Origin of the sequence: Pseudomonas sp. D3-27, from assembly GCF_051132165.1 — a bacterium.
GTDB lineage: Bacteria > Pseudomonadota > Gammaproteobacteria > Pseudomonadales > Pseudomonadaceae > Aquipseudomonas.
In genome coordinates, this window is sequence record NZ_CP071667.1 from 5,090,265 (window position 1) to 5,205,607 (window position 115,343).

At 61.3% G+C, this 115,343-nt stretch carries 82 protein-coding genes and 2 pseudogenes (2 of these 84 cut by a window edge); 44 read left to right on the forward strand and 40 right to left on the reverse strand.

What is annotated here, in order from left to right:
- The 9 genes from J3P92_RS22895 to glnE all read right to left on the reverse strand — a co-directional run.
- Positions 1-912 carry the 5' portion of a carbamoyltransferase family protein gene (locus J3P92_RS22895; RefSeq protein ID WP_420766149.1) on the reverse strand. Its footprint begins 846 nt before the window's first position, so the window shows 912 of its 1,758 coding nt (coding positions 1-912); its start codon is at positions 910-912; its stop codon lies off the left edge, out of view.
- Positions 913-1,203: 291 nt separating this feature from the next.
- Positions 1,204-2,664, reverse strand: a complete 1,461-nt coding sequence (locus tag J3P92_RS22900; protein WP_434649145.1) for a lipopolysaccharide kinase InaA family protein — start codon at positions 2,662-2,664, stop codon at positions 1,204-1,206.
- Complete coding sequence (locus tag J3P92_RS22905; protein ID WP_420766147.1) at positions 2,664-3,416, reverse strand: lipopolysaccharide kinase InaA family protein; 753 nt, start codon at positions 3,414-3,416, stop codon at positions 2,664-2,666. The genes J3P92_RS22900 and J3P92_RS22905 overlap by 1 nt, the downstream gene beginning before the upstream one ends.
- On the reverse strand, positions 3,413-4,147 hold the full coding sequence (locus J3P92_RS22910) for a lipopolysaccharide kinase InaA family protein (RefSeq protein ID WP_434561006.1): 735 nt from the start codon (positions 4,145-4,147) through the stop codon (positions 3,413-3,415). The genes J3P92_RS22905 and J3P92_RS22910 overlap by 4 nt, the downstream gene beginning before the upstream one ends.
- On the reverse strand, positions 4,147-4,953 hold the full coding sequence (rfaP, locus tag J3P92_RS22915; RefSeq protein ID WP_420766145.1) for a lipopolysaccharide core heptose(I) kinase RfaP: 807 nt from the start codon (positions 4,951-4,953) through the stop codon (positions 4,147-4,149). The genes J3P92_RS22910 and rfaP overlap by 1 nt, the downstream gene beginning before the upstream one ends.
- Entirely contained in the window at positions 4,953-6,074 is a 1,122-nt protein-coding gene (locus tag J3P92_RS22920; RefSeq protein WP_434561010.1) for a glycosyltransferase family 4 protein, read from the reverse strand. The genes rfaP and J3P92_RS22920 overlap by 1 nt, the downstream gene beginning before the upstream one ends.
- A complete protein-coding gene (waaC, locus tag J3P92_RS22925) occupies positions 6,074-7,132 on the reverse strand; it encodes a lipopolysaccharide heptosyltransferase I (RefSeq protein ID WP_420766143.1) in 1,059 nt (352 codons plus the stop codon). The genes J3P92_RS22920 and waaC overlap by 1 nt, the downstream gene beginning before the upstream one ends.
- A 1-nt stretch (position 7,133) precedes the next feature.
- Positions 7,134-8,168, reverse strand: a complete 1,035-nt coding sequence (gene waaF / locus J3P92_RS22930) for a lipopolysaccharide heptosyltransferase II (RefSeq protein ID WP_434561014.1) — start codon at positions 8,166-8,168, stop codon at positions 7,134-7,136.
- A 1,836-nt stretch (positions 8,169-10,004) separates the two neighbouring features.
- Positions 10,005-12,944, reverse strand: coding sequence for a bifunctional [glutamate--ammonia ligase]-adenylyl-L-tyrosine phosphorylase/[glutamate--ammonia-ligase] adenylyltransferase (gene glnE, locus J3P92_RS22935; protein WP_434649148.1), 2,940 nt, complete (start codon positions 12,942-12,944; stop codon positions 10,005-10,007).
- 382 nt (positions 12,945-13,326) lie between these two features.
- Here glnE and aceE point away from each other — a divergent pair, with 382 nt between their 5' ends.
- The 5 genes from aceE (at position 13,327) to msrA (ending at position 22,935) form a co-directional block, all read left to right on the forward strand.
- Positions 13,327-15,972 carry a pyruvate dehydrogenase (acetyl-transferring), homodimeric type gene (gene aceE, locus J3P92_RS22940; protein WP_434649150.1) on the forward strand — a complete coding sequence of 882 codons (2,646 nt, stop codon included), beginning with the start codon at positions 13,327-13,329 and terminating at the stop codon, positions 15,970-15,972.
- An 11-nt stretch (positions 15,973-15,983) separates the two neighbouring features.
- A complete protein-coding gene (gene aceF, locus J3P92_RS22945; RefSeq protein ID WP_434649152.1) occupies positions 15,984-17,630 on the forward strand; it encodes a dihydrolipoyllysine-residue acetyltransferase in 1,647 nt (548 codons plus the stop codon).
- A 294-nt stretch (positions 17,631-17,924) separates the two neighbouring features.
- A complete protein-coding gene (locus J3P92_RS22950; RefSeq protein WP_434649154.1) occupies positions 17,925-19,316 on the forward strand; it encodes an alkaline phosphatase D family protein in 1,392 nt (463 codons plus the stop codon).
- A 193-nt stretch (positions 19,317-19,509) separates the two neighbouring features.
- Positions 19,510-22,203: an EAL domain-containing protein gene (locus tag J3P92_RS22955; protein ID WP_434649156.1), complete on the forward strand. Its 2,694-nt coding sequence runs from the start codon at positions 19,510-19,512 to the stop codon at positions 22,201-22,203.
- Positions 22,204-22,287: 84 nt separating this feature from the next.
- Entirely contained in the window at positions 22,288-22,935 is a 648-nt protein-coding gene (msrA, locus tag J3P92_RS22960) for a peptide-methionine (S)-S-oxide reductase MsrA (RefSeq protein WP_420766136.1), read from the forward strand.
- A gap of 297 nt (positions 22,936-23,232) precedes the next feature.
- On the opposite strand, the gene J3P92_RS22965 is transcribed toward msrA, so the two are convergent.
- Positions 23,233-24,072 (reverse strand): 23S rRNA (adenine(2030)-N(6))-methyltransferase RlmJ, encoded by an 840-nt coding sequence (locus J3P92_RS22965; protein ID WP_420766135.1) that lies wholly within the window; start codon positions 24,070-24,072, stop codon positions 23,233-23,235.
- 127 nt (positions 24,073-24,199) lie between these two features.
- A complete protein-coding gene (locus tag J3P92_RS22970; RefSeq protein ID WP_434649158.1) occupies positions 24,200-26,236 on the reverse strand; it encodes a type VI secretion system tip protein VgrG in 2,037 nt (678 codons plus the stop codon).
- A gap of 262 nt (positions 26,237-26,498) precedes the next feature.
- On the opposite strand from J3P92_RS22970, the gene J3P92_RS22975 reads away from it, so the two are divergent.
- Positions 26,499-26,999 carry a DUF2165 family protein gene (locus J3P92_RS22975; protein WP_434649160.1) on the forward strand — a complete coding sequence of 167 codons (501 nt, stop codon included), beginning with the start codon at positions 26,499-26,501 and terminating at the stop codon, positions 26,997-26,999.
- A 73-nt stretch (positions 27,000-27,072) separates the two neighbouring features.
- Here the strand turns inward: J3P92_RS22975 and putP are convergent, their stop codons facing one another.
- Positions 27,073-28,557, reverse strand: a complete 1,485-nt coding sequence (gene putP / locus J3P92_RS22980) for a sodium/proline symporter PutP (RefSeq protein ID WP_420766132.1) — start codon at positions 28,555-28,557, stop codon at positions 27,073-27,075.
- 475 nt (positions 28,558-29,032) lie between these two features.
- On the opposite strand from putP, the gene putA reads away from it, so the two are divergent.
- Entirely contained in the window at positions 29,033-32,986 is a 3,954-nt protein-coding gene (putA, locus tag J3P92_RS22985) for a trifunctional transcriptional regulator/proline dehydrogenase/L-glutamate gamma-semialdehyde dehydrogenase (protein ID WP_434649163.1), read from the forward strand.
- Positions 32,987-33,232: 246 nt separating this feature from the next.
- Positions 33,233-35,035 (forward strand): acyl-CoA dehydrogenase, encoded by a 1,803-nt coding sequence (locus J3P92_RS22990; RefSeq protein WP_434649165.1) that lies wholly within the window; start codon positions 33,233-33,235, stop codon positions 35,033-35,035.
- A gap of 162 nt (positions 35,036-35,197) precedes the next feature.
- On the opposite strand, the gene J3P92_RS22995 is transcribed toward J3P92_RS22990, so the two are convergent.
- A complete protein-coding gene (locus J3P92_RS22995) occupies positions 35,198-35,500 on the reverse strand; it encodes a cell division protein ZapA (protein WP_420767095.1) in 303 nt (100 codons plus the stop codon).
- Positions 35,497-35,727, reverse strand: coding sequence for a hypothetical protein (locus tag J3P92_RS23000; protein WP_434649167.1), 231 nt, complete (start codon positions 35,725-35,727; stop codon positions 35,497-35,499). Before J3P92_RS23000 ends, J3P92_RS22995 begins: the two co-directional genes overlap by 4 nt.
- Positions 35,728-36,051: 324 nt before the next feature.
- Here J3P92_RS23000 and J3P92_RS23005 point away from each other — a divergent pair.
- Together J3P92_RS23005 and J3P92_RS23010 are read left to right on the forward strand one after the other, a co-directional pair.
- Positions 36,052-36,708, forward strand: a pseudogene (locus J3P92_RS23005) (MCP four helix bundle domain-containing protein); the annotation flags it as partial.
- A gap of 303 nt (positions 36,709-37,011) precedes the next feature.
- Positions 37,012-37,611, forward strand: a pseudogene (locus J3P92_RS23010) (methyl-accepting chemotaxis protein); the annotation flags it as partial.
- Between the two features lie 177 nt (positions 37,612-37,788).
- On the opposite strand, the gene J3P92_RS23015 reads toward J3P92_RS23010, so the two are convergent.
- Positions 37,789-38,124: a DUF6124 family protein gene (locus J3P92_RS23015; RefSeq protein ID WP_434649169.1), complete on the reverse strand. Its 336-nt coding sequence runs from the start codon at positions 38,122-38,124 to the stop codon at positions 37,789-37,791.
- A gap of 436 nt (positions 38,125-38,560) precedes the next feature.
- Between J3P92_RS23015 and J3P92_RS23020 the strand changes: the two genes are divergently transcribed.
- Positions 38,561-38,998: a hypothetical protein gene (locus J3P92_RS23020; RefSeq protein ID WP_434649171.1), complete on the forward strand. Its 438-nt coding sequence runs from the start codon at positions 38,561-38,563 to the stop codon at positions 38,996-38,998.
- Positions 38,999-39,177: 179 nt separating this feature from the next.
- Here the strand turns inward: J3P92_RS23020 and J3P92_RS23025 are convergent, their stop codons facing one another.
- From J3P92_RS23025 to J3P92_RS23055, 7 genes are all read right to left on the reverse strand, one after another.
- Positions 39,178-39,597, reverse strand: coding sequence for a hypothetical protein (locus J3P92_RS23025; protein ID WP_434649172.1), 420 nt, complete (start codon positions 39,595-39,597; stop codon positions 39,178-39,180).
- Between the two features lie 173 nt (positions 39,598-39,770).
- Entirely contained in the window at positions 39,771-40,067 is a 297-nt protein-coding gene (locus J3P92_RS23030) for a hypothetical protein (RefSeq protein ID WP_434649174.1), read from the reverse strand.
- Positions 40,068-40,323: 256 nt separating this feature from the next.
- Positions 40,324-40,794, reverse strand: a complete 471-nt coding sequence (locus tag J3P92_RS23035) for a DUF2247 family protein (RefSeq protein ID WP_434649176.1) — start codon at positions 40,792-40,794, stop codon at positions 40,324-40,326.
- Positions 40,795-41,086: 292 nt separating this feature from the next.
- Complete coding sequence (locus J3P92_RS23040) at positions 41,087-41,380, reverse strand: Imm8 family immunity protein (RefSeq protein ID WP_434649178.1); 294 nt, start codon at positions 41,378-41,380, stop codon at positions 41,087-41,089.
- A 396-nt stretch (positions 41,381-41,776) separates the two neighbouring features.
- Positions 41,777-42,139, reverse strand: coding sequence for a hypothetical protein (locus J3P92_RS23045; RefSeq protein WP_434649180.1), 363 nt, complete (start codon positions 42,137-42,139; stop codon positions 41,777-41,779).
- The gene (locus tag J3P92_RS23050; RefSeq protein WP_434649182.1) at positions 42,136-49,803 is read right to left on the reverse strand and encodes a DUF637 domain-containing protein; all 7,668 of its coding nucleotides are present in this window, start codon (positions 49,801-49,803) and stop codon (positions 42,136-42,138) included. Before J3P92_RS23050 ends, J3P92_RS23045 begins: the two co-directional genes overlap by 4 nt.
- A 22-nt stretch (positions 49,804-49,825) precedes the next feature.
- Positions 49,826-51,538, reverse strand: coding sequence for a ShlB/FhaC/HecB family hemolysin secretion/activation protein (locus J3P92_RS23055; RefSeq protein ID WP_434649184.1), 1,713 nt, complete (start codon positions 51,536-51,538; stop codon positions 49,826-49,828).
- A gap of 306 nt (positions 51,539-51,844) precedes the next feature.
- Between J3P92_RS23055 and J3P92_RS23060 the strand changes: the two genes are divergently transcribed.
- From J3P92_RS23060 to selO, 3 genes are read left to right on the forward strand one after another with little or no spacing between them, the layout of a single operon-like run.
- On the forward strand, positions 51,845-53,587 hold the full coding sequence (locus J3P92_RS23060) for a potassium/proton antiporter (protein WP_434649186.1): 1,743 nt from the start codon (positions 51,845-51,847) through the stop codon (positions 53,585-53,587).
- 34 nt (positions 53,588-53,621) lie between these two features.
- The gene (gene mscK / locus J3P92_RS23065) at positions 53,622-56,984 is read left to right on the forward strand and encodes a mechanosensitive channel MscK (protein WP_420767092.1); all 3,363 of its coding nucleotides are present in this window, start codon (positions 53,622-53,624) and stop codon (positions 56,982-56,984) included.
- A 37-nt stretch (positions 56,985-57,021) separates the two neighbouring features.
- A complete protein-coding gene (gene selO / locus J3P92_RS23070; protein WP_434649188.1) occupies positions 57,022-58,485 on the forward strand; it encodes a protein adenylyltransferase SelO in 1,464 nt (487 codons plus the stop codon).
- A 194-nt stretch (positions 58,486-58,679) separates the two neighbouring features.
- On the opposite strand, the gene J3P92_RS23075 is transcribed toward selO, so the two are convergent.
- Both J3P92_RS23075 and J3P92_RS23080 read right to left on the reverse strand, forming a co-directional pair.
- The gene (locus tag J3P92_RS23075) at positions 58,680-58,946 is read right to left on the reverse strand and encodes a hypothetical protein (protein WP_434649189.1); all 267 of its coding nucleotides are present in this window, start codon (positions 58,944-58,946) and stop codon (positions 58,680-58,682) included.
- A 92-nt stretch (positions 58,947-59,038) separates the two neighbouring features.
- Positions 59,039-59,944: a LysR family transcriptional regulator gene (locus J3P92_RS23080; RefSeq protein WP_434564158.1), complete on the reverse strand. Its 906-nt coding sequence runs from the start codon at positions 59,942-59,944 to the stop codon at positions 59,039-59,041.
- Positions 59,945-60,147: 203 nt separating this feature from the next.
- On the opposite strand from J3P92_RS23080, the gene ycaC reads away from it, so the two are divergent.
- Together ycaC and trxC are read left to right on the forward strand one after the other, a co-directional pair.
- Positions 60,148-60,774 carry an isochorismate family cysteine hydrolase YcaC gene (gene ycaC / locus J3P92_RS23085; protein ID WP_420767089.1) on the forward strand — a complete coding sequence of 209 codons (627 nt, stop codon included), beginning with the start codon at positions 60,148-60,150 and terminating at the stop codon, positions 60,772-60,774.
- Positions 60,775-60,940: 166 nt separating this feature from the next.
- The gene (gene trxC / locus J3P92_RS23090) at positions 60,941-61,363 is read left to right on the forward strand and encodes a thioredoxin TrxC (RefSeq protein WP_420767088.1); all 423 of its coding nucleotides are present in this window, start codon (positions 60,941-60,943) and stop codon (positions 61,361-61,363) included.
- 1 nt (position 61,364) lies between these two features.
- On the opposite strand, the gene J3P92_RS23095 is transcribed toward trxC, so the two are convergent.
- Positions 61,365-62,135 (reverse strand): ParA family protein, encoded by a 771-nt coding sequence (locus J3P92_RS23095; protein ID WP_434561032.1) that lies wholly within the window; start codon positions 62,133-62,135, stop codon positions 61,365-61,367.
- A gap of 355 nt (positions 62,136-62,490) precedes the next feature.
- On the opposite strand from J3P92_RS23095, the gene J3P92_RS23100 reads away from it, so the two are divergent.
- The 23 genes from J3P92_RS23100 to J3P92_RS23210 all read left to right on the forward strand — a co-directional run bounded on the left by J3P92_RS23100 (position 62,491) and on the right by J3P92_RS23210 (position 86,793).
- Complete coding sequence (locus tag J3P92_RS23100) at positions 62,491-63,210, forward strand: beta-ketoacyl synthase chain length factor (protein ID WP_420767086.1); 720 nt, start codon at positions 62,491-62,493, stop codon at positions 63,208-63,210.
- Positions 63,186-63,995 (forward strand): lysophospholipid acyltransferase family protein, encoded by an 810-nt coding sequence (locus J3P92_RS23105; RefSeq protein ID WP_434608168.1) that lies wholly within the window; start codon positions 63,186-63,188, stop codon positions 63,993-63,995. Before J3P92_RS23100 ends, J3P92_RS23105 begins: the two co-directional genes overlap by 25 nt.
- Positions 63,976-64,233 (forward strand): phosphopantetheine-binding protein, encoded by a 258-nt coding sequence (locus J3P92_RS23110; protein WP_420767084.1) that lies wholly within the window; start codon positions 63,976-63,978, stop codon positions 64,231-64,233. Before J3P92_RS23105 ends, J3P92_RS23110 begins: the two co-directional genes overlap by 20 nt.
- 8 nt (positions 64,234-64,241) lie before the next feature.
- Positions 64,242-64,496, forward strand: coding sequence for an acyl carrier protein (locus J3P92_RS23115; RefSeq protein ID WP_264427453.1), 255 nt, complete (start codon positions 64,242-64,244; stop codon positions 64,494-64,496).
- Positions 64,493-65,038 carry a hypothetical protein gene (locus J3P92_RS23120; RefSeq protein ID WP_420767083.1) on the forward strand — a complete coding sequence of 182 codons (546 nt, stop codon included), beginning with the start codon at positions 64,493-64,495 and terminating at the stop codon, positions 65,036-65,038. The genes J3P92_RS23115 and J3P92_RS23120 overlap by 4 nt, the downstream gene beginning before the upstream one ends.
- The gene (locus J3P92_RS23125; RefSeq protein ID WP_434649191.1) at positions 65,035-66,717 is read left to right on the forward strand and encodes an AMP-binding protein; all 1,683 of its coding nucleotides are present in this window, start codon (positions 65,035-65,037) and stop codon (positions 66,715-66,717) included. Before J3P92_RS23120 ends, J3P92_RS23125 begins: the two co-directional genes overlap by 4 nt.
- A gap of 170 nt (positions 66,718-66,887) precedes the next feature.
- Positions 66,888-67,622, forward strand: coding sequence for a glycosyltransferase family 2 protein (locus tag J3P92_RS23130; RefSeq protein WP_434561038.1), 735 nt, complete (start codon positions 66,888-66,890; stop codon positions 67,620-67,622).
- Positions 67,619-68,557 carry a glycosyl transferase gene (locus J3P92_RS23135; RefSeq protein WP_434649193.1) on the forward strand — a complete coding sequence of 313 codons (939 nt, stop codon included), beginning with the start codon at positions 67,619-67,621 and terminating at the stop codon, positions 68,555-68,557. The genes J3P92_RS23130 and J3P92_RS23135 overlap by 4 nt, the downstream gene beginning before the upstream one ends.
- Positions 68,538-70,082 (forward strand): HAL/PAL/TAL family ammonia-lyase, encoded by a 1,545-nt coding sequence (locus tag J3P92_RS23140; RefSeq protein ID WP_434561040.1) that lies wholly within the window; start codon positions 68,538-68,540, stop codon positions 70,080-70,082. The genes J3P92_RS23135 and J3P92_RS23140 overlap by 20 nt, the downstream gene beginning before the upstream one ends.
- Entirely contained in the window at positions 70,075-70,500 is a 426-nt protein-coding gene (locus J3P92_RS23145; protein WP_030140957.1) for an acyl-CoA thioesterase, read from the forward strand. Before J3P92_RS23140 ends, J3P92_RS23145 begins: the two co-directional genes overlap by 8 nt.
- On the forward strand, positions 70,497-71,090 hold the full coding sequence (locus tag J3P92_RS23150; protein ID WP_434649195.1) for an outer membrane lipoprotein carrier protein LolA: 594 nt from the start codon (positions 70,497-70,499) through the stop codon (positions 71,088-71,090). The genes J3P92_RS23145 and J3P92_RS23150 overlap by 4 nt, the downstream gene beginning before the upstream one ends.
- The gene (locus tag J3P92_RS23155; RefSeq protein WP_434649197.1) at positions 71,074-73,413 is read left to right on the forward strand and encodes an MMPL family transporter; all 2,340 of its coding nucleotides are present in this window, start codon (positions 71,074-71,076) and stop codon (positions 73,411-73,413) included. Before J3P92_RS23150 ends, J3P92_RS23155 begins: the two co-directional genes overlap by 17 nt.
- Entirely contained in the window at positions 73,410-74,567 is a 1,158-nt protein-coding gene (locus tag J3P92_RS23160) for a sodium:proton antiporter (RefSeq protein ID WP_434649199.1), read from the forward strand. The genes J3P92_RS23155 and J3P92_RS23160 overlap by 4 nt, the downstream gene beginning before the upstream one ends.
- Entirely contained in the window at positions 74,554-75,801 is a 1,248-nt protein-coding gene (locus tag J3P92_RS23165; RefSeq protein WP_434561048.1) for an NAD(P)/FAD-dependent oxidoreductase, read from the forward strand. Before J3P92_RS23160 ends, J3P92_RS23165 begins: the two co-directional genes overlap by 14 nt.
- 10 nt (positions 75,802-75,811) lie before the next feature.
- The gene (locus J3P92_RS23170) at positions 75,812-76,540 is read left to right on the forward strand and encodes a class I SAM-dependent methyltransferase (protein ID WP_434649200.1); all 729 of its coding nucleotides are present in this window, start codon (positions 75,812-75,814) and stop codon (positions 76,538-76,540) included.
- Positions 76,537-77,019, forward strand: a complete 483-nt coding sequence (locus tag J3P92_RS23175; RefSeq protein ID WP_420767072.1) for a DUF3261 domain-containing protein — start codon at positions 76,537-76,539, stop codon at positions 77,017-77,019. The genes J3P92_RS23170 and J3P92_RS23175 overlap by 4 nt, the downstream gene beginning before the upstream one ends.
- On the forward strand, positions 77,016-78,212 hold the full coding sequence (locus J3P92_RS23180; RefSeq protein WP_434608185.1) for a beta-ketoacyl-[acyl-carrier-protein] synthase family protein: 1,197 nt from the start codon (positions 77,016-77,018) through the stop codon (positions 78,210-78,212). Before J3P92_RS23175 ends, J3P92_RS23180 begins: the two co-directional genes overlap by 4 nt.
- Complete coding sequence (locus tag J3P92_RS23185; RefSeq protein WP_420767070.1) at positions 78,209-78,676, forward strand: hotdog family protein; 468 nt, start codon at positions 78,209-78,211, stop codon at positions 78,674-78,676. The genes J3P92_RS23180 and J3P92_RS23185 overlap by 4 nt, the downstream gene beginning before the upstream one ends.
- A complete protein-coding gene (gene fabG, locus J3P92_RS23190; protein WP_420767069.1) occupies positions 78,673-79,401 on the forward strand; it encodes a 3-oxoacyl-ACP reductase FabG in 729 nt (242 codons plus the stop codon). Before J3P92_RS23185 ends, fabG begins: the two co-directional genes overlap by 4 nt.
- Positions 79,401-80,627: a beta-ketoacyl-ACP synthase gene (locus J3P92_RS23195; protein ID WP_434608187.1), complete on the forward strand. Its 1,227-nt coding sequence runs from the start codon at positions 79,401-79,403 to the stop codon at positions 80,625-80,627. Before fabG ends, J3P92_RS23195 begins: the two co-directional genes overlap by 1 nt.
- Before the next feature lie 32 nt (positions 80,628-80,659).
- Positions 80,660-81,106 carry an excinuclease gene (locus J3P92_RS23200; protein WP_434561056.1) on the forward strand — a complete coding sequence of 149 codons (447 nt, stop codon included), beginning with the start codon at positions 80,660-80,662 and terminating at the stop codon, positions 81,104-81,106.
- Between the two features lie 476 nt (positions 81,107-81,582).
- Positions 81,583-82,608: an alpha/beta fold hydrolase gene (locus J3P92_RS23205; RefSeq protein WP_434711751.1), complete on the forward strand. Its 1,026-nt coding sequence runs from the start codon at positions 81,583-81,585 to the stop codon at positions 82,606-82,608.
- A gap of 114 nt (positions 82,609-82,722) precedes the next feature.
- Positions 82,723-86,793 (forward strand): dermonecrotic toxin domain-containing protein, encoded by a 4,071-nt coding sequence (locus tag J3P92_RS23210; RefSeq protein WP_434649204.1) that lies wholly within the window; start codon positions 82,723-82,725, stop codon positions 86,791-86,793.
- A gap of 50 nt (positions 86,794-86,843) precedes the next feature.
- Here J3P92_RS23210 and J3P92_RS23215 read toward each other — a convergent pair whose 3' ends face one another.
- On the reverse strand, positions 86,844-87,746 hold the full coding sequence (locus J3P92_RS23215) for a LysR family transcriptional regulator (protein WP_420767060.1): 903 nt from the start codon (positions 87,744-87,746) through the stop codon (positions 86,844-86,846).
- Between the two features lie 138 nt (positions 87,747-87,884).
- Here J3P92_RS23215 and J3P92_RS23220 point away from each other — a divergent pair, with 138 nt between their 5' ends.
- On the forward strand, positions 87,885-89,156 hold the full coding sequence (locus J3P92_RS23220; protein WP_434611678.1) for an MFS transporter: 1,272 nt from the start codon (positions 87,885-87,887) through the stop codon (positions 89,154-89,156).
- Between the two features lie 49 nt (positions 89,157-89,205).
- Here the strand turns inward: J3P92_RS23220 and hemE are convergent, their stop codons facing one another.
- From hemE to J3P92_RS23275, 11 genes are all read right to left on the reverse strand, one after another.
- Positions 89,206-90,273, reverse strand: coding sequence for a uroporphyrinogen decarboxylase (gene hemE, locus J3P92_RS23225; RefSeq protein ID WP_434561064.1), 1,068 nt, complete (start codon positions 90,271-90,273; stop codon positions 89,206-89,208).
- Between the two features lie 267 nt (positions 90,274-90,540).
- Complete coding sequence (locus tag J3P92_RS23230) at positions 90,541-91,959, reverse strand: FAD-dependent oxidoreductase (protein ID WP_434649206.1); 1,419 nt, start codon at positions 91,957-91,959, stop codon at positions 90,541-90,543.
- A gap of 33 nt (positions 91,960-91,992) precedes the next feature.
- Entirely contained in the window at positions 91,993-96,441 is a 4,449-nt protein-coding gene (gene gltB, locus J3P92_RS23235) for a glutamate synthase large subunit (protein ID WP_420767046.1), read from the reverse strand.
- 350 nt (positions 96,442-96,791) lie between these two features.
- Entirely contained in the window at positions 96,792-98,375 is a 1,584-nt protein-coding gene (locus J3P92_RS23240) for an AAA family ATPase (protein ID WP_420767045.1), read from the reverse strand.
- Between the two features lie 10 nt (positions 98,376-98,385).
- The gene (gene aroB, locus J3P92_RS23245; protein WP_420767044.1) at positions 98,386-99,486 is read right to left on the reverse strand and encodes a 3-dehydroquinate synthase; all 1,101 of its coding nucleotides are present in this window, start codon (positions 99,484-99,486) and stop codon (positions 98,386-98,388) included.
- Between the two features lie 147 nt (positions 99,487-99,633).
- Positions 99,634-100,152 (reverse strand): shikimate kinase AroK, encoded by a 519-nt coding sequence (gene aroK, locus J3P92_RS23250; RefSeq protein WP_420767043.1) that lies wholly within the window; start codon positions 100,150-100,152, stop codon positions 99,634-99,636.
- 4 nt (positions 100,153-100,156) lie between these two features.
- Complete coding sequence (pilQ, locus tag J3P92_RS23255) at positions 100,157-102,229, reverse strand: type IV pilus secretin PilQ (protein ID WP_420767042.1); 2,073 nt, start codon at positions 102,227-102,229, stop codon at positions 100,157-100,159.
- A gap of 13 nt (positions 102,230-102,242) precedes the next feature.
- Positions 102,243-102,770 carry a pilus assembly protein PilP gene (locus J3P92_RS23260; protein ID WP_434561072.1) on the reverse strand — a complete coding sequence of 176 codons (528 nt, stop codon included), beginning with the start codon at positions 102,768-102,770 and terminating at the stop codon, positions 102,243-102,245.
- Entirely contained in the window at positions 102,767-103,390 is a 624-nt protein-coding gene (pilO, locus tag J3P92_RS23265; RefSeq protein WP_434608201.1) for a type 4a pilus biogenesis protein PilO, read from the reverse strand. The genes J3P92_RS23260 and pilO overlap by 4 nt, the downstream gene beginning before the upstream one ends.
- Positions 103,387-103,953 carry a PilN domain-containing protein gene (locus J3P92_RS23270; protein WP_434608203.1) on the reverse strand — a complete coding sequence of 189 codons (567 nt, stop codon included), beginning with the start codon at positions 103,951-103,953 and terminating at the stop codon, positions 103,387-103,389. The genes pilO and J3P92_RS23270 overlap by 4 nt, the downstream gene beginning before the upstream one ends.
- On the reverse strand, positions 103,953-105,017 hold the full coding sequence (locus J3P92_RS23275) for a pilus assembly protein PilM (RefSeq protein ID WP_420767039.1): 1,065 nt from the start codon (positions 105,015-105,017) through the stop codon (positions 103,953-103,955). Before J3P92_RS23275 ends, J3P92_RS23270 begins: the two co-directional genes overlap by 1 nt.
- 207 nt (positions 105,018-105,224) lie before the next feature.
- Here J3P92_RS23275 and J3P92_RS23280 point away from each other — a divergent pair, with 207 nt between their 5' ends.
- Complete coding sequence (locus tag J3P92_RS23280) at positions 105,225-107,669, forward strand: penicillin-binding protein 1A (RefSeq protein WP_434564161.1); 2,445 nt, start codon at positions 105,225-105,227, stop codon at positions 107,667-107,669.
- A gap of 662 nt (positions 107,670-108,331) precedes the next feature.
- Here J3P92_RS23280 and J3P92_RS23285 read toward each other — a convergent pair.
- The 3 genes from J3P92_RS23285 to rpmE all read right to left on the reverse strand — a co-directional run bounded on the left by J3P92_RS23285 (position 108,332) and on the right by rpmE (position 110,834).
- On the reverse strand, positions 108,332-109,600 hold the full coding sequence (locus tag J3P92_RS23285) for a malic enzyme-like NAD(P)-binding protein (RefSeq protein WP_420767038.1): 1,269 nt from the start codon (positions 109,598-109,600) through the stop codon (positions 108,332-108,334).
- Positions 109,601-109,785: 185 nt separating this feature from the next.
- Positions 109,786-110,568: a thermonuclease family protein gene (locus tag J3P92_RS23290; RefSeq protein ID WP_434649208.1), complete on the reverse strand. Its 783-nt coding sequence runs from the start codon at positions 110,566-110,568 to the stop codon at positions 109,786-109,788.
- Between the two features lie 41 nt (positions 110,569-110,609).
- Entirely contained in the window at positions 110,610-110,834 is a 225-nt protein-coding gene (gene rpmE / locus J3P92_RS23295; RefSeq protein WP_305497356.1) for a 50S ribosomal protein L31, read from the reverse strand.
- Positions 110,835-111,106: 272 nt separating this feature from the next.
- Between rpmE and J3P92_RS23300 the strand changes: the two genes are divergently transcribed.
- From J3P92_RS23300 to J3P92_RS23310, 3 genes are all read left to right on the forward strand, one after another.
- On the forward strand, positions 111,107-113,326 hold the full coding sequence (locus J3P92_RS23300) for a primosomal protein N' (RefSeq protein WP_420767036.1): 2,220 nt from the start codon (positions 111,107-111,109) through the stop codon (positions 113,324-113,326).
- 209 nt (positions 113,327-113,535) lie between these two features.
- A complete protein-coding gene (argS, locus tag J3P92_RS23305) occupies positions 113,536-115,272 on the forward strand; it encodes an arginine--tRNA ligase (protein WP_420767035.1) in 1,737 nt (578 codons plus the stop codon).
- A gap of 1 nt (position 115,273) precedes the next feature.
- On the forward strand, positions 115,274-115,343 hold the start of the coding sequence (locus J3P92_RS23310; protein ID WP_420767034.1) for an SPOR domain-containing protein. It continues 635 nt past the right edge of the window; 70 of the gene's 705 nt are visible here — the first part of the coding sequence; its start codon is at positions 115,274-115,276; its stop codon lies beyond the right edge, outside the window.

Sequence of the window (115,343 nt, forward strand, 5' to 3'; positions counted from 1 at the left end):
GCCCAGGTAGTGATCGATCATTTGCAGCGCAAGCTTCTCGAACAGCGCTTGCATGCTGGCCGCGTAGTGAATGTACGGCTCGTCGGCGATGTCGCCTTCGCGTTTCGGACCGAGCCACTCGATCAGCTTTGGCGAGAAGTAGAAACCCTTGCCTTTCTCTTTATAGCGGCGCAGGCCGATCACGTTGGCGTAATCGGTATTGATCACCAATTGGCCGTTTTCGAACGAGGCCAGGCGCGAGAAATCATATTTGCTGGCGTCGCCGTAGGGCGCCATGCCCATGACCTTGAATTCGCCATCGAGCATCTCGAAGCCGAGGAACTCGGTGATCGCGCCGTACAGGCCACCCAGGGAGTCCGGGTCGTAGAATTCCTTGATCTTGTGGATCTTGCCGTTTTCGCCATAGCCGAAGAAGGTCGTGGCGTATTCGCCCTTGCCGTCGATGCCGAGGATGGCGGTTTTTTCCTGGAAGCCCGAGCAGTGATAGGCACTGGAGGCATGGGCCAGGTGGTGCTCGACCGGCTCGATCTTGATTTTTTTCGGGTCGAAACCCAGTTGTTCCAGGCACCAGACGATCTTGCGGCGATAACGTTTGTAGCGACGATTGCCCATCAGAATCGCATCGAGGGCACGGTCCGGGGCGTACCAGTAGCGCTTGGCGTAGTGCCAGCGCGCTTCGCCGAACAGGCTGATCGGGGCAAAGGGGATCGCCACCACGTCAACGTCGGACGGCTTGATGCCGGCTTGCTCCAGGCAGAACTTCGCCGACTCGTAGGGCATGCGGTTCTTTGCATGTTTATCGCGTACGAAGCGCTCTTCCTCGGCCGCCGCGATCAGCTTGCCGTCGATGTACAGCGCTGCGGAAGGATCATGGCTAAGGGCGCCGGACAGGCCAAGAATCGTCAATGCCACAGGGGTCTAGCCTCTTATGTCTGCATACGGGCGACAAGCGCCGCGAAAAAATGATGTGCCACGCATCAAGGGTACGGGGCAGCTAAAGGGCGGGATTATAGCTTAAAAGCGATCTTAAGCCTCTAGCGGAGTCGTAGGGTTTACACGGTCCGTGGCGAGGGAGCTTGCTCCCGCTCGGCGGCGCAGCCGTCACAGGAACTGCAAATCGTTTTTTCCTGGTACTGCGCGTTGAATGGCGTCGGGGCTGCTGCGCAGCCCAGCGGGAGCAAGCTCCCTCGCCACGGTGAGCGGTTACACGATAGCCGACGTGTTATCGACTGCCTTCGGCAACCGCTGATCGATCACCCGATACAGCGCACTTCCCTCAGGCCAATTACGCATGAACCGTGCGCGATCCCGGGCGTAGGCTTGGGCGAAGCTGGCCTGGGTCCGGTGTTGGCACATGGAATCAAGGTCGATCAATGCCCAGCGGTCGTCTTGCCAGAACAGGTTATGTCCTTTGAAGTCACCGTGGCTGATGCGCTCGCGGATCAGGTCGGCGAACAAGCGATCCAGCGCCAACAGCTCGGACTCAGGAGCTTCGCCGCTTTCCACATGCGGGGCGAAGCGTTCGATGATGTCCGGGCCAGACAGGTGTTCAGTGACCAGATAGGCGCCACGACGCAACCACAGGAAACGCTTTTCCAGCAACGCCAGTGGCTTGGGCGTGGCGATGCCGAGGAAGGCCAGCCGATGGCCTTCGCGCCAGGAATGCCAGGCTCGGCTCGGGCGCCAGAAGCGCTTGAGCCAGTGGGCGAAGCCCTTGATGTTGTAGCGTTTGATTACCAGGGTGCGACCGTTCGATTCGACCTTACCGACACTGGCGGCACCACCGGTCTTGTACAAGTGACTCTGGTCAAGCAACGCATCGGCATGCTCCAGCACCGGGACCATGGCCGTTTCTTCATCGCGACGAATAGCCCGCAGGCCGAACGGCCCGCGCTGCACGCTGAACAAGCTGCATTCGCGCCCGACCTTTTCAAGGAAGTCTTTCAGCCGCCAGGCGTGGACCTTGTCGATCTGTTTTTGCAGCGCTTCCATCGGCAGGGCGTGTTCGGCGTTACTCAACAGGTAATGCACCAGCAACTCTTCATTGAACGGCTCGATGGATTTTGGAAGCTGGGCGAAAAACACCCCCAGGTTTTCCAAGACCTTTTGCCGCGACAATGGCTGGCCGGGGGTTTCGGCGCGAATGCCGGCCCCATCGATGAGATAGAGCTTGTCGCCATGGCGCAGCAGATTGTCCAGGTGCAGATCTTCTTGCCACAGGCCCTTGCCGTGCAGCTGCGCAATAGCGCCCAGCGCCTCGGCCAGCACCGCCGTTTGTTCGTCCGCCAGCATGGGGAGATGTTCGACCTGCTTCCAGGCATCGCCAAGACTCTCGGCGCCTTCCAGCAGCTCGAACAGCAGCCAGCCACCCTCGCCTTCTTTCAAGCCATCGGCCAACAGCAATGGGGTCGTCAGCCCCTGTTCCGCGAGAAGGCGAACACCTTGCAGCTCTCGTTGGAAATGCCGCGGCGCCTTGCTGCCCACCAGTAACTTGGCCAGCACGGGCCGGCCGCGCCAGATACCGGCGCCGACGTAACGCTGCCCAGGCAGCACCCGCAACAGTGACAACAGTTGCAATTGCGCCGGGCCAGCGGCATCCGCCAGCTCCAGGCTCAGGGGCAGGCTCGGGCTGCGGCCAGCGCCTTTCAATTCCGACAAATGCATCAGCGGGTCTCCTTATGAGTGCGTCGAGCGCTCAGGCGGGCCAACCATCGATCGACCAGCGCACCGTCAAGCGGTTGGTCCAGATAGGTAGACAGCAGCTGACGCACATCCTCTTCACTCCAGGCCCGGGCCCGGCGCAGCAACGGCTCCAGGTCCTTGACCCGGTCACGCTGCCCGAACAGCAGCGGACGGGTCTTTTCCAGGTCGATCAACTGTGCCTGGTGACCGCCGGCAGTGGCCTGCAGAAAAATATGCTTGGGATAGAAACAGCCATGCACCTGATGCATGTCGTGCAGTCGCCGCGCCAGGTGACCACAGGCCTGAACGATGGTGGTGCGTTGCACGGTCGTCAGGGACGGCCAGCGCTCCAGGAGCGAATCCAGGTCATCCCAGCCGTCCAAGGCGCGGGTCAACAGAATCGCCCGAACCTCGCCGTCCACTTTCCGCCGCCCGTAGAAGACCGCCTGCAACGCTGGGATACCCAACTGGCGATACCGGCTGATGTTGCGAAACTCCCGGGAAAAACTGGGTTCGCCAAAAGGGTGCGATAGCGTCCGGGTCAGGTAATTGCTCTGGCGCTTGAGGTAATAACCCTGCCCCTCGAGCTCCAGCCGGAACACACTGCTCCAGCCATCGCCAGCCGTATTGGGCTCGTCCACTGCGTCCAGCTTGCGCAACCAGAGGGCTTCGAAGCTGTCCAGGCCATGGCGCTCCAGCAAGGCCCGGTCTTCGGCGGCCAGGAAATCGGTCATTCACGCCCCTCGAAAAATCTCACCACGTGGCGAATACGTTTCTTGTCGCACGCATCGAGCCGGTCGCGCTGGCGATATTGCAGGTAAAAACGCAGGCGCTGGGTGGCCGACAAATGATATTTGGCGACTTTGTCCAGGCATGCCAGGTCTTTGGTGATCCGGTACTTGAGCCAGAAGCCGCGCCAGAAGTCACCGTTCGGGCAGTCGATCAGGAACAGACGCGCCCGGTCGTCGATCAGCAGGTTGCGCCATTTCAAGTCGTTATGGGTGAAACGGTGATCGTGCATGGTCCGGGTATAACCGGCGAGCTGCCGGCTCACGCCATCGACCCAGGCGCGATCGTCGAGCCGCGAATCGTGCCGCTCGGCCAGGGCTGAAAGGTCTTCGGTGCGCGGCAATTCGCGGGTGATCATCGCGCCGCGATCATAGGCCGCACCCCGTCGTTCCAGCCCCCAGGCGACAATTTCCGCTGTGGGAATACCCCACTTGGCGAAACGCTTGAGGTTCTGCCATTCCGACTTGACCCGTGGCTTGCCCAGATAACGACGCAAGCCCTTGCCGGCGCCGGTATAGCGCTTGACGTAATAATTCACGCCGTTGCGTTGTACGCGGATCACCTCTGACAGTGGATCGCGGGTCAGGCGCTCGCCCTGGAGTGCGAACACCGCGTCGAGGCTGCCGAAATCCTGTGCCAGCTCAGCGTAGGCGGGTTCCAAATTCCAACCCGACATCAGAGCGCATCCCCGTACCGCTGTTTGCGCTCATACAGTTTCTTGGCCTTGCCTTCGAGCCAGGCCAGCAACGCAGCCTCTTGCGCCAGGATCTGGCGCAGCGGCTGCTGGAAATAGCCCTTGAGAAAACGCAGCTTGTCGCGCCGGGTCAAGCCAATGTCCAGCGCGGAGAAATACAGCGCCGCCAAGTCTTTGTTACGCCAGCGCGTGGTGATAGCCGGACGGGTCTGGGCGCGGTGCAGGTCGATCACCGAGAGTTTGAAATCCTCGGGCGTCACCGGCTTGTCGGTGTGCAGCAGGAAGTGGCAGATGTAGCAGTCGCGATGGTTGACCCCAGCGCGGTGCATCATGCCGGTCATGCGCGCCACTTCGGCGATCAGTGCTCGCTTTAGCCGGGGCTGCGGAGGCTGCTTGACCCAGTCGAGGCTGAAGTCTTCAAGGCTTATGGTAGGCGCCAGCTCCTCGGTAACAATAAAGGAATGCTGGTCCGCCGGATTGTTGCCCTTCTCTCCATAGGCAACGGCGGTCATGGTTGGCACGCCGACTTCCTGCAGCCGTTGGATGGCCTTCCATTCCTGGCCCGCGCCCAGCACCGGCAGCTTGGCGGTGAGCAGGTTCTTGAAAATCTCGCCCCAGCCGATGCCACGATGGATTTTCACGAAAAAACCGCGACCCTCTACCTCCGTGCGCAGGGTGCGCCGGGCTTCGAGCTCACGGTAGACCTCGCCCTGGAGCGCTTCGACTTCGACGAACGCATCGCGCCCGGCCCAAAGGCTCTTGAACGGTTCGGCCAGCATCAATTTCATTAAGCGTGCTCCGCCAATATCACATCGGCCGCGTGCTGCGGCATGCTGTAGAGGTCGGCCGTCTCGGCGAAGGCCAGACCATTGCGGCTCCAGGCCGCCCTCGCTTGCGGATCACTAAGCATCCGGCTCAGATATTCGGTCAACTGCGCCTGTTCGAACGGCTCATCCAGCACCAGGCCGCTGTCGGCCTCGGCGATGTAGTGAGCGTACCCGCACACCGCGCTGACCAGCACCGGCAACCCGGCCACCAGCGCTTCGAGCAGTACCGTGCCGGTGTTTTCGTTGTAGGCCGGGTGGATTAACAGGTCGGCACCGAGCAGGAAACGCGGGATATCGCTGCGACCCTTGAGGAACCGCACATTATCGCCCAGACCCAGCGCAGCGCTCTGCATCTGGAATACCTTGGGGTCGTCCTGGCCGATTACAAACAGCCGAGTGCGTTTTTTCAATTGCGTGGGCAGCGCGGCCAGGGCCTTGAGGCTGCGGTCGACGCCCTTGGTCTTGAACCCGGAGCCGATCTGCACCAACAACAAATCGTCGTCGGCCAGCTCGAATTCGGCTCGGAACGCCGCCCTGATCTCATCGGCATCGGCGGGCCGACGACGATCGTGGGCAATGCCCGGCGGCAGCAGGTGAAAGCGCTCCAGCGGCGTGTCGTAGTGCTTGATGAACAGCGGCTGCTGGACTTCGGAAATCATCAGGACTTCGGTCTTGGCGTCCTTGGCGAACACGGCCCGCTCGTACTCGGCGAAATGCCGGTAGCGCCCCCAGCGTCGGTACAGCGAATTGCGCAGGTTCTGCGCCTTGTCTTCGAAGCAGCCGTCGGCGGCGTAGTACACGTCCAGGCCGGGCATTTTGTTGAAGCCGATCAACCGGTCCACCGGGCGCTTGGCCAGGTCGGCCTCCATCCACGCGCTGAGTTTCTCGTTGCGGCGGTGATTGAACAGCGCCTTGACCGGCGCCACCAGCACTTCGAAGCCGGGCGGGACGTCACCTTCCCAAATCAGCGTGTAGACGCGGATCTGGTGACCGCGTCGCTGACACTCCAAGGCGATGCGCATGAAGTCACGCTGCAGGCCGCCGAAGGGGAAATATTTGTAAAGGACAAAAGCCAATTGCATCAGCGCGGCTCCTCAGCCAATAACGTGCTCAGGTGGCTGGCAACACGCTCGGGATTCAGACGCGTGAAGCACAGAGGCTGCTCGCGTTTCAGGTCGAACCGCCGGGCATCTTCGGCGGTCGGTGGGTAAGTGCATTGTTTCTGCATGCACGGCGCGCAAGGAAAATCGCTGGCGAGATGAATCTGGCCCTTGCCATAGGCGCCGGTCAGCACGGGATTGGTCGGACCGAGCAGCGAGATGGTCGGCACATCCAGAGCGGCGGCCAGATGCCCGAGGCCCGTATCCACGGCCACGCAGGCCTGGGCACCGGCGAGCACCTTGCCCATGCCGCCCAGGTTCAATTTCGGCAGCACCAAGGCATTGCGCAGCCCGTTGGCGATGCGCTCGGCCCTGGCCTTCTCGGCTGGGTTGCCCCACGGCAGTTTCACCACCACGCCGAATTGCCCCATGCGCTCGGTGAGCTGACGCCAGTAGAGCTCAGGCCAATGTTTGGATTCCCACGTCGTGCCATGCAGGAACACCACGTAGGGGTATGGGCGCGGCAATTCAACCAGTCGGTCGATGTCCAGGCCATAGCTGCCCTGGGTTTGCGGCAAGTCATAGCCCAGCGCCAAGGCGAACAGTTGACGTACACGCTCCACCGCATGCTGACCACGAGCGACCGCCAGGCGACGCGAATAGAAGCGCGCCGCGAGCGGTTCACGCGCCGAATCCTTATCCAGCCCAGCCACCGGCGCCTTGACGTAGCGGGTCAGCCAGGCACTTTTCAGCAGGCCTTGGGCATCGATCACCAAATCATATTTTTCAGCGCGAATGCTCTGCTTGAAGCGTCGCCATTCACCGCTTTTGAGGGTTTGCCAGAGGTTCTTGCGCCAGCGCCGGATCGCCACCGGGATGACCTTGCCCACGGCCGGATGCCAGGTAGGGATTTCGGCGAAACCCTCTTCCACCACCCAGTCGAATGTGATGCCAGGAATTGCCCGCGTCGCATCGGTCAGCGCTGGCAACGTGTGGACCACATCCCCCAGCGAAGAGGTCTTGATCAACAATACCCGCAAGTTACCGGACCTCCACGGGAGTGCCCTGCAAACGCTCCAGGGCCTCGTTCACCGCCGGCGGCATCAGCTGGCGCAGGCAGTTGTAATGGCCGAAGCGGCAGGTACGGTCGAAGCATGGACTGCACTCGATGCCCAGGCGCACGACTTCGACCTGATCGGCCAACGGCGGAGTAAAACCCGGCGAAGTCGAGCCGTAGACCGCCACCAACGGACGGTTCAGCGCGGCCGCGACGTGCATCAAGCCGGAGTCATTGGACACCACCGAATCGGCGCAGGATAACAGGTCAATCGCCTCGGCCAGGGACGTGTCGCCGCTGAGGTTGACCGACTCTTCCCGCAGGCCCGGAATCAGCCGCGAACGGATGTCTTCGCCCACCGAGTGATCGTTTTTCGAACCGAACAGCCAGACTTGCCAGCCTTCACGGATCTTCGCCTCGGCAACCTGGGCGTAATGCTCCGCCGGCCAGCGCTTGGACTCACCGAACTCGGCGCCCGGGCACAGGGCCAATACCGGGCGATCCAGGGTCAGACCGAACTTGGCCAGGGCCGTTTCGCGCGTTACCGGATCGATTTGCAGGCTCGGCCGAGGATACGGCTTGGGCAATTCGGCCCCCGGCTCGTAGGCTAGGGCCATGAAGCGCTCGATCATCAATGGATAACGATCTTTGTCCAGCGTGCGCACGTCATTGAGCAAGCCATAGCGAAACTCGCCGCGCCAGCCTGTGCGCTTGGGAATGCCGGCAAAGAACGGCACCAGCGCCGATTTCAGCGAATTGGGCAACAGGATCGCCTGGTCGTAGTGGCCGACCAGGGATTTGCCGATGCGCCGGCGAGTCGCCAGCTCCAGCACGCCATGGCCGAGCGGAAAGCTCAAGGCCTTGCGCACCTCGGGCATGCGCTCAAGGATCGGACGGCTCCATTCAGGGGCCAGAACGTCGATTTCGCACTGCGGATGACGCAGCTTCAGACACTGGAACAGTGTCTGGGCCATCACCATGTCACCGACCCAACTGGGCCCAACGATCAGAATATTCATGTGCTTTCCAAAAACGATACGGGGAGGCCTACGCCTCCCCGCCTCGAGAATCACTGTGGCTTAGGTCGTTGCCTGTGGCCTTAATCTACAACACACCGCCAATCAACTGTGGGAGCGAGCCTGCTCGCGATGGGGCCAGCACATCCAACATCGATGTCGCCTGACCTACCGCTATCGCGAGCAAGCTCGCTCCCACAAGGGTTGCGCACAAGTATCCAATACCGTGCAGCACCGCCAATCAACTGTGGGAGCGAGCCCGCTCGCGATGGGGCCAGCACATCCAACATCGATGCCGCCTGACCTACCGCTATCGCGAGCAAGCTCGCTCCCACAGGGGTTGCGCACAAGTATCCAATACCGTGCGGCACCGCCAATCAACTGTGGGAGCGAGCCTGCTCGCGATGGGGCCAGCACATCCAACGTCGATGTTGTCTGACCTACCGCTATCGCGAGCAGGCTCGCTCCCACAGGGGTTCCGCGTAAGTATCCAATACCGTGCGGCACCGCCAATCAACTGTGGGAGCGAGCTTGCTCGCGATGGGGCCAGCACATCCAACATCGATGTCGCCTGACCTACCGCTATCGCGAGCAAGCTCGCTCCCACAGGGTTGCGCACAAGTATCCAACACCGTGCGGCACCGCCAATCAACTGTGGGAGCGAGCTTGCTCGCGATGGGGCCAGCACATCCAACATCGATGTCGCCTGACCTACCGCTATCGCGAGCAGGCTCGCTCCCACAGGGGTTCCGCGTAAGTATCCAATACCGTGCGGCACCGCCAATCAACTGTGGGAGCGAGCTTGCTCGCGATGGGGCCAGCACATCCAACGTCGATGTCGCCTGACCTACCGCTATCGCGAGCAAGCTCGCTCCCACAGGGGTTGTGCACAAGTATCCAATACCGTGCGGCACCGCCAATCAACTGTGGGAGCGAGCTTGCTCGCGATGGGGCCAGCACATCCAACGTCGATGTTGTCTGACCTACCGCTATCGCGAGCAAGCTCGCTCCCACAAGGGCTCCGCATAAATATCCAACACCGTGCGGCACCGCCAATCAATTGTGGGAGCGAGCCTGCTCGCGATGGGGCCAGCACATCCAACATCGATGTCGCCTGACCCACCGCTATCGCGAGCAAGCTCGCTCCCACAGGGGTTGCGCACAAGTATCCAATACCGTGCGGCACCGCCAATCAACTGTGGGAGCGAGCCTGCTCGCGATGGGGCCAGCACATCCAACATCGATGTCGCCTGACCCACCGCTATCGCGAGCAAGCTCGCTCCCACAGGGGTTGCGCACAAGTATCCAATATCGTGCAGCACCGCCAATCAACTGTGGGAGCGAGCCCGCTCGCGATGGGGCCAGCACATCCAACATCGATGTCGCCTGACCCACCGCTATCGCGAGCAAGCTCGCTCCCACAGGGGTTGCGCACAAGTATCCAATACCGTGCGACACCGCCAATCAACTGTGGGAGCGAGCCCGCTCGCGATGGGGCCAGCACATCCAACATCGATGTCGCCTGACCTACCGCTATCGCGAGCAAGCTCGCTCCCACAGGGGTTGCGCACAAGTATCCATTATCGTGCAGCACCGCCAATCAACTGTGGGAGCGAGCTTGCTCGCGATGGGGCCACCACATCTAACATCGATGTCGCCTGACCCACCGCTATCGCGAGCAGGCTCGCTCCCACAGGGTTGCGCACAAGTATCCAATACCGTGCGGCACCGCCAATCAACTGTGGGAGCGAGCCCGCTCGCGATGGGGCCAGCACATCCAACGTCGATGTCGCCTGACCTACCGCTATCGCGAGCAGGCTCGTTCCTACATTCGATCCTTTAACTCAGCCCCAGCTCTCGCCAGATCCGCATCACCTGTCGACGCTCATCCACGAACTGGTCGCCTGCAATCACCCCAGTGTCTTTCTGCAAGGCCTGGCGGTGGGCGGCGGAGCGGTAGGCCTTGTAGGCTTCGCGCAACAGCGTGGCATCCTCGGCAGGCATCAATCCGACCTCCTGCAATCCGTCCAGGATGCGGATGTTATCGGTGTAGCGCACCAGTGAAGGGTACGCCTCGGACCAGGCCAGGGCCGCGTATTGCACCATAAATTCAATATCGACGATACCTCCGGCGTCCTGCTTGAGGTCAAAGGGCGCCGTGGCTTCGAAGGCATTCGGCGCGGTCCCGGCGGCGGTGGCCTTGCTGCCAAGGTTGTCGCGCATCTTGGCGCGCATCTCGCTGACTTCCTGGCGCAGCGTCGGCAAATCACGGGTGCGTCCCAACACCTGGGCGCGGACTTTTTCGAACGCCTGGCCGACGTCCTGGCTGCCCACCAGCACTCGCGCACGCACCAACGCCTGATGCTCCCAGGTCCAGGCTTCGTTTTCCTGATAGCGGGCAAACGCCCCCAGGGAACTGACCAGCAAGCCCGACGCTCCGGACGGCCGCAGACGCATGTCCACTTCATACAACTGCCCGGAGTTCGTCTGGGCCGTCAACAAGTGAATGATCCGCTGGCCAAGCCGGGTGAAGAATTGAGCGCCGTCGATGGGTTTCGGGCCGTCGGTTTCAGCCTGCGGGTCGCCATCGTGGATGAACACCAGGTCCAGGTCGGAACCATGCCCCAATTCCAGGCCACCGACTTTCCCATAACCGACAATGATGAACCCCGGATCGCACGGGCTCCCATCGGTGCGCAACGGTACGCCATGCTTGGCGACTGTCTGGCGCCAGGCCAGGGCCAGCACCTGCTCGAGGATCGCTTCGGCCAGCCACGTCAGGTAGTCGCTGACTTTCATCAACGGCAGGCTGCCGGCGATTTCCGAGGCAGCGACGCGCAGTCGGTGGGCCAGCTTGAAATGCCGCAAGGCTTCCATCTGTTGTTCGAGATCGTCCTCGGGGATGCGCGTCAGCCGCTCGCGCAATTCCGCCGCCAGCTCAGGCGCCAACGGCGGCTTGAACAAACGGCCTTCGTTGAGCAATTCATCGAGCAACAGCGGAAAACGGGTGATCTGCTCGGCAATCCATGGGCTCGCCGCACACAACGTCAGCAAACGCCGCAACGCGCCAGGGTTCTCGGTCAGCAGCACCAGATAAGCCGAACGGCGGGCCACGGCTTCAACCAATGGCAATACCCGTTCCAGCACCAGGTCCGGATTGGCGTGCTCCACCGCCTGAGCCAACAGGCGCGGAATGAACGCATCCAGGCGCTCGCGCCCCAAACGTTGCATCGCGCGCAATTGCGGGCTGGCGCGCAAGGCAGCCAAGGCCCTCAGCGCCTTGGACGCATCGGTGAAACCGCCCGCCTCTAACTGGCGACACGCCGCTTCCTCATCCTGGCTGTCTTCCCACAGCGGCAGCCATTCTCCACCCACCGCGACTTCGCCTTCGCTGCCCTCTTCTTCGTCCGGATCGGCGATGACCTGGCCGAAATGCCATGCCACGCGCCCACGCCAATGCATCAGCTGTTCGTGGAACGCCGACCAGTCGGCGAAGCCCAGCATGAACGCAATGCGCGCCTGATCCTGCGCAGTGTCCGGCAGCATCTGCGTCTGGCGGTCGGCAATGGCCTGGATCGCATGTTCGGTGTAACGCAGGAACTCATAACCCTGGCGCAACTCGTCGATCACCTTGGACGGCAGGTAGCCCTGGCCCTCCAATGTGCCAAGCACCTTCAACAACGGTCGTTGCTGCAAGCTCAGGTCGCGACCGCCATGGATCAACTGGAACGCCTGGGCGATGAACTCCACCTCGCGGATGCCGCCCGAACCCAGCTTGATGTTGTCGGCCATGCCCTTGCGCCGCACCTCCTGCTGGATCAACTGCTTCATGGTGCGCAACGCTTCGATGGCGGAAAAATCCAGGTAACGGCGATAGACGAACGGGCGCAGCATGTCGAGCAGTTGCGCGCCGGCCACCTGGTCGCCCGCTACCACCCGCGCCTTGATCATCGCGTAGCGTTCCCAGTCGCGCCCCTGATCCTGGTAATACTGCTCCAGGGCATTGAAGCTCAGCACCAGCGCGCCGGCCGAGCCATAGGGACGCAGACGCATGTCGACACGAAACACAAAGCCATCGACGGTCATCGGATCGAGGGCCTTGATCAGGCGCTGGCCAAGGCGGATGAAAAATTCCTGGTTATCCAGCGGCCGCTTCGCGCCGACGGTTTCGCCGCCTTCGGGATAGGCGAAGATAAGGTCGATGTCCGACGACAGGTTCAGCTCGACGGCGCCTAGCTTGCCCATGCCTAGGATGACCATCTGCTGCGGCTCGCCACTGCGCCGGCCGGTGGGTATGCCCAATTGCTGACTCAGGCGTTGGTACAACCATCGATAGGCCTGGTCGATGCAGGTGTCGGCCATGTCCGAGAGATCGCGACAGGTCTGGACCAGGTCCGCCTGGCGGGTCAGGTCACGCCAAATGATGCGCACCTGCTGGCGGGTGCGCTGGCGACGCAGCACGCGACCCAACTCATCTTCGGTTTCGGCGGCCTGGACGGCGGCGCCGATCTGCGCGCACATTTCACCGGGGGCCAGGCTGCGGTCCAACTCGCCGCTGCGCACCAGCTCCAAGAGCATCGACGGGTCTCGTACACTTTGCTCGATGACAAAGTCGCTGGCCGCGACGACGCGATTGAACTCGGCCCAGCGCTGCGGCGTCCAGGCAGAGAGCCCATGGTCGTCGTCCAGAGTGGCGACCGCCGCGCGGAACGACTGCTCGGCCCGACTGACCAATGACTGGAGAATCGCCGGTATTTCGGCAAGCGAGGGCAGGCTCATGGTCTATCCTTGATCGGCGCGGGAAAGGCTGGATGTAGTGTTTTTTCGAATGCCACTACCTGATCGACTGTCGAACAAAGATGATAAATAGCTGATTTTCTGGTTTTATTGGCAGCCGGCATCAAGTTTTTACCTGTTCGAGTTGGCTAATGACCAACAGTAACGATTATTCTCACAACGAAACGAGGGGCCATAAGCCGCTCATGTGTAGTTTTACTACTCGTCTATACATTCGAAAGGCTGAAACGGCCAACGATTTGTAGTAAAACTACACGCCGCCGAGACAACCTTCGGCAATCCAAGAATTTATATCGTCTGCCCACAAGGCCAGTCGCAAACTCAGGCAACCGATTCTGGTAGCCTTTCCGCCCTGGAGCAAGCCATGCAAGACCTCGATCCCGTCGAAACCCAGGAATGGCTGGACGCCCTGGAATCGGTTCTCGACAAAGAAGGCGAAGACCGTGCTCATTATCTGATGACCCGTATGGGTGAACTCGCAACCCGCAGCGGTTCGCAACTGCCCTACGCCATCACCACGCCATACCGCAACACGATCCCTGTCACCCACGAAGCACGCATGCCTGGCGACCTGTTCATGGAACGCCGCATTCGCTCGCTGGTGCGCTGGAACGCGTTGGCCATGGTCATGCGTACCAACCTGAAAGATTCTGACCTGGGCGGTCACATCTCCAGCTTCGCCTCCAGTGCGACGCTGTATGACATCGGCTTCAACTACTTCTTCCAGGCCCCGACCGACGAACATGGCGGCGACCTGATCTACTTCCAGGGTCACGCATCGCCAGGCGTCTACGCCCGTGCGTTCATGGAAGGCCGCATCACCGAAGACCAGATGAACAACTTCCGCCAGGAAGTGGACGGCAACGGCCTGTCCTCGTACCCGCACCCTTGGCTGATGCCTGATTTCTGGCAGTTCCCGACCGTTTCCATGGGCCTGGGCCCGATCCAGGCGATCTACCAGGCGCGCTTCATGAAGTATCTCGAAGCCCGTGGCTTCATCCAGCCAGGCAAGCAGAAAGTCTGGTGCTTCATGGGTGACGGTGAGTGCGACGAGCCGGAATCCCTGGGTGCGATCTCCCTGGCCGGCCGCGAGAAGCTGGACAACCTGATCTTCGTCATCAACTGCAACCTGCAGCGCCTCGACGGCCCGGTTCGCGGCAACGCCAAGATCATCCAGGAACTCGAAGGCGTGTTCCGTGGTGCCCAGTGGAACGTCAACAAAGTCATCTGGGGCCGTTTCTGGGACCCACTGCTGGCCAAGGACGTCGACGGCATCCTGCAACGCCGCATGGACGAAGTCATCGACGGCGAGTACCAGAACTACAAGGCCAAGGACGGCGCGTTCGTCCGTGAGCACTTCTTCAACTCGCCTGAACTCAAGGCGATGGTTGCCGACCTGTCCGACGACGAGATCTGGAAGCTCAACCGTGGCGGCCACGACCCGTACAAGGTCTACGCGGCGTACCATCAGGCGGTCAATCACAAAGAGCAGCCGACCGTCATCCTGGCCAAGACCATCAAGGGTTATGGCACCGGTGCCGGCGAAGCGAAGAACACCGCGCACAACACCAAGAAGGTCGACGTCGAGAGCCTGAAGCTGTTCCGTGACCGCTTCGACATCCCGGTCAAGGACAGCGAACTGGAAAACCTGCCGTTCTTCAAGCCGGAAGAAGGCAGCGCCGAAGCCCGTTACCTGGCCGAGCGCCGCGCCGCCCTGGGTGGTTTCGTGCCGCAGCGTCGCGCCAAGAGCTTCAGCATCCCGACGCCGCCACTCGATACCCTCAAGGCCATCCTGGACGGCTCGGGCGACCGCGAAATCTCCACCACCATGGCTTTCGTGCGGATCCTCGCGCAACTGGTCAAGGACAAGGAAATCGGCTCGCGCATCGTCCCGATCATTCCGGACGAGGCCCGTACCTTCGGCATGGAAGGCATGTTCCGCCAGTTGGGCATCTACTCGTCCGTCGGCCAACTCTACGAGCCAGTCGATAAAGACCAGGTGATGTTCTACAAGGAAGACAAGAAGGGCCAGATCCTCGAGGAAGGCATCAACGAAGCGGGCGCCATGAGCTCCTTCATTGCCGCCGGTACTTCGTACTCCAGCCACAACCAGCCGATGCTGCCGTTCTACATCTTCTACTCGATGTTCGGCTTCCAGCGTATCGGCGACCTGGCCTGGGCCGCTGGCGACAGCCGTACCCGTGGCTTCCTGATCGGCGGCACCGCCGGCCGGACCACCCTCAACGGTGAAGGCCTGCAGCACGAAGACGGCCACAGCCACATGCTGGCCGGGACCATCCCGAACTGCCGCACCTATGATCCGACCTACGGCTACGAGCTGGCGGTGATCATCCAGGACGGCATGAAGAAGATGACCGAAGAGCAACAGGACGTCTTCTACTACATCACCGTGATGAACGAGTCCTACCAGCAGCCAGCCATGCCGGCGGGCGTAGAGGCGGGCATCGTCAAGGGCATGTACCTGCTCGAAGAAGACACCCGCGAAGCGGCGCACCACGTCCAGCTGATGGGCTCCGGCACCATCCTGCGCGAAGTGCGTGAAGCGGCGAAGATCCTGCGTGAAGAGTTCAACGTCGGCGCCGACGTCTGGAGCGTCACCAGCTTCAACGAACTGCGTCGCGACGGCCTGGCCGTGGAGCGCAGCAACCGCCTGCACCCTGGCCAGAAGCCAAAGCTGAGCTACGTCGAAGAGTGCCTGAACGGCCGCAAAGGTCCGGTCATCGCCTCTACCGACTACATGAAGCTGTTCGCCGAACAGATCCGCCAGTGGGTTCCTTCCAAGGAATTCAAAGTGCTGGGCACCGACGGTTTCGGCCGTAGCGACAGCCGCAAGAAGCTGCGTCACTTCTTCGAAGTCGACCGTGAGTTCGTTGTGTTGGCAGCCTTGGAAGCCCTGGCTGACCGCGGCGATATCGAACCTAAAGTGGTGGCCGAAGCCATCGCCAAGTTCGGCATCGATCCGGAAAAACGCAACCCACTGGACTGCTGAGGAGAATTTTCGTGAGCGAACTCATTCGCGTACCTGACATCGGCAGCGGTGAAGGTGAAGTAATTGAACTGTTTGTGAAGGTCGGCGACCGCATCGAAGCCGACCAGAGCATCCTGACGCTTGAATCGGACAAGGCCAGCATGGAAGTGCCTGCGCCGAAGGCCGGTGTCATCAAGAGCCTGAAAGTGAAGCTGGGCGATCGCCTGAAGGAAGGCGACGAGTTGCTGGAGCTGGAAGTCGAGGGCGCCGCCGCGGCACCTGAAGCGGCCGCCCCTGCTGCTGCCCCGGCGGCGGCTGAAAAGCCTGCCGCTGCGCCCGCTCCCGAAGCGGCTCCAGCTCCGGCCGCCGCGCCTGCCGCCGCCACTGTTCAGGACATCCATGTCCCGGACATCGGTTCGTCGGGCAAGGCCAAGATCATCGAAGTACTGGTCAAGGCCGGCGACACCGTCGAAGCCGACCAGTCGCTGATCACCCTGGAATCCGACAAGGCCAGCATGGAAATCCCATCGCCGGCCGCCGGTGTGGTAGAAAGCGTCGAGATCAAGCTGGAAGACGAAGTCGGCACCGGTGACCTGATCCTGAAGCTGAAAGTGGCCGGTGCCTCGGCGCCTGCCGCGCCAGCCCCGGCTGCTGCGCCTGCTGCCAAGGCTGAAGCCGCCCCAGCGCCAGCGCCAGCCGCCGCCCCCGCCGCCAAGGCCGAAGCGGCTCCTACCCCTGTCGCCGCGGCGCCTGCGCCTAGCGGTGCCAAGGTGCACGCTGGCCCTGCGGTGCGTCAGCTGGCCCGTGAATTCGGTGTCGAGCTGTCCGCCGTAGGCCCGAGCGGCCCTCACGGTCGTGTGCTCAAGGAAGACGTGCAAGCCTACGTCAAGGCCATGATGCAGAAGGCCAAGAACGCACCGGCCGAAGGCGCCACCGGCGGCGCGGGCATCCCGCCGATCCCGGCGGTGGACTTCAGTCGCTTCGGCGAAACCGAAGAAGTGGCCATGACTCGCCTGATGCAGATCGGCGCGTCGAGCCTGCACCGCAGCTGGCTGAACATCCCGCACGTGACTCAGTTCGACCAGGCTGACATCACCGAGCTGGAAGCTTTCCGCGTTGCGCAGAAAGCCGTGGCGGAAAAGGCCGGCGTGAAACTGACGGTCTTGCCGCTGCTGCTCAAGGCCTGCGCGCACCTGCTCAAGGAACTGCCGGACTTCAACAGCTCCCTGGCCCCAAGCGGCAAGGCTGTGATCCGCAAGAAATACGTGCACATCGGCTTTGCCGTCGACACCCCGGAAGGCCTGCTGGTACCGGTCATCCGCAACGTCGACCAGAAGAGCCTGCTGCAACTGGCTGGCGAAGCCGCTGCCCTGGCCGAAAAAGCCCGGAACAAGAAGCTCACCGCCGACGACATGCAGGGCGCCTGCTTCACCATCTCCAGCCTCGGCCACATTGGCGGCACCGGCTTCACGCCGATCGTCAACGCGCCGGAAGTGGCGATCCTGGGTGTTTCCAAGGCCACCATCCAGCCAGTCTGGGACGGTAAAGCCTTCCAGCCGAAGCTGATGCTGCCACTGTCGCTGTCCTACGATCACCGCGTGATCAACGGCGCCGCCGCAGCGCGCTTCACCAAGCGCTTGAGTGACCTGCTGGGCGACATCCGCACCATCCTGCTGTAATACCGAACGGCCCTCCCTTGCGGAGGGCCGTTTGACTGCTGTTTTCCGAGCGCCACGCTCGTACCTCAACCCCGCCCGTTTGGCGGGGCTTTTTTTGCTCGGGCTAAAACCGTATTTCACCAACGGTTTTTCCTACCCCCTTGCGCATAAAAGACTACTTGCTCTGGTAGTCGTTGCCCACAACTACCGCCCCCTGCCCTACCGATATTTAACCTGCTTGCGGCTTTAGCATGAATCCAGCGCGCCCAACAACTTTGGCGCTGACGAAAATATAAACTTCGAATGGATTCGAACATGTTAAAGCCAACGGTAGGCCCTATTATTGGCCACACGACAACCCACCACGCTCGTATCTTTCTACGAGGCGATGGGAACACCGACAATCCTTTATTCGCCGGTATCCGCTACCGCCGAAAAGGCGATACGGCCTGGTCCAGGGGACAGTTCATCCGACTGGTTTCTTATCGCGACTTAGCCGGTGTCATCGTATTGAAGGGCCTTGAGCCCGACACCTTCTATGAATACCAGGCCGGCTGGAAAAGCACATTGAGCCCGGCGCACACTCCAGAGACCATACTGGAGCTGCCGCTGCAGTGGCCCAAGGAGATTTACCAGTTGCGCACGCCCTCCAGCGAGACCGACGCCCCACGCAGCTATATCGTCGGCTCGTGTCGATACCTGCGCATTACCGCGGGTGTCCCGGCGACACCGGAACGGGGGGATCGCACATTCGCGGGTATCAACCGAATCGTGGAGCGAGCCAACCCACCCATCAGCGCAGTAGTGATGACCGGCGACCAAGTGTATCTCGACGACCTGAATTTCATTGCGCCGGACCGCAACCTCAAGGACATGTTATTCAAATACCGGACTGCCTTTTCCCAACCCCATATTAAAAAACTGATGTCCAGCGTGCCGACTTACATGATGCTCGACGATCATGAAATAAAGGACAACTGGCCCGCCAAGAAGAATCACCAAGACGAAACTCTCTATACAAACGCTCTTGATACTTACGAGCTTTATCAAGCCAGTCACAGCCCGGCCCATGAACTTCTGGATGACGGCACGTTAAGGCCACTCACTCGCTACTGGTATGCATTTGCCCATGGCAATACAGGATGGTTCGTTACCGACAGCCGGACTCGACGCAACCTGTCGGCAAACAACCGGCGCATCCTGGATGAAGAACAGGAACATTCGCTGCTGACATGGCTGATCGACAGCCCCTACCGGGTCAAATTCGTCGTCACCGGTGTCATGTTCTACCCCGACCGCAAATTCAACGCAGGGGATGCCTGGCAAGCGTTTCCAGAGCAACGGCTACGCTTGCTTGAAACCATCCGCAGCCATCGGATCAAGAATGTGATCTTCGTCTCTGGTGACGTGCACGGTTCCCTGACGAGCATGCTGACCCACAGCCAGGATCCTGACTTCCAAATCCACACAGTCGTCTCGTCGCCATTTTGCAACAGCAGGCTGTTGCCTTACGCCAATGCCTCGACTTTTATTCCCGGCAAACCCATGGCTCGGGCTCCAAGCGGTGAGTATCAATACGAGCTGACCGGCAAGGTGATCAGCCAGGACAACTTTGCCCAGCTGAAAGTCACGGCCCAGAGCGTTCAAGTGACGTTTCATGACCGTGACGGAGATCCCTTGGAGGTCGTCGACATACCGTTGCGCTGAGCTTGCGTAGCCCAGGGAACACCTCTGATCGGCCGACAACTGGAGAAATCCCCTCGTCGGCCGATAAAAGGTTTATAGCACTTGGCCTTCATGTCTCTTGTCAGCCAGTGCCGCAATGATGCAACCTTGCGGCAATCCGTAATAACGAGGGCGTCAGCCCGGCGCGATCAGCATTTTCGAAGCGAGTCTCCCCATGAAAAGCCAACCCGATGCCGCCAGTCGTATGGCGGCCGAGGTAGTGACGCAGTTACCGGTGCCCTCGCGGCTCGGTATGCTGCGTTTCGAACGGCTGAATGAAGCAAGCTGGGCGTTGCTGTTCCTCGATCCAAACTGCGAACGCTACTTCGGCCTGCCGGCCGTTGAGCTTTGCTCGCTGGTCAGCTCTCCCTTCGCCAGCCTGATGGAGCCTGAAGCGCGCTATCAGTTGCATGACGCGATCCAACAGCAGTTGGCCCAGGCGTCCCACTATCTGATCCGCTACACACTGCACACCGCCAATGGGCCGATGAACCTGCTGGAGACCGGTGAAGCCTACAGGCAGCACAATCGCCATCTGCTGCGCGGCTATCTGATGGTGGTGGACGACCTGCTGCAGGACGGGCCATCCATGCCGGCCGTGGACCTGGAAACCCAGAACTCCAGGCTCCAGATCGCCCTGGAATTGAATCAACGCGCGCAGCAGGAGCAACTCCAGCACCTGGACCGGGTCCGCGCCCAGCAAGACCTGATCCTGTTGTTGACTCGCCAGCGCTACAGCGCCAACAAATCCCTGCAAGAAGCCGCCGAGCTGATTACGCGCAGCGCGTGTGACATCTACCAGATCGATTGCGCGAGCATCTGGAATCTGGAGGACGGCAAGCTGGTACCGATCTCCGCCTATAATCGCGCCTCCCAGGAACATTTCCTGCCAAAGGTGATCAACGCCAGCGAATTTCCAGACTACATGGAAGCGTTGCAGACCTGCCGCGCCATCGATGCCCATAACGCGATGCGCGACCCTCGCACGCGGGAATTGGCCGAGAACCTCCGGGCCCGGGACGTCAATGCCATCCTCGACGCCAGCATCCGTATCGACGGGCAAGTCGTCGGGGTGCTCTGCCTGGAGCAAGTAGGCGCGACCCGCGCCTGGCAGTCGGACGAAATCGCCTTCGCCGGCGAACTGGCTGACCAATTCGCCCAGGTCATCAACAACCACAACCGCCGCACCGCCACCAGCGCCCTGCACCTGTTCCAGCGCGCCGTGGAACAGAGCGCCAACGCGTTCCTGCTGGTCAATTGCGACGGTGTGGTGGAGTACGTCAACCCAAGCTTCACCGCCATCACCCAGTACACCACCGAAGAAGTTCACGGCCAGCGCCTCTCGGAACTGCCGGCCCTGGAGAACCTCAGCGAACTGCTGTTCGATGCGCCATCGGCCCTGGCCCAGAGCAACAGCTGGCAGGGCGAATTCAAGAGCCGACGCAAGAACCTCGAACCCTACTGGGGCCAGTTGTCGATCTCCAAGGTCTATGGCGACAACCGCGAGCTGACCCACTACATCGGCATCTACGAAGACATCACGCAGACCAAACTGGCCCAGCAGCGCATCGAACGCCTGGCCTACACCGACAACCTGACCAACCTGGGCAACCGTCCGGCTTTTATCCGCAACCTGGATGAACGCTTCGCCCGCGACAGCAATTCGCCCATCAGCCTGCTGCTGGTGGACATCGACAACTTCAAGCGCATCAACGACAGCCTCGGCCATCAGACCGGCGACAAACTGCTGATCAGCCTGGCTCGGCGCCTGCGCAATAGCCTGAGCTCCAGCGGCAGCCTGGCGCGCTTCGCCAGTAACGAATTTGCGGTGCTACTGGACGACACCGACCTTAAGGCCGGCCAACAGATCGCCAGCCAGCTGCTGATGACGCTCGACAAGCCGATGTTCGTCGATAACCAGTTGATCAGCGTGACCGGCTCCGTGGGCCTGGCCTGCGCGCCTTTGCATGGCCGCGACCCACAGACCCTCATGCGCAACGCCGGCCTCGCTCTGCACAAGGCCAAGGCCAACGGCAAGCACCAGGTCCAGGTGTTCACCGAGGCGCTGAACGCCGAGGCCAGCTACAAGCTGTTCGTGGAAAACAACCTTCGACGCGCCTTGACCCAGAATGAACTGGACGTGTTCTACCAGCCCAAGCTGTGTCTGCGCAGCGGTCGCTTGCTGGGCATGGAAGCGCTGCTGCGCTGGAATCATCCGGAAAAAGGCATGATCCGTCCTGACCAGTTCATCAGCGTGGCCGAGGAAACCGGCCTGATCATCCCCATCGGCAAATGGATCGCCCGCCAGGCCTGCCGCATGAGCAAACAGCTGACCGCGGCTGGCCTGGGCAATCTGCAAGTGGCGATCAACCTGTCGCCCAAGCAGTTTTCCGACCCGGACCTGGTGGCCTCGATCGCCAGCATCCTCAAGGAAGAACAATTGCCCGCGCGGCTGCTGGAACTTGAACTGACCGAAGGCCTGCTGCTCGAAGCCACCGAAGACACCCACCTGCAACTCGACCAGCTCAAGCGCCTGGGCCTGACCCTGGCGATGGATGACTTCGGCACCGGTTATTCATCCCTGAGCTACCTGAAGAAATTCCCGATCGACATCATCAAGATCGATCGCAGCTTTATCCATGAAATCCCGGACAACCAGGACGACATGGAGATCACCTCCGCGGTGATTGCCATGGCCCACAATCTGAAGCTCAAGGTCGTGGCCGAAGGCATCGAGACCGCCCAGCAGCTCGCCTTCCTGCGGCGCCACCGCTGTGACGTCGGCCAAGGTTACCTCTTCGACCGGCCGATCCCCGGCGCAGAGCTCGTCGAGAAGCTTAAGCGCTACCCGCGCGGTCCGCTGGTCTGACAGCCGCTTATAGCTTGCAGCGGCTTTTCTGAGGCACACTGACGGTCTATTTCGCTCAACTCAATCTGACTGAGAGGACTGATGATGGTCTTGCGCTCGGAAATCCTGGTGAACAAAAACGTGCTTCCTACTCCCGATCAAGCTCTCCCTGGCCGTGAAACCCCAATGGCCGTGCCGGAAAAACACTTTGTCCTCGACGCGCCGCTGTTGGGCCCATTCGTCACCAATGTGGACTTCGCCATCTTCGGCCTCGGCTGCTTCTGGGGCGCGGAGCGCAGGTTCTGGCAACGGGAAGGCGTTGTCAGCACGGCGGTGGGTTATGCGGGCGGCTTTACGCCAAACCCGACATATGAAGAAGTATGCTCCGGCCTGACCGGCCACAGCGAAGTCGTGCTGGTGGTCTACGAGCCGGAGAAAGTCAGCTATGACGACTTGCTGAAGATGTTCTGGGAATTGCACAACCCGACCCAGGGCATGCGCCAGGGCAACGACATCGGCACCCAGTACCGCTCAGTGATCTACTGCACCACGCCCGAGCAACTGGAAGCGGCGAAGAAGAGCAAGGAAGTGTTCCAGGCTGAGCTGGGCAAGGCCGGGCTGGGAGAAATCACCACCGAAATCGACGAAGCGCCGACGTTTTACTTTGCCGAGGCGTATCACCAGCAATACCTGGCGAAGAACCCTGAAGGCTATTGCGGGATTGGCGGCACGGGCGTGACCTGCCCGATCTGACGGTCGGGCCCTGAAAAGCTTCGTCGGATCGCCGCCCGGAGCCAGCTCGCTCCCACAGGTCCGGTGGCGACATAACTCTTGCGTACGCCTCAGATCCCCATGTGGGAGCGAGCTTGCTCGCGATAGCGGTGGATCTGGGGCGGTGATGTTGGATGTGCCGCCGCCATCGCGAGCAAGCTCGCTCCCACAGGGGCCCGGGGCGGACACAGATGTCGCGTACACCTCGACACCCCATGTGGGAGCGGGCTTGCTCGCGAAGGCGTCCTGCCTGACGACCTGAATGCATCGGCTCAGCGATCAGCTTTCAGCAATCAACCAATCCATCTGCCACCCACCCTGGGTCTGCCCAAGTTTCCTGGACAACCACGGCAGCAGCTCGCGCAGTTCCTCCTCAAGCCCCCACGGCGGATTGGCAATGGCCAGGCCCGAGCCGTTCAGGCTGTTGGGCGTGGCCAGCGGGTGCACCAGCAACTCCACCCGCAACAATTTAGGCGCGCCCGTGCCGGCCAAGTCCTGGTAGAAACGACGCAACATGCGCTGGTCCTTTACCGGGTACCAGATCGCCGCCACGGTCTGGCGCATCCGACTGACGGCTTCCTTGAGCGACGCGGCGCAACGCTGCATCTCATCCAGCTGTTCGAACGGCGGATCGATCAACATCAGAGCGCGCTTCTCTGCCACCGGCAACAACGCACGAGGAACATGCCAGCCTTCGCCCAAGTGGACCGCCACGCGACGGTCGCCCTTCATGTTGTCCTTGAGCAACACGCCGTCCTCCGGATGCTTCTCGTTGAGCAATACTCGGTCCTGCGGTCGGGTCAGGCGCCGTGCCAACTCCGGCGAGCCCGGGTAATAGCGCAACTGGCCGTCCGGGTTCATCTCGCGCAGCACCTTCATGTAATCGGCGGTCAGGGGCGGCAGGTCGTCCTGGTCCCACAACCGTGCGATGCCTTCCAGGTATTCACCGGTACGGCTGGCCTGGTCGCCCTGCAAGTCGTAAAGCCCGATGCCTGCGTGGGTATCGAGGTAGGCGAAGGGCTGCTCCTTGCGCGACATCAAGGCGATGAGGCGGGTCAAGGTCAGGTGTTTGAACACATCGGCGTGATTGCCGGCGTGGAAGGCGTGGCGATAATTCATGGCGGCTCCTGCGAAGGGCGACGAGTTTACCTCGAAGCGCGCCCAACGTCAGGGGTTGGCGGCCGAGTGGACGAACAGCGCCCCGTAGCGAGGGAGCTTGCTCACGCTGCACTGCGCATCTCTGAACTTATCTCCCAAGCGCAGCCAACGGCACGGCACAGGAGCCCTCCTTGCAGCGTTCGCACTCCTCACAGAACGGCGCAGGACTCTTCAAACTGAGTATTTGCGCCAAGGACAGCGGTGGCGCCAGCGCGGCGGCAAGTTTATCCGGAGCGCCCGCTGCAACGGGTTCGGCGCCCATCGCCACCATCGGCGCGCCGCCGACCTGGATGGGTACGCTGCTGAAAATTCCGCCCGGTCCGATGTTGATCCAGTGCCCGCCGGCCTGGATGGTTGCAGTGGCGCCGCCCTCCAGCACGATCTGTTGGCCGGCGCTGACATGAAACCGCCCAGCAGCGCTCAGGGCCTGGTTGGCGACACGGATATGCCGGTCGCCCGTCACCATCAGGTGATCGTCCTGGCGAACTTCGACCTGCCGTCGCCCCCGGGTGATGCGCTGCTCGCCGTCCTTGAGTTCGTGCCGGGACAAGCCGGCAACGAAGATGCTGCGCTCATGATCGACCTGCACGCGCTGGTCATGCAGCACATGCTGAGTCCAGTTGCGCTGGGCTCGAAGGTAGATCTCCTCGGCGCCCTTGCGGTCTTCGATGTGCAATTCGTTGTAGCCGCCACCACCGGGGCTGCTCTGGCTGCGCAGGATACTGCGGGTCTTGTCGGCCGGCAGGTCGAGCGGCAGCGGGTTGGCGCCGTTCGGCAGGCAACCGACCACCAGCGGTTTATCGACGTCGCCGTCCATGAACCCGACCAGCACCTCCATTCCGACCCGAGGAATCATCACACTGCCGTAACGATCGTGCGCCCAGCCGGTGGCCACGCGCAGCCAGCAGCTGGAATGCTCATCACCTGCACCGTCGCGATCCCAGACCAGTTGCACCTTGACCCGCCCGAACTCATCGCAATGGATCTCGCTGCCCACCGGTCCGGTCACTACCGCTGACTGGTAGCCACTGATCGACGGCTTCTTGTGCTGCAAAGGCGGACGGAAAAAAACGTCCCAGGGCGTCGCCAGGAAGGTATTGCCGTAGCCCTGGAATTCACCCGGGCCGACCGAAGCGTTCTCTTCCAGCACTTGCGGCTGCCGGCCACGGTGATCGACCTGCGTCAACAGCCAGAGATCATTCCATTGCGGGCGGGGATGCTCCTCGATGCGCATGAAATGTCCGCTGGCGAAAGCGCTGTCGTCACTGCTGCCCTCCGCCAAAAGGTGCTCCGCGCCGTGTCGCTCGAGGGAACGTCGGGCCAGGTGGCTGCCATCGGCACGGTCGATGAATTGGCCGGGATATTGATAATCCTCAAGCGAAGCTGGCGCTTGCCCACCGAGACCGGTTTGCAGCAGCAGGCCAGGCTTGCGGAAGTCATAGTCGCGTAGCGTCACCGCAGTGGTTCGCGCCTGGTGCCGTACCGCCAGGCGCTTGATGGCCGGCGCAGCGCCAGCCATCCCGCTGCCCGGCAGGTATAGTGTCGACCCGGGTAAACGCTTGAACATCGTCTGGTCGTCGCCAAACACCAGCAGATGCCCGTCAGGGCTGTGCTGGAAGTGGTAATGGATGCCGACCTCGGCACATAGCCGCTCGATGAAGTCCAGATCGCTTTCACCGTACTGCACGCAATATTCACGCTCGGGGTATTGCCCACCCAGACTGAACTGGAATGCATCGGCCAGGATGCCATGATCCTTCAGGACGAGGCCAACGATGGCGGGCACACTCAGATGCTGGAAAATTCGCCGGTTGATGCGATGGCGCAAGTACGCCAGGCGTGGCACGAGGGCGATCTGGTAACGGGTCAGGCGCTTGCCCGAGTCGCCTTGGGCCACGCTGTAGACCTGGCCATGTATCCCACCGCCGCAGCGATCGAAACCCAGGTAAGCCTGGCGATGCAGAAGGTCCTCCAGCACCAGGTCGGGCCGATCGCTGACCAGCTCCAGATCAAAGCAATAGGGTTGGCTGATGGCTTCCTTGCCCTTGAACTCAAGCACCTTGAGGTCATTTGGCCCGCTGTCGAACGCCAGCGTGAAACGTGGTGAATTGGCAGGCGCGAACATCCGATGTGCCTCTGCTGAATGAGACGGGCGATTCTGCACGAGCCACTGGCAGTGTTGATCCATTGTCAGGAAAAACAGATTTCCCCTACACCCAAGAGTCAAAAAGCTGCAAGGCACGCTGCATTTTCCGATGGACAATCCATACACCGCGATCCTGAAAGCCTTCGTACGAAGTAATCAGCTGCTTCTTACACAGCGACCGGCCTTCTATCGCGCAAAGGCGTGATAACGTCGTTTGGTCGTAAAAGCCAAGGACGCAACCATGACCCTCCGCTATACAAAAATCGCCATGATCCTGGCGCTTGCCGCCTTCGCCTTCCTGACCGTGTTCAACAACGTCACGGACTACAGCTCCAACTTCAATTTCGTCCAGCATGTGCTGAGCATGGACACCACCTTTCCCAACAACGCCGCCCGATATCGGGCCATTGACGAGCCCTGGATGTGGCACGGGGCTTATGGGCTGATCATCCTCGGCGAAGCAATCACCACCGTGCTGCTGGCCTATGGCGGGCTGACACTCTGGCGGGCACGCAGGGCGGATGGCCTGGCTTTCAATCGGGCAAAAAAATGGCCCATCGTTGGGCTGACGGTCGGATTCTTCGTCTGGTTTTTCGGCTTCATGGTCGTTGGCGGCGAGTGGTTCCTGATGTGGCAATCCGAGATCTGGAATGGCCAGGATGCCGCGTTCAGGTTCTACATGGCGCTGCTGGGCGTACTGATTTTTCTCAACCAGCCCGACACCTTGGACCCTCAGCCATAAAAAACGGCCCGCTCCAATGGAGGCGGGCCGTTTTTTACTGTTTTGAGCGAGCCGTTGCAGGCTCGCCAAAGCCTTACTGGTTCAAGCGGAAATCTTTCTCAGCCGCTTCGAAGCGCTGCAGCATGCCGGTGGTAGGCGTGCCCATCTTGCTGACGAAGTAGATGGCCAGGCTGGCGAAAATGAAGCCCGGAATGATTTCGTACAGACCCAGCAGCTCGAAATGCTTCCAGACCACCACGGTGATCGCACCGACCAGGATACCGGCCAAGGCGCCGTTGCGAGTCATGTTCTTCCAGACCACGGAGATCAGGACCACCGGACCGAAGGCGGCACCGAAACCGGCCCAGGCGTAGCTCACCAGGCCCAGAACGCGGTTTTCCGGATTCGCGGCCAGGGCGATGGCGATCAGGGCCACCAGCAGCACCATGGCACGGCCGACCCAGACCAGCTCTACCTGGGAAGCGCTCTTGCGCAGGAAAGTCTTGTAGAAGTCTTCGGTCAGGGCGCTGGAGCACACCAGCAACTGGCAGCTCAGAGTGCTCATGACTGCCGCGAGGATGGCCGACAGCAGTACACCGGCAACCCATGGGTTGAACAGGATTTTCGCCAGCTCGATGAATACACGCTCAGGGTTTTCGGTCACTGGACCGGCCACCTCTGGGTTAGCCGAGAAGTACGCGATACCGAAGAAGCCAACGGCAACGGTGCCACCCAGGCACAGGATCATCCAGGCCATGGAGATGCGACGCGCCTTGGCGATCGACTTGACCGAATCCGCCGCCATGAAGCGCGCCAGGATGTGCGGCTGGCCGAAGTAGCCCAGGCCCCAGCCCATCAGCGAGATGATCCCGATGAAGGTGGTGTTTTTCAGCATGTCGAACGAAGTCGCGTCTTTCGCTTCGATCGCCAGGAAGGTGGTATCCACGCCGCCCGTGGCCAGCAGCACGATGATCGGCGTCAGGATCAGCGCGAAGATCATCAGCGTGGCTTGTACGGTATCGGTCCAGCTGACCGCCAGGAAACCACCGATGAAGGTGTAGGCGATGGTCGCGGCAGCACCAGCCCACAGCGCGGTCTCGTAGGACATGCCAAAGGTGCTTTCGAACAAGCGTGCACCGGCCACGATGCCGGAAGCGCAATAGATAGTGAAGAACACGAGGATCACCACCGCAGAGATGATCCGCAGCAAGCCACTGGTGTCTTCAAAACGGCTGGAGAAATAATCCGGCAGCGTCAACGCATCGCCATTGTGCTCGGTCTGGACCCGCAGGCGACCGGCCACGAACAGCCAGTTCAGATAGGCACCGATGATCAGGCCGATGGCGATCCAGCTCTCCGACAGGCCGGACATGTAGATTGCACCGGGCAAACCCATCAACAACCAGCCGCTCATGTCGGAAGCGCCGGCAGAAAGCGCCGTCACGACACTGCCCAGGCTGCGACCGCCCAGGATGTAGTCGGAAAGGTTGTTGGTGGAGCGATAAGCCATCAGGCCGATCAGGACCATGGCTGCGATATAGATCACGAAGGTGATCAGGGTGGGATTGCTAACACTCATGAGTTACGCCCTGGCTTTGTTTTTATGGTGCGGTGGCAGTTGAAAGCGTCGACAACGCGAACGTTGTGCGGACGTTTTGTGGACCCGCGAATTTATGACTGATGTTTCCCCAGGAAAGCCATCAGCCGATGCAGCTCGACCCGGTTTTTGTACCCAGAACCGGTTGCACCTTGGCCGCGAATGCTATTCAACAATCCAAATAAGGTGCAACCAGTTTCGTTCAAATAAGTTGCACCCAGTCGGAATAATCGTACGGATGGCAATTATTGCCCGCTATTGGTGCATCGAAGGAAGCTTTTGCAAGATTTTTCGCACCAAACAGGTGCTCTCATGAAAGGGACTACAGACCATCCGGATGAACTGCTCATAATTTCGACAAAAAACCGGTTGCACCCGGTTGCACCTCCCCCGGCTCGCAGCTAATCTTGCCGCCAGCTGATGCCACGCGGTACGTGGCAAACATGAGGATAAAAATATGGCTACCACCACCCTTGGGGTCAAACTCGACGACCCGACCCGCGAACGTCTCAAGGCGGCCGCGACTTCGATTGATCGCACGCCGCACTGGCTGATCAAGCAGGCAATTTTCAATTACCTGGAGAAACTCGAGGGTGGTGCAACCCTGACCGAGCTGAACGGTTCAAGCCGCGCCGACAATGACGATGCCGGCGAAGTCCAAGCGGACCACGCTCATCAATGCTTCCTGGAATTCGCCGAGAGCATCCTGCCGCAATCGGTCCTGCGCGCCTCCATCACCGCCGCTTACCGTCGCCCAGAGCCGGAAGTGGTGCCGATGCTGATCGAGCAAGCGCGCCTGCCGGCCGAAATGGCCGAAGCCACCAACAAGCTGGCGGCTTCCATTGCTGAAAAGCTGCGTAACCAGAAGAGTGCCGGCGGTCGTGCCGGTATTGTTCAGGGCTTGCTGCAGGAATTTTCCCTGTCGTCCCAGGAAGGCGTGGCACTGATGTGCCTCGCCGAAGCGCTGCTGCGTATCCCGGACAAGGGCACTCGCGACGCGCTGATCCGCGACAAGATCAGCACCGGCAACTGGCAGCCGCACCTGGGCAACAGCCCGTCGCTGTTCGTCAACGCCGCTACCTGGGGCCTGCTGCTGACCGGCAAACTGGTCGCCACCCATAACGAAGCGGGCCTGACCTCGTCCCTGAGCCGCATCATCGGCAAGAGCGGCGAGCCGATGATCCGCAAGGGCGTCGACATGGCCATGCGCCTGATGGGCGAGCAGTTCGTTACCGGCGAAACCATTGCCGAAGCCCTGGCCAACGCCAGCAAGTTCGAATCCAAGGGTTTCCGCTATTCCTACGACATGCTGGGTGAAGCCGCACTCACCGAGCATGACGCCCAGAAGTACCTGGCCTCGTACGAACAGGCTATCCATTCCATCGGCAAAGCGTCTCATGGCCGTGGGATTTATGAAGGCCCGGGCATCTCCATCAAGCTCTCGGCCCTGCACCCGCGCTACAGCCGCGCCCAGTACGAGCGGGTGATGGACGAGCTGTACCCGCGCCTGCTGTCGCTGACTCTGCTGGCCAAGCAATACGACATCGGCCTCAACATCGACGCCGAAGAGGCCGACCGCCTCGAACTGTCCCTGGACCTGCTCGAGCGCCTGTGCTTCGAGCCGCAATTGACCGGCTGGAACGGCATCGGCTTTGTGATCCAGGCGTACCAGAAGCGTTGCCCATACGTAATCGACTATGTGATCGACCTCGCCCGTCGCAGCCGTCACCGCCTGATGATCCGCCTGGTAAAAGGCGCGTACTGGGACAGCGAGATCAAGCGCGCCCAGGTCGAAGGCCTGGAGGGCTATCCGGTGTACACCCGCAAGGTTTACACCGACGTTTCCTACATTGCTTGCGCACGCAAATTGCTGTCGGTGCCAGAAGTCATCTACCCGCAATTTGCCACGCACAACGCCCACACCCTGTCGGCCATCTACCACATCGCCGGTCAGAACTATTACCCGGGCCAGTACGAGTTCCAGTGCCTGCACGGCATGGGTGAACCGTTGTACGAGCAAGTTGTAGGTAAAGTCTCCGAAGGCAAGCTGAACCGTCCGTGCCGTGTGTACGCTCCGGTCGGCACCCACGAAACGCTGTTGGCCTACCTGGTGCGTCGCTTGCTGGAAAACGGCGCCAACACCTCGTTCGTCAACCGCATCGCCGACCAGTCCATTTCCATTCAGGAATTGGTGGCCGATCCGGTGGCAAGCATTGAGCAGATGGCTACCCTGGAAGGCGGTTTTGGCCTGCCGCATCCACGCATCCCGCTGCCACGCGACCTGTACGGCAGCGAACGCGCCAACTCCAGCGGCATCGACCTGGCCAACGAACATCGCCTGGCCTCGTTGTCCTGCGCCCTGCTGGCTACTGCTCACAACAACTGGAAAGCCGCGCCGATGCTCGGTTGCGCCGCCAGCGAAGAAGCGCCGGCGCCGGTGCTGAACCCGGCCGATCATCGCGATGTGGTCGGTCACGTCCAGGAAGCCACGGTCGAAGACGTCGACAACGCCATCCAATGCGCCCTCAACGCCGCGCCAATCTGGCAGGCGACGCCACCGGCCGAACGCGCCGCCATCCTCGAGCGCGCCGCCGACCTGATGGAAGCCGAGATCCAGCCGCTGATGGGCCTGCTGGCCCGTGAAGCCGGCAAGACCTTCGCCAACGCCATCGCCGAAGTACGCGAAGCCGTGGACTTCCTGCGTTACTACGCGGTGCAGGCCCGCAACGATTTCACCAACGATGCCCACCGCCCACTGGGTCCAGTGGTCTGCATCAGCCCGTGGAACTTCCCGCTGGCAATCTTCAGCGGCCAGGTCGCCGCCGCATTGGCCGCCGGCAACCCGGTACTGGCCAAGCCCGCCGAGCAGACTCCGCTGGTAGCGGCCCAGGCTGTACGCCTGTTGCTCGAAGCCGGTATTCCGGAAGGCGTCTTGCAATTGCTGCCGGGCCGCGGTGAAACCGTTGGTGCCCGCCTGGTGGGTGACGATCGCGTCAAAGGCGTGATGTTCACCGGCTCTACTGAAGTCGCCCGCCTGTTGCAGCGCAACATCGCCGGGCGCCTGGACAACCAGGGCCGTCCGATCCCGCTGATCGCCGAGACCGGCGGCCAGAACGCTATGATCGTCGACTCCTCGGCGCTGACCGAACAAGTGGTCATCGATGTGGTGTCTTCAGCCTTCGACAGCGCCGGCCAGCGTTGCTCGGCCCTGCGCGTGCTGTGCCTGCAGGAAGATTCCGCCGACCGCGTCATCGAAATGCTCAAGGGCGCCATGGCCGAATCGCGCCTCGGCAACCCGGAGCGTCTGTCGGTGGACATCGGTCCGGTGATCGACGCCGAAGCCAAGGCTGGTATCGAGAAGCACATCCAGGCCATGCGCGATAAAGGTCGCACTGTGTACCAGATGGCGATTGCCGACAGCGACGAATGCAAGCGCGGCACCTTCGTGATGCCGACGCTGATCGAGCTGGAAAGCTTCGATGAGCTACAACGGGAGATCTTCGGCCCCGTGCTGCACGTGGTTCGCTACAAGCGCAAGGAGCTGGACCAGTTGATCAACCAGATCAACGCCTCCGGCTACGGCCTGACGCTGGGCGTGCACACCCGAATCGACGAGACCATCGCCAAGGTGATCGACAACGTTCATGCCGGCAACGTCTACGTGAACCGCAACATCGTCGGTGCGGTGGTCGGTGTGCAGCCGTTCGGCGGCGAAGGCTTGTCGGGCACCGGTCCGAAGGCCGGCGGCCCGCTGTACTTGTACCGCCTGCTGTCGACCCGTCCTACCGATGCGATCCAGCAATCCTTCGTACGTGGCGACGCCCTGGCCGCGCCAGACCTGCGCCTGCGCGACGCCATGAGCAAGCCGCTGACCGCCCTGCAAACCTGGGCCGACAGCCAGAAGCTTGCCGAACTGAGCGCCCTGTGCGTGCAGTTCGCCGCCCAGTCGCAAAGCGGCATCACCCGCCAGCTCACCGGCCCGACAGGCGAACGTAACAGCTACGCCATCCTGCCCCGCGAGCACGTGCTGTGCCTGGCGGATGTGGAAGGCGACTTGCTTACACAACTGGCAGCCGTACTGGCCGTCGGCGGCTCGGCCGTGTGGCCGGAGTCCGACACCAGCAAGGCCGTGTTCGCACGCTTGCCGAAGGAAATCCAGGCACGCATCCAGCGCGTTGCCGGCTGGACCAAGGACGACGTGCTGTTCGACGCCGTCCTGCATCACGGCGATTCGGATCAACTGCGCGGTGTCTGCCAGCAAGTGGCCAAGCGAGCCGGTGCCATCGTCGGCGTGCATGGCTTGTCCCAAGGCGAAACCAACATCGCGCTGGAGCGCCTGGTCATCGAACGGGCACTGAGCGTCAACACCGCCGCGGCCGGTGGTAACGCCAGCCTGATGACCATCGGCTAAACGCTGCAAACCAGGCATCTGCAATAGGTGCCTGGTCGTCGAAATCCCTGTGGGAGCGAGCTTGCTCCCGATAGCGGTGTGCCAGTTGAAATCATCTCTGACTGACCCACCGCTATCGCGAGCAGGCTCGCTCCCACATTTTTTGATTAGCGTCGCCCCTTCTGCTCCATCACCCAAATCAATCATCCTGTTCAGCCTCCATTCCCAGACCTAGACTCGGCCCATCCCAAGAAAAGGTAGGCCGCCATGTCCGAGACGCTGCTCAGTTCCCGCAATCTGGCTTTCGAGCTGTATGAAGTCCTTGATGCCGAAGGCCTGACCCAGCGCGAACGGTTTGCCGAGCACAATCGCGAGACCTTCGAGGCGGCCATCGGCACGGCACGCAACATTGCCGAAAAGCATTTCGCGCCGCACAACCGCAAGAACGACGAAAACGAACCACGCTATGAAAACGGCGAGGCGATCCTGATCCCGGAAGTGAAGCCGGCGGTGGATGCGTTCCTGGAGGCTGGTTTTCTCAACGCCGCCCGCAGCTTCGAGGCCGGCGGCATGCAACTGCCAACGTTGCTGTCCCAGGCTTGCTTTGCGCACTTTCAGTCGGCCAACGCCGCTTCGACGTCCTACCCCTTCCTGACCATGGGCGCGGCGAACCTGATCGAAAGCTTCGGCAGCGACGATCAGAAACAGCGCTTTCTGCAACCGATGATCGATGGTCGCTTCTTCGGCACCATGGCCCTGACCGAGCCCCATGCGGGTTCATCGTTGTCGGATATTCGTACACGCGCGGAGCCGGCGTCCGACGGTACCTATCGGCTCAAGGGCAACAAGATTTTTATCTCCGGCGGCGACCATCCGCTGTCGGAAAACATCGTGCACATGGTCTTGGCGAAACTGCCGGATGCGCCGCCGGGCGTGAAGGGTATTTCGCTGTTTATCGTGCCGAAGTTCCTGGTCAACGATGATGGCAGCCTCGGCCAGCGTAACGACGTGCTGCTGGCCGGTCTGTTTCACAAGATGGGCTGGCGCGGCACCACGTCCACGGCGCTGAACTTCGGCGACAACGGCGAATGCGTGGGTTATCTCGTAGGAAAACCGCACTACGGCCTGAGTTATATGTTCCAGATGATGAACGAGGCTCGCATCGGCGTCGGCATGGGGGCGGTGATGCTGGGTTACGCCGGCTACCTGTATTCCCTTGAATATTCCCGCGAACGCCCGCAGGGCCGCGTGCCTGACAGCAAGGACCCGAGCACCGCCCCCGTGGCGATCATCCAGCACGCCGACGTGCGCCGCATGCTGCTGACCCAAAAGGCCTACGTGGAAGGTTCGTTCGACCTGGGCCTGTACGCGGCGCGCCTGTTCGACGACACCACCACGCTGGAAAGCGAAGCCGAGCGTCGGCGCGCCCATGAGTTGCTGGACTTGCTCACGCCCATCGTCAAGTCGTGGCCCTCGGAGTTCTGCCTGAAGGCCAACGAGCTGGCCATCCAGATTCTCGGCGGCCATGGTTACACCCGCGAATACCCAGTTGAGCAGTATTACCGCGACAACCGCCTGAATCCCATCCATGAGGGCACCCACGGTATCCAGTCCCTGGACTTGCTGGGACGCAAACTGGCGCAGAACGGCGGTGCCGGGCTCAAGCAATTGATCCGCCTGGTGGCCGATACCACTGAGCGCGCCCAAGCGTACGAATCGCTGACACCCTTGCGTCAGCCGTTGGAAGCCTTGGTGGCACGCCTGCAAACAGTCACCCTCGGCCTGCTGACCGACCTGGCCCAAGGCAAGGTCAACGATAGCCTGGCCAATTCGGCGCTGTACCTAAAAGTGTTTGGGCACATGGTGATCGGCTGGCGCTGGCTGGAACAGGCGATTCGTGCCGAGGAGGGCTTGGCCAAGGGGAACGCGACGGACGTCGACTTCTATCAAGGCAAGCTGCAAGCGGCGCGCTACTTCCTGACCTGGGAAGTGCCGGGTTGCCAGCATGAGCTGACGCTGCTCGAAGCGCGGGATGACACCTGCCTGGGAATGCGGGATGAATGGTTCTGAGCCAGCGCCTGTAGCGCGGCTGACATCCAATCGCGAGCAGGCTCGCTCCCACAATGATCGGCGGTGAACGCAGTTTCATGTTCACTTAGCCCCCATGTGGGAGCGAGCCTGCTCGCGATGACTTAAGTGCGGGCAACGCCGCTTATAAGCCGGACCGTGGCCTCAGGCCTGCTGAATCGTCTTGGAGATCACTTCGACCGTGGCGCTGACCTGCTCCTGGTAACGGTCGAGTTCCGCCCGATGCTGCTTCTGCATTTCGATCTGTTGCGAACACAAATTCATGGCCGCCAATACCAGCAGGCGATCACCGATCAAGGTCGGGTATTTACGCTTGGTATCGGCCAGGGCCGCCTTGAGCATCGAAGCAGCGTCCAGCAACGCTTGCTCCTGCCCGGCCGGCGCCTTGATCGAATAGTCCTCCCCGAGAATCGAGACGACTGTCACCCCATCGACACGTTGACTCATGCGCTGGCCGTTGCGGTGCTGGCGCGCTCGATCAGCGCCTGGATCCGGGCGGTGGTGGTGCCGTAGAGTTCTTCCTGCTCCATCAGGCTCAATTGCAGACTTTCGTTTTCATCCTTGGCCTTCGCCAGTTCGGCGCCCAGGGTTTCATTCAGGCCGGCGAGGTGACGGTTCTGTTGCACCAGGTCGTTGACCAATTGCTCCAGCTGGCTGAGGGATGTTTCCAACATATTGATTTCCAGGGTTTTTCAAGGGGCGCGTACGATAAAGAAAAGTCATCGTCAACGCCACGACTCAGAGAACAGCGGCGCACCACTGGCGAGCTGTAGAGACTGCGAACAAGGAATCTGGTTCCGACCCTTCGTCGCGCCGTTGCCGGTGGAGTGCGACAAAAGCACGCAGCGCCCTCAAGACTTCAGTCGCAAGACCGATAAGTCATTGAAACCAGTCACAGCCCCGCACGGACGCGCTTCTTCACGGTAACTTCCATGTCCCTACGTAATATGAACATCGCGCCGAGGGCGTTCCTGGGGTTTGCCCTGATCGGCGCCCTGATGCTGGCCCTCGGCGTGTTTGCCTTGAGCCAGATGAGCAAGATTCGCGTGTCCGGCGAAAACATCGCTCAGAACAGCGTGCCCAGTATCAAAGCACTGAATGACGTCACCCAGCTCACCCTGCGCCTGCGCGTGTTGTCCTATCGCCTGCTGATCAACCGCGAAGCGGATACCCAGCAAAAAACGCTGGACCTGTTCGAGCAACGCAACCAGCAGGTCCGCGCCGCCCAGATGACTTATGAGAAACTCATCAGTGCGCCTGAAGAACGGGCCGCGTATGAGCAACTCACGCAGCTGCTCAATCAGTACCGTCAGCTCGAAGAGCGGATGAAAACCCTGTCGCGCAACAATCAGCTCAACGAACTGCAAGCGCTGCTCAACGCTGAGTTGACGAGCAACTCCGACGCTATCAACGCAGCGCTCGCTCGCCTGTCGGACATCAACAACCAGCAAGCGGAAGCATTCAACAAAAACGCGGCACAGCAATATTCCACAGCCTTCATCTGGGTCGTCACCCTTCTGGCCATCGCCACCGGCCTGACCCTGCTGTTCGCCTGGCTGCTGACCAACAGCATCACCAAGCCGATCGCCAACGCGTTGGATGCCGCCGAAGAAATCGCCAAGGGCAACCTGACCCGGCCGATCACCGTTGACGGCAGCGACGAGGCTGGCCGACTGCTGCGGGCGATGTCGACCATGCAGGAAAAACTGCGCGACACCCTGCAACGGATCTCCGGCTCGGCCACGCAATTGGCCTCCGCCGCCGAAGAGCTCAACAGCGTCACCGACGAAAGCGCCCGTGGGCTGACCCAGCAGAACAACGAAATCGAACAAGCCGCCACCGCGGTCAACGAGATGACCAGCGCCGTGGAAGAAGTTGCCCGCAACGCGGTCAGCACGTCGGAAGCGTCGAAACACGCCACCACGTCCGCTGGCGACGGTCGCGACCTGGTGCAGGAAACCGTCGGTGCCATCGAGCGCATGAGCGCCGACGTCCAGAGCACCGCCACGCTGATCGGCAACCTGGCCGATGAGTCGCGAGACATCGGCAAGGTGCTCGACGTGATCCGCGGTCTGGCCGACCAGACCAACCTGCTGGCCCTGAACGCCGCCATCGAAGCTGCCCGTGCCGGTGAAGCCGGTCGTGGTTTCGCCGTGGTCGCCGACGAAGTCCGCGCCTTGGCCCACCGCACCCAGCAGTCGACCAGCGAGATCGAACGCATGATCGGCAGCATCCAGAGCGGCACCGAACAGGCAGTGGACTCGATGCGCAACAGCACCGAACGCGCCGAATCGACACTGAACATCGCCCGCGGCGCCGGCATGTCCCTCGACACCATCAACACCGCCATCGTCGAGATCAACGAACGCAACCTAGTCATCGCCAGCGCCGCCGAAGAACAGGCCCAGGTGGCCCGCGAAGTGGACCGCAACCTGGTGAACATCCGCGACCTGTCGGTGCAGACGGCCACCGGTGCGAATCAGACCAGTGCCGCCAGCGCCGAACTGTCGCGCCTGGCGGTGGATTTGAACAGCATGGTTGGGCGGTTCAGCCTTTAACCCGCGCATCGGTTGATTCCCCACCGACCATGGGTGATCAACAATCCAGCTTTTGTGGCGAGGGAGCTTGCTCCCGCTGGGCCGCGTAGCGGCCCCATCCTCGAAAGCGACGACTGCTTCGCAGCCGAGCGGGAGCAAGCTCCCTCGCCACAGTGTTCTCGATCAAACCCAAGGCCTCTACCTGGGATCGACGACATCCAACGCCCGGTTCGCCAACAGCTCCCCTAGTTCGATCAACTGTTGCAGCCCCAATGCAACGTGTCGTCGCGAGCCGTCCAGGTCGAACGCCAGATCGCCCGCCATCGCGCTGGCCGAGGCCAGGGTTTCGCTGAGGTTGGCCAACAGGCTTTCGGCATCGACGCCCTCCACGACGGTGAATAGCGGGTCCGAGGAGGGTTTCTCCTCAGGCTGGGCGGATTTGGGATTCAGAAAGGAATCGATGAGACGCTCGGCGTGGGCGTCGGCAGCATGGTCTAGAGGCGGGATTGGTGGGTCTGGGATGAGTTTGTCCATGGAATGCTCCTAACGTAAGTGAGAGCCGCCACGTTCGCTGCTAAACGAATAGGTGGCAGCCGCGCGCAGGTTAGCAGACCGGTACGTTAGGAAACCGGCGCACCCGAGGATGCCCTGCGCACAGCCGCCATAAGAATTCGAGCATAAAAATGCCCGCACTGAATGGCAGTTGCCATGCGCCTAACGTGACTCCGAGCTGCTAAACCCGACCGCTGATTGGCAGCGGTGAGCACAGACTAGGCACCGAAACCGGCAGGCGCAAGAGGCTGGAATTTTCTAGGAAATGTCCTGCAAGTCAATGGGGAATATCTTTCAGTCGATTCCTACAACGAGCCCCATCCAGCCCTTCCACACCGAAAAAAATTGCGTATAGTCCCGCCCGCCGCCTTGCGGCAATCCGCTTTGGCAACCCGCCGTATCTCAAAGGAGCTTGAATTTGTACAAGGGATTTACAGGAATCGTTTTTCTATTACTGAGCGGCTGCTCGCTGCATCCATATACCAAGGATGTGCTGTTGAACACCGGCACAACCAGCCCCGAATATTGCCTGACGCAAGAGCGGGCGCTGGTGGAAGAACGCGTGCAACGCTACCTGAACCACTGCTTCCATCCCCAAGTGACCGAGCTCAACACCGGCGCAAGACTCGTCAACACCATTCAATTGAAAGTCGACCGGAACGCCGAAAGAAGCGACATGGTGCTGTGGGCGCCAACGATCTACGGAAGCCAGTTCTATATGAACGTGATCGTCTCGCAAAAGAACCCCGCCTGCGCAACCACCATGACCGCCGTGGCCTCAGGCTGGGGATTTGCGCGAAACTTTTCAAAAATCCTGGAAAGCGCAAACGGGGGAGACCCGTGGTGCCCGCTGTAACCTCCACCAGCTGACCAGTCAACCGGCTCCCGTGGCGAGGGAGCTTGCTCCCGCTGGGCTGCAAAGCAGTCCTCGCTATTCATCGCCGACAGTCCCTTGTGGCGAGGGGATTCATCCCCGCTGGGCTGCGCAGCAGCCCCAAAAGCAATGAACTCAACCTTTCTGAACACCGAGTTTGCCTACTTGGGCGCAGCTGTAGCAGCCGGATCCACCACCTTCGCAGAACGCCCTGTCTCAAGATCCCGAACCTCGTAGTACCACCACTTCATCGAAGACGTGCCATAAAGACCATAGGTACGCCCCCCCTCCAGATCGACTGTCATCTCCACGGGCCAACGGTATTCAGTTCCAATGGCGTGCTTCACAGAAAGCTTGTGCCGTCCTGCTCCGAGTCGATATTCAGTCTGGCGGGCTAGCCAATATAACAACGTATCGTCATCGATCTTGGATATCGACAGACTCTTGTCGAACTGCCGAATCGTCGCAACCTCGTCCCAGGGTTTTCCTTCTGCGCTTTTATGCTCGTAGTGAATGCAACCGGTCAAGGTAAAGCAAGTCAAACCCATTGCAATAAAGCGTGAAACAACATTATGTCTCATCAATGGCCCTCCAAGGCACTTTATCCCGAGCTAGCGAAAAAATGGCGCAGTTTTATTTAACACCTCAGCGATAAAGACCTCTACCCCCTCCAATTAAATTCGCCCCGGCCTCCCTCCCCATCATTTAATTAAATCCCACCTTTTTCTTATTTTTTACCAGATACCTCCCAACTCTAATTATGCATCTTATAAAGCGAGACATTATCCTCTGAACACCACTGCACACCCTCTATAACAACCATGCAGCCATCACGTTCAACAACGCTAATTCCACATTCACCAAAGTCAAAATACACGCCTATGCAACCCTCACTCAAACCGTTAATCCTATACTCGTACATAGCTAAAATCTCTAACCCAAGATACGTATCAAGATCACTTAACACCCCAGTCGGATATGCAAAATCATCGCCACTTTCTGATAAATCAAGCAAGTCGGGGGCTGTGCCTAACAAAGTAAACTTCGACACACCCTCGCTAACCGTAAGCGATACCCACCCTGACTCCGAAACGAGAAAAAACAGCACCAACAACTCACATACCAGATTCCCACTCATATAAAACGAGCGATACCTGACCTCACTTAAAAACTCATTAACCAACACTACCTCTCACACTAAAGTTTCGCGGACCTTCCAGAAAGCAATGCATCGCGCTCATACCCCATTGAAATATAAAAGAAGACTTACTTAACACTAGAAGAGGTATGACTTTCACTCCCGCACTTTAAATAAATCCGTTTCCCTTTCCCTTAAAACAAAACCTCTCCTTCAGCTTTTGCACAACTTGACTCATCTCCGCAAGCGGAGGGGTATCGCCCAAGGAGTATATGCTACACAGGGACATATCTTCAGGGTAATCAAAATCCGCGTATATCTCTTGAAGCCTACGCACCTTGTCGTCATCACTCTCAGTGGACTCTTCAACACAAATCAAAAATGCTAGGCGCCACTTTTCCATATCGAAAGCAACGTTCCTCCCCTGCATCTGCCCCTCGATCAACGAGAGAAGTTCTTCATCAGTTAAGTAGTCGCGGCCCGCGATTAAAGCAACGTTCAGGCTGTCCTTACCATCCGCAAGCTTATCGATAGCATATTTAAAAACCTCATTTCTTTTCACCCATCCTTTCTTGATCCCTAAATGGATAGTCGACCAGCACGCCAATCCTAACTTCAAAAGCATGTTGAATGGTGACAAAGATTTCTTCCTACCTTTTGGGAGGCTGGTTAGGTCGCCCAGTCACCTGACCGCCGGGAATAAAACGCCGATGGGTCACACTTCCCTCTTCAACGATCCACTCAGGGAAAAAAGTGAAAAAAGGGACAGGTTTTTTTAAGAATCCGCCAGGGCCTGCCCCATTTTTTCCGGCGCCTCCGTTCCTGCAACATGCCCCCTTTTTTGTAGGAAGGCTCTGCCTTATTCATGCCTCATCTTCGTAGGCCTCGAACTCCCAGGAACCTAATTTTGACAGTTTTCTTGAAACCTCGCTTTAGCTCGCCCCCGAACAACCCAGCAAAAATTTCTCAATGGTGAGAACTATTTTCTGATAATTGTATTCTCGGACGATAAGGTAATGCGCACCTATAAGAACCTCGTCTACTCCAAGGTTTTTTTCAATCCACTTTGGAGTGCACACCTCAATATCAAATGATTCCTCACCATCCTCACCTGCTGGACCAATCATCGCCTGGAGGAGAAAGTTAAAACAATCCGAGCATTCGGGATGGTAATTTTCAAGATTATAAATACCGGGACTATGGACCCGCTTTAATTCTGCGTTCATAGCTTAATCCGTTATGTCCAAGTGGGCATTTGACTGCCATTTCTTTGTCTCTTGACCCGGAACCTCTGTTCAAAATTAGCCTGAGTTCCCTGCTAATAGGGTTTGTAAGTAGGCGGCCTATACTGCCTCAAGCCATCCTGACCAACTAACGTTTTCCCATCACTGGCTACTTTATACCCACCACCAACCCAAGCTTTCCCCATTACATCTTGCTCTCGTGTACCAGAGCCAATGCCGAAATTACCTTTCCCTTTCGTAGCTTCAGTGAGTTAGAAGAAAGAGGATATATTTATTTAGCACCCCTTTAATAAATCTGCCCCCTTTCCCTAAATCTGCCCCTTTTTGCTCTTAATGAACCTGCAGCTTCATCCGCAACGCCTGTTGCTTTTGCACCAACTAACTCATACTGTAGTACTGATAAATATCCGCATCGGGCCAAAACTCGTCATATGCAGTCAATACACTTCGCAGAGCCTCACTACGAGGATCTTGTGAAGGGTTCATCTTTGAAATCACAAATTCCTTAATTTCGGGCCATTGAAGCTCTCGCATGCAAAATGCCACAGCCTCGAATGGCGAGTTATTAGAAACTAATATCAGTTTAAATCTATCTACAAAATCATCTTTATATCCTGGGTTACTTTTCACAAACTCTAGAATATTCAACAAAGACATTTCATAGGAAATCTCTAACTCTTCACCAAAAGCAGCCATAGCCACATCGCAAAGCATGTCAAATTGCTTAACTACGTCACTCATTTCGGCACCCATGCACCTGTTCTCGGGTTGCTCGGGTTTGGAACCCAGACTTTTTCTATGTATTTACCAGCCACATCAAACCCTTTTTGAGAGAATGCATTTTCTGCTGCGGCCTGAGCAGCGTGGCCAGAGGGCTCATAGTGCCCAGAGGTATTATCAATATATTTAACTTTCCCGCTCAAAATCTTCACCTCTCCCGCCGCAATAACGGGCTTGCCATTTGCAAGGTCAATATGGCCACCACCCACATCGTTAAATTTTCGCCCGATTACTAACTGGCCATCCTCAAGAACAACATAGTTATATTTTCCTGCACCTTGGGCCAATTTTGTATCTGAGATAAGAGTTGGAACACCTGTTGGGTGATCAGGGAATTGATTTGGAAAACTTGGCGCTGCTTGAACTTTTACAGAACCTGCTGTCGCTTTTGCCCCTACACTACCATTGACACGTCCAGAGGAGCCGATCTTTGGCACCCCAAGACTCGCCGCATTCATGGCGCCGACCACAATGTTGCCAATGCCATTCCACGTATCACCATCATAGACCTGGCCCGCGCCGTGCCCCGCCTGAAGCACGCCATTCGCTGCAGCGGCTACCCGAATCGTAGTGCCAAGATTTCCGGTCAGGAAATACAGAGCGGGTGACCCCACGTCACTCATCGCCTGCATTTCACGATTGATGCGCAGGTAACCCTCAGCATCGCGGTACAGCATTTCGCTAGCGCTCTGATCTCTGGACCAAAAGATGTTGGCCACCGACACGCCGTCCTGAGCTCTCAGGCCGTCGGCATAGGCAATTCGCTCCTTGGTAGTACCGCCTGCATACGGATAGTCCCGATAAGGAACCGGTCCGTTTTCAAGCAGATTGTCGATGCTGGTGCGAGCAGCCTCCTCACCGTATTTGAGGCTTTGCTCGTAGCCGTAGACCTGAAGATAAGCGCCCAGCTCTGTTTTTTCTGCCGGAGAAAGCGACGCGGGATCGGTATGAAAACGCTCCAACAACGCATCACTACGTTGATCCGAGCCTTGGAGCACCAGCATTTTTTTGGCGGCGTCTAGGCTCTTGGTTTTTTCATACTCCTTGAGAGCTCTTTCTCGCTCTGCTTGGGAGTGGTTTCCGAGGAAGTTGTAACGCGTGCCGTTTTCCGCCACTTGCGCCGCAACGTTGAGATCTCCGTTAGAGGCCGCGGCGCCTAGAACGCCGACAACTTTCGAAAGTGCGACCAGATTTTCTTGGGCCCGAGTGTATTCAGGCGTACCGGGCTCCAGATGCGAGGGCAGAAGCGTATCCCCCAGCAAGCCGATCAGAACCTCGTTTGCCCCGCCCGCTATTGCACCTGTACGGAAGTCTCCTCCCATGACTTCGGCCATCAATCCGCCCAGGGCCGAATGAAGCACGATCGCTTCCAAGCTGCCTCCGGCCAAGCCTAAGTCGCCGATTTTTCCGGCGCCATACGCCCCACCGATGCTTGCCGCCGTTCCAGCCAACGAAGTTGCTAAGTTGTCCTGGAAACTGCCTCCATACACAGCTGTTTTAATCGTGGCATCCGCTGCCACTTTCATAGCGACTGTCTTTACGCTCTCGGCATTGAAGCCAACTGTGCTTGCGTCATAACCAAGCCCTTGCGTAACCCCAGCAGTAGCTATAGAGACGGCATACCCTTTCAAGCTGTCCCTGGAAGTAACGTCCTTGGCAATCGCGCCGAGGTTCCCTCGGTTGTCGATGGTGCTGACCGTCGCCTTGGTCGCGACGCTGATTGCTCCGGCCTGAACCATGGTATTCATGGTGGCCATCATCGGCCCCATTACGGCGGCCAGGGCGATGGCGATAATCAACTGCGAAGCCGGCCCCAAGCCCGACGTGTTGTATTTGAAGGATTCATGTATTTCCTTCACCTGCCGCCAATCGACATCACCGCGTCGCTCGGCTTCTTTGATCCAGGCCAACTGCGGATCGGCTTTGACCATCGCATCGATGGTCTGGCTGACCGTTTGCTGATCGACATGCTTAATATCGATCTTCAGGCCTTCGACCGCCTTGATGGTGATGTTGCCCGCTGCCGTCATCTGAGTCTGGCGCAAGGTTTCGTCGGTGTTGCCCTTGCCCTTGGCGGAGTTCCAGAACGCGTTGTTATTGGTCTTGGTATGACTTTCGTCGTGCAGGTCTTTCACACCCTCAAAGACGATGGCGCCGCCGCTTTCCAGTATCAGGTCCTTTCCGCTTTGAAGTTGGGCCACTTGGTAGCGCTGGTCATCGCCGCTCTTAAGTATCAGGTCACCTCCGGAGCGGATCTGGCTGCCGACATGGGTGATTTGTGTCACCTCGTCGCGCCGCATCTTCAAGCTGCCCCAACCGCCCTTCTTCTTCATGTCATACAACGAATAATCCCGATTCTGCCCAGCCAGCAGATTCAGTTGGTTACCCGCCACCAAGTAAGCCTCATTACCCGCCGCGATCTTGCTCGCGACCATCAACAGGTCATTACGCGCCGAAACCCTTACATCACCACCAGCCTCAAGCGTGGTCGCCTGTTGCTGGACATGGTCCTCCTCCTTGTTGATCTTCTTGCCGCTGCGCTTGTAGCGGTATTCGCTGGATTCTTCGTTCGCCGCCGCGATCAGGGCGACGTCGTTGCCGCTCAGGTTGATGTCGCCTTTGGCTTGGAGATGGCTGGCGACGACGGTCAGGTTGTTGCCGGCGGTGACGTTGAGGTCGCCGCCCGCCTTGACTTCGCTGGCATGCTGGACCGTCTGGCTCTGTTCCCAGAAGTGGCGCTTGTCCTGGCGCATCGAGCCGTTTTCTTCGCGAGCGGCGGAGATGACGACGTCTCGGCCGGCGCTCAAGTCGGCATCGTTGCCCGCCGTGATCGCGCCCCCCACGTTCAGCAGGTCGCGCCCCGCGCGCACGGTAAGGTTGTTGCCGGCCTCGATGCGTGCCGCGTTGTCGACCACGGAGGTTTTCGAGCTGAAGCCCTTGCCGCTGTTCTCGATGACGCTGACGGTCCGCTCATTGCGGATGTCGCCGGTCAGGCTCGACAGCTCGACGTCCTTGCCCTTGAGGATGCCGCCTTGCATGTTGACCAGGTCTTTGCCCGCGACCAGCTTGAGCCGCTCGCCCGCCTCCGCCAGGCGGGTGTTGACCAGATTGTTCCCGGCCGCCGCCGAAAGGTTTTCGCTGGCACGCAGCGTCCCGGCGTTCCTCAGGTCGGTGCCTGCGATGAGTGTGAGGTTCTTGCCTTGGATCAGCGCGCCATCGGCCGCCAGCCGGTTGTTGGCCTGGGCCATGTAGAGCACCGGCACCAATACGTGCTCGCCGTTGACGACCTGGTCTTCCATCCAGACGATGTCATGGGTCAGCGCGGCGACTTGCTGCGAAGTCAGGGTCACGCCAACGGCCAGGTTCAGTTGCTCCTTGCTGGCGATGGCGTTGTTCATCAGGTACTTGAACATGCCCTCATCGCTGGTTTGCCCATCGATGAAGCGCTGCCCGGTACGGGCGAGCACGGCCTGTTGGATCAGGCGTTGTTCGTACAAGCCATCGCCCAGGCGCTTCCAACTGGTGTCCGTGTCATAGCCCAGATTACCGAGCAGGTAGTCCGAGCTCATGAACTGCTTGAGGTCCGTCAGTTCACGATTGGTTTCAACCATGTACTTGTGACCTGTAACGGCCCAGCTTGCGTTCGACCCCTGGACGTTGGCCTGGCTTTGGTCATGGCTGTTTTGCGCCGCCGCCGTGCTGTCGACGACATGGAAGAGGCCATTCTCGCCCGTCGGCAGGGCGAACCCGGGCATGGTGGTCGGGTTGACCTGCTGTTGGGCCAGGTCAGGCGGCAGTTGCGAGTTGAGTACCACGACAGCAGGCCGTGCCGTATTGACGACGCCGGTGGCCGTGGACTTGCTCGCGCCAGCCAACGGCGCCTGGAATTGCACAATGCTGCTGTTTTCCAGTTGTTGCGTCGCTTGGATGCTGATGTTGCCGCCCGATTGAACCACTGCCGGCGCCAGCGATTGTCCTGGCGTCACGGTCGTGATGTCACTCACCTGACGGAAATTGTTCAACGCATCGACAGGCACTTGTTTCGGGTTGGCCTGGGCGTTGTAGGGGAAGATGAATCGTGCGCGGAAACGCTCGTCCGTCCCATCGGTGACCCTGCCGGTATTCCAGGTACGCGTCCTGATGCTCGTGCCGGAAGTAGCGCCGACGTTGGCGAAGTTGTCTGCGATGATCAGCAGGTCGCCCGCCGAAGCCATGACGCTGTGTTGGTTGGTCACCGTGGAGCCGTCGACGGTCAGCTTCGCCCCGCTCATCAGCGTGGCGCCGGCCGAGTCTTCGAGCACGACGCTCTGGAAGGTTTCCTTGGCCACATAGTCGACGTTGTGGTGATCACCGCCGCAGTCGTAGCAGGTCACGCTGATGGCGCCCGACACCAACTCATCGGTGGTGGAAAAGACGTCCTTGCGGTTGACCAGCACCTGGCTGCGCAGCGACATGTCCTTGACCGATTCGAGGGTGCCGGAAATGTTTTCCAGCAGCGTGCTGCGAGCGACGCCATCCTGCGCGGTGACAGTCAATGCGCCGAGGCTATACACGTCCGCGCGCACGTTGGTGAAGCTGTTGAAGCGCAGCGCCATGTCCGCGCCACTGAATATCAATCCGCGGTCGTTACGGGCCTCGTTGGCCACCAGCTCGACGGCGTCGGCGCCACCCAGCGTCCCCGTATTGACCAGGCGCGTGGCGGACAGGGAGAACTTGCCGCCGCCCGTGATCCGTCCGGCATTGTTCAATGCCCCGAGACTGGTGACGGTGGTGACGCCACCTCCGGCCAGGCGCGAGCCGCTGGAAAGGTCGATGCTGGCGGCACGCAAATCGAATTGATCAACCCCACTGAGGCGGCTGTTTTCGGTGCCTGTGTAGGCCGCTGTCAACTGCAGGTCAAAATCATCGTCGCTGCTGATCGTGCCCGCATTGTTCCAGGCGTCGCCGGTTGCCTTCAGGCTTTTGACCGCGAGCAATTTGCCGGTGCTGGTCTGATTGAGCTGGCCTACGTTCAACTGCAGGACATCGGCTTGGATATCCGAACTGTTGTCCCAACGCGCCGCGTCGACCGTCAAGGTGCCGGAGGTGGTCAGGCTGCCGCCGACGTTGGCGAACCTGGCGAGGTCCACATCCAGGATGCCCGTGCCGACGTGACGAATATTGCCACTGGCGTTTTTGAAGTCGGCCATTTTCAAGGACAGGTTCTCGGTGGCCGCTTCGATGACGCCGCGTTGGTTATCCAGCAATCGGTCAACCGTCAATGTCGCAGTCCCTCGCTGCCCCACGGAGCGCAGTTTGCCGTCCTGGTTATCGAGCGACAGCGCCCGTATCAACAGGCCATTCGCGCCTTCTACCAGGCCGCCCTGGTTGCCCAGCGCACCGGTAAGCGTGAAATCAATCGTGTCCGCCGCCATTTTGCCGCTGGCGTTGTCCGCGTCTTTGGCGCGGACCGTCAGCGCCTGCTGGGCGAGTACGGAGCCACCGCGGTTCGCGAAGGTGGTGGTGGCGATTTCTGCGGTTCCGGAGAGGGCCGACACTTGCCCGCCGTTGTTGAGCAGCGCCTGTTTCGCATCGAGGCTGACGGATTGCGCCTGAAGCAACCCGGCATCGTTGTTGGTCAGCGATTGGCCGTTATCCAGCACCGTGTCCAGGGTGGCTTTCAGCCAACCGCCAACACTGGCAAGCACACCGCCACGGTTATCGAGGCTGCTCGCCTCGACCTCCACGTTCCCGGCCTGGGTGATGGCGCTGCCGTCTCGGTTGACGAAATCGCCGGAAATATCAACCGTCAGGTCACCCTGGCTGAGCAGGCTGCCGTTGGCGTTATCGAGATCACCACCGATGATCGTCAGCCCCTGTTCGGCGCTGATGATCGCTTTGCCGTTGTTGAGCAGTTGCTCGTAAGCGGTCAGGCTCATGGCCTTGACCGAGGCGATGTAACCCTCGTCACTGTTGGTGATGCTGTCTGCGGTGAGGGTCAGTTTTGCCTGGCTCACCAGTTTGCCACCCTGCTGGTTGAAGCCTTTCAACGTCGCAACCGTGTCACCCTGGCTGGTGATTTGTCCCCCGCTGTTTTCAACGCTGCCGCCCTTTAGGGTCAGCGCGGCGTCGGTCGCAATCTTGCCGCTGCTGTTATCCAGGACGTCTGTTTCGAGCTGGAGAAGATCGTTGCTGCTGATGACCCCTGCGCTGTTCTTCAGCGTACCGGTTACCAAGGTCTGCTCGCCGTTGCTGGCGATGGTCCCTTTATCGCGGTTATCCAGCGTCCCGCTGGCCCGCGCTTGCAATTTATTCTGACTGACCAGCGTACCGGCGCGGTTGTCTAGGTCCTTGCTATCAATGCTCAATGTTTTTCCGGCAGAAAGCGTGCCGCCGCGATTGTCGAGGGTCTGCGTGGTCGTGGCTTTCAAGTCACGACTGGCGATGACGCTCTGTCCGCGACTGTCGATATTTGCGGCGGTCAGCACCACGTCGCCTACCTGGTTGCGAGTGTTGTCGACGTTGACGCCCGCCTCGATGATGCCCAGGTTGTTGAGCTGCCCATCGGTCGTCAGCGTGACATTGTCCCGCGCGGCGATCGCTTGCCGGTTGGTAAGGGTGCCTCGGGTCGTCGCCTGGACCTGATTGCCGGCATAAATCGTTTCCCGGGCATCCAGGCTCTGGGCGTTGATATCAACCACGCCCGACGCCGTGGTCTGCGCCAGACTCAAATGCCCATTCGCATCAAGCTGGATATCCCCGCCACTGGCAACCATCTTGCCGTCCAGCTTCACCCCGACACCCGCTTCGGTGCCCACCAGCTTGATCGCGCCGGCGTACATGCCGCCCAACGCCGAGGAGTCGATCGCCAGTTCGGGTTTGGCGCTGCCATCGTCCGCACGGGCCGTGGCGCTGAGGGTCTCGGCGTTGACGTCGTTGCGCCCGGCAACGATGGTCAGACTCTTCGCCTGGATCTCGGCGTTGATCTTGGCGCTGCGGGTGATGATTTCGAAACGGTCGACGTTGTTCGCGTTCAGGCCCGCGCCTTCAATGGCGACGCTGCCCTGATCCACTTGATAGCGGCTCAACTGGCCGTTTTCGATGATCGGCTTGCCCGTGGTCAGGGTCGCTTTTGGCGTATTGATGAAGCCGCAGCCGTTACAGGTGATGCCATACGGGTTCGCGACGATGACGTGGGCCGACTGTCCCGCCACTTCGGTGTAGCCGCGCAACTGGCTGGGGTTGCCGCCGTTGACCTCGTTGAGAATGACTTTGGCCGCCGTGCCCTTGAGGTTCGGGTTGCCGAGGATGATCCCGCCCAGTTGCGTGGGTTGGGCGGGGTTGGTGGCGTTGTTGAGGATCACGCCATTGCTGCCGACGTTGTAGTCGATGAATTTGTTGTGGGACAGGCCGCTGCCGTTGGGCTTGGCGATGTTGACGATGGGCACGCCGTTGCCCGCCTTGCCGAGACTGGTGCCCGGCGCGCTGACGACGATGCCGTCGGCCTGGGCCCACAGCGGTTGCCAGAACATAACGTTGGCCAACAGGAACGCCAGGCCGCGCTTGGGCATGCCCCAGAACGCATCACGGGTTTTCAGGGCAGCAGAAGGCTGGCGGGCCAGGAAGGCGTATTGGCGGTCGTCCATGATCGGGTCTCGTTGCAGCGAATTAAATGGATACGTCGAGGCGGAAGTAGATCGGCGCTTCGCGCTCGGTCAGGGCATCGGGACGTTCCAGGGAATGGGCGAAAGTGATGCTGGCGCTGAGGTTCTCACCGCGGGCGAACAACTCCAGGGAATTGCTCGACATACGTCCGTGCTGATCGCCGTTGTAGCGATCCCCGCGAATGACGCCCTGGTCGTAACCGAGGCTGGTGCCGTATTCGGCGAATACCGGACGCAGCCATTGCAGCGTCACCGGACGGCTCCAGCGCAGGTCATTGCGCCAGTAGCCGCCGCTGTCGCCGGCCAGCGTCTGGTCCTTGTAGCCGCGAATCGAAGACAACCCGCCGAGGCTCATGCGCTGCGGGCTGAACAACGCGTCTTCGCTGCGCTGGCCAGTCATCAGGCTGCTGACGCTGAAGGATTCGCCCCACATCTGGAAGGCTTGCAGGTAGCTGAGGGTGGCGGTGTATTTGCGATAGCGTGCATCCGGCGCGCCAGGCCCAGGGTCGTGGTCGCCTTGCGCATCGAGGGCACCGATGCCGTTTTGCATGCCCAGGTCGAGGTTGACGAAGGCATTGCCGATCCGTCGTCCATGGTTGATGCCGAACTGCGCCGCGCTGATGCGATTGCTGCTCACATCGAGCTTGCTGTCTTCGATGAAGTTGTTGGTGCGCAGGTATGAGAGGCCCGTGTTCAGGGAGGTCTTGCTCACCGCGTCACGGTGCACCACCCGCTCCAGGCGCACCTGATGGTTCTGGCTGTCGCCGCTTTGCTTGAAGTTGAAGCCGTTGGCCTGGCCCAGCGCGCGGTACTCGCTTTCGCTGTAGGTGTAGCTCAGGTTCCACCAGCCAAAGGGCAGGTTGTAATAGAGCATGGCGTTGCGCGAAGTCTTCTGACGATCGCTGATGGCATCGTGGCCACCGCGCAAGGCCAGCTGATCGGCCAGGCCCAAGGGACTGTCCCAGTCCAGGGAGGCTCCCCACTGCTGCTCGCCCGTGCTCTTCTGCCCGTCGTTATGCCGTGACAGGCCGGCGCGCCAGGGTTTCTGCGCGGTGTTCTTGACCAGCACTTCACTGCCGCCGATGTTCTGCCCTGGCGCCAACTCCATCTCCACACGGTTGGATGGCAAACGGTTCAGTTGGTCGACCATTTGCTCGATGTCCCGCAGATTGAGCAGATCGCCCGGCTTGCCGGGAAAGCTCATCGCCAGCTCCCGCTCGGAGAGCCCGCTGTCCTCGGCGCCCTTCAGGCCCTCAAGTCGCCCCTCGACCACCAGCACTTGCAGGTGACCGCTGGACAAGTCCTGTTGGGGCAAATAGGCACGGCTCGTGACCAGGCCCTTTTCCAGGTACGCATCGGTAATGGTCTTGAGCAACTCGTTAAGCTGCGGCACACCCAGGCATTGGTTGATGTAGGGGGCAAGCAAGCGTTGGCGCTCGCGCTCGGACAAGGCGTCGGCGCCCTTGAGCTCGATGGTCTTGATGGGAAAACAACGGGTGTCGGCAGGTTTTGTCGGCTGGACCGGCTTTGCTTCCTTGCCTGGCAGGTCCTTGAGTTCTTCGAGGCGTCGACGCTGCTCTTCGAGCAAGCGATTCTGACGCTCGCGGATCAGGTCCGTGTCGCCGGGGGTTGGCGCGGCATAAACAGGGGAAAGCGGAGAAAGGCACAGCAACAGCAAAGCCAGGCACAACCTCGCCCAATGGGCGGGTGGAGACATGTTCGATCCCTCGAGCAAGAAGTAGCGTCCAAAAATAGCGGGCGGATACTAAGTAGCCGCCCCGCTGGAGACAACATTGACTTGGCCCGTTGGGGCTGTTCGTTTGTCATTAGACATTTCCCATATCCAGTAACGAAATAACGCGTCTAAAACACAATCTCCTGCGAAACGGGCTGGCACGTAAAAGGCTAAAAGGAAGATGCCCCAACCTTTTTTGACAGCATCACATTTCAACAGGTTAGAATCGCTGGCACGCAGACTGCATGGTCAGTTTGTGCCTGTCCCTTGATTCCCGGAGTACTGCCTTTGACCGCGACGACCATCAACAGCCTGTTCTTGATCGGCGCGTTGCTGGTGGGTGCGAGCATTCTGGTGAGTTCTCTTTCGTCGCGCCTGGGCATCCCGATCCTGGTGATCATCCTCGCCGTGGGCATGCTTGCCGGCGTCGACGGCGCCGGTATTCTTTTCGATAACTACGCCACGGCGTATCTGGTGGGCAACCTCGCGTTGGCGGTGATCCTGCTGGACGGTGGGTTGCGCACGCGGGTCTCGAGCTTTCGCGTGGCACTGTGGCCGGCGTTGTCGCTGGCCACTGTGGGCGTGTTGATCACCACCGGGCTGACCGGCATGGCCGCGGCGTGGTTGTTCAACCTGAACCTGATCCAAGGCTTGCTGATCGGCGCGATTGTTGGCTCTACCGACGCCGCTGCGGTGTTCTCGTTGCTCGGTGGCAAAGGCCTGAACGAGCGGGTCAGCGCCACCCTGGAAATCGAGTCCGGCAGCAACGACCCCATGGCGGTGTTCCTCACCGTGACCCTGATCGGCATGCTTGCCAGCGGTGAGACCGGGCTGCACTGGAGCCTGCTCGGGCATCTGGTGCGCGAGTTCGGCATCGGCGCGGTGATCGGCCTGGGCGGCGGATGGTTGATGCTGCAGCTGGTCAACCGCATCAACCTGGCCAACGGCCTCTACCCGATCCTGGTCATCAGCGGCGGCCTCGCGGTGTTCGCCCTGACCAACGCCCTGCACGGCAGCGGCTTCCTGGCGGTGTACTTGTGCGGCCTCGTGCTGGGTAATCGCCCGGTGCGCAGCCGCCACGGCATCCTGCACATGCTCGACGGCATGGCCTGGCTCGCCCAGATCGGCATGTTCCTCGTGCTGGGGCTATTGGTCACGCCCCATGACCTGTTGCCCATCGCCTTACCCGCCATGGGCCTGGCGTTGTGGATGATCCTGATCGCGCGCCCGCTGTCGGTCATGGTCGGGCTGTTGCCGTTCAAGGCGTTTCATGGTCGCGAAAAGGCTTTCATTTCCTGGGTCGGCCTGCGGGGCGCCGTACCGATCATCCTAGCGGTGTTCCCGCTGATGGCCGGCCTGCCTCACGCGCAGCTCTATTTCAACCTCGCGTTCTTTATCGTGCTGGTGTCACTGCTGGTACAAGGCACCAGCCTGCCCTGGGTCGCCAAGCTGCTGCACGTGACCGTCCCGCCAGAACCGCTGCCCATTTCCCGGGCGGCGCTGGAAGTACATGTGACGAGCGAGTGGGAACTGTTTATCTACCGCCTCGGTGCGGAAAAGTGGTGCATCGGTTCGCCTCTACGGGACTTGAAAATGCCCGACGGAACGCGCATCGCGGCCCTGTTTCGGGGGCAGCAATTGCTCCATCCGTCGGGTAGTACGGTGCTGGAAGTGGACGATTTGCTCTGCGTGATCGGCCATGAACATGATTTGCCAGCCCTTGGAAAACTGTTCAGCCAGGCACCGCAACGGGGCCTGGATTTGCGCTTCTTCGGCGACTTCGTACTCGAAGGAGACGCCCAGCTGGCCGCGGTTGCCACGCTGTATGGGTTGAAGCTGGACGGCATCGATTCGGACATGACCCTGGGCCGTTTCATTGCCCAGAAAGTCGGCGGTGCACCCGTGGTTGGCGACCAGGTGGATTGGAACAACACCCTGTGGACCGTCGCGGCCATGGACGGGAACAAGATTGGCAAAGTGGGCGTCAGATTCCCCGAAGGAAGTCGCCCGGGTCCCGGCTTGTTCCTCTAAACTGCTCCCACTCTCATTTGCTTGACCGGTCTCTATGCCTACCCTGCGCTCCTTATTCGCCATCGCCCTGCTCGGCCTGGGTCTTTCCATCTGCACGGTCCAGGCCGCTGAGCCGCCGACCAGCACCTCGGTCCAGGCCAGCCTGGACAAGATCGCCGACCGCAAGCTCCCGGAAGCCGACCAGAAAGCCTTGCAGGCCGTGTTGCAAAACACCCTGACCCAGTTGACCAACAAGGCCGACTACGAACAGAAACTGCTCGCCCTCAAGCAGCAACTGGCCAACGCGCCCAAACAGAACATCGAGAACCAGCGCGAACTGGCGCGGCTCAAGGGCACCAATGTGGTGCCGGTGGCGCAACGCTACGCCAACCTGCCGATTCCCCAGCTAGAGCAAATGCTGACGGAACGCTCTACCCAGCAGAGCGATCTGCAAAAGGCCCTGGCCGACGCCAACAGCCTGGTCATCACCGCCCAGACCCGCCCCGAGCGCGCCCAGGCGGAAATCTCCGCCAGCCAGACCCGAATCCAGCAGATCAACGCCATCCTTAAGGCCGGACGGGATGCGGGCAAGGCGCTGAGCGCCGAGCAGCGCGACCAGCTCAATGCGGAACTGGCGGCCCTCAACGCGCTGATTCCTCTGCGCCGCCAGGAGCTGGCCGGCAACAGCCAACTTCAAGACCTGGGCAATAGCCAGCACGATCTGCTTTCGGAAAAGATCGACCGCATGGAGCGGGAAATCCAGGACCTGCAGAACCTGATCAACCAGAAACGCCTGGCCCAGTCCCAGGAAACGGTGACGCAGCAATCCATCGAAGCGCAGAAAGCCGGCGGCAGCAGCCTGCTGGCGACCGAAAGCACGGCCAACCTCAAGCTTTCCGATTATCTGCTCAAGAGCACCGACCGCCTCAACGAGGTCACCCAGCAGAACCTGCAGACCAAGCAACTGCTGGACAGTGTCACCCAGACCGATGCCGCCCTGGACGAGCAGATCAGCGTGCTCAAGGGCAGCCTGCTGCTCTCCAAGATTCTTTACAAGCAGCGCCAGACCTTGCCGCGCCTGAAGCTGGACCAGAACCTGGCCGACCAGATCGCCGACATCCGCCTGTATCAGTTCGAAGTCAGCCAGCAACGTGAATTGCTGAACAATCCCGCAGCCTACGTCGACAACCTGCTGGCGTCCCAGCCCTCCGAGCAGGTCACCCCACAGCTGCGCAAGACCCTGCTTGAACTGGCCCTGACCCGCGTCGACCTGCTGGACCGCCTGAACCGTGAATTGAGCGCGGTGCTCAACGAGTCCATCACGCTGCAGCTCAACCAGAAACAACTGCTCAGCACCGCACAGAATCTGCGGGCCACCCTTGAAGAACAGATGTTCTGGATTCCCAGCAACAAACCGCTGGATTTCGAGTGGATGCGTGGCGTGCCGGCCCGCCTGGAAAAACAAGTCGATTCGCTGCCCTGGGCCTCGAGCCTCAGCGAACTGGCTGACGGCCTGACCCAGCGGCCGCTGCTGTTCCTGCCCCTGGCGCTGTTGATCGGCGCGCTGCTGTGGCGCCGCAAGAATCTCTATGCGCGCCTGAACAAGGTTCACCAGGATGTCGGCCACTTCAAGCGCGACAGCCAGTGGCACACACCCCAGGCGATCCTGATCAACATCCTTTTGGCCATGCCGGTGGCGCTGGCGCTTGCCTTGTGCGGCTACGCCTTGCAGATCGACGCCCGCGGCCAGAACACCAACCTCGGCGCGGCCTTGCTACAGATCGGGCAGGCCTGGCTGGTGTTTTACACCGCCTATCGAATCCTCTCGCCAGGCGGCGTTGCCGAGCTGCATTTCCGCTGGGAAAAACCCCAGGTCGAATTTCTCCAGGGCTGGATCCGTCGGCTCGGGCTGGTGGTATTGGCCTTGGTGGCCGTGGTGGCCGTGGCGGAGTTGCAGCCGTCAGCCCTGGCCGATGACGTACTCGGCATGCCGGTGGTGCTGACCTGCTACGCCTCGATGGCCTGGCTACTCAGCCGGCTGTTGCTCAGCAGTCCGACGCACAAGAACACATCGCTGTTCCGCAAGGCCGTCGGCGTGCTGTTCACCGCATTGCCGATCGCGCTTTTCGTCGCCGTCTGCTTCGGCTACTACTACACCGCGCTGAAACTCAGCGACCGCTTGATCAACACGCTGTACCTACTGATGTTCTGGCTGGTGATCGAGGCCACCTTCGTGCGTGGCCTCTCGGTCGCGGCGCGGCGCCTGGCCTACCAGCGTGCCCTGGCCAAGCGCCAGGCGGCCAAGGAGGTCGGCGACGGCGAAGCGGTGGTCGAGGAACCGACCCTGGACATCGAAAAGGTCAACGAACAGTCCCTGCGCCTGATCCGCCTGGCCCTGCTGGGCGGTTTCATGGCCGCGCTGTACTGGGTCTGGTCGGACCTGATCAGTGTGTTCTCCTACCTGGACAACATCACCCTCTACGAATACACCAGCGGCACCGGCGCCAACATGAGCATGGTGCCCATCAGCATCGGCGACATGCTCGGGGCACTGATCATCATCGGTATCACCTTCGCGTTGGCCCGCAACCTGCCGGGCCTGTTGGAAGTGTTCGTGCTGTCGAAGCTGAACCTGGCCCAGGGCAGCGCGTATGCCACCACGACCTTGCTGTCCTACGTGATCGCCGGCGTCGGCTTCGTCACGACGCTGTCCACCCTGGGTGTGAGCTGGGACAAGCTGCAATGGCTGGTGGCGGCGCTGTCGGTAGGCTTGGGCTTCGGCATGCAAGAGATCTTCGCCAACTTCATCTCCGGCATCATGATCCTGTTCGAGCGCCCGGTGCGCATCGGCGACACCATCACCATCGGTAACCTGTCGGGCACCGTGAGCAAGATCCGCATTCGCGCGACCACCATCACCGATTTCGACCGCAAGGACATCATCGTCCCGAACAAGACGTTCATCACCGGGCAGTTGATCAACTGGTCGTTGACCGACACCGTCACCCGGGTGACCCTGAAATTGGGCGTGGACTACGGCTCGGACCTGGACCGAGTGCGCGAGTTGCTGCTCAAGGCCGCTCGCGATAACCCCCGCGTGCTGAAGGAACCGGAGCCGATCGTGTACTTCCTGAACTTCGGTGAAAGCACCCTGGACCATGAGCTGCGCATGCACGTGCGCGACCTCGGTGATCGAAACCCGGTGCTGGACGAGATCAACCGATTCATCAACCGGGAATTCAAGAAGGAGCACATCAACATCTCCTTCCGGCAGATGGAAATCTACTTGAAGAACCTGCAAGGCCAGGAATACAAGCTCGTGCCTGCCGAGCCTGACAAAAAGACCATCACGCCCGTGCCTTCAACGGTCGCCAGCATCAAGCCGATGCCCGAGCCTCCGCAAGGCACCCTCGACTGACAGCGGGTTGCCTGCGGGCGGCCCGTCGGAGACGGCCATGAAAACGCTGGAAACGCTGACCTTCGATAACCGCTTCGCCCGCCTGGGCGACGGTTTCTCGGCCCATGTGCTGCCCGAGCCCATCGACAACCCGCGGCTGGTGGTTGCCAGCCCGGCGGCCATGGCGCTGCTGGACCTGGAGCCGGCAGAAGCCGAGACACCGCTGTTCGCCGAGATCTTTGGCGGCCACAAGCTGTGGGCCGAAACCGAGCCCCGGGCGATGGTGTACTCAGGGCATCAATTCGGTCACTACAACCCGCAACTGGGCGACGGCCGCGGGTTGCTGCTGGGCGAGGTGTACAACGAGGCCGGCGAGCACTGGGACCTGCACCTCAAGGGCGCCGGCCAGACGCCGTTCTCCCGGATGGGCGACGGGCGCGCGGTGCTGCGCTCTTCGATTCGCGAATTCCTTGCCTCCGAGGCCCTGCACGCCTTGGGCATCCCCACCACCCGCGCGTTGTGCGTGATCGGCTCCGACACCCCGGTGTGGCGCGAAAAGCAGGAGCGCGCCGCCATGGTGCTGCGCCTGGCCCCCAGCCATGTGCGCTTCGGGCACTTCGAATATTTCTACTACACCAAGAAGCCGGAGCTGCATGCCGCCTTGGCCGAGCACGTGCTGAACCTGCATTTTCCGCAATGCCGGGAGCAGCCCGAGCCCTACCTGGCGATGTACCGCGAGATCGTCGAGCGCAACGCCGAACTGATTGCGAAATGGCAGGCCTATGGTTTCTGCCATGGCGTGATGAACACCGACAACATGTCGATCCTGGGCATCACCTTCGATTTCGGGCCGTTCGCCTTCCTTGATGACTTCGACGCCAACTTCATCTGCAACCATTCCGATGACCAGGGCCGTTACTCGTTCAGCAACCAGGTGCCCATCGGCCAGTGGAACCTCAGCGCCCTCGCCCAAGCCCTGACGCCTTTTATCAGCGTCGATGCCCTGCGCGAGACCCTTGGCTTGTACCTTCCCCTGTACCAGGCCCACTACCTGGACCTGATGCGCCGCCGCCTCGGCCTGACCGTCGCCGAAGAAGAGGACCAGAAACTGGTGGAGCGCCTGCTGCAACTGATGCAGAACAGCGGCGTCGACTACAGCCTGTTCTTCCGCCGGCTGGGCGACCAGGCTCCGGAACAAGCCGTCGCCGCCTTGCGCGACGACTTCGTCGATCTCAAGGGTTTCGATGCCTGGGCCGAGCTGTACGTCGCCCGCGTCAACCGCGAGGGCCCGGTCGACCAGGACCAGCGCCGCGTTCGCATGCACGCCGTCAATCCGCTCTACGTGCTGCGCAACTACCTGGCCCAGAAAGCCATCGACGCCGCCGAGTCAGGCGATTACGAAGAAGTCCGCCGCCTGCACAGCGTGCTGAGCAATCCTTTTGAAGAACAATCGTGGATGGGCAGCTACGCCGAGCGGCCGCCGGAATGGGGCAAGCATCTGGAGATCAGTTGCTCGTCGTAACCCTCCCGCCAAACACATAACCCTGTGGCGAGGGAGCTTGCTCCCGCTGGGCTGCGAAGCGGCCCCAGAATGGACTGACGCGCTTTTTCAGACTGACCGCGTCAACCGGTTTTACGACGGCTGCGCCGCCGAGCGGGAGCAAGCTCCCTCGCCACGGGTGAAAGATTGACTGGGCGAAGGTCAACGCAGCCTGCTCATCCCGCCTTATCGTTCCCCTGTTCGGGCGTCTCGATGCCTGATTCTGGCTCTTCCCCAGCCGGCGCTGCCGGTTTTTCCTCCGGATAGCCGGGCATTCCATGCGCGTCTTCCGGGGTCAATTCGTCCCGATCGTGACGACTGTCAACGGCATAGGCCGGGGCGGCGTTGGGGTCTTCGTCGCGGCCAGCGGTGCCCAGGACGAAGCCATCATCGTTGGGGTTGTCCAGTGTCTTGGGGGTGGTTGGGTCTTGAGGGATGCTCATGGGACCTCCTGGTTGTGATCAGGTATGGTTTTGAGGGCGCGGCGCGCCGTCAGTGCGGCGCACCTGATGAATGGCAACCCGAGGCCAATGCACTAAGCCATATCACTGTGGCTGAATTCCTCGGCCAGGAAATCGATCAACGTGCGCACCGACGGTAGCAACCCACGCCGCGACGCAAAGATTGCATGAACAATCCCGCATTTCGGCGTCCAGCCGGGGACCAACTCCACCAGACGCCCGGCGGCGATGTCTTCGCGCACCACCACGGTCGGCAGGTGGGCGACACCAATGCCAGCCAGCACCGCGTGCCGCAGGGCCAGCAGGTCATCGGTGACCATGCGCGGCTCATGTCGGATCAACGCTCGGGTGCCATCCGGCCCGAACAACTCCCACTGATACTCCCGTTGCGCACCGCCCCAATGCACGCTGGGCAGGCCGTTAAGGTCCGCCGGTGAAGCCGGCGAAGACAATCGCTCTACAAATGCAGGGCTGCCCACCAGGCATTGGGTGCTGTTGCTCAGTACCTTCATGACCATGTCGGTGTTTTCCAGCGGCGGAAAGCGCACCCGCAGCGCTATATCGAACCCCTCGTGGATCAGGTCGACTCGGCGGTTGGTGCTCTCGATGAACAACTCCACCCGCGGATATTTGAGCATGTAGCGGGTCAGCATCGGCCCGACCCAGCTGTTGAGCAGCGCCGTCGGGCAACTGATGCGCACCAGGCCCTGGGGCTCGGAGCGGTTGCGCTCGATCACCTCGGCGGCGCTCTCGGCCTCGACACGCATCGCCAGGCAGCGCTGGTAATAGGCCTGGCCGATCTCCGTCAACGTGCAATGCCGGCTGGTGCGATGGAGCAAGCGCACCCCTAGCCGCTCTTCCAACTGAGCGATACGCCGGCTGAGCTTTGACTTGGGTATGTCCAGCGCCCGGCCCGCTGCGGCGAATCCACGGTGCTCAACCACCTGGGTGAAGTAGTACAGCGTGTTGAGGTCTTCGATGATCGTTCTCCAAATAGAACGCTAAGGCTGATTTTTGCAGTCTAGCGCGTCAAAGGTGCCAGTTTTAATCTACACACATCGAAACGCAACACGGATTGAAGCCGGCGCTTCGGCCAGATGAATCCCGAATAAACGCTGTACCGACATTAAAAACCTTAACCACGCCGAACCTTCGGCAACCAAAACTTAATGAGGGCTACGCCATGACCACTTCCTACAACCGTCTCGACAAAGATAACGCCGCCGTTCTGCTGGTGGACCACCAGGCTGGCCTGCTGTCGCTGGTACGCGACATCGACCCGGACCGTTTCAAGAACAACGTGCTGGCCCTGGCGGACCTGGCCAAGTACTTCGAACTGCCGACCATCCTGACCACAAGCTTCGAAACCGGCCCCAACGGCCCGCTGGTACCCGAGCTCAAGGCACTGTTCCCGGACGCGCCGTACATTGCCCGCCCTGGCCAGATCAACGCCTGGGACAACGAAGACTTCGTCAAGGCAATCAAGGCCACCGGCAAGAAGCAACTGATCATCGCCGGCGTAGTGACTGAAGTTTGCGTAGCTTTCCCAGCACTGTCCGCGCTGGCCGAAGGTTTCGATGTGTTCGTGGTCACCGATGCCTCCGGCACGTTCAACGAACTGACCCGCCAATCGGCCTGGGACCGCATGTCCTCCTCGGGTGCGCAATTGATGACCTGGTTCGGCCTGGCCTGTGAACTGCACCGCGACTGGCGCAACGACGTGGAAGGCCTGGCAACCTTGTTCTCCAACCACATCCCGGATTACCGCAACCTGATGACCAGCTACAACACGCTGACCCAGGCCAAATAATCAGCAACACCGATACCCTGTGGGAGCGAGCCTGCTCGCGATAGCGGTCTGCCAGTCCAGGATTCCTGACTGCACACCGTCATCGCGAGCAGGCTCACTCCCACAGGTTTTTGTTGGTTTCTATATAGTGTCCAACCTGAGTAACCAAATTCCAGGAGACGACCCGATGCTCATCCCGTGCCCCCATTGCAACGGGCTCAACCGCATACCCGCCGAACGCCTGGGCGACCAGCCCAAGTGCGGGCGCTGCAAGGCCCAGGTGTTATCGAGCAAACCCTTCGAACTCAAGCAAGGCGACTACGCCAGCCAGATCAAGGGCGACCTGCCGTTATTGATAGATGTCTGGGCGGATTGGTGCGGCCCGTGCAAATCCTTCGCGCCAGTGTTCGAACAGGCCGCCGCGCAGCTGGCCGGCAAGTGCCGGTTGGCCAAGCTCGATAGCGAAGCCAATCAACAATTGTCGGCGCAGTTGGGGATTCGCTCGATACCCAGCCTGATCCTGTTCAAGGACGGCCGAGAAGTAGCACGCCAAAGCGGCGCGTTCCCCTTGCCGCAGTTGATGAGCTGGCTGCGCGGCCAGGGGATTTGAATCAGGCGTTTTCCAGCAACCCATGCAACTCCACGAACTGCTGGGTCAGTTTATGCCGTGGGTCCAGGTGGATCAGTGGCAGGCTCGCCTGGTGAGACTCACGCATGCGCACGGAGCTGCTCAGGTAAACGGGCAGCACCGGCAAGCCTTCGGCGATCAATTCGTCGAGTATCTGCTGGGGCAGGCTGGCGCGGGCCTGGAACTGGTTGACGACAATGCCTTCGATTTCCAGTTCTTCATTGTGATCGTCCTTGAGCTCGGCGATTTCCGACAGCAGGCCATACAGTGCCTGGCGGGAGAAACTGTCACAGTCGAAAGGAATCAATACCCGATCTGCCGCGATCAACGCTGAAACCGCGTAGAAGTTGAGGGCCGGCGGAGTATCCAGATAGATCCGGTCGTAATCCTCGTCCAGCTCTTCGAGCAGCTTGCGTAGCTTGTTGATCTTGTGTTTTGCCTCGAGCTTGGGCTGCAGATCGGTCAGTTCTGCGGTGGCCGTGATGACGTGCAGGTTGTCGAAGGGCGTTTCGTAGATATCGACCCTGTTCTTTTTCGAGAAAGGCCCCGACGACAGGGTCTGCTTGAAGAAATCCGCGATGCCCACGGGAATGTCATCGCCGGTCAAGCCGGTCAGGTATTGAGTGGAGTTGGCCTGGGCATCCAGGTCGACCAATAGCGTGCGATACCCCTCGCTGGCGCTGACCGCCGCCAGATTACAGGCGATGCTGGACTTGCCTACGCCACCTTTCTGATTGAACACCACACGCCGCATGACAAAACCTCCGTGTATCAAAGATTCCCGAGTGTAGTAGCGCAACACACCGCTTCGCTACCTTCCCCATGATCGGATTACGGCGTCGGTGGCTTTTTCAGACAACCGAGCGTCAATTCGCCTGTATATGAAGGAAGCGCCTGACAGACAATCACTTTTTAACCGTCACAATGGCGGTCCCGTGTTGGGTCTGGTTCCTTGATGATTTTGCCTGGACGAAATGTAACCAGTATTTGCTACAAGCCAACCGCACCGGGATAATGCGCGCCACTTGGGTCGCAAGGCCATGCAGGGTTGGACGCGGGTCAAACCACTGAACCGTGACAATAAAAGCCCGCAGGGGTGGGATGAGTCTGTGATCAATTTCAATATCGCCCAATGGCGCGCGTGGGCCCCTGGGCTCGAAAGCGTGGACGATTGGCAGGCATGGAGCCGACAACCGGTCGTGCCGCCCGTCAGCGATGCGGCCCCTGACGTGTCGTTCCTGCCCGCCATGCAACGCCGACGCCTCAGCCGCCTGGCCCGCATGGCCTTCAGTGTCGCCTGGCCGCTGGCCGAGGGGCGACCGGACCTACCGTTGGTCTTTATTTCCCGCCATGGCGAAACCCCGCGCACTTTTGAGATTCTCAAGGACCTGGCCGGGGATCAACCGCTGTCTCCTACCCAGTTCAGCCTGTCGGTGCACAACGCGGTGATTGGCTTGTGGTCGATCATGCGCGGCGAAACCAGCGAGATGACGGCCCTGGCCGCGACGGGCGATGGCCTTGAACACGGCATGCTGGAGGCCGCCGCCTTGCTCGACGAGGGCACGCCAGCGGTGTTGCTGGTCATCACCGAAGAGCAACCGCCCAGCGTCTACGCGCCTTGGGTCGACGACGTACCGTTTCCCTACGCAGTGGGGCTGTTGCTGACCCGTGGCGACGACTGGCAACTGCAATTAGCCAATCCGCCGGCCCCGCTGCCGGTCAGCGACTGGCCCCATGCCCTGGATCTGTTGCGTACGCTGCTGGGCAACCAACTCACCTGCCAACATGCCTGGAAGAATCGTCTATGGACCTGGCAACGCAACCGGTGACCAGTAAACATCGCGACGCCTACTACTGGCGCTTGTTCGCGACCGCCGCAAGCTTCGCTCTCTTCGGGCTGGGTGGGCTGTGCCTGCGGTTGCTGGTGTTTCCGTTGCTCAACGCGCTGCCCGGCGACTCGCAGACCCATCGGCAGCGAGCCCGTAGAACAGTCGGGCGCCTGTTCTGGTTCTTCATTCGATTCATGGCCCGCACCGGTGTGCTCACCTATCAGATCGATGGCGCGGAGAAACTCGGCCGCCCGGGGCAGATGATCATCGCCAACCACCCGTCGCTGATCGACGTGGTGTTCCTGATCGGGCTGGTGCGCGACGCCAACTGCGTGGTCAAGCAAAGCCTGTGGGACAACCCTTTCACCCGTGGCCCACTGCGTTCGACCCAATACATCAGCAACGACGGCAGCATGGACATGCTCGATGCCGCCAGCAACGCCCTGCAGGATGGCCAATGCCTGATTGTTTTTCCCGAAGGCACGCGCACCCAGCCGGGCCAAGCGCCGGCCTTTCATCGAGGCGCCGCCGCCATTGCCCTGCGGGGTGCGAAAATCCTCACACCGGTGACGATCAAGGTCAGCCCCACGACCTTGACCAAGGCCGAGCCCTGGTACCGCATCCCCCTGCGCCGCGTGCACTTCAGTTTTCGCGTCGGTGCCGATATAGACCCACAGGCTTTCGCCGCGCTGGGCCCCGCGCCACAGGCTTCACGCCGGCTTAACGATTATTTGCATCACTATTTCATCAAGGAGCTCGCCGAAGATGAGCGATCTGCACCGTGACATCAAACAACTGATCATCGAGGCCCTCGGCCTGGAGGACATCGGTATCGACGACATCGGCGACGATCAGATCCTGTTCGGCGACGGCCTTGGCCTGGACTCGGTGGATGCCTTGGAGCTTGGCCTGGCGATCCAGAAAAAATATGGCATCAAGATCGACGCCGATGCCAAGGACACCCGTAACCATTTCAGCAACGTGGCAAGCCTTGCGGCCTTCGTCACTGCAAAAAGCGCCTGAGACCGACCATGCAAACTCGTGACGATATTTTCAACACCCTGCGCAATGCCCTGGTCGAGCTCTTCGAGCTGGACCCTGAGCGTGTAACGCTGGAGTCGAACCTGTATCAGGATCTGGAAATCGACAGCATCGATGCAGTCGACCTGATCGACCACATCAAGCGCCAGACCGGCAAGAAAATCGCCGCTGAAGAATTCAAATCGGTGCGCACCGTCAACGATGTAGTCGAGGCGGTCTATCGACTGGTCCAGCCGGCCGCATGAGCCGGCTGATTGGCCTCGGCCTGCTGCTGGCGGGCCTGCTATACCCTTTTGCGGTGTATTTCGGCATGGAGCACTTCGCCCCCTGGCAGTTCGGGCTTCTATTGGGCTGCCTGTGGCTGGCCCGGGCGTTCCTCGGCAAGGCCGGGCCCGGCAAACGCTGGATGGCGGTCACGGCGATCTTTTTTTGCGTGTTGCTCGCGGTATTCGACAGCCCGCTCTTGCTGCGCTGGTATCCGGTGTTGATCAGCGCGTTCATGCTCGCGCTGTTCACGCTGAGCCTGAAGTACGGCCCGCCGATCATCGAGCGTCTGGCCCGCCTGCGCGAACCACGGTTGCCGGCCAAGGCGGTGGTTTATACCCGCCAGGTCACGGTGGCCTGGAGTGTGTTTTTCCTGTGTAACGGTTTGCTCGCCGCCGCCCTGACCCTTTGGGCGCCGCTGAGCTGGTGGATGTTGTACACCGGCCTGATTTCCTACGGATTGATGGGGCTGCTGTTTGCCATTGAATGGCTCATACGACAACGGGTAAGAGGCCGCCCATGAATTGGATAACGCTTGAGCAGATACTGCTCGAGGCCCAGCCAGGCCGCGCGGTAGCGGTCGGGCCGGGACTGGACCACGCGCAACTGCGCACAGACGCGCTCAGCCTGGCCGCCGGATTGCAAGCCCGGGGCATCCGGCGCCTGGCCGTGCATCTGGATGATGCAGCGGACCTGGCGGTTGCCCTGCTCGGCGCCTGGCGCGCCGGCGCGCGCGTGCTGCTGCCCGCTGACCTGCAACCGCAGACCCGCCAGCGCTGGTCGGCCGATGTCGACTTGTGGCTGACCGACCTGCCCGGCGACACCCAACCCAATGACCTGCGACAGGCTCCGCTGGAAGCCGCTGAGCTGGATCTCGATCAATGCTGGCTGGCCCTGTGCACCTCCGGTTCCAGTGGCGAGCCCAAACGCATCGAAAAAACCCTGCGCCAGCTGAGCAATGAAGTCCAGGCGCTGGAGCAGTTGTGGGGCGCAGACCTTGGCCCGGACGCCTGCATGATCGGCAGCGTCGCCGCCCAGCATATCTACGGCTTGCTGTTCCGGGTGCTGTGGCCGCTGTGCGCCGGGCGCACCTTCGTTCGTCGGCAACTGGCCTTCCCGGAGGATATGCAGCGCGCCAGTCGCGAGCATCCGGCGTTTGCCTGGGTCGCGAGCCCGGCGCTGCTCAAGCGCATGGGCGATAACCTCGACTGGCCAGCCTTGGGCAGCGTGCGCCGGGTGTTTTCCTCTGGGGGCGCCTTGCCTGCCGACGCGGCCCAGAGTCTCGAACAACGCCTGGGACAATGGCCGACGGAAGTTTTCGGCAGCTCGGAAACCGGCGGCATTGCCTGGCGCCAGGGCGGCGACTTGTGGCAACCGTTCGCCGGTGTCGAGCTGAGCCAGGACAGTGACGGCGCCTTGCTGATTGCCTCGCCTTATTTGCCGGCCGGTCATGTGGAACACACCGCTGACGCGGCGCGGATCGCGGCGGATGGGCGCTTCCAATTGCTCGGCCGCTTGGACCGCATCGTCAAGCTCGAAGAAAAGCGCATCTCGCTGCCCATGCTGGAACAGGCGTTGACGGCCCACGAATGGGTCAGCGATGCACGGCTGGGCGTCGTGCAGGAGAACCGAGCCTCCCTCGGTGCCCTGCTGGCGCTCAGCGAAACCGGCTTGCTGGCCCTGCGCAATCTGGGCCGGCGGGCCGTGACCCAAGCCCTGCGCCAGCACTTGAGCGGGCACTGTGAAACCTTGGCGCTGCCCCGGCGCTGGCGCTGGCTGCGGCAACTGCCGTTAAACGCACAGGGCAAGCTGCCCCAGGCCGAAGTCGAAGCCGTGTTGATGGCGCCGCGTCCAAAAGCCCCTGAGGTGCTTGAGCAAATTGAAACCGACGGCGAATGGAGCCTGCGCCTGGCGGTGCCCCCCGACCTTGCATACTTCAGCGGCCATTTTCCCACCGCGCCGGTCCTTCCGGGGGTGGTGCAAGTCGATTGGGCCTTGAACCTGGGCCGTCGATTGCTGGACTTGCCGCCCCGGTTCGTCGGCATGGAGGTGCTGAAATTCCAGCAACTGGTGCGACCCGGTGATGAAATCCAGCTGCACCTGCGCTTCGATCGTGAGCGCGGCAAGTTGTACTTTGCCTTTCGCAATGACACAGCGGCGTGCTCCAGTGGGCGGATTGTGTTGGGGGTGGCCGATGACTAACCGCACCGCTGTGCTTCTGTGGCGAGGGGATTTATCCCCGCTCGAGTGCGAAGCGCTCACCATCAGTCTGTGTCGTTGCACAGAATTTGGGGTCGCTGCGCAACCCAGCGGGGATAAATCCCCTCGCCACAGGAAGGTTGTGCACAGTGAAACCGTGGAAGGAGCAGAATATGCATAACCCCTGCGCCGTCATCCCGGTCTACAACCACGAAACCGCCATCGCAACGGTGGTCCAGGCATTGCTCGGCAACGGCTTGCCCTGCGTGCTGGTGGACGATGCCAGTAGCGCGGCTTGCGCGGCGGTGCTCGAACAATTGGCTGAAAACGAACGGGTTCACCTGGTGCGGCTGGCCGTCAATCAGGGCAAGGGCGGCGCGGTGATGACCGGGCTGCGGGAGGCCGCGCGCCTGGGTTTCAGTCACGCCTTGCAGGTGGACGCCGACGGGCAGCACGACCTGGGCGACGTACGCACCTTCATCGAACAATCCAGCGCTCATCCCGACGCGCTGATCTGCGGTTACCCCCTGTACGACGCCAGCGTGCCGAAAGGCCGCCTTTACGCACGCTACCTGACCCACGTGATGGTCTGGATCAACAGCCTGTCCCTGCAGATCCGCGATTCGATGTGCGGTTTCCGGGTCTATCCCCTGGCACCGACCCTGGCACTGATCGACTCGGCAAACATCGGCAAACGCATGGATTTCGACTCGGACATCCTCGTGCGCCTGTCCTGGCGCAACCAGCCGATGCGCTGGCTGCGCACGCGGGTCCATTACCCTCTGGACGGGGTCTCGCACTTTCGCCTGTTCCACGACAATGTGCTGATTTCTCGCATGCACACCCGGCTGTTCTTCGGCATGCTGGTGCGCTTGCCGGTGATTCTCTGGCAACGGTGGCGCCCATGAGCACAAACCAGCAGCACTGGGCGGATCGCCAGGAGCGCGGTAGCTTCTGGCTGATGAAACTCACCGCGTTTGCCGCCAAGGTGTTGGGCCGTCGGCTGCTGACACCGGTGCTGTACGGCATCGTCCTGTACTTCTTCGTTTTTGGTCGCAGCGCCCGGCAGGCGGCCTGGCAGTATCAGCAGCGCCTCGCCGACTGGAGCGGCCGCCCCGAGTTGCGCCCGACCCACCGTCGAGTCTTTGGGCAATTCATGGCCTTCGCCGACTCCCTGCTGGACAAGCTCGACGTCTGGAACGGCAAGCTAAGCATCGAGCAGATCGAAATCGTCGACCCGGCGCTGCTGCGCAACCATTTGCGCGACACGCGAGGGCAGATGTTGGTCGGCGCACACCTGGGCAACCTGGAAATGTGCCGAGCCCTGGCCGAACTGGGTGAAAAGGTCACCATGAACGTGCTGGTGCATACCAAGCACGCCGAGCAATTCAATCGCTTGCTGGGCGAAGCCGGCGCCACGCACTTGCGGCTGATCCAGGTCAGCGAGCTAAACCCGGTGATCATGCTGCAACTGAGCGAACGCCTGGAGCGCGGTGAGTGGCTGGCGATCGCTGGCGATCGCGTACCGCTGCATGGCGGGCGCAGCGTGACGGTGGACTTCATGGGGTATCCGGCGGCATTCCCGCAAGGCCCCTGGCTGTTGGCCGGCCTGCTGAAATGCCCGGTCAACCTGCTGATGTGTCTCAAGCACGAAGGACACTATCGCGTCACCCTCGAACCGTTCGCCGATGCCGTGGTGTGGAAGCGCAACGAACGCGACCACGTGATTGCCCATTGGGCCGGCTTGTACGCCGAACGCCTGGCGCAATATTGCCTCCAGGGGCCACAACAGTGGTTCAACTTTTACCCTTTCTGGAAGACCGATGACGATGCCCACTCTTGAGCCGGTAACCTTCGGCGAACGCCCCCTGCGCATTGAAGATGTGCTGGCCCTGGCCAACCGTCAGGCGCCGACGCAATTGCAGGATGATCCGACGTTCCGCCAGCGCATTGCCAAGGGTGCGCAGTTCCTCGATTCCCTGCTGGACAAGGAAGGCGTCATCTATGGCGTGACCACCGGCTACGGCGACTCTTGCGTGGTGGCCGTGCCGTTGCACCACGTCGAGGCCCTGCCCCGTCACCTCTACACCTTCCACGGCTGCGGCCTGGGCAAACTGCTCGATGCCCAAGCCACTCGTGCCGTGCTGGCGGCCCGTTTGCAGTCGCTGTGCCACGGTGTGTCGGGGGTGCGCGTGGAGCTGTTGGAGCGCCTCCAGGCGTTTCTTGAACACGACATCCTGCCGCTGATCCCGGAAGAAGGTTCGGTGGGCGCCAGCGGCGACTTGACGCCGCTGTCCTACGTCGCCGCTACGTTGTCCGGTGAACGGGAAGTCATGTTCCGTGGCGAACGCCGCCTGGCCGCCGACGTGCACCGCGAGCTGGGCTGGACGCCGCTGGTGCTGCGGCCCAAGGAAGCCTTGGCGCTGATGAACGGCACCGCGGTGATGACCGGCCTGGCCTGCCTGGCCTTTGCCCGCGCCGACTACCTGCTGCAACTGGCGACCCGCATCACCGCGCTGAACGTGGTCGCCCTGCAAGGCAATCCGGAGCACTTCGACGAACGCCTGTTCGCCGCCAAGCCGCACCCGGGGCAGATGCAGGTCGCCGCGTGGCTGCGCAAGGACCTGGCCATCGACGCCCCGACCGCGCCGTTGCATCGTCTGCAAGATCGCTACTCCCTGCGCTGCGCCCCGCATGTGCTCGGGGTATTGGCCGACAGCCTGGGCTGGCTGCGCGGGTTCATCGAAACCGAACTCAACAGCGCCAACGACAATCCGATCATCGACGCCGAAGCCGAGCGCGTGCTCCATGGCGGGCACTTCTACGGTGGGCACATCGCCTTCGCCATGGACAGCCTGAAGAATCTGGTGGCCAACGTCGCCGATCTGCTGGACCGTCAGCTCGCGCTGCTGGTGGACGAGCGATACAACCATGGCCTGCCCAGCAACCTGTCCGGCGCCAGCGCCGAGCGGGCGATGCTCAACCACGGCTTCAAGGCCGTGCAGATCGGCACCAGCGCCTGGACCGCCGAAGCCCTGAAAAACACGATGCCGGCCAGCGTGTTCTCGCGCTCTACCGAGTGCCACAACCAAGACAAGGTGAGCATGGGCACCATCGCTGCCCGAGACGCGATCCGCGTGCTGGAGCTGACCGAACAGGTCGCCGCCGCCACCTTGTTGGCTGCCAACCAGGGCGTCTGGCTGCGCAGCCGCGCCGAAGACGCACGACCGCTGCCACCGGCCCTGGCCACGATGCACGAGCAACTGACCGAGGATTTCCCGCCGGTCATTGAAGACCGCGCCCTGGAAGGCGAACTGCGCCTGTGCCTGCAACGCATTGCCGAACAACACTGGAGGCTGCATGCGTAGCCAAGGCGTTCTGCACGTCGACACCCAGATCGTGGTGCCGTTTTTTGACGTCGACTCGATGAACGTGGTCTGGCACGGCCACTACGTCAAATACCTGGAAGTGGCCCGCTGTGCCCTGCTCGACCTGATCGGCCACAACTACAACGACATGCTCGAATCGGGGCATGCGTGGCCGGTGATCGACCTGCAGTTGCGCTACGTACGCGGTGCCGTGTTCGGCCAGACCCTGACCGTGCGCGCCAGTCTGGTGGAGTGGGAAAACCGGCTGAAGATCAACTACCTGATCAGTGACGCCGCAACCGGCGAACGCTTCACCCGCGCCAGTTCCGTGCAAGTGGCCGTGGACATGGCCACTCGCGAGATGCTGCTGGCCTCGCCTCGGGTGTTTGTCGAAGCGGTCGAGAGGAAACTGTCATGAAGCGCCTGCTCACCTGGCTGCTGCTGTGCAGCCTGTCGCCGCTGGCCCAGGCGTTCGACCTGCAGCAATTGAGCGATCAACTGGCGCGCCCGGACGTGATCCACGGCCAGTTCATCCAGGAAAAACACCTGCGCGCCCTGCCCCAGCCCCTCGTCAGCAAGGGCCGCTTCGTGCTGGCGAAAAACCAGGGCCTGCTGTGGCTGCTGCAAACGCCGCTGCAACAGGACTATCGCATCACCGCCAAAGGCATAGCCCGGCGGGACGGCAGCACCTGGCAGATACTGCCGAACAAAAGCGCCGGCGCCCAGCAGAACCGGTTGTTCCTGGCGGTGTTGCAGGGCGACAGCAGTGGCTTGCAGCGTGACTTTGAGCTGAACCTGTCGGGGGAGCCGCAACAATGGAGACTCACCCTGACCCCACGCTCGGCGCTGCTCAAGCAGGTCTTCCACCAGATCAACATTGACGGCGGCCAATTGGTCCAGCGCATTGAACTGCTGGAAGCCCAAGGCGACAGTACCGTCCTGCTTATGCGCGAGAGCACCAGCACGCAACCCTTGAGCGAAGCGGAGCAACATGACTTTGCCGAGTGAACGGAGGCTGCCGTGGCTGTTCTTGATCCTGCTGCTGGCAGTGCTGGCGCTCGCCGGTTGGCAATGGCGCAACGGTGCGCCGTTGTCGGCGAACCTGATGGAACTGGTGCCGGGCACATCGCCGGATGCGCTGGAGCTGATCGCTGAACAACGCATGCAGGAACCACTGAACCGCGAAGTGTTGGTGCTCGTCGGCCACGCCGACCGCCAGCAAGCCATCGCCCTGGCCCGCAGCCTGGGCGAGCAATGGCAGGCCAGCGGCCTGTTCGACAAGGTCCAGTGGACGCTTGAAGCCGACCTGCCTGCGCTGCGCAGGCAATTGCTCGACGGCCGGCTGGCCATGCTGTCGGCAACTGATCGGCAACAGTTGATCGACCAGCCCGAGGCCTTTATCCAGCAACGGGTGCAAGCGCTGTTCGACCCGTTCAGTGGCTTCAGCCTGGTGCCGAGCCAGGACGACTGGCTAGGCCTGACCGGGCGCATCCAGAACAGCCAGCCCCAGCGCGGCGCCATCGAGCTGGACGTCGGCAGCGGTGCGCTGGTTGCCGAAGCCGACGGCAAGCATTGGGTCATGTTGCGGGCGCGCACCCAGGGCAATGCCTTCGACATGAACCTGCCCCTGCAGGTGGCCGAGCTGCTGCAACGCAGCCGCGAGCACGCGAGCCAGGCCCAGGGCAATCTCTTGGCGGCCAGCGGCCTGCTTTACGCCGCCAGCGGACAGCAACAGGCCTCGCGGGAAATCACTTGGGTCGGCGGCGGCGCAACGGTGGGCATCCTGTTGCTGCTGTTGCTGGCCTTCCGCCGCTTTGCCGTGTGGCTGGCGTTCGTGCCGGTGCTGGTGGGCATGTTGTTCGGCGCGGTGGCCTGCGTGGCGGTGTTCGGTCGCATGCACGTCATGACCCTGGTCTTGGGTTCGAGCTTGATCGGCGTCGCCGTGGATTACCCACTGCATTATTTGTCCAAGAGCTGGAGCCTCAAGCCGTGGCGCAGCTGGCCGGCGCTGCGCTTGACCCTGCCGGGCCTGAGCCTGAGCCTGGCGACTACCTGCATCGGCTACCTCGCACTGGCCTGGACACCTTTCCCGGCCCTGACCCAGATCGCCATCTTCTCCGCCGCAGGCCTGGTCGGCGCCTACCTGACGGCGGTCTGCCTGTTGCCGGCGTTGCTCAAGCGGGCGGACTTGCGCCCCGCACAGTGGCCGCTGCGGGTGTGCGAAGCCATGCTCCAGTGCCGAGAAGCGCTGCTGGCCCGAGTGCGCACGCCCGTCCTGTTGGCGTTGCTGTTGGCCTTCTGTGGCGGTGGCCTATGGCAACTGAGCAGCAAGAACGACATCCGCCAGTGGATCGGCACGCCCCAGCACCTGACCGACGAAGCCCGCGATGTGGCTCGCATCACCGGTTTCCAGCCCACCAGCCAGTTTTTCCTGATCCGTGCCGACGACCAAGCGCAACTGCTGGAGCGCCAGACCGCCCTCAACGAGCGGCTGGACCAGTTGATCGGCCTGGAAAAACTCCAGGGCTACCTGTCCCTCAATCAACTGGTCAGCCCGCCCGCCGAGCAACAAAAAATCCGTGAGGCCCTGGCCCGGTTGCCGGCGTTCTGGCAGCCATTGCTGGACGTCGGCGTGCCGGTTGCCGCGTTGCAAGCGCAGTTGCAGCAATTGCAGGCCCTGCCAGTGACCGACATCGACGCCGCGCTGACCGGCCCGCTCGCAGAACCCTATCGCACCCTCTGGCTCGGCCCGACAGCGCAGGGCGTGGCGGCGGTGGTCAGCCTGCAAGGCTTGAACGATGCCGCGTTGCTGCGGGTGCAGGCGGTTGACTTGCCCGGCGTGCAATTGGTCGATCGCCTGGGTGACCTCAATCGCGTCTTTGCCGCCACGCAGGTCAGCGCCGCCGAATTGAAACTGGCCTCCTGCGTGCTGATCGTCCTGGTGCTGATCTGGCCGTTCGGGGCCGGCGGCGCGTTGCGCGTTGTCGCCCTGCCGCTCCTGGCCGCGCTGTGCAGCCTGGCGAGCCTCGGCTGGCTGGGACAGCCGCTGACGCTGTTCAGCCTGTTCGGCCTGTTGCTGGTGACCGCCATCGGCGTCGACTACGCGATCCTGATGCGTGAGCAGATTGGCGGAGCCGCCGTGAGCCTGCTGGGTACGCTGCTGGCGGCGATCACCACTTGGCTGTCGTTCGGCCTGCTGGCGCTTTCCAGCACACCGGCGGTGAGTAATTTCGGCCTGGCGGTAAGCCTCGGATTGGCGTTCAGCTTCCTGCTTGCACCGTGGGCCGGGCGTCAACCCCATGGGCCCAGCACTGCGGAGCCGGTCCAATGATGACGGCGCTGTTCTGGGTCATGGCCCTGGCGCTGTTCGCCGTGGCGACGCTGGCCGGGCGACGCTTCGGGCTGATCCCCATCGTCAGCCAATTGCTGCTGGCGACGTTCGGCCTGCCCTTGTTGATGTATGGCTGGATCGAGCCGGGATGGCACCTCAGCGGTGCGCAACTGGTTTCGCCCGTGTGGTTGAAGAATCTCTACAGCCTCGCCTTCGCCCTGTTGCTGGGGCATATCCTCAGCGATGTGATCGACCTGCGCCTGGACCGCCAGAGCGTGAAGATTGCCCTGCCAAGCTTTGGCGTACCGTTTGCCTGTGGCTTGGCGACCGCGTTCTGGCTGCTGCCACCCCAGCCCTGGATCAGCTCGCTGGCGGTGGGGCTGCTGTTCGCGATCACGGCGATACCGGTGCTGTACCTGTACCTGCGCCATATCGCCTACCCGCCCGCCGCCACTCGCCGATTGGTACAGACGGCCATCCTGATCGACCTGATCTGCTGGAGCCTGTTCGCCCTGGCCCAGGGCAGCCTGCACCTGGGCAACCTGTTGCTGCCGCTGGCCGGTGCCTGCCTGCCGATGCTGCTGCGATTGGCGGGCCTGCGCCAACCGTTGCTGCACAGCGGCCTGTTCTTCGCCCTGCTGGTGGTGGCCGAACATTACCGACTCAATGCGCTCATCGTCGGCATCGGCTACCTGCTGTGCATGGCCGCGCTCAAGGTGCCGCTGGTATTGCCCCTCGGCGCCGAGTGGATGAACAGGTTGCAGACCTACCTGGCCATCCCGTTGATCCTGACGTTCGGTATCGTGCAGATCAACGTGCACAGCGCGATGGACAGCCTCGGCTGGGCCCAGCTGGGGGCGTTGCTGCTGTTGCCCATTGCCAGCAAACTGCTGGGCAACTGGCTTGGGCTCGGCTGGGCCGGGGCGTCCTTCGCCGGCGCCAGCCGCGTGCGGGAAAGTATCTTGCTGAATATTCGCGGCTTGAGTGAAATCGTCTTCCTCAATCTGCTGCTGCAACAACAACTCATCAGCCACGCGCTGTACTTCGCGCTGATGCTGATGGGTTTGATCGCGACTTTGCTGCCGGCCCTGGCCGGTTTTCACCGTATTCCTTCGCACGCCGTCCCGGCCAGGAGCCCCAGTGTCAACAGTTGAAATGGAACGTCGACAGGTCGTCATCATTGGCGCAGGCCCTTCCGGCGCCATCGCCGCCGCGCTGCTCAAGCGCAAGGGGCATGATGTGCTGGTCATCGAGCGCCAGCATTTCCCGCGGTTCTCCATCGGCGAGAGCCTGTTGTCCCACTGTCTGGATTTTGTCGAAGAAGCCGGCATGCTCGACGCGGTCAATGCCGCTGGGTTCCAGCGCAAGAACGGCGCTGCATTCGCCTGGGGCGAGCGCTACAGCGCCTTCGATTTCGGCGACACTTTCAGCGAGGGCAAGCCCACTACGTTCCAGGTCCAGCGCGCCGACTTCGACAAGTTGCTGGCCGACCAGGCGGCCCTGCAAGGGGTGGAAATTCGCTACGGCCAGGCCATTGCCAACGTTGATTTCAGCCTCGCCAGGCCGCAACTGGGCGTGCAGCGCGAGGATGGCAGCGAGTACCGGGTCGAGGCGGATTTCGTCCTTGACGCCAGTGGCTATGGCCGGGTCCTGCCGCGCCTGCTGGACCTTGAGGCGCCGTCCAATTTCCCGGTGCGCCAGGCCGTGTTCACTCACATCGAGGACCGCATCGACAGCCCGGTATTCGACCGCGAGAAGATCCTCATCACCACCCACCCGACGAAACGCGACGTGTGGTTCTGGACCATCCCCTTCAGCGATGGGCGTTGCTCGGTGGGCGTGGTCGCGGCAGCGGAACATTTCGCCGGCCGCACCAATGACCTCGATGCCTGCCTGCGCGGCTTTATCGACGAGACCCCAAGCCTGTCCGGCGTGCTGGCCAATGCTGCGTGGGATACTCCGGCGCGGACCATCGGTGGCTACTCGGCCAACGTGAAGACCCTGCACGGCCCTGGCTTTGCCCTGCTGGGCAACGCCGCGGAATTCCTCGATCCGGTGTTTTCTTCCGGCGTGACCATCGCCATGCGCTCGGCGAGCATGGCCGCCGGCGTGCTGCATCGTCAGTTGCAAGGCGAGCAGGTGGATTGGCAGGGCGAATTCGCCGAGCCACTGAAACGCGGCGTCGACACGTTCCGCTGCTACGTCGAAGGCTGGTATGCCGGCACGTTCCAGGACGTGATCTACTACACCGAAGGCTCCGCCGACATCCGCCGGATGATCAGTTCGATCCTCGCCGGCTATGCCTGGGATCAACGCAACCCGTTCGTCAGCGAACCCAAGCGGCGCCTGCGCGTGCTCTCGGAAATCTGCGCGAGCCCAGCGCCATGAGCAAACAACCATGAGCTACCTGAGCGATAACTACGTCCAAGAAACCCGCTTCGGCTTCTGGTTCCTGCGCAGCCACACCTGGCAGCATCATGTGCTGCGCGTGGCGGTCGAGGAACTGCGCGGTCTGTTCAATACCGCGCCGCCTTCCAATCCGGTGCTGCTGGATGCCGGTTGCGGCCAGGGCAAGTCGTTCCAGTACCTGCGCCAGGCATTCGCGCCGCAACGCCTGATTGGCGTGGACGCCGACCCCTACAGCCTGGACCTGAGCGCCCAAGAAGCCGCTCGCCAGGGCATGGCCGTGGAACTGATCGGCAGCGATTGCGCGACCTTGGCCGTGCCCGATGCCAGCGTCGACCTGCTGTTCTGCCACCAGACCTTTCACCACCTGGTGGAACAGGAAAAAGCCCTCGCCGAGTTCTATCGGGTGCTCAAGCCCGGCGGCTACCTGCTGTTTGCCGAATCCACCGAAGCCTACATCGATACCTGGGTGATCCGCTGGCTGTTCCGCCATCCCATGCACGTGCAGAAAAGCGCCGCGCAATACTTGGCGATGATCCGCAACCAAGGCTTCCAGTTCGAGGACCGCAACGTGTCCTATCCGTACCTGTGGTGGAGCCGCGCCAAGGACTTCGGCCTCCTGGAGCGTTGGGGCCTGCGCCGGCCCAAGCCGTTCGGCGAGCGCGAAGAAACCTTGGTCAACGTGGTGGCACGCAAGCCGCTCGAAGGGACCGCCACATGATCCGCTGCCTGTTGATCGGTTGCCTGCTGCTGCTCAGTGCCTGCGCCAGCCACGCGCCGCTGCCCGAGCGCATGCCAACCCTGGCGCTGCCGCTGCAATTGCACATCGAGCGGCAACTGGACGGCCAGCGCCAGGATTGGCTGTTGGTGATCCAGCGTGAAAACACCGGCATACGCTGGTCGATGATGGACCCGCTGGGCATTCCCCTGGCGCGCCAGCGCCTGGTGGACAACCAATGGCAAGCCGACGGTCTGCTGCCGCCCAATGCCGAGGCGCGGGAATTGTTCGCTGCGCTATTGTTCGCCTTGACCCCGGAAACCGAGCTTGCCGATCGCTACCCCGTCGCCCGGCAACACGGTGTCGAACGAGCCCTCGATGCGCGTTGGCAGGTGCGCTACAAACGGCCCCTGGATTTTGAGCTGCGCCTGCCCCAAGGCCCGCACTACCGCATCACACCGCTGACCGAGAGCGCACCATGACCGCTTATCTGAACGCCCTCGGGGTCATCTGCTCCTTGGGCCGGGACAAACAAAACGTCGCGCGCAACCTGTTTGCCGGCGATTGCTCGGGCGTGCGCGTCGAAGCCGGCTGGGTGGCCGAGCGGGCATTGCCGGTGGCTGCGGTAAGGGGAGAACTGGCCCCCATCCCCGAGGCACTGGCGGCGCAACGCAGCCGCAACAATCAACTGCTGCTCGAAGCGGGGTTGCAGATTCGTGCTGACATCGACCAGGCCATCGAGGCGTACGGCCCCGCGCGCATCGGTATCGTTCTGGGCACCAGCACCTCGGGCATCGACGAGGCCAGCCAGGGCATTGCCCATTACCTGCGCGAGCAGCGGTTCCCCGAAGGCTACGATTACCAGCAACAAGAACTCAGCGCGCCGGCCAATTTCCTTTCCGACTGGCTTGGCTTGAGCGGGCCCTCCTATGTGATCTCCACCGCCTGCACCTCCAGCGCGCGGGCCTTGATGAGCGCCCGTCGCCTCCTGGACCTGGGCTTGTGCGATGCGGTGCTGTGCGGTGGCGTGGACAGTTTATGCAAACTGACCTTGAACGGTTTCTCTGCGCTGGAAGCGGTGTCGAACGAGCGCTGCAACCCGTTTTCGGTGAACCGCAGCGGTATCAACATTGGCGAGGCGGCTGTGCTGTTTCTCATGAGCAAGACGCCAGGCGACGGCCATTCGATCGCCCTGCTCGGGGATGGCGCCAGTTCTGACGCGCACCACATTTCCGCGCCGGAACCCAGCGGTCGCGGCGCCCGCCAGGCGATGGAAAAAGCCCTGCGCTGTGCCGGCCTGGACGCCAGCCAGATCGACTACCTGAACCTGCACGGCACCGCCACGCAACATAACGACGCCATGGAAAGCCATGCGGTGGCTGGATTGTTTCCGGCGGGCGTGCCCTGCTCGTCCACCAAGCCCATGACTGGCCACACGCTTGGGGCGGCGGGCGCGTTGGAAGCGGCTTTCTGCTGGCTGACCCTGAGCCCTGACAACGTCGCCCAGGCCTTGCCACCCCACCTTTGGGACGGCCAGGCGGACCCCGAGCTGCCGGCGCTGGACTGGATAGATAGCCGTGCCCGCCTGAACCCGACCTTCCCCCGACGCCTGATGAGCAACTCGTTTGCCTTCGGCGGCAACAACGTCAGCCTCATTATCGGAGACGCCCAATGATCGACTGGCCGCTCGCCGAATTGCTGCCCCATGCGGGCGACATGATTCTCATCGACCGGGTCGTGTCCTTCGATGACGAACAGATCCATGCACTCGCCACGGTCAAGCCCGGCGGCTTGTTCAACCGTGAAGACGGCGCGCTGCCGGCCTGGGTCGGCATCGAATTGATGGCCCAGAGCGTCGCGGCGTTCGCCGGTTGCCACGCTCGCCAGCGCGGCGATGCAGTGGAGCTGGGCTTTTTGCTCGGGACCCGCAAGTTCGAATGCAACGTCGAGCATTTCCCTCTCGACACTGAACTGGCCATCCATGGCGTGCGCTCCCTGGAAGACGACAACGGCATGGGTGTGTTCGAATGCCACATCCACGCGCCGGGCATCCATGCCACGGCGCGACTGAACGTATTTCGTCCGCCCCATGCTGCCCAGTACCTCAATGAAACTTCCGCAACAGGAACCCAGCCATGACTGAATCCGTACTGGTCACCGGCTCCAGCCGTGGTATCGGCCGCGCCATCGCCTTGCGCCTGGCCCAGGCCGGGCACGATATCGTCTTGCATTGCCGCAGCGGCCGCGCCGAAGCCGAAGCGGTCCTGGCAGACATCCAAGCCCTGGGCCGCAACGCCCGCGTCCTGCAATTCGACGTGTCCGACCGCGCCGCCTGCAAGGCGGCCCTCGAAGCCGACGTCGAAACCCACGGCGCCTATTACGGCGTGGTGCTCAACGCCGGCCTGACCCGCGACGGCGCCTTTGCGGCCCTCAGCGAAGACGACTGGGACAGCGTGCTGCGCACCAACCTCGACGGTTTCTATAACGTGCTGCACCCGGTGATGATGCCGATGATCCGGCGCCGCGCCGCGGGACGAATCGTCTGTATCACGTCAGTGTCCGGCCTGATCGGCAACCGTGGCCAGGTCAACTACAGCGCCTCGAAAGCCGGCTTGATCGGCGCGGCCAAGGCGTTGGCCATCGAACTGGGCAAGCGCAAAATCACGGTCAATTGCGTCGCGCCGGGGTTGATCGACACCGCCATGCTCGATGAAAACGTACCCGTGGAAGAATTGATGAAGATGATCCCCGCCCAGCGCATGGGCACCCCGGAAGAAGTCGCCGGCGCGGTGAACTTCCTGATGTCCGCCGAAGCTGGATACATCACTCGGCAAGTCCTGGCCGTCAACGGAGGCTTGTGCTGATGAAGCGCGTCGTCGTCACCGGCATGGCCGGCATCACCTCCATCGGCAGCGACTGGGAGACCATCGCCGCCAACTTCGCCGCCAACCGCAGCGGCATCCGGCGCATGGATGAGTGGGACCGTTTCACCGAACTGAACACTCGCCTGGCCGGGCCCATCGACGATTTCCAGGTCCCGGCCCATTGGACGCGCAAGCAGTTGCGCAGCATGGGCCGGGTCTCACGCCTGGCGGTGGCCTCGGCTGAGCAGGCCCTGGCCGACGCTGGCCTGCTGGGCGACCCGTCGATCAAGGACGGGCGCATGGGCGTATCCTGCGGCTCGTCCACTGGCAGCACCGATGAGATCAAGGCCTTCGGCAACATGCTGCTCAACAGCGTGGCCGAAGGGCTGAACGCCAACTCCTATGTGCGGATGATGCCCCACACCACGGCGGCCAACATCAGCATCTTCTTCGGCCTGACCGGACGGTTGATCCCAACGTCCAGTGCCTGCACCAGCGGCAGTCACGGCATCGGCTATGCCTACGAGGCAATCAAGTTCGGCCGCTTGCCGCTGATGCTCGCCGGCGGCGCGGAAGAACTGTGCCCGACCGAAGCGATGGTCTTCGATGCGCTCTACGCCACCAGCCTGAAAAACGATGCCCCGCAGACCAGCCCGCGCCCCTACGACAAGGGCCGCGATGGCCTGGTGATCGGCGAAGGCGCCGGCATGCTGGTGCTCGAAGAACTGGAACATGCCTTGGCCCGTGGCGCACGGATCCATGCCGAAATCGTCGGCTTTGGCAGCAACGCCGACGGCCAGCACGCCACCCGTCCCGAGTTGAGCACCATGCGCCGGGCCATGGAACTGGCCCTGGAGGATGCCGGCCTCGAACCGGCCGCCATTGGCTACGTCAACGGGCACGGCACGGCCACCGAGCAGGGCGACGTCGCCGAGACCCTGGCCACCAGCAGCCTGTTCGGCGAACACATGCCCATCAGCTCGCAGAAAAGCTTTTTGGGCCACACCCTGGGCGCCTGCGGTGCGCTGGAGTCCTGGTTCAGCATCGAAATGCTCAACCGCGACCTGTATGTACACACGCTCAACCTCGATGAGGTCGACCCCGAATGCGGCACACTCGACTACTTGCGCAGTGAATTTCGCGCGATGAGCAACGAATACGTGATGAACAATAATTTTGCCTTCGGCGGGGTCAATACCTCGCTGATTTTCCGTCGCTGGCATTGATTCCCATCAATCCTCTGGTCAAGGAGACCATGATGCCGTTGAAGAAAATCGCTGTAACCGCCGCCCTGTTGCTCGGCGCCTTGCCAAGCCTCAGCCAGGCCCGTGATACCGCGTTGTACCTGCCATTCGACAAAGTGGTCGCCGAAGCCATCCGCACCGGCAAAATCGACGGCAGCGTGAAGTTCTACCTGGCCGGCCACAAACCGGCCGGCAACGTCTCCGTGGTCAGCCCGGGAGCGGTCACCAACAAGAAAACCAACGCGTTCAACAAGTCCGACGAAGCGGCCTGCGAATGGGTACTGCAATCAGCCCTGATCAGCCTGCACGAGGCCGCGAAAAACGCCGGCGCCAACGCCGTCACCAACATCGTCAGCTTCTACAAGCGCAACGAGCGCAAGGACCCCACGACCTATGAATGCCACGCTGGGGCAATCATGGCCGGGGTAGCGTTGAAAGGGGATCTGGCGAAGGTGCAGTAGTCAGGATTTGGGGCTTACATAGCTAAATCCACTATGGCAGCGAGCTAGCGGTGAATCAGTACCGGTGATGCCGGATCTACTGACGTCATCGCGAGCAAGCTCGCTCCCACAGGCCTCTACCCAGACGCGCTCCCGCTGGGCTGCGCAGCGGCCCCAGCAGACTAACTGGCCCCCCTTTCAAACTCCTTCTCCGACACATTCGCACCGGGCCTGCCGAAGATCAGAAACCGGAGTACATAATTTCCGAAACTTCCCACAACAAAACCCTTGAACCTCGCGCTAGGGTCACGTTCCCGACCACCAGCCAAAAATCCAATTCTCGCCATGAATTCACCGCCCGTCGGACCTGTCAACTCTGACAGTATCCAAAAGCTTCAAAGCGGTTCCAGATTCTAAACACGAAAAACATTCCTCAACCCCAAGGATGTTTTAGGTCAACGTTCGGCCGGCTGTTCGCCCTCCGAGCCACCACTCGTATGTTGATCTCTAACAACTACGGCCCGCCGATGGATAAGAAACTGATGGACACGATAACCTGGTCGGGCGTCGTCTCCACGTCTTCCTCACCCCACAGCGCAACCACGGCCGGGGAACAGAACGTGGTGGTTGACGATGTGAAGCTGACGCACGCTTACGCACATGTGAATGGAATATGCCTGCACTATGTGATCTGCGGCGATGGTGAGCAGCCGGTCCTGCTGGTGCATGGGTTTCCGGGCAGTTGGCGCAACTGGGAGCCGTTGATCGGGCCGTTGGTGCGGGCGGGTTTTACCCCCATCGTTCCTGACTATCGCGGCGCGGGTGAAACGGATATTTCCAGCGCTGGGTATGACAAGAAAAACATGGCCCATGACCTGCACGAATTGGTGATGCATCTGAAGCTCAAGCAAGTCGATGTCATTGGCCACGATATGGGGTTGATCATTGCCTACGCCTACGCCGCGCTTTATCCAGATGACACCAAGCACCTGATATTGATGGACGGATTCCTTCCCGGTATTCCCGGCTGGGAAAGTGCCTACAACGGCGACCCGTCAACCGGCATTGCGAGCAAATGGCATTTCCGGTTTTTTGGCAAAACAGCTATCACCTTGATCAAGGGGCAGGAAAGAACCTACCTGGACATGTTCTTCGATGACTTTGTTTTCGAAGGCAACGACAAAATGCCGGATGAAGTTCGCCAGGCCCTGGTAACCGACTACGCCCGGCCTGGCCGAATGGAGGCCGCATTCAAACTTTACTCAGCCTGGGTGGAACATGACGCCAAAGACAACCTGGAGTTTTCCAGGAACAAGCTGACGGGTCCGGTACTCATCATCGGCGGCGATCATTCCCGGGGGCGGACGCTGACCGAGCAGGCCGCTTGCATTGCCGCGCAACCACACTCGCTGATATTGAAAAATACCGGGCACTGGCTCCTTGAAGAGCAACCGCAAGCTACTCGCGACGCAATTCTGGCATTCCTGCATTACAAGGAATATCCACATCCCCGAAATTCGTAACCCGAAGCTGACGACTGCACCGTCGCCCCTCCCATCGTGCGGTATTTATTTACCGCTCCTGCGTCGGCGTTCTCCAATAGCTTGCCTCTTCCGAAACTTTCCCAGGAAGAGCCCATGTTGGATAACGACTCACCGCCCCAGCCCAACATCCCACAGGGCAATGGCGCCAGCGATCCCAGTGCCGAATCGACACGCCAGGTCAGCGCCTCGCAGCGGCAAATGATAAACCTGAGCAAGGCCGCGCCACGTCCTTGCCGGGTCACCAGGCAACACTTGGAATATTGGTTCAAGCGAACCTTCCCCACCGTCGCGGGCGATATGGCGGTCGATCAGCTTTTCGTGCGCACATCGCAGAAGGCCCGGCTCTCTCAATCGGAGCGTGAACCCAACGGGCAGATCTTCAGACAAAAAAAAGAAGATATTGCCGGCCTTGAACATTTTTTCTGGCGCGCCATTGCCGGCCAGGTAGATATCAGCGATAGCTTTGCTGATCTGGACAGCCTTGAAATAGTCGTGGAAATGGACGGCTCCAAGCGAGTGCCCACCGCCCTGAACAGTCCCGCGGCGAAAAAACAATTCCAGCGACTGCTCGGTACCACGCCAGTCGCTTATGAACAGCTGCTCATGACAGCGCTGGATGACTTCTGGGATACGCCGGCCGCGTTCAGCCAGGGACGAAACGTCAGTGACTGGTTGGCGAACGAACTCGCTGCGCAACTCACGGCACTGGCGAACCTTCATCTGCATGACAAAACGCTGAGCCCGCCGATGCATAAGGCGGTAATGGATTCGCTGTCGGCGCCGGACGCGGCGTCTCGTAACAAGCTGGCGGAGGGTAGCAGGCCCGGGGTGTACAGCCTGATCGCCGCTTTCGATGATTGGGGATTGTCCGTTCCGGTAACCAGCGCCGCTGTCCTGTCGCGACATGACGCGGACGTGGATTGGGGAGGTGCCGTGCTGTACCGTCCCGGTAGGCCGTTGGAGGTCTACGAAGACTCAAAGCAACTGAAGATTTCCTTCATAGGCGACAGCACCGCAGATGAGGTGGAACTCGTGCCGTTGGAGCAAAACTTCCTGACGCGTCTGGTCACGGACGTGCGGACAACGCAAAAAGCCGCCATCCGCGATGCCTTGTCGAGCGATGTTGTCGACGGGGAAAACATCTCCGATTGGATGCATCGGCTGGACGCCGCAGCGGACCTTGGAATGCGATTGGATCTGGCAGGCGCCCTGGACGAACGTGAGTTTCGGCTGAAGCTCAAGAGCCTGCATCATTGGCTGCACGCCAGCCCCCATATCATCGGCAGCGACCGTCTGGCGTGGTGGCAGGCGACGCAGGCCTTACAAGAAACCCTCACCGATATGGCGGCGCCGCCGGACCCGGTTTCAATGGGCACTGCGCAGGCCATTCGGGACCAGGCTCGCACGCTGCTGGCCGGCTTCATCAAAGCGAAGTACCCAGCGGCTGATCCTGACGACATAACCTTGAGTATCCGAAAAGAGACGGTCGATCCGCACGCGCCGACGGGCCATTCACCGTTCGGGGCTGGGGTCTCAATGGGCAGTGCCAAAGCGTTCCAGGACGACACGCGCTTGCTGACGGACTGGGCGATGTCCAACCTGACGGATGATGAGCGCCAGGCAGCCCACCACACCGTCGTTGGCCCGTTGAGCTTTGCACAGATTGTCGACGTCATCGAGCGGGCCGACGTGGGTGCGCGCCTTCCGGCTGTGCTGCAACGCATGGCACGGGAGCGACAGACTCAATGGATGGGTGTGAAAGCAAAGCACATGCGGGCCCAGGTGTGGGCGGCCCATATCTCGGGAGACCTGCGACACGACAAGGACAACACCGGCTTGAAGCTGGTCCTGGCGGCACTGGACCGCCCTGGATCGGCGGGACGTGGCAAGGTCAACGGGCATGAAGTGGTCGTCCGGCAATTGCATTGGGGCGACAGCGTGTTGAAGGACCTGCTTGCGTTCGGAGTGAAGTCATTCGCCAGCCGTCCTTCGTTGACCTTGTACACGCCGGGTGCGCCGGACGGAAAAACCTTCAGGGACGTGGATGCATCAGGCAGCGGACGGGCGTTGCAAACAGCGTTGGCGCAGACCCTCACGGCCACCCCGGAGATGACCCGCTGGCTGATCTCCCATCTTCCGTTGCCGGAGCAAGCCGCTCAGGTCGCAGGCATGTTGCCGGCAGAAGATGACCTGACCGTCCAAGCGAAAATAAAAAAGGTCACGCAATCGGTTTTCAAATGGACAAGGGACAGGACTCGAAACGATTTCGCCTTAAAAGTCACTTCGCCCGTGGTCGAGGGCGACCTGTTGAAGGCATTGCATGAAACGCAGATAACCCATGTCCTCAAAACGGTACAGACCCTGACAGTGAGCAACGCCGAACGCGACAGCGCAGCGGCTCGGGAAGGGCGTCGCAACGGTGTAGCCCTGTTGACCGGGGCTATGTCCATGGTTCCGGTGGGCCGCTTGGGTGGGATATTGGGACGAGCGATCTTGCCGACCCTGGCAGGCGGTGCCGCCGTCTCGGCGATACAGGATGAAGACGGCAGCGTCGGCCAGTGGACGAGCGATTCCATCCGCGGGCTGGGTGAGGTGCTGGCCGAGGGCGGGCAAGACTTGATCATGGCCCGCGCGACACGGCGTCGGGGCAAGGCCCATCCGGCCTTGGCATCGCTGCCTCGCATGCCGGACCCGCAGCTAAAGCCGTTCCAGCTCAAAGGCTTCGATGGCAAGGGGCTGCTGCCCGAGGGGCGCAGCCTCTATAGGGATGTTCACGGACAGGGTTATCTGAAGCTCGGGAAGGATTACTTCAAAACGGCTTTCCAGAACGGCGAACGAGTCATCTACACACCGAGCAACCGCACGGACCAGCGCGCAGTGACGTGGGAAAACGGCCAATGGACCGTGCAGGAGCGGCAGCGGCTGCTCGGCGGAGGCGGGTATTTCAGCCGGGATCCGGAGCGTGCCGAAGATCGAACCTTCAACGCACTGGTGGAGGGCGTGCTGCCCAACGGGCATGACCTGCCTCGCGAAGTCGTCGACATGACGAAGCGTGTCGTCCGCACGATGCCTGAGACCTTGGCCGAACGCATACTCAAGGAAAGTATCGATGACGTTGGCGCGACCGACGTCGAGACTTACCGCTCGTTGATGAGAACCGTAAATCGACAGAATTTTGCCAGGCATAAAGCTCACCGTAAGAACCTGGCCAATAAAATCTGTATTTGGGAACTGGTTGAGCGAACGAATGACAATCTTCAAAAAGGAAAACACTTTTCCCTCACCCCGCCGCAAAAAATGCGGCTGTATGAGACGCTGGTCAAGCACAAGGATGAGTTCACCCTCGACCATCAACTCAAAGTAAGCACAACGATATTGCCCGACAACGTCACGGGTGCGAAATACATTGTGATCGTCCCGAAAACGGGAAAGAAAAAAGAGGCTGCCGACAGGATAGCCAAGGATATTACCGACACGGTGAAGTACGTGGAAAACTCCATGGACGCCAAGTTGGACACGATGTTTACCGGGGACGGGCCAGCTGTGGCGGCCGCAAGGCAAGCGTACCTGGATTCGCCGGAGTATCAGGTCAAGATCATCGACGAATTCAGGAAAGGAAGGGCCCGTCGACACAGACCCGGGTTACTCACCGAGATCAGGAATTTCAAGATCCCCTACATTATCGTCAACCGAGGCAAGACCCAGCGAAGCGCATTTTTCACCACTGAAGAAGACATCAACAATTTCACCAGAACCCTTGAAAACTACAGCCCTTTCGATATCGAGCTGGTCACCCAAGCCGCCTCCAACAAGGTCACCGGACAGGCCTCCGCTTCTACTCCAGCCGCTATCACGCCGCAGGCTCCCACCGTTATTCCCAGGTACACGGTGACGATCAGCCCATTGGCTGAGGCGCAGATGTCATATGACAATTTCCCGGGAACCGCCAGAGTGAAAGTCATGGAAATCATGGATGACCTCCGTGCCGGCAGGATCACCACAAAAAAAATCAACCGATATTACTGGTACGACATGGCCCAGTTGGGTTTTGGCGGAGGAAGAGGCGCATGGCGCGCCGCGTTCGAACGTCACGGCGATACCTGGACTCTCCAAGGTTTTTACGACTATCACGCGACCCGAAACGCTACGGTCTGGGGGGATTGAGCAAGAGTGCCAGGTCAGCCCGTGGACCGCGAATACATTGCGTACAGAGCCTAGGATCCGGGTGAATCCGCTCCGTCGGTCAACAACGCCACAAACGCCGCGGCCATCGGCGAACGCTGGTCCTTGCGCTGGACCAGCCACACCGCCGAAACCGCCGCCGGGTCTAGCAGCGGCCGATAGACCACGCCGTCGATACGCATGCGTTGGTAAGACGCCGGCAACACCGAGACCCCGAGGCCAGCCGCCACCAGGCCGATGATGGTCATGGCCTCCCCTGCTTCCTGGGCGAAGTGCGGACTGAAACCGGCGTCGCGGGCCAGATTCAATAGCTGGGCGTAAAGACCGCTGCCGTAGCTTCGTGGGAAAAATACGAAAGGCTCGTGGGCCAGCGCCGACAGGTACAAGCCTTCGTCGCTGCCCTGGGCAAGCGGGTGCTTGGCGCCAAGCACGGCCACCAAGGGCTCGCGGCTGAGCTCGATTTCCACCAGTGAATCGGGCAACGGCAACGGCCGCATGATGCCCACCTCGATGGTTTCATCCACCAACGCATCGGAGACCTGGGTGCTGCTCATCTCTCGCAGGTTGAGGTGGACGGCCGGGAAGCGTTGGCGAAAGTTGAAGATCGCTTGGGGAATGGTCGAATTGAACGGTGCCGAGGACGTGAAACCGATTTTCAGCTCGCCCAATTCTCCCAATTGGGCACGGCGCGCTACGTCGGCCGCCTTGTCGACTTGCGCCAGCACGCGTCTGGCTTCTTCCAGGAACAGCCGCCCGGCCTCGCTCAGTTCGACCCGACGATTGGTGCGCTCGAACAACCGCGCGCCGATTTCTTCTTCCAGCGCCTGGATCTGCTGGCTCAAGGGCGGTTGAGAGATGCCCAGGGCCAGCGCGGCGCGGCCGAAATGCAATTCTTCGGCAACGGCGATGAAGTAACGCAGGTGGCGCAATTCCATGGGTAATCCAATAGGTCGCAAAACGTCTTAAACAGGTCGAATAATATATTGGATAGAAACATTAGCCGGCTATATGCTTTTTTCAACGCCTGCCTGGTCGTGCTCCCGAGGTCCACCGTGAAAACTGCTACCGCTCCACTGGCCCATGAAGTCCCGTCTCGCACAGAGGACAACGTCGGCGCCGAACTCAAAGACATCTTCATTGAAAAAGGCACGCCGATGTTCATGCGTACGGTGCTCGCCTTGTTCTGTGGCGGCTTCGCGACGTTCGCCCTGCTGTATTGCGTGCAGCCGATGATGCCGCTGCTGTCCCTGGAGTTTTCAATCAACGCCGCCCAGAGCAGCTTGATCCTGTCGGTGGCGACCGGCCTGCTTGCCATCGGCCTGTTGATCACCGGCCCGATTTCCGACCGTATCGGTCGTAAATCGGTCATGGTGGCGGCGCTGTTTGCCGCGGCGCTCTGCACAATCGCCAGTGCCATGATGCCCACTTGGCAAGGCGTCCTTGTCCTGCGCGCCTTGGTGGGGTTGTCGCTCAGTGGCTTGGCCGCGGTGGCGATGACGTACCTGAGCGAAGAAATTCATCCCAAGCACATCGGCCTGGCAATGGGGCTGTATATCGCCGGCAACGCGATTGGCGGCATGAGCGGGCGCCTGATCGCCGGCGTGTTGATCGACTTCGTCAGCTGGCACACCGCAATGCTGGTAATCGGCGGCCTGGCCCTGATCGCGGCGGCGGTGTTTTGGCGGATTCTTCCTGAATCGCGCAATTTCCGCCCCCGGTCGCTGCATCCACGCAGTCTGCTGGACGGTTTCATCATGCACTTTCGCGACGCCGGCCTGCCGCTGCTGTTTCTTGAAGCCTTCGTGTTGATGGGCGCGTTCGTGACGCTGTTCAACTACATTGGCTACCGCCTGCTGGCCGCGCCTTATCACCTGGACCAGGCATTCGTCGGGCTGCTTTCAGTGGTGTACCTCTCCGGCATCTACAGCTCGGCGAAGGTGGGCGCCATGGCCGACAAGCTCGGGCGTCGCAAGATGCTCTGGGCGACCATCGCCCTGATGTTGGCGGGCCTCGTCCTGACCTTGTTCTCGCCGCTATGGCTGGTGGTCATCGGCATGCTGGTGTTCACCTTCGGTTTCTTCGGGGCGCACTCGGTCGCCAGCAGCTGGATTGGCCGTCGCGCCCTCAAGGCGAAGGGGCAGGCGTCGTCGCTTTATCTGTTCAGCTACTACGCCGGCTCCAGCGTCGCGGGCACCGCGGGCGGCGTGGCGTGGCACCTGGGAGGCTGGAACGGTGTCGGCGTGTTCATCGGGACGTTGCTGGTGATTGCATTGTTGGTGGCGGTGAAACTGGCGAAACTGCCGCTGCTGCCGGGAAATGAGCAACACATAAACAGCCAGACATAAAAAAGCCTGTCCGGTAGGGGCCGGACAGGCGGGTAGGACAGGGCTGAAATCAGTCGTGATATTGGCCCGACAACTCATGCACCGCGCGCAGGAAAGCGCCGGCGTGTTCCGGGTCGACTTCCGGCGTGATGCCGTGGCCGAGATTGAACACGTGGCCACTGCCCTTGCCATAGCTGGCGAGGATGCGTCCGACTTCGGCACGGATGGCTTCAGGCTTGGCATACAGCACGGTCGGGTCCATGTTGCCTTGCAGCGCGACCTTGTGACCGACACGCTGGCGGGCGTTGCCGATGTCGCAGGTCCAGTCCAGGCCCAAGGCATCGGCGCCGGCATCGGCGATACTCTCCAACCACAGCCCACCATTCTTGGTGAACAGGATCACCGGGACCTTGCGACCTTCGTGCTCTCGGATCAGGCCGCTGACGATCTTGCGCATGTAGGCCAGGGAGAACTCCTGGTATGCCGCCGCCGACAGGTTGCCGCCCCACGTATCGAAGATCTGCACCGCCTGGGCACCGGCCATGATCTGGCCGTTGAGGTACGACGTGACCGACTGCGCCAGCTTGTCCAACAGCAGATGCATGGCTTGCGGATTGTCGTAGAGCATCGCCTTGGTCTTGCGGAAATCCTTCGACGAGCCGCCTTCGACCATGTACGTCGCCAGCGTCCAAGGGCTGCCCGAAAAGCCGATCAACGGGACGCGACCGTTGAGTTCACGGCGGATGGTGCTGACCGCGTCCATGACGTAGCCCAGGTCCTTCTGCGGATCGGGGATCGGCAGGGCCTCGATGTCGGCCAGGGTGCTGACGACTTTCTTGAAGCGCGGACCTTCGCCGGTTTCAAAGTACAGGCCTTGGCCCATGGCGTCGGGGATGGTGAGGATGTCGGAAAACAGGATCGCCGCGTCCAGTTGCGGGTAGCGGTCCAGCGGCTGCATCGTGACTTCGCAGGCGAACTGCGGATTCATGCACAGGCTCATGAAGTCACCGGCCTTGGCGCGGCTGGCGCGGTACTCCGGCAAATAGCGACCGGCCTGACGCATCATCCACACAGGGGTGACGTCTACGGGTTGCTTGAGCAGGGCGCGAAGGAAGCGGTCGTTCTTCAGGGCAGTCATGTCGGCATCCGGAAAAAAAGTGCAGGCATTTTCTCAGAGCGCGACGTAAAAGGCACGGCAAGAGCCGTGCCTTTTATCTATCGGGGCAATTTGTCGCGGTGCAACGCAGTCTTCCAAAACACCACAAACAACTGTGGGAGCGACGATTCGGCGCCCCGACTTGCTCGCGATGGCGGCATGTCAGCCAATGCGTCTGGCAACTGATCTACCGCCATCGCGAGCAAGCTCGCTCCCACAGGGTTACCCCATTTCAGGTCTGGACGCGGCTCAGACTTGCAGGTAATCCAGGATCCCTTCCGCCGCATTGCGGCCTTCGAAGATCGCCGTCACCACCAGGTCGGAACCCCGGACCATGTCGCCGCCGGCGAAGATCTTCGGGTTGCTGGTCTGGTGCTTGTACCGACCCTGCTCCGGGGCAACGACGCGGCCCTGGCTGTCGGTCTGGATGCTGAACTGCTCGAACCATGGCGCCGGGCTCGGGCGGAAGCCGAAGGCGATGACCACGGCGTCCGCCGGGATGATCTCTTCGGAACCGGGGATCGGCTCGGGGCTGCGGCGACCGCGGGCGTCCGGCTCGCCGAGACGGGTCTCGACCACCTTCACGCCTTCGACCTTGTCCTCACCGACAATGGCGATCGGCTGGCGGTTGTAGAGGAACTTCACGCCTTCTTCCTTGGCGTTCTTCACCTCTTTGCGCGAGCCTGGCATGTTCGCTTCGTCACGACGATAGGCGCAGGTCACCGACTTGGCGCCCTGGCGAATCGACGTGCGGTTGCAGTCCATCGCCGTGTCGCCACCGCCGAGCACCACGACCTTCTTGCCCTTCATGTCGACGAAATCATCCGGCGACTTTTCAAAGCCCAGGTTGCGGTTGACGTTGGCGATCAAGAAGTCCAGCGCGTCGTAGACGCCCGGCAGGTCCTCACCGGCAAAACCGCCCTTCATGTAGGTGTAGGTGCCCATGCCCATGAAGACCGCATCGTACTCTTCGAGCAGTTGCTCCATGGTCACGTCCTTGCCCACCTCGGTGTTCAGGCGGAACTCGATGCCCATGCCGGTGAAGACTTCGCGACGATTGCTCAGCACGGTCTTTTCCAGCTTGAACTCGGGGATGCCGAAGGTCAGCAGGCCACCAATTTCGGGGTTTTTGTCGAACACCACCGGGGTCACGCCGCCACGTACCAACACGTCGGCACAGCCAAGGCCCGCCGGGCCCGCGCCGATGATCGCCACGCGCTTGCCGGTCGGCTTGACCTTGGACATGTCCGGGCGCCAGCCCATGGCGAACGCGGTATCGGTGATGTACTTCTCCACCGAACCAATGGTCACCGCGCCGAAACCGTCGTTGAGGGTGCAGGCACCTTCGCACAGACGATCCTGCGGGCACACCCGGCCGCAGACTTCCGGCAGGGTGTTGGTCTGGTGGGACAGCTCGGCGGCCTGGAGGATGTTGCCCTCAGCCACCAACTTCAGCCAGTTGGGAATGAAGTTGTGCACCGGGCACTTCCATTCGCAGTACGGGTTACCACAACCCAGGCAACGGTGGGCCTGGTCGGCCGACTGCTGGGGTTTGAAAGGCTCGTAGATTTCCACGAACTCTTTCTTGCGTTGACGCAACAGTTTCTTCTTCGGATCCTTGCGCCCGACATCGATGAACTGGAAGTCGTTATTCAGACGTTCAGCCATTGTTAAAACCTCATCAAACTCTTCAGGCGCATATCACTGCGGGTTGGCACGGGTGCTGGAAAGCAACGATTTCAGGTTGGCCGCCTTCGGCTTGACCAGCCAGAAACGACGCACGTAGTCATCGAGGTTCTCGGCGAGTTCACGACCCCACTCGCTGTTGGTTTCCTCGACGTACTCGTTCAGCACGCGTTGCAGGTGGCTACGGTAGGCCTCCATCGCCTCGCCGCTGATGCGCTGGATTTCCACCAGTTCGTGGTTGACCCGGTCAACGAACGTGTTGTCCTGGTCAAGCACGTAGGCGAAACCGCCGGTCATGCCAGAACCGAAGTTGTAACCGGTCTTGCCCAATACGCAGACGAAACCACCGGTCATGTACTCGCAGCAGTGATCCCCGGTGCCTTCCACCACGGTGTGGGCGCCGGAGTTACGCACGGCGAAACGCTCGCCTGCGGTGCCGGCGGCAAACAACTTGCCGCCCGTGGCGCCGTACAGGCAGGTGTTGCCGATGATCGCACTGTCCTGGGTCTTGTAGACGCTGCCCTTGGGCGGAACGATGACCAGCTTGCCACCGGTCATGCCCTTGCCCACGTAGTCGTTTGCATCACCTTCCAGGTACATGTTCAGGCCGCCAGCGTTCCAGACGCCGAAGCTTTGCCCGGCCGTGCCCGTGAAGCGGAAGGTGATCGGCGCATGGGCCATGCCCTGGTTGCCGTGTTTGCGAGCGATTTCCCCGGAGATCCGCGCGCCGATGGAACGGTCGCAGTTGCAGATGTCCAGTTCGAATTCGGCACCGCTCAGGTCGTTGATCGCCGCAGCGGCCATGTCGACCATCTTCTCGGCCAGCTCACCCTTGTCGAACGGCGGGTTGCGATCGACATGGCAGAACTGTGGCTTGTCCGCCGGAATCAGATCACTGCCCAGCAACGGGGTCAGGTCCAAGTGATGCTGCTTGGCGGTCTGGCCCTCGATCACTTCCAGCAGATCGGTACGGCCGATCAGCTCTTCCAGCGAGCGTACGCCCAGCTTTGCCAGCCACTCGCGGGTTTCTTCGGCCACGTAGGTGAAGAAATTCACCACCATGTCGACGGTACCGATGTAGTGGTCCTTGCGCAGCTTGTCGTTCTGGGTCGCCACGCCGGTGGCGCAGTTGTTCAGGTGGCAGATGCGCAGGTATTTGCAGCCCAGGGCGATCATCGGCGCGGTGCCGAAGCCGAAGCTCTCGGCGCCGAGGATGGCGGCCTTGATCACGTCCAGGCCGGTCTTCAGGCCACCGTCGGTCTGCACCCGGACCTTGCCGCGCAAATCGTTGCCGCGCAGGGTCTGGTGGGTTTCGGCCAGGCCCAGTTCCCACGGCGCGCCAGCGTATTTGATGGAAGTCAGCGGCGATGCGCCGGTGCCGCCGTCATAGCCGGAGATGGTGATCAGGTCGGCATAGGCTTTCGCCACGCCGGCGGCAATGGTGCCTACGCCCGCTTCCGCCACCAGTTTCACCGAGACCAGGGCCTTCGGGTTCACCTGCTTGAGGTCGAAGATCAGTTGCGACAAGTCTTCGATCGAGTAGATGTCGTGGTGCGGTGGTGGCGAGATCAGGGTCACGCCGGGAACCGCATAGCGCAGCTTGGCAATCAGGCCGTTGACCTTGCCACCGGGCAATTGGCCGCCTTCGCCGGGCTTGGCGCCTTGGGCAACCTTGATCTGCAGCACTTCGGCGTTGACCAGGTATTCCGGCGTAACGCCGAAGCGGCCGGTCGCCACTTGCTTGATTTTCGAACTCTTGATGGTGCCGTAGCGCGCCGGGTCTTCACCACCTTCACCGGAGTTGGAACGCGCACCGAGGCGGTTCATGGCTTCGGCCAGGGCTTCGTGGGCTTCCGGGGACAACGCGCCCAGGGAGATACCGGCCGAATCGAAGCGCTTGAGCACCGATTCCAGCGGTTCCACTTCACTGATGTCCAGCGGCGTGTCGAGGGTCTTGACCTTGAGCAGGTCGCGGATCATCGACACCGGACGGTTGTCCACCAGCGCGGTGTATTCCTTGAACTTGCTGTAGTCGCCTTGTTGCACGGCCGCTTGCAGGGTGTTGACCACGTCCGGGTTGTAGGCGTGGTATTCGCCACCGTGGACGAACTTCAACAGGCCGCCTTGCTGGATCGGCTTGCGCGGGCTCCAGGCTTCGGCCGCCAGGGCTTTCTGCTCGGCTTCGATATCGACGAAACGCGCACCCTTGATGCGGCTCGGTACGCCACGGAAGCTCAGTTCGCAAACTTCTTCCGAGAGACCGATGGCCTCGAACAATTGCGCGCCACGGTACGAAGCGATGGTCGAGATGCCCATCTTCGACAGGATCTTGAGCAGGCCCTTGGTGATGCCTTTGCGGTAGTTCTTGAACACCTCGTAGAGGTCGCCCAGCACTTCACCGGTACGGATCAGGTCGCCCAGCACTTCGTAGGCCAGGAACGGATAGACCGCCGAAGCGCCGAAGCCGATCAGCACCGCAAAGTGATGCGGGTCACGTGCGGTAGCGGTTTCCACCAGAATGTTGGAATCGCAGCGCAGGCCTTTCTCGGTCAGGCGATGGTGCACCGCGCCAGTGGCCAGGGAGGCGTGGATCGGCAGCTTGCCCGGGGCGATGTGACGGTCAGTCAGCACGATCTGGGTACGGCCGGCGCGCGCGGCTTCTTCAGCCTGGTCGGCGATGTTGCGGATCGCTGCTTCCAGGCCGACGCTTTCGTCATAGTTCAGGTCGATGACCTGACGCTCGAAGCCAGGGCGTTCGAGGTTGGTCAACGAGCGCCACTTGGCCGGCGAAATGACCGGCGAGCTGAGAATCACCCGCGAGGCATGCTCTGGCGATTCCTGGAAAATGTTGCGCTCGGCGCCCAGGCAGATTTCCAGGGACATCACGATCGCTTCGCGCAGCGGGTCGATCGGCGGGTTGGTCACCTGGGCGAACTGCTGGCGGAAGTAGTCGTACGGCGTGCGCACGCGCTGGGACAGTACCGCCATCGGCGTGTCGTCGCCCATGGAGCCGACCGCTTCGTAGCCCTGCTCGCCCAGCGGACGAAGCACCTGGTCACGTTCCTCGAACGTCACCTGGTACATCTTCATGTACTGCTTGAGCTGGTCGACGTCATAAAAGGCCGAACCGTGGTCGTTGTCTTCCATGGTCGCCTGAATGCGCAGGGCATTCTTGCGCAGCCATTGCTTGTATGGATGACGGGACTTGAGACGGTTGTCGATGGCGTCGGTGTCGAGGATCTGGCCGGTCTCGGTGTCCACGGCAAAGATCTGCCCAGGGCCTACGCGGCCTTTGGCGATGACGTCTTCGGGCTGGTAGTTCCAGACACCGATTTCCGAGGCCAGGGTGATGAAACCATTGGTCGTGGTGACCCAGCGCGCCGGGCGCAGGCCGTTACGGTCCAGCAGGCACACCGCATAGCGACCGTCGGTCATGACGATACCGGCCGGGCCGTCCCACGGCTCCATGTGCATGGAGTTGTATTCATAGAAGGCCCGCAGGTCCGGGTCCATGGTCTCGACGTTCTGCCAGGCAGGCGGCACGAGCATGCGCACGCCACGGAACAGGTCGATGCCGCCGGTGACCATCAGCTCCAGCATGTTGTCCATGCTCGAGGAGTCCGAACCGACGCGGTTGACCAGCGGGCCAAGCTCTTCGAGGTCCGGCATCAAATCGTTGGCGAACTTGGTGCGACGGGCCAGGGCCCAGTTGCGGTTGCCGGTGATGGTGTTGATCTCGCCGTTGTGGGCGAGGAAGCGGAATGGCTGGGCCAGTGGCCATTTCGGCAGGGTGTTGGTGGAGAAGCGCTGGTGAAACACGCAGATCGCGGTTTTCAGGCGCTCGTCGCTCAGGTCCGGATAGAAGGCGGTGAGGTCCGCCGGCATCATCAGGCCTTTATAGATAATGGTCTTGTGGGAAAAGCTGCAGATGTAGTGATCGGTGTCGGCGGCGTTGGCCACGGACGAACGACGACGTGAGCTGAACAGCTTGATCGCCATTTCCTGGTCGCTCAGGCCTTCACCGGCAATGAACACCTGTTCGATCAGCGGCAGGCGCTCGAGGGCCAGGCGGCCGAGGACGCTGGTGTCGATCGGCACTTTGCGCCAGCCGACGAGCTGCAGGCCGGCGGCCAGGATCTCGCGGTTCATGTTCTCGCGAGCGGCCTGGGCCTTGACCGGGTCCTGATTGAAAAACACCATGCCCACGGCGTACTGCTTGGGCAGGGTCACGCCAAACGTTTCCTGGGCAATGGCACGCAGGAACTCGTCTGGCTTTTGAATCAGCAAGCCACAACCGTCACCGGTCTTGCCGTCGGCGTTGATCCCACCACGGTGGGTCATGCAGGTCAGGGCCTCAATGGCCGTTTGCAAAAGGGTATGACTGGGCTCGCCCTGCATATGGGCTATCAGGCCGAAACCGCAGTTATCCTTGAATTCATCTGGTTGGTACAGACCTGCTTTCATAGACACTTTCTCACCAGGCTGCCTCTTAGCGAGGCAAATTTCTTTTCAATTCAACCAGTTGCATGCCGCGCCGAACGTACGCCAGCTTTGCGGGGGCAAAAGGGAGGTCATTGTACACACCGACACAGAGGCCCACAAATTTGACGACGAACTGTCGCAAATCCATGTCGCATTTGTGAAAGGTTTAAAGCTATATGCTGTGCTAGTCAAAACTTTTTTGGGTTCGACCGCTACGACTCAAACACTACTGTGACGCAGACACCACAAGGCGCGCGGCCTGAAAGGCCGCCCGCCCTTGCGGAAATTTTGAGGTTGCCGGGAGAGGCGGCCTGGGTAAGGCCGCCGAATCATCAGCGAGTTGCTGCCAGTTCCTGTTGGACGCTGGCGACAGTGCGAGGCCAAGGTTTACCAGCCTGAACCTTCGCTGGCAAGGCCTTGATGGCGGAAACGGCTGCGTCACGGTTGGCAAAGCTGCCGTAAGTGATGACATACAGCGGCTTGCCGTTGAGTACTTTCTTGAAATAACGGTACTCGCCGCCTTGCTCCTTGACGAAGTTCTGCGCGGCGGTTTCAGAGCTGGTGCCGAGGATCTGCACCACATAGTTGCCCGGAGCCTGACCGGCGTACCAGCTACCGCCCGCGGCCTTGGCCGGGGCAGCAGGCTTGGCCGCGGGTGCTGGCGCCGCCGGTTTGGCCGCTGGCGCAGGTGCAGGAGCGGGCTTGGCGGTGGCGACCTGAGTAGGCGCAGGGGTCGGCTTGGCGGCCGGAGCCGGCGATGGCGTCGGCGCAGGGCCGGCCGGTACGCCCGCAGGCGGCGCGGTGGTGGTCACAGTAGGTGGCACGTCGCTGGTGTCTTCGATCGGAGGCGGCGCTCCGTCGTCACCCTCGGTGATTCCACCGGCGGCTTCAGCCAACGGACCGCGCATGACCGGCTGCGACTGGCCGACCAGCGGCAGTGGCATTGGCTGGGTATTGCCGGCGAATTCCACCGCCGGGGCACCGCCGTTGGGTTGGGGCGTGCCCTGACCGAGAGGCAGCTGTGCCTGTTCGTTGGCAGGTGCGCCGGTGGTCGGTGCTTTGCTGCGACCCGGCATCAGCCAGGCGGCAGCCACCGCGACCACGACCACGGCGGAAATCGCCAATACGTGTTTCTTCGGCATGTTGAACCCCATACTTGGACGCTTCACCGCTGAGCGGCTGGCGATCATGATTTCGATCAGAGCATCTCGGGCTACCTGGTTGATATTCCCTGGCCAGCCGTCGGAGCTTTCGTGAATCTCAGAGATCTGATCCGCGGTGAAAAGTTCGATACCCCGGCCGGCGCCTTCGAGACGCTGGGCCAGATATTCACGGGTTTCTTCCTCGGTGTAGGGCGCCAGCTCGATAACGTGGAAACGCTCTTCCTCAAGGTCCAGTTGCTCGAGGTCAGCGATCAACGACGACTCGCCAAACAGGAACACATGAGGACGACCCTCCGGCGCGCCGGCAGCCAGGGCCAACAGGGCTTCCAGGGCGGATTCGTCGAGTTGCTCGGCATCGTCCACCAGCAGATAGACTTCCTGCCCCGTCAACGCCAGTTGCACGATCTGGCCGAGAATCGCGCCGATTTCCGCCTGCTCGACATTCAGTGCCTGGGCGACCTGACGCAGCACGCCAGCTGCGTCGCCGGCGCCACGGGCCGATATCACGACGCTTTGCACCGACTGTTTGTTGGTGCTGGCCACCAGGGCCTGGCGCAGCAAGGTCTTGCCGCTGCCCTGGGGGCCGGTGACGACCAACAGCAACTGGCTGTAGCGCGCCAGGTGATGCAACTGGCCCAGCACCGGCTTGCGCTGGGCGGGAAAGAATTTGAAACCCGGGACCCGTGGGGCGAAAGGGTCGTGACTCAACTGGAAATGGCCGAGGAAAGCCTCGTCGGCATGCAAACTAGTCATCGGAATCTTTTTAACCTTTAAGCTGAGCCAGGGCGCGGTAGTCCGCTCCCAGCGTGGCCTGTAGAACCTCTTTCGGATAATCGTCGGTCACCACCGCTTCGCCCATGCGGCGCAGCAGCACCAGACGCAGACGACCGTCGATCACTTTCTTGTCGATTGCCATGTGTTCAAGGAAATCCGCCTCGCTCATTTCCTCGGGCGGCACCACCGGCAGCCCGGCACGCTGGAACAGACGGATCCCACGATCACGCTCCTGCTCGCTGATCCAGCCCAGGCGCATGGACATTTCCAGGGCCATGACCGTACCTGCGGCAACCGCCTCGCCATGCAGCCAGACGCCATAGCCCATGTGGGTTTCAATGGCATGGCCGAAGGTATGGCCCAGGTTCAGCGTGGCGCGCACGCCCGATTCACGTTCATCGGCGCCGACCACCGCGGCTTTGGCGGCACAGGAGCGCTCGATGGCGTAAGTCAGCGCCGCCTGATCCAGCGCGCGCAGGCGGTCGACGTTGTCTTCGAGCCAGCCGAGGAAAGGCTCGTCGCAGATCAGTCCGTACTTGATGACCTCGGCCAAGCCCGCGGACAACTCACGGGGCGGCAGGGTCTTGAGCGTTGCCGTGTCGATCAGCACCACGTTGGGCTGGTAGAACGCGCCCACCATGTTCTTGCCCAGCGGATGATTGATGCCGGTCTTGCCACCTACCGACGAGTCGACCTGGGAAAGCAGCGTAGTGGGGATCTGGATGAAATCGACACCGCGCTGATAGCAAGCCGCCGCAAAACCGGCCATGTCGCCGATCACACCGCCACCCAAGGCAACCACGGTGGTGCGGCGGTCATGCCGGGCAGTCAGCAGGCCGTCGAAAATCAGTTGCAGGGTTTCCCAGTTCTTGAAGGCCTCGCCGTCGGGCAACACGACGGAAATGACCGAATAGGCAGACAGGCTGCGTGCCAGGCGTTCCAGATACAAAGGGCCGACGGTTTCGTTGGAGATGATCGCGACTTGCCGCCCGGCGATGTGCGGCGCCAGCAATTCGGGCTGGTCCAGCAAGCCTTCGCCAATATGAATCGGGTAGCTGCGCTCGCCCAGGTCGACCTTAAGTGTCTGCATGTGTCCCCACGGTGAAGATGAAATCAGGCGTCCTGCCTGCATTGACGAAATTACACGGTGCCCGCTGTGGCGCCAGTTAATGGCCATCCGCCACGCCCCAGACGGGCCAAGGCGGGACGCCGAGGATAGCGCATTTCGCGCCGCGCATTAACGGGGGGGCAATTGTTGCAGGCGATCGAGGATTTCCAGTACCACCATCCGTGGCGGCCGCTCGTCGGTTTCGATGACCAGGTCGGCGATTTCCCGATACAGAGGGTCACGCACTTCCAGCAGGTCCCGTAAGGTCTTGGCCGGGTCGGCCGTACGCAGCAGCGGCCGGTTGCGATCGCGGGCGGTACGGCCAACCTGCTGTTCGACGGAAGCATGCAGATAGACCACTCGCCCTCCGGCATGCAGCGCCCGACGATTGGCTTCGCGCATGACCGCGCCGCCGCCGGTGGCCAGCACCACGCCTTCAAAATCGCACAGCTCGGCAATCATCGCCTGCTCGCGGTCCCGAAAGCCCGGCTCGCCTTCCTTATCGAAGATCCATGGGATATTGGCACCCGTGCGCAATTCAATTTCCTTGTCGGAATCTTTGAACGGCAGGCGCAGCTCTTTGGCCAGCAAACGACCGATGGTGCTTTTTCCAGCCCCCATCGGCCCAACAAGAATCAAATTTCGCACAGAATCAACGACTCACAGCAATCGCCTGGTTGTTCATGATACGCGGAGTGAGAAACACCAGCAGCTCGGATTTTTTCTCCGAGACCACATCACGCCGGAAAAGGCGGCCAAGATACGGCACATCGCCAAGAAATGGCACCTTATCTACAACCTTGCTCTGAGTATTTGAGAAAACGCCACCAATAACAATGGTCTCGCCGTCATTGACCAGCACCTTGGCGTTGACCTCATTCTTCTTGATCGGCGGGACATCCTGCACTTTGTTCAGATAATCCGGCTCATCCTTGGTGACCTTGACTTCCATGATGATGCGGTTGTCCGGGGTGATCTGCGGCGTGACCTCCAGCGACAACGATGCTTCCTTGAACGACACCGAGGTGGCGCCGCTGGAGCTGGCTTCCTGGTAGGGAATTTCCGTGCCCTTGAGGATTTTCGCGGTCTCCTTGTCGGAGGTCACCACCTTGGGCTGGGAAACGATTTCGCCGTTGCCGGTTTTTTCCATGGCGGTCAGTTCCAGGTCCAGCAGCACGTTGTCCGTGATGAACGCGATACCAATCCCTGAGGTGTTGCCTGAAGCCCCGAGGTCGACGAACGGTTGGTTGGTGCCGGTACTGCCCGGCGTGCCGATGGTCGTGGAGTCTCCCGTGGTGACGCCGGAAGAATTCCAGTTGCCCTTGTTCTGTATCGAGCCCCCCCAGCGCACGCCCAGGCTCTTGTCGTAATCGACGTTGGCCTCGACGATTCGCGCCTCGATCATCACTTGACGCACGGGTATGTCCAGTTGCGCGACGATCCGGCGCAGCTCGTCGAGCCGGTCCTGGGTCTGGTAGGCGATGATGTTGTTGGTGCGTTCATCGACCGTGATCGTGCCCCGCTCGTCGGCCTTCGCCTCGGCACTGGTGACCGACTGGAACAACTTGGCGATGTCGGCGGCCTTGGCATAGTTGACCTGCAGCAGCTCACGCCGCAGCGGTGCCAGGTCGGCAATCTGCTTCTGGGATTCAAGCTCCTGGCGCTCGCGTGCCGCAATCTCGTCGGCGGGCGCCACCAACAGGACATTACCGACCTTGCGCTTGTCGAGCCCCTTGGTCTTGAGCACCAGATCCAGCGCCTGGTCCCACGGCACGTTCTGCAACCGCAGGGTGATACCGCCTTGCACGGTGTCGCTGGCCACCAGGTTAAGGTTGGTGAAGTCGGCGATCAACTGCAGCACCGAGCGCACTTCAATGTCCTGGAAGTTGAGTGACAGCTTTTCCCCGTTGTAGGCGGCGCGGTCGCTGTTGCGTTTCTGCAAGTCTTCGACCGTCATTGGCCGGACGCTCACGGTCAGCTTGTTGTCGGTCTGGTAGGTCGAGTAGTCGAAGGTGCCGCTGGGTTCGATGCTGATGGTGGCGCGGTCGGAACCCGCGCTGGCATTGACGAACTGCACCGGGGTGGCGAAATCCTTGACGTCCAGGCGCACCCGCAGGGGTTCGGGCAACTGGGTCCTGGGGAAGTCGAGGATGATCCTGCCTTCGCGCTCCTGGATATCGGGCGCAATGGAAGGGTCGGACAGGTCAATGACCACATTGCCTTCCCCTTGGGTCCCACGCTGGAAGTCCACGCCCCGGATGGCCTTGCCTGCCGGAGCGCTGGCCCTGGTGAGGGACGGTACGGCTCCGGCAGGGCGCGGTGCCTGCGCCGCGGCCCTGGCGGTCGCGCCCTTGCCAACCACTACGAAGAGGTTGTTGCCCTCGATCCGCGTGTCATAGGGCGCCAGCTGGGTAAGGCCGATGATCAGCCGCGTGCGGTCCCCCGCCTCGACCACGGTGGCGCTGCGTGCGTTGCCGCCGCCCAGGTCATGGCTTTTGCTGGCCAATCGATTGGTCACGCCGGGCAGGTCCAGCGCGATTCGCGCCGGTTGTTCGGTGGTATAGCCCCGAGGTGGGGGCGGCGGACCATCGAAGCTGAGCTTCAGCTCGACACGGTCCCCCGGCAACGCCGCGACATCGAGCGTCTTCAGGCTGGCCCCCTGTACCATCGGTGACAACAGCGCTATCCATAGCGAAATACCGAGGGCTGGAAAAATCCTGTTCATTGTTCGAATTCCACTATGAGTGCTCTTTCAAAGGAATGGTCCGCGGCCGCTCCAGCCAGGCGCCCTCGCCATCGGGAACGATTTCGACCACATCGACCTGCGTGGCGCTGATCGCGACGACCCGCCCATCATTGCGTCCCAGGTAGTCCCCCACCTTCAGCCGATGTACGCCGCCCGCGCCTCGTACCAGTGCAAAGGAACCGCTGGCATTGGAGATCGTCCCGACCATCTCGAACTGCTCGATATTAAAGCCTTCCAGGTACTGCTTGACCCGGTTGGGATCGGGCCGCACGTTGCGCGAGCCCTGCGGCCGACCCGCCTGGTCCATGCGCACTTGCCTGGAGAAAGGGCTGCGCAGGTTCGCGGCGCTGTAGGTGAAGGTTTCGTTGGGCTTGAAGGTCGGCGTTGGCTCGATCTTGCCAGGTGGGCGCAGGCGCACCTCGTTCATGTAGGCATCCAGGTCACTGAAGCCGTCGTCGCTGTTACAGCCGGCCAACGCGACCAACCCGGCCAGCAGGCTCATACGCCAGGCCGACATCATGGCTGCGCCTCCTGCTCGTTGTACCGGTAGGTCTTGGCCTGGATGCTCATGCGCAGCTTCGTCCCCTCCTCGGGCTCCATCGGGGCGATCTCGAAGTCGTGCAGAGTCACGATTCGCGGCAACCCGGCCACGCCGCTGACGAATGTCGCCAGGTCATGGTAGCCGCCCGTCACGGTGATCTGGATCGGCAGCTCGATGTAGAACGGCTGGGTGACTTCCGGCAGCAGTTTGATTTCCTCGAACTCCAGGCCACTGCCCAGGCCGGTGCGGGTGATGTCTTCCAACAGGCCTGGCACTTCGGTGTCGCTGGGCAACTGCCGCAACAACACGCCGAACGAGGTCTCCATCTGCTTCATCTGCTCGGTGTAGCGCTCCAGGTTCGCCGCCATGTGAGCCTTGCCCGCAAATTGCGCCTTGAGGGTGTTCTCCTCTTCCTGCACTTGCTGCAACTGAGTCTGCAGGTCACTCAAGGCGAAGTTATAGCCCAGCCCCAGAACCAGTATCACCAGCACAATGCCAGCCAGCCATTTGATCGGTGCCGGCCACGAACCAATATTGTTGGTGTCCAAGTCGCTGAGGTCGATCTTGCGCAGTGCGTCCAGCCATTCTCCGGGCTTCATTGGGCGTCCTCCGCATCGGCCGGGCGGGTCTGGCGAACCGTCAGCTGAAAGATGTTCGCCTGGTCGAGCTGGCCCGCCGTGGTGGCCTTCACTTCCGTCAGGCTCGGAGCGTCGAACAAGTCCGATGAGTCCAGGTTGCGCATCAGGTCAGAGACCCGGTTGTTCGACTCCGCGGCCCCTGTTATTGACAAGGTGCCCTCTTCCATCTTGACGTCAGTGAAATACACACCGTCGGGCAGGGTCCGCGCCAACTGATCGAAAATCCGCGCGCTGACCGGCCGATTGCCCTGCAGGTCCTGGATGATGCGCATGCGCTCCAGCAATTGTTGCCGCCGTGCCTTCAACTCGCTGATCTGCTCGATGCGCTCGTCCAGGACGGCAATCTGCTCGCGCAGGTGGCTGTTGCGCGCTGTTTGATAGTCGATGGCACTGTTCAGATATTGCACCGCGATCAAGGTCAGGCCCACCGCACCGACCAGCGCGCCGACCAATGCCAGCAGAAAGCGTTTGCGGCGCTCTTCGCGCAGCTCTTCGCGCCAGGGTAGAAGGTTGATCCGCGCCATCAGTCGAAACTCCTGAGGGCCAACCCGCAGGCGATCATCAGCGCGGGCGCGTCACTGGCCAGGGCGCCCGCGTTGACCTTGCTGCTCAGGGCCATGTTGGCGAACGGATTGGCCACCTGGGTGGGTGTGCCCAGGCGCTGCTCGATCAGCCGATCCAGCCCCGCCACCGAAGCCGTGCCGCCGGCCAACAGGATGTGATCGACCGCGCTGTACTGGCCGGAGGCAAAGAAAAATTGCAGCGAGCGCGATACCTGCTGGACCAATGCTTCGCGAAACGGCTGCAGCACCTCGCTGAGATAGTCGTCCGGCAACCCTCCCTGCTTTTTTGCCAGGCCGGCCTGCTCCGGCGTCAGGCCGTAGCGGCGCTGGATTTCCTCGGTCAGTTGGCGGCCACCGAACAACTGCTCGCGGGTATAGATGATGCGCCCGTTGTGCAACACGCTGAGGGTGGTCATCGTGGCACCGATGTCGACGACCGCCACCGTCAACCGCTCCTGAGTCGCCGCCAACTGGGTCGCGAGCAGACCAAAGGCACGCTCCAGCGCGTAGGCCTCCACGTCGACCACGCGGGCCGTCAACCCAGCGAGAGCCAGCGCGGCCTCGCGGACCTCGACATTTTCCTTGCGACACGCGGCCAGCAGCACCTCGACCCGCTCGGTGCTGCGGGGCGAAACGCCAATAACTTCGAAATCGATCGCTACCTCATCCAGGGGGTAAGGAATGTACTGGTCGGCTTCGATCTTGAGCTGGTTTTCCATTTCGTCATCGGACAGCCCGGCATCCATCTCGATGGTCTTGGTGATGACCGCCGAACCCGCGACGGCCACCGCCACGTTGCGCAAGGGCGTCCTGGCCTTGGCGAGCACCCGCGACAGCGCCTGCCCCACGCCTTCGAGCTCGGCAATGTTCTTTTCGATCACGGCATTGGCCGGCAGAGGCTCGACCGCATACGACTCGACGCGATAACGATCACCCTGGCGACTCAATTCGAGCAGCTTCACCGACGTCGAGCTGATGTCGATTCCCAGAAGCGCATGGGCTTTTTTATTGAAGAGTCGTAGCACTACCAATTCCCTATGACTATCCGTGAGTTACGGACTCTCTAATAAGCGTTGCGTTCAATCCCCCCGGTCCGACGAACGTCCGGATGGCGTTCCCGACGAAAAAAAATGCTTATAATGCCCAGCGTTTTTTTTCGCTTTGTTGCAAGCACGGGTTCTTCCCTGCACCTGGCGCCTTTTCATTCTTTGCCTGGATATCCAAAAGCCTTGATTCGTCTGCTGAAATTTTTCGGATGGTCCATCGTCGCCGTTTTCTGCGGACTGCTCTTGGGCCTGAGCGGTGCGTTTCTTTACCTTAGTCCGGGATTGCCGTCCGTGGAGGCGCTGAGAAGTATTCAGTTGCAGATTCCCCTGCGGGTGTACAGCAGCGACAACAAGTTGATCGCCGAATTTGGCGAAATGCGCCGTACGCCGATCCGTTTCGCCGACATTCCGCCCAATTTCATCAATGCGTTACTAAGTGCTGAAGACGACAATTTCGCCAACCACTACGGCGTCGATCCCGGCAGCCTGATGCGCGCCGCCAGCCAGCTGATCAAGAGCGGCCACATCCAGTCCGGTGGCAGCACCATCACCATGCAGGTGGCGAAGAATTTCTTCCTGACCAGCGAGCGCAGCTTCTCGCGCAAGACCACCGAGATCCTCCTCGCCCTGCAAATCGAGCGGCAGCTGACCAAGGACGAGATCCTCGAGCTGTACGTAAACAAGATTTACCTGGGCAACCGCGCCTACGGCATCGAGGCGGCAGCCCAGGTGTATTACGGCAAGTCGATCCGCGATGTGAGCCTGGCGCAGATGGCGATGATCGCCGGCCTGCCCAAGGCGCCGTCGCGCTTCAATCCGCTGGCCAATCCGGCGCGCAGCAAGGAACGTCGCGACTGGATCCTGGGGCGCATGTACAAGCTCGGCAAGATCAGCGAAGCGGACTACACCGCCGCGGTCAATGAGCCGCTGAACGCCAGCTATCACGTCCCGACTCCAGAAGTGAACGCCCCGTACATCGCCGAGATGGCCCGTGCCGAGATGGTCGGTCGCTATGGCAGCGACGCCTACACCGAAGGTTTCCGCGTCACCACCACGGTGCCGAGCGATCTGCAGGAAATGGCCAATACCGCGCTGCACGAAGGCTTGATGACCTATGACCAGCGCCATGGCTACCGGGGCCCTGAATCGCGCCTGCCAGGCAAGACCAAGGAAGCCTGGGCCCAGGAACTGACCAAGCAACGCACCATCAGCAGCCTGGAACCGGCGATCGTCACCCAGGTGGACAAGGACGGCATCAAGGTCCTGACACGCAATGGCGATTCGGAAGAGCACGTGGCCTGGGACACCATGAAATGGGCCCGTCCGTTCCTCAATACCAACAGCATGGGGGCCAATCCTCGCCAGCCATCGGACGTGGCGCAGGTCGGCGACCTCGTCCGGGTGCAGCGCCAGCCGGACAATTCCCTCAAGTTCAGCCAGATCCCGGCCGCCCAGGGCGCGCTGGTTTCCCTGGACCCGCAAAACGGCGCGATCCGTTCGCTGGTGGGTGGCTTCGCATTCGAGCAGAGCAACTACAACCGTGCCTTGCAGGCCAAGCGCCAGCCGGGTTCGAGCTTCAAGCCATTCGTCTATAGCGCCGCGCTGGATAACGGCTACACCGCCGCCAGCCTGGTGAACGATGCGCCGATCGTCTTTGTCGACGAATACCTGGACAAGGTCTGGCGCCCCAAGAACGACACCAATACCTTCCTTGGCCCGATTCGCCTGCGCGAAGCCTTGTACAAGTCCCGCAACCTTGTATCGATTCGCCTGCTGCAGGCCCTGGGCGTAGACCGCACCATCGACTACATCAGCAAGTTCGGCTTCAACAAGCAGGACTTGCCGCGCAACCTTTCCCTGGCCCTGGGCACCGCGACGCTGACGCCGATGGAGATCGCCACGGGCTGGAGCACATTTGCCAACGGCGGGTACAAGATCACTCCGTATATCATCGATAAGATAGAAAGCCGCAACGGCGAAACGCTGTTCCTTGCCAACCCGCCACGGGTCCCCACGGGCGAGGAGGCCAGCAACGGCGTCGCCGCGCCTGCCACTGAGACCTTCACGGTGAACGCAACAGGCGGCGAAGCCACCACCGCCCCTGCCGTACCACAAGCGCCGGCAATCGCCGAACGCATCGTTGACGGACGCACCACCTACATTCTCAACAGCATGCTGCAGGACGTGATCAAGCTCGGCACCGGCCGTCGAGCCCTCGCCTTGGGCCGCACCGACCTGGCGGGCAAGACCGGTACCACCAACGAATCCAAGGACGCCTGGTTCTCCGGCTATAACGCCGATTACGTGACCACCGTCTGGACCGGTTTCGACCAGCCCGAAAGCCTGGGTCGGCGAGAGTTCGGTGGCACCGTGGCGCTGCCGATCTGGATGAGCTACATGGGCGCCGCCCTCAAGGACAAGCCGCCCCACACCCAGCCTGAACCGGAAGGCATCCTCAGCCTGCGAGTCGACCCGGTCAGCGGCCGCGCGGCCACGCCAGGTACGCCGGGTGCGTACTTCGAACTGTTCAAGAGCGAAGACACCCCGCCGTCGGTCAACGAGCTGGGCAACGGCGTAGCGCCGGGCAGCCCGTTGCCGGCAGACGAGGCGGCGCCGATCGATTTGTTCTGACCGACCCCACCTCCCTGTGGGAGCCGAGCTTGCTCGCGATGGCGGCGGCCCAGGCAACCCAAAACCCGTGGCGAGGGAGCTTGCTCCCGCTGGCCTGCGCAGCAGGCCCCTGCATGCCTATAGACCGACCGCATTGCCCGGTTTGCGACGGCTGCGCAGCCGAGCGGGAGCAAGCTCCCTCGCCACAGGGTTGGATTGAGACTTGAGCGTTGGGCTGAGAGGCCTGGGGTGAATTGAAGATCGTCATCGCGAGCAAGCTCGCTCCCACAGGGGGATTTGTAGCGGTCGCACAATCAATGTCCAACACCGAACCAATGTGGGAGCGAGCTTGCTCGCGATGGCGGCAGCCCAGGCCACCCAAAACCCGTGGTGAGGGAGCTTGCTCCCGCTGGCCTGCGCAGCAGGCCCTGCATGTTTATAGACCGACCGCATTGCCCGGCTTGCGACTGCTGCGCAGCCGAGCGGGAGCAAGCTCCCTCGCCACAGGGGTTGGATTGGGGTTCAAGCGCTGGGCTTGGGAGACCTCGGTTTAATTGAAAATCGTCATCGCGAGCAAGCTCGCTCCCACAGAGGGATTTTTGGTGGCCATACAAAACCGGCACGCACAAAAAAGCCCCGACTCATCATAGAGCCTGGGCTTTTTGTTGAAGCACTACAACGACTTAGCCGTTGAACACGTCATCCACGCTCTTGAGCGGGTAGTTCTTCGGGTACGGCAGGGTGGCCACGCCCGTCTCGATGGCGGCCTTGGCCACGGCGTCGGAGATCAGGGTGATCAGGCGGGCGTCCATGGGTTTCGGGATGATGTACTCACGACCGAATTCCAGCTTGATGCCGCCGTAGGCGTCGCACACTTCCTGAGGCACCGGCAGCTTGGCCAGTTCGCGCAGGGCGTTGGCGGCCGCGACTTTCATTTCTTCGTTGATGCGCTTGGCGCGAACGTCCAGGGCACCACGGAAGATGAACGGGAAGCCCAGCACGTTGTTGACCTGGTTCGGGTAGTCCGAACGGCCAGTGGCCATGATCACGTCGCTGCGAGTCGCGTGAGCCAGCTCTGGGGAGATCTCCGGGTCCGGGTTCGAGCAGGCAAACACGATTGGGTTCGGCGCCATGCGCAGCAGGTTTTCCGGGGTCAGCAGGTTCGGGCCCGACAGGCCGACGAACACGTCCGCACCGTCCAGCGCGTCCGCCAGGGAGCGCTTGTCGGTCGCGTGGGCGAACACGGCCTTGTATTGGTTCAGGTCGTCACGGCCGGAGTGGATCACGCCGGTACGGTCGATCATGAAGATGTTTTCGATCTTGGCGCCCATGCTCACCAGCAATTTCATGCAGGAGATGGCCGCAGCGCCCGCGCCCAGGCAGACGATCTTGGCTTCCGGCAGGGTTTTGCCAGCGATTTCCAGGGCGTTGATCATGCCGGCTGCGGTCACGATCGCAGTACCGTGCTGGTCATCATGGAAAACCGGGATGTCGCACTGTTCGATCAGGGCGCGCTCGATCTCGAAGCACTCAGGTGCCTTGATGTCTTCCAGGTTGATGCCGCCGAAGGTGATGGAGATGCGCTTGACGGTGTCGATGAAGGCTTGCGGGCTTTCGGAATCGACTTCGATGTCGAACACATCGATGCCGGCGAAACGCTTGAACAGGACTCCCTTGCCTTCCATGACTGGCTTGGAAGCCAGCGGGCCGAGGTCACCCAGGCCGAGAATCGCGGTGCCATCGGAAATGACTGCAACCAGGTTGCCCTTGCCGGTGTATTTGTAGGCCAGCTCAGGGTCGCGAGCGATTTCACGCACTGGTTCGGCTACGCCGGGGCTGTAGGCCAGCGACAAGTCGCGGGCAGTAGCGGTGGCCTTGGTGAGCTCGACACTCAGCTTTCCTGGACGAGGATTAGCGTGATATTCGAGAGCGGCAGTTTTCAGATCAGACATGTGGGCATTCCGCTTTTTACTGTGTTGGACAGACGGACCGCCGAGGATACGCGCCTCGCAAAGTCCCTACAAGACTGACCAGTCACTCCTGTCAAGCGCCCTGCCCTACGACTTTGGGCCAAGAGCAGCGAAACACAAGGGCTTGATGCATACAATCGAGCAAAGAAATGTCTACAATTATTTTCTCAGAGCACCGGCTGCAACATTGCCGGATCGGTCAGCGGCAACATCCATCGCGCCTGCCCCTGCTTGGTAGCTCCACGTCGAGAGCGATCGATGACCCAACCGCGCGCCTCGACTGTACGGCCTTGCAGGCGTTTCAACATCGACGCATCGAAATTGCGCTGCAGGTTGGGAGCGATGTGCAGGACAACCGCGCCTTGCAGTTCGACCCAGATACCGCCGCGATTGCGTTGCACGCTGTCTACACGGCCGCTGACCAACGCAAAGCCGGGCGCCTTGATTTGCTCGGCTCGCGTGACAGGGGATTTCTTCCAGATCCCGAGCCTTGCTTGCCGCGCCTGGCGTTCCGCCGCCTGCTGACACTCCACCAACTCAACGTTCGGCGCGACCGCCACCAGGAAACCCAGCCCCTCGGCAATCAACTGTTCTTCCAGGTTCCGGCCCTGGCGGTCGTAGACATGAGCAAGCGTGCGCCCGTAATCATCGCGGTCGTCCCGACCCGGCAATACCTTGACCCGGCCGGCGCTGGCGGCCACCAAGGCCTCGAGTCGCTGGTGCGCCGCCACGGCGAACGGTTCATCAGCACGCCCGCGCTTGCCCAGCTCCGGGCTGTTGAGGCCGATCATGCGGATGCGACGACCGTCCTCGAGGTACACGGTGTCGCCGTCCACGACCCGCTGAACGGCCACTTCGGGCAGCTCACCCGGCGAAGGGCAGGACGCCTGAGCACCACAAAGCCAAATCGCGGACACAAAAAAGGCGCCCGCAAGGGACGCCTTTTTCATCAGTCTGGAATAGCCCGAAAGACTTTCCAAAATGATTAGCCTCAGGCTTTCGGAGTAACTTTGCCGAAAGCACCGAAACGATCGGCGAACTTCTGAACGCGACCGCCGGTATCCAGAGTCTTTTGCTTACCGGTGTAGAACGGGTGGCATTCGTTGCAAACGTCGATCGCCAGGGCTTTGCCGTAGGTCGAACGGGTTTCGAACTTGTTGCCGCAGCTGCAGGTGACTGCAACAACTGGGTAGTCTGGATGGATATCGGTTTTCATGGTGTTTTCCTCAGGCTAGCGTGCCGCCACCCAACACTATTGTTGAATACCGCACGTAATTAGGCCGCGGATTCTACCAGACATCGTCGTTCACGCAAGCTATGCCTTGTACCAACCGTCTGCTAGGCTCGCCCCCACCACACCCCTGTGGGAGCAAGCTTGCTCGCGATAGCGGTGGATCTGCCACATGCATGTTGACTGACAGGCCGCCATCGCGAGCAAGCTCGCTCCCACATTGACTTGCGAATTTGTCCGTTTACCGAGATCCCCGCGTGCCCGACGCCATCCTGCGCCTCGCCTTGCCATCGCCCCTGCGCCGCCTGTTCGATTACCGCGCCCCGGCTGGAGTGCCGCGTGCCCAGTTGCAACCGGGCATGCGTCTGCGCGTGCCGTTCGGCCGGCGGGAAATGATCGGCATCCTGGTGGAAGTCAGCGATCAAAGCGAAGTGCCGGTCGATAAGCTCAAGCCAGCCCTGGCCCTACTCGATGCGACGCCACCGCTGCCGGCGCCGCTGCTCAAATTATGCCTGTGGACCGCCCAGTATTATCAGCACAGCCTGGGTGACACCCTGAGTTGGGCCCTGCCGGCGCTGTTGCGCCAGGGCGAACCGGCCGAGGCGCGCCAGGAGCGGTTCTGGTCGGCGGCACCGGGCGCCTCGCTGGACGATCCGCGTATTGCCCGCGCACCGCGCCAGCGCGAAGCCCTGGCGACCCTGGCCCAGCATCCCCATGGCGTGGCGCACCCGTTATTGAGCAAGTTGATGCTCAGTAAGGACAGCCTCGACCTGTTGTTGGCCAAGGACCTGGTCCAGGTGGAAGTCCGTCGGCATGCCCCGAGCGCACGCCATGAACACTGGCTGGCCCAGCCGGAACTGCCACTCAACGCTGAGCAACGGGCCGCTTGCGAGGCCATTCGCGCGGGCTTCGACAGCTACCACGCCTTTCTGTTGGCGGGCGTCACCGGCAGCGGCAAGACCGAGGTCTACCTGCAACTGATCCGCCAGACCCTCGAAGCCGGCAAACAAGCCCTGGTGCTGATCCCGGAGATCAACCTCGGCCCACAAACCCTGGCGCGCTTCGAACAACGCTTCAATGCGCGAATCGCCCTGGTGCACTCGGCGGTCAACGATCGCGAGCGACTGGAAGCCTGGCTCGCCGCCCGGGACGGCGAGGCAGATATCATCATCGGCACCCGCTCGGCGCTGTTCACACCGATGAAAAATCCCGGCCTGATCATCATCGACGAAGAGCACGACGGTTCTTATAAACAGCAGGAAGGCCTGCGCTATCACGCGCGGGATCTGGCGCTGGTGCGCGCCCGTCAGGAAAACATTCCCATCGTCCTTGGCTCGGCCACGCCCTCGCTGGAAAGCCTGCACAACGCCTACACCGGTCGCTACGGCCTGCTGCGCCTCAACGAACGAGCCGGCGGCGCCAAGCAACCGCGCTTCCTGCGCCTGGATGTGAAAAGTCGTCCACTGGACAGCGGCATTTCCGGACCGATGCAGCAAGCCATCGGCCAGACCCTGGCAGCCGGGCAACAGGTCCTGGTCTTCCTCAACCGCAGGGGGTTCGCCCCGACCCTGCTGTGCCATGATTGCGGCTGGATGTCCGGTTGCGAGCGCTGTGATGCACGAATGACCGTCCATCAACGCTACGGCGAACTGCGCTGCCACCACTGCGGGCACTCCGAGCGTGTGCCGAGGAACTGCCCGCAATGCGGGAAAGTCGACTTGCGTCCCGTGGGCGCCGGCACCGAGCGCGCCGAAGAGCGGCTGGGCATTTTGTTTCCCGACTATCCGGTGCTACGCGTGGATCGCGACAGCACTTCCCGAAAGGATGCGATGAACAATCTGTTCGCCACCATCCAAAAGGGCCAGCCCTGCATCCTGGTGGGCACGCAGATGCTCGCCAAGGGGCATCACTTCCCCCGCGTCACGCTGGTGTCGATCCTGGATGCCGATGGCGGGCTGTTTTCCGGCGATTTTCGCGCCAGCGAGCGCATGGCGCAGCTGATCGTCCAGGTCGCAGGCCGCGCCGGGCGCGCCGAAGAGCCAGGCAAAGTGATCATCCAGACCCACCTGGCGGATCATCCGCTGCTGATACAACTGACCGAGCAAGGCTATTTTGCCTTCGCCGAGCAGGCGTTGAGCGAACGCCGAGGCGCCGGGCTGCCACCGTTCGCCCACCTGGCGCTGTTGCGGGCCGAGGCTCACAAACCGGGGCAGGCTGAAGGTTTTCTGGATGAAGCGTGCAGCGAGGCGGAGCGTTTGTTGGCGGAACAGAACCTCACCGGCATCGAACTCTTGGGCCCGGTGCCAGCGCCGATGGAACGACGCGCCGGGCGCTATCGTGCCCAGCTTTTATTGCAGGCCAATGCCCGGGCGCCGCTGCATCGGCTGTTGAATGCCTGGTTGCTGGTGCTCGAACAGATGCCCAGCGGGCGGGCGGTGCGCTGGTCGCTGGATGTGGATCCGGTGGATTTGTACTGACCCAGGCGCCGCCTTCGCGAGCAGGCTCGCTCCCACAGAAACCTCATTTCAATGTGGGAGCGAGCCGGCTCGCGAAGGCGTCCGAACAACCACCACACATCCCCAACCAACCCGCTACAGTTGGCAAGCTCGCCCGCGCCACGGATAATGCCCAGTTTTTCCACCAGCGCATCGAAGCGCCGCCGCGCCTGCGGTTGAAAGAGAAGACCATGAAAGACACCATTCGCCAGCTCATCCAGCAAGCCATCACCCAACTCGTCACTGAAGGTGTGCTGCCAGAAGGCCTGTCGCCGGCGATTCAGGTCGAGAACACCCGCGACAAGACCCACGGCGACTTCGCCAGCAACATCGCGATGATGCTCGCCAAGCCGGCCGGCATGAAGCCTCGCGACCTGGCGGAAAAGATCATCGCAGCGCTGCCGGCCGACGAGAACGTCAGCAAGGCCGATATCGCCGGCCCAGGCTTCATCAATTTCTTCCAGAACACCCAGGCCCTGGCCTCGCGTCTCGACGCGGCCCTGGCCGACGCGCGCCTTGGCGTACGCAAGGCCGGGCCATTGCAGCGCACCGTAGTCGACCTCTCGGCCCCTAACCTCGCCAAGGAAATGCACGTCGGCCACCTGCGCTCGACCATCATTGGCGACGGCGTGGCGCGCGTGCTGGAGTTTCTCGGCGACACCGTGATCCGCCAGAACCACGTCGGCGACTGGGGCACGCAGTTCGGCATGCTGATGGCCTATCTGCAGGAAAACCCCATCACCAGCGACGAGCTGTCGGACCTGGAAAACTTCTACCGCGCCGCCAAGCAACGCTTCGACGAATCGCCCGAATTCGCCGACCGCGCCCGTGGCCTGGTGGTCAAGCTGCAGGCCGGCGATGCCGAGTGCCTGGCGCTGTGGACCAAGTTCAAGGACATCTCCCTGTCCCACTGCCAGAAAATCTACGAGCTGCTGAACGTCAAGCTGACCATGGCCGACGTGATGGGCGAGAGCGCCTACAACGATGACTTGGTCAACGTGGTCAACGACCTTCGCGCCAAGGGCATGCTGGTAGAAAGCAACGGCGCCCAGTGCGTGTTCCTGGAGCAGTTCAAGACCGCCGATGGCGAGCCCCTGCCGGTGATCATCGTCAAAGCCGACGGCGGCTACCTCTATGCCACCACCGACCTGGCGGCCGTACGCTACCGCAACGGCGTGCTCAAGGCCGATCGGGTGCTGTATTTCGTCGACCAGCGCCAAGCCCTGCACTTCCAGCAAGTGTTCGAAGTGGCGCGCCTGGCTGGCTTCGTGACCCACCCGATGGAAATGGAGCACATGGGCTTCGGCACCATGAACGGCGCCGACGGCCGCCCATTCAAGACCCGCGACGGCGGCACCGTAAAATTGATCGACCTGCTGACCGAAGCCCAGGACCGCGCTTACACCTTGGTCAAGGGCAAGAACCCGGACCTGGCCGAAGACGAACTGCGCAACATTGCCAAGGTCGTCGGCATCGACGCGGTGAAGTACGCCGACCTGTCGAAACACCGCACCAGCGACTACAGCTTCAACTTCGACCTGATGCTCAACTTCGAAGGCAACACCGCGCCGTACCTGTTGTACGCCTACACCCGCGTGGCGGGGGTGTTCCGCAAGCTCGGCAAACGCTTCGACGAAGTGGAGGGTCAGATTGTCCTCGAGGCCGCCCACGAGCAGGAACTCGCGGCCAGGCTGGCCCAGTTCGGCGAGGTGCTGAACAACGTCGCCGACAAAGGTACACCGCATACTTTGTGTGCCTACCTGTACGACGTCGCTGGCCTGTTCTCCAGCTTCTATGAGAACTGCCCGATCCTCAGCGCCGACACCCCGGCACAAATGCAGAGCCGCTTGCGCCTCGCCGCGCTGACCGGACGTACGCTCAAGCAAGGCCTGGAACTGCTGGGCCTGGAAACCCTGGAGCGCATGTAAGTTGGCCGCCAAGAAAAAACCTGCACCCAAACGCGGCGCCAGTCGTTACCAGCCCCCGGCCAAAAAGCCGA

What these genes read in the sequence shown, in the direction of transcription:
- mscK (WP_420767092.1), top strand. Translation starts at nt 53,622, where the DNA reads ATGCCTACCCTGCGCTCCTTATTCGCCATCGCCCTGCTCGGCCTGGGT.
- trxC (WP_420767088.1), top strand. Translation starts at nt 60,941, where the DNA reads ATGCTCATCCCGTGCCCCCATTGCAACGGGCTCAACCGCATACCCGCC.
- J3P92_RS23270 (WP_434608203.1), bottom strand. Translation starts at nt 103,953, where the DNA reads ATGGCGCGGATCAACCTTCTACCCTGGCGCGAAGAGCTGCGCGAAGAG.
- J3P92_RS23150 (WP_434649195.1), top strand. Translation starts at nt 70,497, where the DNA reads ATGAAGCGCCTGCTCACCTGGCTGCTGCTGTGCAGCCTGTCGCCGCTG.
- J3P92_RS23025 (WP_434649172.1), bottom strand. Translation starts at nt 39,597, where the DNA reads ATGAGACATAATGTTGTTTCACGCTTTATTGCAATGGGTTTGACTTGC.
- J3P92_RS23110 (WP_420767084.1), top strand. Translation starts at nt 63,976, where the DNA reads ATGAGCGATCTGCACCGTGACATCAAACAACTGATCATCGAGGCCCTC.
- J3P92_RS22910 (WP_434561006.1), bottom strand. Translation starts at nt 4,147, where the DNA reads ATGTCGGGTTGGAATTTGGAACCCGCCTACGCTGAGCTGGCACAGGAT.
- pilQ (WP_420767042.1), bottom strand. Translation starts at nt 102,229, where the DNA reads ATGAACAGGATTTTTCCAGCCCTCGGTATTTCGCTATGGATAGCGCTG.
- J3P92_RS23175 (WP_420767072.1), top strand. Translation starts at nt 76,537, where the DNA reads ATGATCCGCTGCCTGTTGATCGGTTGCCTGCTGCTGCTCAGTGCCTGC.
- J3P92_RS23230 (WP_434649206.1), bottom strand. Translation starts at nt 91,959, where the DNA reads ATGGCTGAACGTCTGAATAACGACTTCCAGTTCATCGATGTCGGGCGC.
- ycaC (WP_420767089.1), top strand. Translation starts at nt 60,148, where the DNA reads ATGACCACTTCCTACAACCGTCTCGACAAAGATAACGCCGCCGTTCTG.
- J3P92_RS22955 (WP_434649156.1), top strand. Translation starts at nt 19,510, where the DNA reads ATGAAAAGCCAACCCGATGCCGCCAGTCGTATGGCGGCCGAGGTAGTG.
- putP (WP_420766132.1), bottom strand. Translation starts at nt 28,557, where the DNA reads ATGAGTGTTAGCAATCCCACCCTGATCACCTTCGTGATCTATATCGCA.
- rfaP (WP_420766145.1), bottom strand. Translation starts at nt 4,953, where the DNA reads ATGAAATTGATGCTGGCCGAACCGTTCAAGAGCCTTTGGGCCGGGCGC.
- J3P92_RS23045 (WP_434649180.1), bottom strand. Translation starts at nt 42,139, where the DNA reads ATGAGTGACGTAGTTAAGCAATTTGACATGCTTTGCGATGTGGCTATG.
- J3P92_RS22965 (WP_420766135.1), bottom strand. Translation starts at nt 24,072, where the DNA reads ATGAATTATCGCCACGCCTTCCACGCCGGCAATCACGCCGATGTGTTC.
- selO (WP_434649188.1), top strand. Translation starts at nt 57,022, where the DNA reads ATGAAAACGCTGGAAACGCTGACCTTCGATAACCGCTTCGCCCGCCTG.
- J3P92_RS23205 (WP_434711751.1), top strand. Translation starts at nt 81,583, where the DNA reads ATGTTGATCTCTAACAACTACGGCCCGCCGATGGATAAGAAACTGATG.
- glnE (WP_434649148.1), bottom strand. Translation starts at nt 12,944, where the DNA reads ATGAGCCTGCCCTCGCTTGCCGAAATACCGGCGATTCTCCAGTCATTG.
- J3P92_RS23135 (WP_434649193.1), top strand. Translation starts at nt 67,619, where the DNA reads ATGAGCACAAACCAGCAGCACTGGGCGGATCGCCAGGAGCGCGGTAGC.
- J3P92_RS23125 (WP_434649191.1), top strand. Translation starts at nt 65,035, where the DNA reads ATGAATTGGATAACGCTTGAGCAGATACTGCTCGAGGCCCAGCCAGGC.
- J3P92_RS22950 (WP_434649154.1), top strand. Translation starts at nt 17,925, where the DNA reads ATGTTAAAGCCAACGGTAGGCCCTATTATTGGCCACACGACAACCCAC.
- J3P92_RS23290 (WP_434649208.1), bottom strand. Translation starts at nt 110,568, where the DNA reads ATGAAAAAGGCGTCCCTTGCGGGCGCCTTTTTTGTGTCCGCGATTTGG.
- J3P92_RS23260 (WP_434561072.1), bottom strand. Translation starts at nt 102,770, where the DNA reads ATGATGTCGGCCTGGCGTATGAGCCTGCTGGCCGGGTTGGTCGCGTTG.
- fabG (WP_420767069.1), top strand. Translation starts at nt 78,673, where the DNA reads ATGACTGAATCCGTACTGGTCACCGGCTCCAGCCGTGGTATCGGCCGC.
- J3P92_RS22900 (WP_434649145.1), bottom strand. Translation starts at nt 2,664, where the DNA reads ATGCATTTGTCGGAATTGAAAGGCGCTGGCCGCAGCCCGAGCCTGCCC.
- rpmE (WP_305497356.1), bottom strand. Translation starts at nt 110,834, where the DNA reads ATGAAAACCGATATCCATCCAGACTACCCAGTTGTTGCAGTCACCTGC.
- J3P92_RS23120 (WP_420767083.1), top strand. Translation starts at nt 64,493, where the DNA reads ATGAGCCGGCTGATTGGCCTCGGCCTGCTGCTGGCGGGCCTGCTATAC.
- aroB (WP_420767044.1), bottom strand. Translation starts at nt 99,486, where the DNA reads ATGCAGACACTTAAGGTCGACCTGGGCGAGCGCAGCTACCCGATTCAT.
- J3P92_RS23160 (WP_434649199.1), top strand. Translation starts at nt 73,410, where the DNA reads ATGATGACGGCGCTGTTCTGGGTCATGGCCCTGGCGCTGTTCGCCGTG.
- J3P92_RS23200 (WP_434561056.1), top strand. Translation starts at nt 80,660, where the DNA reads ATGCCGTTGAAGAAAATCGCTGTAACCGCCGCCCTGTTGCTCGGCGCC.
- J3P92_RS23015 (WP_434649169.1), bottom strand. Translation starts at nt 38,124, where the DNA reads ATGGACAAACTCATCCCAGACCCACCAATCCCGCCTCTAGACCATGCT.
- J3P92_RS23285 (WP_420767038.1), bottom strand. Translation starts at nt 109,600, where the DNA reads ATGTCTGATCTGAAAACTGCCGCTCTCGAATATCACGCTAATCCTCGT.
- J3P92_RS23075 (WP_434649189.1), bottom strand. Translation starts at nt 58,946, where the DNA reads ATGAGCATCCCTCAAGACCCAACCACCCCCAAGACACTGGACAACCCC.
- waaF (WP_434561014.1), bottom strand. Translation starts at nt 8,168, where the DNA reads ATGAATATTCTGATCGTTGGGCCCAGTTGGGTCGGTGACATGGTGATG.
- J3P92_RS23050 (WP_434649182.1), bottom strand. Translation starts at nt 49,803, where the DNA reads ATGGACGACCGCCAATACGCCTTCCTGGCCCGCCAGCCTTCTGCTGCC.
- J3P92_RS22920 (WP_434561010.1), bottom strand. Translation starts at nt 6,074, where the DNA reads ATGCAATTGGCTTTTGTCCTTTACAAATATTTCCCCTTCGGCGGCCTG.
- J3P92_RS23170 (WP_434649200.1), top strand. Translation starts at nt 75,812, where the DNA reads ATGAGCTACCTGAGCGATAACTACGTCCAAGAAACCCGCTTCGGCTTC.
- J3P92_RS22990 (WP_434649165.1), top strand. Translation starts at nt 33,233, where the DNA reads ATGTCCGAGACGCTGCTCAGTTCCCGCAATCTGGCTTTCGAGCTGTAT.
- pilO (WP_434608201.1), bottom strand. Translation starts at nt 103,390, where the DNA reads ATGAAGCCCGGAGAATGGCTGGACGCACTGCGCAAGATCGACCTCAGC.
- J3P92_RS23180 (WP_434608185.1), top strand. Translation starts at nt 77,016, where the DNA reads ATGACCGCTTATCTGAACGCCCTCGGGGTCATCTGCTCCTTGGGCCGG.
- gltB (WP_420767046.1), bottom strand. Translation starts at nt 96,441, where the DNA reads ATGAAAGCAGGTCTGTACCAACCAGATGAATTCAAGGATAACTGCGGT.
- msrA (WP_420766136.1), top strand. Translation starts at nt 22,288, where the DNA reads ATGGTCTTGCGCTCGGAAATCCTGGTGAACAAAAACGTGCTTCCTACT.
- J3P92_RS23000 (WP_434649167.1), bottom strand. Translation starts at nt 35,727, where the DNA reads ATGTTGGAAACATCCCTCAGCCAGCTGGAGCAATTGGTCAACGACCTG.
- J3P92_RS23210 (WP_434649204.1), top strand. Translation starts at nt 82,723, where the DNA reads ATGTTGGATAACGACTCACCGCCCCAGCCCAACATCCCACAGGGCAAT.
- argS (WP_420767035.1), top strand. Translation starts at nt 113,536, where the DNA reads ATGAAAGACACCATTCGCCAGCTCATCCAGCAAGCCATCACCCAACTC.
- J3P92_RS23105 (WP_434608168.1), top strand. Translation starts at nt 63,186, where the DNA reads ATGGACCTGGCAACGCAACCGGTGACCAGTAAACATCGCGACGCCTAC.
- J3P92_RS23095 (WP_434561032.1), bottom strand. Translation starts at nt 62,135, where the DNA reads ATGCGGCGTGTGGTGTTCAATCAGAAAGGTGGCGTAGGCAAGTCCAGC.
- J3P92_RS23145 (WP_030140957.1), top strand. Translation starts at nt 70,075, where the DNA reads ATGCGTAGCCAAGGCGTTCTGCACGTCGACACCCAGATCGTGGTGCCG.
- putA (WP_434649163.1), top strand. Translation starts at nt 29,033, where the DNA reads ATGGCTACCACCACCCTTGGGGTCAAACTCGACGACCCGACCCGCGAA.
- J3P92_RS23130 (WP_434561038.1), top strand. Translation starts at nt 66,888, where the DNA reads ATGCATAACCCCTGCGCCGTCATCCCGGTCTACAACCACGAAACCGCC.
- J3P92_RS23240 (WP_420767045.1), bottom strand. Translation starts at nt 98,375, where the DNA reads ATGACTAGTTTGCATGCCGACGAGGCTTTCCTCGGCCATTTCCAGTTG.
- J3P92_RS23040 (WP_434649178.1), bottom strand. Translation starts at nt 41,380, where the DNA reads ATGAACGCAGAATTAAAGCGGGTCCATAGTCCCGGTATTTATAATCTT.
- J3P92_RS23185 (WP_420767070.1), top strand. Translation starts at nt 78,209, where the DNA reads ATGATCGACTGGCCGCTCGCCGAATTGCTGCCCCATGCGGGCGACATG.
- aceE (WP_434649150.1), top strand. Translation starts at nt 13,327, where the DNA reads ATGCAAGACCTCGATCCCGTCGAAACCCAGGAATGGCTGGACGCCCTG.
- hemE (WP_434561064.1), bottom strand. Translation starts at nt 90,273, where the DNA reads ATGACTGCCCTGAAGAACGACCGCTTCCTTCGCGCCCTGCTCAAGCAA.
- J3P92_RS22905 (WP_420766147.1), bottom strand. Translation starts at nt 3,416, where the DNA reads ATGACCGATTTCCTGGCCGCCGAAGACCGGGCCTTGCTGGAGCGCCAT.
- J3P92_RS23155 (WP_434649197.1), top strand. Translation starts at nt 71,074, where the DNA reads ATGACTTTGCCGAGTGAACGGAGGCTGCCGTGGCTGTTCTTGATCCTG.
- J3P92_RS22975 (WP_434649160.1), top strand. Translation starts at nt 26,499, where the DNA reads ATGACCCTCCGCTATACAAAAATCGCCATGATCCTGGCGCTTGCCGCC.
- J3P92_RS23140 (WP_434561040.1), top strand. Translation starts at nt 68,538, where the DNA reads ATGACGATGCCCACTCTTGAGCCGGTAACCTTCGGCGAACGCCCCCTG.
- J3P92_RS22970 (WP_434649158.1), bottom strand. Translation starts at nt 26,236, where the DNA reads ATGTTCGCGCCTGCCAATTCACCACGTTTCACGCTGGCGTTCGACAGC.
- J3P92_RS23055 (WP_434649184.1), bottom strand. Translation starts at nt 51,538, where the DNA reads ATGTCTCCACCCGCCCATTGGGCGAGGTTGTGCCTGGCTTTGCTGTTG.
- J3P92_RS22995 (WP_420767095.1), bottom strand. Translation starts at nt 35,500, where the DNA reads ATGAGTCAACGTGTCGATGGGGTGACAGTCGTCTCGATTCTCGGGGAG.
- J3P92_RS23195 (WP_434608187.1), top strand. Translation starts at nt 79,401, where the DNA reads ATGAAGCGCGTCGTCGTCACCGGCATGGCCGGCATCACCTCCATCGGC.
- J3P92_RS23215 (WP_420767060.1), bottom strand. Translation starts at nt 87,746, where the DNA reads ATGGAATTGCGCCACCTGCGTTACTTCATCGCCGTTGCCGAAGAATTG.
- J3P92_RS23115 (WP_264427453.1), top strand. Translation starts at nt 64,242, where the DNA reads ATGCAAACTCGTGACGATATTTTCAACACCCTGCGCAATGCCCTGGTC.